At 66.3% G+C, this 111183-nt stretch carries 104 protein-coding genes, 1 tRNA gene, 1 other RNA gene and 3 pseudogenes (1 of these 109 only partly in view); 49 read left to right on the forward strand and 60 right to left on the reverse strand.

What is annotated here, in order from left to right; translation table 11 throughout:
* Positions 1-120: 120 nt before the first annotated feature.
* From FHT32_RS05355 to FHT32_RS05365, 3 genes and pseudogenes are all read left to right on the forward strand, one after another.
* A pseudogene (locus FHT32_RS05355) lies at positions 121-669 on the forward strand (IS66 family transposase); the annotation flags it as partial.
* Between the two features lie 82 nt (positions 670-751).
* Positions 752-1738: a restriction endonuclease gene (locus tag FHT32_RS05360; RefSeq protein ID WP_176663628.1), complete on the forward strand. Its 987-nt coding sequence runs from the start codon at positions 752-754 to the stop codon at positions 1736-1738.
* A 121-nt stretch (positions 1739-1859) separates the two neighbouring features.
* Positions 1860-2816, forward strand: coding sequence for a DUF4238 domain-containing protein (locus tag FHT32_RS05365; RefSeq protein WP_176663629.1), 957 nt, complete (start codon positions 1860-1862; stop codon positions 2814-2816).
* 3 nt (positions 2817-2819) lie between these two features.
* Here FHT32_RS05365 and FHT32_RS05370 read toward each other — a convergent pair whose 3' ends face one another.
* The 13 genes from FHT32_RS05370 to FHT32_RS05430 form a co-directional block, all read right to left on the reverse strand.
* Positions 2820-3866, reverse strand: coding sequence for a phage late control D family protein (locus FHT32_RS05370; RefSeq protein WP_176663630.1), 1047 nt, complete (start codon positions 3864-3866; stop codon positions 2820-2822).
* A 2-nt stretch (positions 3867-3868) separates the two neighbouring features.
* Entirely contained in the window at positions 3869-4306 is a 438-nt protein-coding gene (locus FHT32_RS05375) for a phage tail protein (RefSeq protein WP_256098894.1), read from the reverse strand.
* A gap of 11 nt (positions 4307-4317) precedes the next feature.
* A complete protein-coding gene (locus FHT32_RS05380; RefSeq protein ID WP_176663631.1) occupies positions 4318-6993 on the reverse strand; it encodes a phage tail tape measure protein in 2676 nt (891 codons plus the stop codon).
* A gap of 68 nt (positions 6994-7061) precedes the next feature.
* Positions 7062-7178: a GpE family phage tail protein gene (locus tag FHT32_RS05385; RefSeq protein ID WP_176663632.1), complete on the reverse strand. Its 117-nt coding sequence runs from the start codon at positions 7176-7178 to the stop codon at positions 7062-7064.
* Between the two features lie 8 nt (positions 7179-7186).
* Positions 7187-7549: a phage tail assembly protein gene (locus FHT32_RS05390; protein WP_176663633.1), complete on the reverse strand. Its 363-nt coding sequence runs from the start codon at positions 7547-7549 to the stop codon at positions 7187-7189.
* 65 nt (positions 7550-7614) lie between these two features.
* Entirely contained in the window at positions 7615-8127 is a 513-nt protein-coding gene (locus FHT32_RS05395; RefSeq protein WP_176663634.1) for a phage major tail tube protein, read from the reverse strand.
* Positions 8128-8164: 37 nt separating this feature from the next.
* Positions 8165-9349: a phage tail sheath protein gene (locus FHT32_RS05400; RefSeq protein WP_176663635.1), complete on the reverse strand. Its 1185-nt coding sequence runs from the start codon at positions 9347-9349 to the stop codon at positions 8165-8167.
* 31 nt (positions 9350-9380) lie between these two features.
* Entirely contained in the window at positions 9381-9809 is a 429-nt protein-coding gene (locus FHT32_RS05405; RefSeq protein ID WP_176663636.1) for a hypothetical protein, read from the reverse strand.
* 2 nt (positions 9810-9811) lie between these two features.
* The gene (locus tag FHT32_RS05410) at positions 9812-11152 is read right to left on the reverse strand and encodes a hypothetical protein (protein ID WP_176663637.1); all 1341 of its coding nucleotides are present in this window, start codon (positions 11150-11152) and stop codon (positions 9812-9814) included.
* Position 11153: 1 nt separating this feature from the next.
* Entirely contained in the window at positions 11154-11732 is a 579-nt protein-coding gene (locus FHT32_RS05415) for a phage tail protein I (protein ID WP_176663638.1), read from the reverse strand.
* A complete protein-coding gene (locus FHT32_RS05420) occupies positions 11725-12609 on the reverse strand; it encodes a baseplate J/gp47 family protein (protein ID WP_176663639.1) in 885 nt (294 codons plus the stop codon). Before FHT32_RS05420 ends, FHT32_RS05415 begins: the two co-directional genes overlap by 8 nt.
* Positions 12606-12968, reverse strand: coding sequence for a GPW/gp25 family protein (locus FHT32_RS05425; RefSeq protein WP_176663640.1), 363 nt, complete (start codon positions 12966-12968; stop codon positions 12606-12608). The genes FHT32_RS05420 and FHT32_RS05425 overlap by 4 nt, the downstream gene beginning before the upstream one ends.
* Positions 12965-13738 (reverse strand): phage baseplate assembly protein V, encoded by a 774-nt coding sequence (locus FHT32_RS05430; protein ID WP_176663641.1) that lies wholly within the window; start codon positions 13736-13738, stop codon positions 12965-12967. The genes FHT32_RS05425 and FHT32_RS05430 overlap by 4 nt, the downstream gene beginning before the upstream one ends.
* Before the next feature lie 140 nt (positions 13739-13878).
* Here FHT32_RS05430 and FHT32_RS05435 point away from each other — a divergent pair, with 140 nt between their 5' ends.
* On the forward strand, positions 13879-14598 hold the full coding sequence (locus FHT32_RS05435; RefSeq protein ID WP_176663642.1) for a hypothetical protein: 720 nt from the start codon (positions 13879-13881) through the stop codon (positions 14596-14598).
* Between the two features lie 22 nt (positions 14599-14620).
* Here FHT32_RS05435 and FHT32_RS05440 read toward each other — a convergent pair whose 3' ends face one another.
* From FHT32_RS05440 to FHT32_RS05490, 11 genes are all read right to left on the reverse strand, one after another.
* Positions 14621-15091 carry a phage virion morphogenesis protein gene (locus FHT32_RS05440; RefSeq protein ID WP_176663643.1) on the reverse strand — a complete coding sequence of 157 codons (471 nt, stop codon included), beginning with the start codon at positions 15089-15091 and terminating at the stop codon, positions 14621-14623.
* A 1-nt stretch (position 15092) separates the two neighbouring features.
* Entirely contained in the window at positions 15093-15605 is a 513-nt protein-coding gene (locus tag FHT32_RS05445) for a phage tail protein (RefSeq protein WP_176663644.1), read from the reverse strand.
* Positions 15589-16134 carry a lysis system i-spanin subunit Rz gene (locus FHT32_RS05450; protein ID WP_176663645.1) on the reverse strand — a complete coding sequence of 182 codons (546 nt, stop codon included), beginning with the start codon at positions 16132-16134 and terminating at the stop codon, positions 15589-15591. The genes FHT32_RS05445 and FHT32_RS05450 overlap by 17 nt, the downstream gene beginning before the upstream one ends.
* On the reverse strand, positions 16131-16706 hold the full coding sequence (locus FHT32_RS05455; RefSeq protein ID WP_176663646.1) for a lysozyme: 576 nt from the start codon (positions 16704-16706) through the stop codon (positions 16131-16133). Before FHT32_RS05455 ends, FHT32_RS05450 begins: the two co-directional genes overlap by 4 nt.
* A complete protein-coding gene (locus FHT32_RS05460) occupies positions 16699-17007 on the reverse strand; it encodes a hypothetical protein (protein ID WP_176663647.1) in 309 nt (102 codons plus the stop codon). Before FHT32_RS05460 ends, FHT32_RS05455 begins: the two co-directional genes overlap by 8 nt.
* Positions 17004-17420: a hypothetical protein gene (locus tag FHT32_RS05465; RefSeq protein WP_176663648.1), complete on the reverse strand. Its 417-nt coding sequence runs from the start codon at positions 17418-17420 to the stop codon at positions 17004-17006. The genes FHT32_RS05460 and FHT32_RS05465 overlap by 4 nt, the downstream gene beginning before the upstream one ends.
* 4 nt (positions 17421-17424) lie before the next feature.
* On the reverse strand, positions 17425-17628 hold the full coding sequence (locus FHT32_RS05470; protein WP_097199076.1) for a tail protein X: 204 nt from the start codon (positions 17626-17628) through the stop codon (positions 17425-17427).
* Complete coding sequence (locus FHT32_RS05475) at positions 17628-18098, reverse strand: head completion/stabilization protein (RefSeq protein WP_176663649.1); 471 nt, start codon at positions 18096-18098, stop codon at positions 17628-17630. Before FHT32_RS05475 ends, FHT32_RS05470 begins: the two co-directional genes overlap by 1 nt.
* A 106-nt stretch (positions 18099-18204) precedes the next feature.
* On the reverse strand, positions 18205-18915 hold the full coding sequence (gene gpM / locus FHT32_RS05480; RefSeq protein WP_176663650.1) for a phage terminase small subunit: 711 nt from the start codon (positions 18913-18915) through the stop codon (positions 18205-18207).
* Positions 18916-18920: 5 nt separating this feature from the next.
* Positions 18921-19928 (reverse strand): phage major capsid protein, P2 family, encoded by a 1008-nt coding sequence (locus FHT32_RS05485; protein ID WP_176663651.1) that lies wholly within the window; start codon positions 19926-19928, stop codon positions 18921-18923.
* A gap of 52 nt (positions 19929-19980) precedes the next feature.
* Positions 19981-20832 (reverse strand): GPO family capsid scaffolding protein, encoded by an 852-nt coding sequence (locus tag FHT32_RS05490; protein ID WP_176663652.1) that lies wholly within the window; start codon positions 20830-20832, stop codon positions 19981-19983.
* Between the two features lie 153 nt (positions 20833-20985).
* Here FHT32_RS05490 and FHT32_RS05495 point away from each other — a divergent pair, with 153 nt between their 5' ends.
* From FHT32_RS05495 to FHT32_RS05505, 3 genes are all read left to right on the forward strand, one after another.
* Positions 20986-22764 (forward strand): terminase ATPase subunit family protein, encoded by a 1779-nt coding sequence (locus FHT32_RS05495; protein WP_176663653.1) that lies wholly within the window; start codon positions 20986-20988, stop codon positions 22762-22764.
* Entirely contained in the window at positions 22764-23780 is a 1017-nt protein-coding gene (locus FHT32_RS05500) for a phage portal protein (RefSeq protein ID WP_176663654.1), read from the forward strand. The genes FHT32_RS05495 and FHT32_RS05500 overlap by 1 nt, the downstream gene beginning before the upstream one ends.
* Positions 23781-23929: 149 nt before the next feature.
* The gene (locus FHT32_RS05505) at positions 23930-24700 is read left to right on the forward strand and encodes a DNA adenine methylase (RefSeq protein WP_176663655.1); all 771 of its coding nucleotides are present in this window, start codon (positions 23930-23932) and stop codon (positions 24698-24700) included.
* Positions 24701-24781: 81 nt separating this feature from the next.
* Here the strand turns inward: FHT32_RS05505 and FHT32_RS05510 are convergent, their stop codons facing one another.
* From FHT32_RS05510 to FHT32_RS05520, 3 genes are all read right to left on the reverse strand, one after another.
* Complete coding sequence (locus FHT32_RS05510) at positions 24782-25690, reverse strand: hypothetical protein (RefSeq protein ID WP_176663656.1); 909 nt, start codon at positions 25688-25690, stop codon at positions 24782-24784.
* 924 nt (positions 25691-26614) lie between these two features.
* Entirely contained in the window at positions 26615-26827 is a 213-nt protein-coding gene (locus FHT32_RS05515; protein ID WP_176663657.1) for a hypothetical protein, read from the reverse strand.
* A gap of 17 nt (positions 26828-26844) precedes the next feature.
* Positions 26845-27261: a hypothetical protein gene (locus FHT32_RS05520; RefSeq protein WP_176663658.1), complete on the reverse strand. Its 417-nt coding sequence runs from the start codon at positions 27259-27261 to the stop codon at positions 26845-26847.
* A gap of 27 nt (positions 27262-27288) precedes the next feature.
* Between FHT32_RS05520 and FHT32_RS05525 the strand changes: the two genes are divergently transcribed.
* Together FHT32_RS05525 and FHT32_RS05530 are read left to right on the forward strand one after the other, a co-directional pair.
* Complete coding sequence (locus FHT32_RS05525; protein ID WP_176663659.1) at positions 27289-27489, forward strand: hypothetical protein; 201 nt, start codon at positions 27289-27291, stop codon at positions 27487-27489.
* A 19-nt stretch (positions 27490-27508) separates the two neighbouring features.
* Complete coding sequence (locus FHT32_RS05530; RefSeq protein WP_176663660.1) at positions 27509-28456, forward strand: DUF72 domain-containing protein; 948 nt, start codon at positions 27509-27511, stop codon at positions 28454-28456.
* A 266-nt stretch (positions 28457-28722) separates the two neighbouring features.
* Here the strand turns inward: FHT32_RS05530 and FHT32_RS34790 are convergent, their stop codons facing one another.
* The 6 genes from FHT32_RS34790 to FHT32_RS05555 form a co-directional block, all read right to left on the reverse strand.
* Positions 28723-29889: a hypothetical protein gene (locus tag FHT32_RS34790; protein WP_218088116.1), complete on the reverse strand. Its 1167-nt coding sequence runs from the start codon at positions 29887-29889 to the stop codon at positions 28723-28725.
* The gene (locus FHT32_RS05535) at positions 29886-33656 is read right to left on the reverse strand and encodes a hypothetical protein (RefSeq protein ID WP_218088117.1); all 3771 of its coding nucleotides are present in this window, start codon (positions 33654-33656) and stop codon (positions 29886-29888) included. The genes FHT32_RS34790 and FHT32_RS05535 overlap by 4 nt, the downstream gene beginning before the upstream one ends.
* A gap of 262 nt (positions 33657-33918) precedes the next feature.
* Positions 33919-33995: transfer RNA gene (locus tag FHT32_RS05540), tRNA-Pro, on the reverse strand.
* A 35-nt stretch (positions 33996-34030) separates the two neighbouring features.
* On the reverse strand, positions 34031-34735 hold the full coding sequence (locus FHT32_RS05545; RefSeq protein ID WP_176663661.1) for a glutathione binding-like protein: 705 nt from the start codon (positions 34733-34735) through the stop codon (positions 34031-34033).
* A gap of 123 nt (positions 34736-34858) precedes the next feature.
* The gene (locus FHT32_RS05550) at positions 34859-35128 is read right to left on the reverse strand and encodes a UBP-type zinc finger domain-containing protein (RefSeq protein WP_176663662.1); all 270 of its coding nucleotides are present in this window, start codon (positions 35126-35128) and stop codon (positions 34859-34861) included.
* Between the two features lie 38 nt (positions 35129-35166).
* On the reverse strand, positions 35167-36849 hold the full coding sequence (locus FHT32_RS05555) for an FAD-dependent oxidoreductase (RefSeq protein ID WP_176663663.1): 1683 nt from the start codon (positions 36847-36849) through the stop codon (positions 35167-35169).
* A 171-nt stretch (positions 36850-37020) separates the two neighbouring features.
* On the opposite strand from FHT32_RS05555, the gene FHT32_RS05560 reads away from it, so the two are divergent.
* From FHT32_RS05560 to FHT32_RS05570, 3 genes are read left to right on the forward strand one after another with little or no spacing between them, the layout of a single operon-like run.
* Entirely contained in the window at positions 37021-37902 is an 882-nt protein-coding gene (locus FHT32_RS05560; protein WP_176663664.1) for a GNAT family N-acetyltransferase, read from the forward strand.
* Entirely contained in the window at positions 37899-40220 is a 2322-nt protein-coding gene (ppk1, locus tag FHT32_RS05565; protein ID WP_176663665.1) for a polyphosphate kinase 1, read from the forward strand. The genes FHT32_RS05560 and ppk1 overlap by 4 nt, the downstream gene beginning before the upstream one ends.
* 19 nt (positions 40221-40239) lie before the next feature.
* Positions 40240-40701: a histidine phosphatase family protein gene (locus FHT32_RS05570; RefSeq protein WP_176664348.1), complete on the forward strand. Its 462-nt coding sequence runs from the start codon at positions 40240-40242 to the stop codon at positions 40699-40701.
* 27 nt (positions 40702-40728) lie between these two features.
* Here the strand turns inward: FHT32_RS05570 and FHT32_RS05575 are convergent, their stop codons facing one another.
* A complete protein-coding gene (locus FHT32_RS05575) occupies positions 40729-42249 on the reverse strand; it encodes a Ppx/GppA phosphatase family protein (protein ID WP_176663666.1) in 1521 nt (506 codons plus the stop codon).
* Positions 42250-42513: 264 nt separating this feature from the next.
* Here FHT32_RS05575 and pstS point away from each other — a divergent pair, with 264 nt between their 5' ends.
* The 7 genes from pstS to phoR are packed head-to-tail and all read left to right on the forward strand — an operon-like array spanning position 42514 to position 49170.
* Positions 42514-43548: a phosphate ABC transporter substrate-binding protein PstS gene (pstS, locus tag FHT32_RS05580; protein WP_176663667.1), complete on the forward strand. Its 1035-nt coding sequence runs from the start codon at positions 42514-42516 to the stop codon at positions 43546-43548.
* A gap of 37 nt (positions 43549-43585) precedes the next feature.
* The gene (pstC, locus tag FHT32_RS05585) at positions 43586-44668 is read left to right on the forward strand and encodes a phosphate ABC transporter permease subunit PstC (RefSeq protein ID WP_176663668.1); all 1083 of its coding nucleotides are present in this window, start codon (positions 43586-43588) and stop codon (positions 44666-44668) included.
* Complete coding sequence (pstA, locus tag FHT32_RS05590; protein WP_176663669.1) at positions 44665-45549, forward strand: phosphate ABC transporter permease PstA; 885 nt, start codon at positions 44665-44667, stop codon at positions 45547-45549. Before pstC ends, pstA begins: the two co-directional genes overlap by 4 nt.
* A 20-nt stretch (positions 45550-45569) precedes the next feature.
* Entirely contained in the window at positions 45570-46349 is a 780-nt protein-coding gene (pstB, locus tag FHT32_RS05595) for a phosphate ABC transporter ATP-binding protein PstB (protein WP_021007056.1), read from the forward strand.
* 16 nt (positions 46350-46365) lie between these two features.
* Positions 46366-47067, forward strand: a complete 702-nt coding sequence (gene phoU, locus FHT32_RS05600) for a phosphate signaling complex protein PhoU (RefSeq protein ID WP_125950607.1) — start codon at positions 46366-46368, stop codon at positions 47065-47067.
* A gap of 28 nt (positions 47068-47095) precedes the next feature.
* A complete protein-coding gene (phoB, locus tag FHT32_RS05605; protein WP_007836652.1) occupies positions 47096-47788 on the forward strand; it encodes a phosphate regulon transcriptional regulator PhoB in 693 nt (230 codons plus the stop codon).
* Positions 47789-47832: 44 nt separating this feature from the next.
* Positions 47833-49170, forward strand: coding sequence for a phosphate regulon sensor histidine kinase PhoR (phoR, locus tag FHT32_RS05610; protein WP_176663670.1), 1338 nt, complete (start codon positions 47833-47835; stop codon positions 49168-49170).
* Between the two features lie 30 nt (positions 49171-49200).
* Here the strand turns inward: phoR and FHT32_RS05615 are convergent, their stop codons facing one another.
* The 3 genes from FHT32_RS05615 to FHT32_RS05625 all read right to left on the reverse strand — a co-directional run bounded on the left by FHT32_RS05615 (position 49201) and on the right by FHT32_RS05625 (position 52626).
* On the reverse strand, positions 49201-50544 hold the full coding sequence (locus tag FHT32_RS05615) for an MATE family efflux transporter (protein ID WP_176663671.1): 1344 nt from the start codon (positions 50542-50544) through the stop codon (positions 49201-49203).
* Positions 50541-52277 (reverse strand): hypothetical protein, encoded by a 1737-nt coding sequence (locus tag FHT32_RS05620; protein WP_176663672.1) that lies wholly within the window; start codon positions 52275-52277, stop codon positions 50541-50543. The genes FHT32_RS05615 and FHT32_RS05620 overlap by 4 nt, the downstream gene beginning before the upstream one ends.
* Positions 52278-52356: 79 nt before the next feature.
* Positions 52357-52626 carry a type B 50S ribosomal protein L31 gene (locus tag FHT32_RS05625; protein WP_126019047.1) on the reverse strand — a complete coding sequence of 90 codons (270 nt, stop codon included), beginning with the start codon at positions 52624-52626 and terminating at the stop codon, positions 52357-52359.
* 183 nt (positions 52627-52809) lie between these two features.
* On the opposite strand from FHT32_RS05625, the gene FHT32_RS05630 reads away from it, so the two are divergent.
* Positions 52810-53844: an oxidoreductase gene (locus tag FHT32_RS05630; protein WP_176663673.1), complete on the forward strand. Its 1035-nt coding sequence runs from the start codon at positions 52810-52812 to the stop codon at positions 53842-53844.
* Between the two features lie 160 nt (positions 53845-54004).
* Here the strand turns inward: FHT32_RS05630 and rho are convergent, their stop codons facing one another.
* On the reverse strand, positions 54005-55270 hold the full coding sequence (gene rho / locus FHT32_RS05635) for a transcription termination factor Rho (protein ID WP_176663674.1): 1266 nt from the start codon (positions 55268-55270) through the stop codon (positions 54005-54007).
* A 182-nt stretch (positions 55271-55452) separates the two neighbouring features.
* Positions 55453-55785 (reverse strand): thioredoxin TrxA, encoded by a 333-nt coding sequence (trxA, locus tag FHT32_RS05640; protein WP_093195545.1) that lies wholly within the window; start codon positions 55783-55785, stop codon positions 55453-55455.
* A gap of 158 nt (positions 55786-55943) precedes the next feature.
* On the opposite strand from trxA, the gene FHT32_RS05645 reads away from it, so the two are divergent.
* The 3 genes from FHT32_RS05645 to FHT32_RS05655 are packed head-to-tail and all read left to right on the forward strand — an operon-like array spanning position 55944 to position 63057.
* Positions 55944-58550, forward strand: coding sequence for a PD-(D/E)XK nuclease family protein (locus FHT32_RS05645; protein WP_176663675.1), 2607 nt, complete (start codon positions 55944-55946; stop codon positions 58548-58550).
* A complete protein-coding gene (locus FHT32_RS05650) occupies positions 58547-61822 on the forward strand; it encodes an exodeoxyribonuclease V subunit beta (protein ID WP_176663676.1) in 3276 nt (1091 codons plus the stop codon). Before FHT32_RS05645 ends, FHT32_RS05650 begins: the two co-directional genes overlap by 4 nt.
* Positions 61819-63057: a TIGR03862 family flavoprotein gene (locus tag FHT32_RS05655; protein ID WP_176663677.1), complete on the forward strand. Its 1239-nt coding sequence runs from the start codon at positions 61819-61821 to the stop codon at positions 63055-63057. The genes FHT32_RS05650 and FHT32_RS05655 overlap by 4 nt, the downstream gene beginning before the upstream one ends.
* Before the next feature lie 89 nt (positions 63058-63146).
* Here FHT32_RS05655 and ffs read toward each other — a convergent pair.
* Positions 63147-63243, reverse strand: an RNA gene (gene ffs / locus FHT32_RS05660) — signal recognition particle sRNA small type.
* A gap of 162 nt (positions 63244-63405) precedes the next feature.
* Between ffs and dnaX the strand changes: the two genes are divergently transcribed.
* The 8 genes from dnaX to FHT32_RS05700 all read left to right on the forward strand — a co-directional run bounded on the left by dnaX (position 63406) and on the right by FHT32_RS05700 (position 70905).
* Positions 63406-65262 (forward strand): DNA polymerase III subunit gamma/tau, encoded by a 1857-nt coding sequence (dnaX, locus tag FHT32_RS05665; RefSeq protein WP_176663678.1) that lies wholly within the window; start codon positions 63406-63408, stop codon positions 65260-65262.
* A gap of 56 nt (positions 65263-65318) precedes the next feature.
* The gene (locus FHT32_RS05670; protein ID WP_012747441.1) at positions 65319-65651 is read left to right on the forward strand and encodes a YbaB/EbfC family nucleoid-associated protein; all 333 of its coding nucleotides are present in this window, start codon (positions 65319-65321) and stop codon (positions 65649-65651) included.
* Between the two features lie 115 nt (positions 65652-65766).
* Positions 65767-66357, forward strand: coding sequence for a recombination mediator RecR (gene recR, locus FHT32_RS05675; protein WP_176663679.1), 591 nt, complete (start codon positions 65767-65769; stop codon positions 66355-66357).
* A gap of 8 nt (positions 66358-66365) precedes the next feature.
* Complete coding sequence (locus tag FHT32_RS05680; protein ID WP_176663680.1) at positions 66366-66758, forward strand: MAPEG family protein; 393 nt, start codon at positions 66366-66368, stop codon at positions 66756-66758.
* A gap of 137 nt (positions 66759-66895) precedes the next feature.
* Positions 66896-67936: an ABC transporter substrate-binding protein gene (locus FHT32_RS05685; RefSeq protein ID WP_176663681.1), complete on the forward strand. Its 1041-nt coding sequence runs from the start codon at positions 66896-66898 to the stop codon at positions 67934-67936.
* A 45-nt stretch (positions 67937-67981) separates the two neighbouring features.
* Positions 67982-68797, forward strand: a complete 816-nt coding sequence (locus tag FHT32_RS05690) for an ABC transporter ATP-binding protein (protein WP_176663682.1) — start codon at positions 67982-67984, stop codon at positions 68795-68797.
* Positions 68797-69633, forward strand: coding sequence for an ABC transporter permease (locus FHT32_RS05695; RefSeq protein ID WP_176663683.1), 837 nt, complete (start codon positions 68797-68799; stop codon positions 69631-69633). The genes FHT32_RS05690 and FHT32_RS05695 overlap by 1 nt, the downstream gene beginning before the upstream one ends.
* An 81-nt stretch (positions 69634-69714) precedes the next feature.
* Positions 69715-70905, forward strand: coding sequence for a low temperature requirement protein A (locus FHT32_RS05700; RefSeq protein ID WP_176663684.1), 1191 nt, complete (start codon positions 69715-69717; stop codon positions 70903-70905).
* A 17-nt stretch (positions 70906-70922) separates the two neighbouring features.
* On the opposite strand, the gene FHT32_RS05705 is transcribed toward FHT32_RS05700, so the two are convergent.
* The gene (locus FHT32_RS05705; RefSeq protein ID WP_176663685.1) at positions 70923-72551 is read right to left on the reverse strand and encodes a transglycosylase SLT domain-containing protein; all 1629 of its coding nucleotides are present in this window, start codon (positions 72549-72551) and stop codon (positions 70923-70925) included.
* Positions 72548-73336, reverse strand: a complete 789-nt coding sequence (gene gloB / locus FHT32_RS05710) for a hydroxyacylglutathione hydrolase (RefSeq protein ID WP_176663686.1) — start codon at positions 73334-73336, stop codon at positions 72548-72550. The genes FHT32_RS05705 and gloB overlap by 4 nt, the downstream gene beginning before the upstream one ends.
* On the opposite strand from gloB, the gene FHT32_RS05715 reads away from it, so the two are divergent.
* A complete protein-coding gene (locus FHT32_RS05715; RefSeq protein ID WP_256098897.1) occupies positions 73335-74114 on the forward strand; it encodes a class I SAM-dependent methyltransferase in 780 nt (259 codons plus the stop codon). The genes gloB and FHT32_RS05715 overlap by 2 nt on opposite strands.
* A 40-nt stretch (positions 74115-74154) precedes the next feature.
* Complete coding sequence (rnhA, locus tag FHT32_RS05720) at positions 74155-74604, forward strand: ribonuclease HI (RefSeq protein WP_176663687.1); 450 nt, start codon at positions 74155-74157, stop codon at positions 74602-74604.
* Positions 74605-74626: 22 nt separating this feature from the next.
* Here rnhA and glp read toward each other — a convergent pair whose 3' ends face one another.
* The 5 genes from glp to FHT32_RS05745 all read right to left on the reverse strand — a co-directional run bounded on the left by glp (position 74627) and on the right by FHT32_RS05745 (position 79858).
* Positions 74627-75943: a gephyrin-like molybdotransferase Glp gene (gene glp / locus FHT32_RS05725; protein WP_176663688.1), complete on the reverse strand. Its 1317-nt coding sequence runs from the start codon at positions 75941-75943 to the stop codon at positions 74627-74629.
* On the reverse strand, positions 75940-76575 hold the full coding sequence (gene mobA, locus FHT32_RS05730) for a molybdenum cofactor guanylyltransferase MobA (protein ID WP_176663689.1): 636 nt from the start codon (positions 76573-76575) through the stop codon (positions 75940-75942). The genes glp and mobA overlap by 4 nt, the downstream gene beginning before the upstream one ends.
* A gap of 14 nt (positions 76576-76589) precedes the next feature.
* Positions 76590-77741, reverse strand: coding sequence for a GTP 3',8-cyclase MoaA (gene moaA / locus FHT32_RS05735; RefSeq protein WP_176663690.1), 1152 nt, complete (start codon positions 77739-77741; stop codon positions 76590-76592).
* Positions 77742-77799: 58 nt separating this feature from the next.
* Positions 77800-79083 (reverse strand): serine hydrolase, encoded by a 1284-nt coding sequence (locus tag FHT32_RS05740; RefSeq protein WP_176663691.1) that lies wholly within the window; start codon positions 79081-79083, stop codon positions 77800-77802.
* A gap of 85 nt (positions 79084-79168) precedes the next feature.
* A complete protein-coding gene (locus FHT32_RS05745) occupies positions 79169-79858 on the reverse strand; it encodes a hypothetical protein (RefSeq protein ID WP_176663692.1) in 690 nt (229 codons plus the stop codon).
* Positions 79859-80061: 203 nt separating this feature from the next.
* Between FHT32_RS05745 and FHT32_RS35380 the strand changes: the two are divergent.
* From FHT32_RS35380 to FHT32_RS05755, 3 genes and pseudogenes are all read left to right on the forward strand, one after another.
* Positions 80062-80166 (forward strand): annotated as a pseudogene (locus FHT32_RS35380) (superoxide dismutase [Mn]); the annotation flags it as partial.
* Positions 80167-80274 (forward strand): annotated as a pseudogene (locus tag FHT32_RS35385) (Fe-Mn family superoxide dismutase); the annotation flags it as partial.
* Positions 80275-80341: 67 nt separating this feature from the next.
* Positions 80342-81205 carry a ZIP family metal transporter gene (locus tag FHT32_RS05755; RefSeq protein ID WP_371132152.1) on the forward strand — a complete coding sequence of 288 codons (864 nt, stop codon included), beginning with the start codon at positions 80342-80344 and terminating at the stop codon, positions 81203-81205.
* A 30-nt stretch (positions 81206-81235) separates the two neighbouring features.
* Here the strand turns inward: FHT32_RS05755 and FHT32_RS05760 are convergent, their stop codons facing one another.
* A complete protein-coding gene (locus FHT32_RS05760) occupies positions 81236-82669 on the reverse strand; it encodes an aldehyde dehydrogenase family protein (RefSeq protein WP_176663695.1) in 1434 nt (477 codons plus the stop codon).
* 322 nt (positions 82670-82991) lie between these two features.
* On the opposite strand from FHT32_RS05760, the gene FHT32_RS05765 reads away from it, so the two are divergent.
* The 3 genes from FHT32_RS05765 to FHT32_RS05775 all read left to right on the forward strand — a co-directional run bounded on the left by FHT32_RS05765 (position 82992) and on the right by FHT32_RS05775 (position 88423).
* Positions 82992-84506, forward strand: coding sequence for a DUF4214 domain-containing protein (locus tag FHT32_RS05765; RefSeq protein WP_176663696.1), 1515 nt, complete (start codon positions 82992-82994; stop codon positions 84504-84506).
* A gap of 81 nt (positions 84507-84587) precedes the next feature.
* Positions 84588-86996, forward strand: a complete 2409-nt coding sequence (locus tag FHT32_RS05770; protein ID WP_176663697.1) for a peptidase domain-containing ABC transporter — start codon at positions 84588-84590, stop codon at positions 86994-86996.
* Positions 86993-88423 carry an HlyD family type I secretion periplasmic adaptor subunit gene (locus tag FHT32_RS05775; RefSeq protein WP_176663698.1) on the forward strand — a complete coding sequence of 477 codons (1431 nt, stop codon included), beginning with the start codon at positions 86993-86995 and terminating at the stop codon, positions 88421-88423. The genes FHT32_RS05770 and FHT32_RS05775 overlap by 4 nt, the downstream gene beginning before the upstream one ends.
* 42 nt (positions 88424-88465) lie before the next feature.
* On the opposite strand, the gene FHT32_RS05780 is transcribed toward FHT32_RS05775, so the two are convergent.
* Positions 88466-89011: a peroxiredoxin gene (locus tag FHT32_RS05780; protein ID WP_218088118.1), complete on the reverse strand. Its 546-nt coding sequence runs from the start codon at positions 89009-89011 to the stop codon at positions 88466-88468.
* Positions 89012-89176: 165 nt separating this feature from the next.
* Between FHT32_RS05780 and FHT32_RS05785 the strand changes: the two genes are divergently transcribed.
* The 8 genes from FHT32_RS05785 to FHT32_RS05820 all read left to right on the forward strand — a co-directional run bounded on the left by FHT32_RS05785 (position 89177) and on the right by FHT32_RS05820 (position 96729).
* Entirely contained in the window at positions 89177-90754 is a 1578-nt protein-coding gene (locus tag FHT32_RS05785; RefSeq protein WP_176663699.1) for a phospholipase D family protein, read from the forward strand.
* A 9-nt stretch (positions 90755-90763) separates the two neighbouring features.
* Positions 90764-91537, forward strand: coding sequence for a sterol desaturase family protein (locus FHT32_RS05790; protein ID WP_176663700.1), 774 nt, complete (start codon positions 90764-90766; stop codon positions 91535-91537).
* Positions 91518-92468 (forward strand): fatty acid desaturase, encoded by a 951-nt coding sequence (locus FHT32_RS05795; protein WP_176663701.1) that lies wholly within the window; start codon positions 91518-91520, stop codon positions 92466-92468. The genes FHT32_RS05790 and FHT32_RS05795 overlap by 20 nt, the downstream gene beginning before the upstream one ends.
* A 3-nt stretch (positions 92469-92471) precedes the next feature.
* The gene (locus tag FHT32_RS05800) at positions 92472-94388 is read left to right on the forward strand and encodes an iron-containing redox enzyme family protein (protein ID WP_176663702.1); all 1917 of its coding nucleotides are present in this window, start codon (positions 92472-92474) and stop codon (positions 94386-94388) included.
* Positions 94372-95286: a hypothetical protein gene (locus tag FHT32_RS05805; RefSeq protein WP_176663703.1), complete on the forward strand. Its 915-nt coding sequence runs from the start codon at positions 94372-94374 to the stop codon at positions 95284-95286. Before FHT32_RS05800 ends, FHT32_RS05805 begins: the two co-directional genes overlap by 17 nt.
* Before the next feature lie 17 nt (positions 95287-95303).
* On the forward strand, positions 95304-95675 hold the full coding sequence (locus FHT32_RS05810; protein ID WP_176663704.1) for a hypothetical protein: 372 nt from the start codon (positions 95304-95306) through the stop codon (positions 95673-95675).
* Positions 95662-95892, forward strand: coding sequence for a hypothetical protein (locus FHT32_RS05815; RefSeq protein WP_019653008.1), 231 nt, complete (start codon positions 95662-95664; stop codon positions 95890-95892). Before FHT32_RS05810 ends, FHT32_RS05815 begins: the two co-directional genes overlap by 14 nt.
* Positions 95893-96141: 249 nt before the next feature.
* Positions 96142-96729: a hypothetical protein gene (locus tag FHT32_RS05820; protein WP_176663705.1), complete on the forward strand. Its 588-nt coding sequence runs from the start codon at positions 96142-96144 to the stop codon at positions 96727-96729.
* A 25-nt stretch (positions 96730-96754) separates the two neighbouring features.
* On the opposite strand, the gene FHT32_RS05825 is transcribed toward FHT32_RS05820, so the two are convergent.
* Entirely contained in the window at positions 96755-97597 is an 843-nt protein-coding gene (locus FHT32_RS05825) for a metal-dependent hydrolase (protein WP_176663706.1), read from the reverse strand.
* Between the two features lie 131 nt (positions 97598-97728).
* Between FHT32_RS05825 and FHT32_RS05830 the strand changes: the two genes are divergently transcribed.
* Positions 97729-98364 (forward strand): TetR/AcrR family transcriptional regulator, encoded by a 636-nt coding sequence (locus FHT32_RS05830; protein ID WP_176663707.1) that lies wholly within the window; start codon positions 97729-97731, stop codon positions 98362-98364.
* Here the strand turns inward: FHT32_RS05830 and FHT32_RS05835 are convergent.
* From FHT32_RS05835 to FHT32_RS05865, 7 genes are read right to left on the reverse strand one after another with little or no spacing between them, the layout of a single operon-like run.
* A complete protein-coding gene (locus FHT32_RS05835; RefSeq protein ID WP_176663708.1) occupies positions 98361-99497 on the reverse strand; it encodes an ABC transporter permease in 1137 nt (378 codons plus the stop codon). The genes FHT32_RS05830 and FHT32_RS05835 overlap by 4 nt on opposite strands.
* Positions 99497-100681, reverse strand: coding sequence for an ABC transporter permease (locus FHT32_RS05840; RefSeq protein WP_176663709.1), 1185 nt, complete (start codon positions 100679-100681; stop codon positions 99497-99499). Before FHT32_RS05840 ends, FHT32_RS05835 begins: the two co-directional genes overlap by 1 nt.
* A gap of 23 nt (positions 100682-100704) precedes the next feature.
* Positions 100705-101691, reverse strand: coding sequence for an HlyD family secretion protein (locus FHT32_RS05845; protein WP_176663710.1), 987 nt, complete (start codon positions 101689-101691; stop codon positions 100705-100707).
* Complete coding sequence (locus FHT32_RS05850; RefSeq protein WP_176663711.1) at positions 101691-103130, reverse strand: TolC family protein; 1440 nt, start codon at positions 103128-103130, stop codon at positions 101691-101693. Before FHT32_RS05850 ends, FHT32_RS05845 begins: the two co-directional genes overlap by 1 nt.
* Before the next feature lie 51 nt (positions 103131-103181).
* Positions 103182-105083: a YhgE/Pip domain-containing protein gene (locus FHT32_RS05855; RefSeq protein WP_176663712.1), complete on the reverse strand. Its 1902-nt coding sequence runs from the start codon at positions 105081-105083 to the stop codon at positions 103182-103184.
* Between the two features lie 56 nt (positions 105084-105139).
* Positions 105140-105508 (reverse strand): nuclear transport factor 2 family protein, encoded by a 369-nt coding sequence (locus FHT32_RS05860; RefSeq protein ID WP_176663713.1) that lies wholly within the window; start codon positions 105506-105508, stop codon positions 105140-105142.
* Between the two features lie 2 nt (positions 105509-105510).
* Positions 105511-108045: a sodium-translocating pyrophosphatase gene (locus FHT32_RS05865; RefSeq protein WP_176663714.1), complete on the reverse strand. Its 2535-nt coding sequence runs from the start codon at positions 108043-108045 to the stop codon at positions 105511-105513.
* 255 nt (positions 108046-108300) lie between these two features.
* Between FHT32_RS05865 and ppa the strand changes: the two genes are divergently transcribed.
* Complete coding sequence (gene ppa / locus FHT32_RS05870; RefSeq protein WP_176663715.1) at positions 108301-108828, forward strand: inorganic diphosphatase; 528 nt, start codon at positions 108301-108303, stop codon at positions 108826-108828.
* 23 nt (positions 108829-108851) lie between these two features.
* On the opposite strand, the gene FHT32_RS05875 is transcribed toward ppa, so the two are convergent.
* The 3 genes from FHT32_RS05875 to FHT32_RS05885 all read right to left on the reverse strand — a co-directional run.
* A complete protein-coding gene (locus FHT32_RS05875; RefSeq protein WP_176663716.1) occupies positions 108852-109430 on the reverse strand; it encodes a lysozyme inhibitor LprI family protein in 579 nt (192 codons plus the stop codon).
* A gap of 158 nt (positions 109431-109588) precedes the next feature.
* Complete coding sequence (locus tag FHT32_RS05880; protein ID WP_176663717.1) at positions 109589-110341, reverse strand: hypothetical protein; 753 nt, start codon at positions 110339-110341, stop codon at positions 109589-109591.
* A gap of 59 nt (positions 110342-110400) precedes the next feature.
* Positions 110401-111183: the 3' portion of a GNAT family N-acetyltransferase gene (locus FHT32_RS05885; RefSeq protein ID WP_176663718.1), read on the reverse strand. Its footprint extends 372 nt past the window's final position; the window shows 783 of its 1155 coding nt (coding positions 373-1155); the start codon falls outside the window, past its right edge; it ends in the stop codon at positions 110401-110403.

The raw sequence follows: 111183 nt of genomic DNA on the forward strand, positions 1-111183 counted from the left end.
TGCGCAGTTCTTATGCGGTGCCAAGGACCACGCCACACCGCATCGCGCCTGTGATCGCAGGTCGTGCTCCACATAAAACGACGCTCGAGATAATGCGCCTTATGCGGAGCTCCGCATAAGGCGCACGCCAGGCGTAAGTTCCATGAGCTGTGGGTCAACCACGGCAGCCCGATCGGCGAGCAGGCCTTGAAGTTCTTCGGCGAGCTCTACGAGGTTGAACGGGTCGTGGCCGAGCTGGGACCAGAAGACCGCCGGCGCGTGCGCCAGGAACATTCACGGAAGGTGGCCGATGCGCTGCACCAATGGCTCACCGCGCAGCGGCAGAAGGTGCCTGAGGGCTCGGCGACCGCCAAGGCCATCGACTACAGTCTGAAGCGCTGGCTGGCGCTCACACGCTACATCGACGATGCGAATCTGCCGGCCGACAACAATCGGGTGGAGAACCAGATCCGGCCGATTGCGCTTGGAAGACAGAACTGGCTGTTCGCCGGCAGCTTGCGCGCCGGCCAGCGAGCTGCGGCCGTCATGAGTCTGGTGCACTCGGCGCGTCTGAACGGCCACGAGCCGCACGCGTACCTGAAGGATGTTCTCGAGCGGCTTCCTACGCACCCGGCCAGCCGCATTGCAGAGCTGCTGCCGCATCGTTGGTTGCCAACCACGGCTTCCTGATCCACGCCGTTGTCAAGACGGGTTCACCGTGCGCTTACGTTCCAAGTGGGCCTCTGATGCAATCGACATTACGCTAGGCGACATGGTCAACGACCCGGTTGCGGAGAAGGATCGTGACGTCGATGTGACGGTGACGATCGGGGAAAGCGGTAGCCCTACGCATGCGTTCATGGCCTACGAAGTGAAACACGAGAAGGCACCGCTCGATCTCGTCAAGATTGAGCAGCTCTGCTTGAAGCTCAATGACATGCCGTCGCTAACTCATCGAGCAATCGTTTCGACGTCGGGGTTCTCGGCGCCTGCGAAAAAGAAGGCGGCCCATCACGGGATTGAGCTCTACGAATTCCGCGCGTGGACGCGGCCGCTCGAGGAGCAGTTCCCTGCGCTGGCGATGAAGGGCACCATAGAGCAGTGTTTTCCGACGCGGAATGCATTGCTTTGCTGGAAGTGGTTTCAATTTCAGCTGGAACTTGAAGATCCAGGGGTGGGATTCTCAATCAACCCTTCCGATCAGCTATTTGATGCCGAAGGAAGGCAGCACGGAAAGTATTCCGATTTCAGTGCTTATGCGAGCGCTCTGCTGTTGAGATCTACAGACATCCTCTACCGTAGTGAGGCTGCTCAATCCGTTCTTCTGCGATTTCCCATTCCGTTTTCGATGCCGGACGGGGCCATACCGTCCGGGCCCGAGTGGCCACATACCCATACTTTGGAGGTCGCAAAGGATGACGTGTTTGCAATGATCGGACAAAGGCGACTTCAGATTGTTCGATTCACCATTGGAGGATTCTTGTACTGGGAGCGGGACATGCGGAGACCTCAGCACCATGTCATTCAGCACGTCGATACAGGGGAGGTGTTTGCAGGCGCGCTTGTGTGCCAAGGTGGCATCGAAGGTCAGATGACAGCGCTCGTTTTTTCCCCCGACTCTCGCGAAATCGGTATCCAACTGGTCAGACTTGCGGAAAAGCATTTGAACTCGATCCGCAGACTTCAGATGCAGCTTCAATCAAGCTCCGAGCGCTTTCCTCCTGCTGCGGCTCATAGTTTCACCGCATCCTCAAGTTGAGGCCGGTCGCTCCCGTTGTTATGGGCGAAGTTATCCCGGCCCTTCGACGTGTTCCGTGACTAGGCGGACGGTCTAGCGGCCACGTTGCTTCTACAGAAATCGCAAATGCAGAGGAGCTAGTTTGAGCGAGGCACGCGCGCACCACTTTATCTCGCAGTGTTACCTAAGAGGCTTTACTCTGAACGGCTCAAAGAAGTCAAAGCTTTGCGTTGTGTCATTGGCGGAGGTCAAGTCCTTTGAGAGCAAGCCTGATGGAGTGGCTCATCGCCGCGATTTCAATCGCGTTGAAGGGCTTTCTGCGGGTGCAGTTGAGTCCGCATTGTCCGGATTTGAAGGAGTAGTTGACTCGGCCTTGAAGCAGATCCGGCAAGACCGTTCCCTTGCCAATACTGAAGCTTGGAATCACGTACTCAATCTGGTGGCGCTATTTGCAGTTCGGCATCCCCTGCAGCGGGAGCAGACTAGCCTGTACTTGGAGAGGATGATGAAGATGATCCTCGATCTGATTACCGCTACGCCGGATCGCTGGAATGCTCACCTCCAGCGTGCGCGTGCCTCAGGTGCGGTCGAAGCTGGTGCTGAGATAACCTACGAACAGGCGCGCGACTTCGTGAAGCGTGACGAATTCACAATCGATGTACCGACGGCGCGCCACATCGGACTTGAATTCTCAGTCCACGACGCGGTGCTGCAAACGCTGGCAAACCGAAGATGGCGATTGCTACTAGCTGGCCCAGATGCGGGGAGCTTTGTTACTAGTGATCGCCCAGTTCTTCTGGGGCACTCAGATGGATCGGAACCCAGCCTCCGCCGACCCTTGGGGCATGGCTTATCTGGCACCTCCGTGTTTTTCCCAATCAACCGAGAAATGATGGCAGTTGGGACCTTTGAAGGTGAGGGCGGCACACAAGAACTGACTCCCCGAGGAGTGGCCCTATACAACGGGCTTACTCTCTGGAATGCGCACAGAGAAGTCTATGGCCCCGATTGGCGTAGCCTGTTTTCGCTCAATGGGGGAAAAATCGCAACACTCAAAGAGTTACCTGATCTCGTGAGGGCTTTGAAGAAAGCCCGCTAACTGCTATTCCGGATCTTCGACGCTGCTTGGTTCGTTATGTCCCGTTCCAACCGTTTCAAGCTCCACATGCGTCGTGAAGCCATCGTGCCCTGTCATCGTGTGCCGCACCTTGATCGTCAGCCATTCGGTGTCATCGATCTCTGGCTTCCAGCCTGAGACCTTCACGGGCGTTTGCGGGGTCAACATGGGCTGACCGAGTGCCAGCGTCAGGTCGAAGGTCGCGAGGCCTCGTTGAATGCGTCGCCACTCTGCTTGCGCGGCGGCGCGCGAGTCAGCCTCGTTTGCGAACGTGTCCTTCAACCGCTTCGCGTTGCCGCTCTTGCCTACAAGCACACCGCGCCGCTTCGCCCGCTTCGGGTCGTGCCAGTACGCACGCACGCCGCTGTAGGCGTCCCGGTCGCTCGTGTGATAACGGTGGATGTCGCCATCGGCTCTCGTGATTTCGATGACCGGGATGCTCTCGCCCGTTGACGTGGTTGTGCCAACGATGGGCAGGAAAAGCAGTCGCCCCCGTTTGATGGTCGCCACGGCGTCGTGCAGCTTTGCCAGGCGGGTGATGAAGTTCAGGTCGCTCTCGTTGGTCTGGTCGATGTGCTCGATCTGCCGCGCGCCCAGGGCAGGATCGATACGTGCTACCAGCTGGTGCCTCGCGGCCGTCTGCCGCACGATCTCGCCCACGGTAGCCCCGTGGTAGCTGCGCTCCACGCGCGTGCGCAATGACTGATGCATGTCGGCGCTGCGGGCCCGGATGCAGATCTGGTCGGGGGCGCCGCTGTGCTCGGCCTCGCCGACGATGAACGTGCCCTTGTCGATCAGGTCGGTACCAGCCCAGCCGATAGCGAGCTGCAGCTCGCGGCCTTTGGGCGGGATCTCCAGCGCCCCGTCATGATCGTCGAGCACGAGATCGAGCTGGTCGGCCTCGTTGCCCCGGCACTCGTTGAGCGTCACGCTGATCAGGCGCGCGTCCACCATTGGGGTGATGTCGCGGTCCCCGATCTTGAGGCGATAGGTGGGCGCTGGGTGGGCTGGGTGCTGGTCTTGCGGATCCATCCTCACGCCTCCACGTCGTCGCCGGTGCCGTCGTCATCGCCGATGGAATCGGTCTGCCCGTCGTCGACGCGCTCGAGCTGCAGCTGGAATTCGATGCGCCTGGCCGCGCCATTGGGCAGAAACACGGTCTTCGTCTCGGTGAGGCTCTCGATCACGTACAGGCCGTACACGATGCCGGTGCCGTCGACAAGCGGCCACGAGGCGCCCAGGTTGCCCATCTCGCGCAGCTCGTCGAGGGCGACGGTGCCGCCCGTCAGCTCGGGCATCAGCACGCCTGACAGCTGGAAGGTGTCGTCGCCCACGCCGAGGAACTGCCGCGCCGCGCGCGCGCCGATGCGGCTGTTGCTCGCGTGGCGCCACTTCATCTGCCGCTGCAGCTCCTGAAAGGCCAGCGTGTCGAGGCAGAAAACGAACTGGCCGAGGGCCATCATCATGTCCATGGGGGCTCCGGTCAGTCGATATCCGACAGCGAGGACTGGCCGGCGGCGCGTTTGGCGCGCTCGCGGCGATCCAGCTCGGCCGAGACGGCGCGGGCAACGGCTTGCGGGTCCATGCCCGGCGCCGCGTGGATGTGGATCTCGTATTTGGTGGGCGCCATCGGCGCGAGCCGGCCAGCGCTGGCGCTGATGGGCGCGCGGTTGTCGATCAGCGGCATGCTGTCGGCGCCGGCAGTCACCGGCAGCACCGAGGCTGCAGCAGTCGCGACGCCGAGCGCGGCCTGGCGCACGGACCCCGCGCGGCTAGCGATGCCGAGCGCCGCGCCATTGCTGATCTCGCCACCGGCCAGCATGAAGACCCGGCTCGGGCTGCGGATGCCGAGCTTTTCCTTGAACCACGCAAGGGCCGAATCCGCCGCGCCGGAAATCGCGGACTGAACTTGCCCCAGCGCGCCTGTGATGCCGTTGGCCAGGCCCGACATGATCTGCGCACCGAACTCGGTGAACTTCGCCGGCAGCTCGAAGCCGAACCAGCGCATCGACTCGGCGAAGGCCTGGTAGAAGAGGCCTGCCGACGACCAGTTCAGGATCGCCGCGCCCACGGTGGCGAGGGCTGCAGGCACCGAGCCTCCCAGGTACTGCCAGAACTGGTCGAAGGCGGCCTTCGCCCGGTTCCACAGGTCGACGAAGAAGGTGCTGATGGGGCCCCAGTACCGGTAGATCAGGTAGGCGGCTACAGCGATGGCGGTGATGATCAAGCCGATGGGGTTCAGCAGCAGCGCGCGGCCGAGCCACAGCAGCGCGGTGCCGGCCAGGCGGAAGCCCGTGGCGAGCAGCCCGAGCACCCGCGCGAGGACGCCTCCCTGTATGCCCATGGCCGCGAATGCAAAGCGCATCGCCACGAAGCCGAGGATCGCGGGCCCGACCACCAGCAGGATGCCGCCGAGCGCGACCAGTGCCACTGCGAGCACGCCGATGCCCGTAGCCAGGATCTGGGCGAGCCGTGGGTTGGCCGCCATCCAGTTCGTGAGGCCCTTCATCGCGGCCGTCGCGAGCCGCAGCGCGGCGAGGTAGGCCGGCATGATGCTGTCGCCGAACTGCTTGTAAAGGTCGTTGCGCCGCGCGGCCAGCTCCAGCTCGGCACCCGAACTGGTCTGCAGCGCGCGGTCGTAGAGCGTGCCGATGCCATCGGCGCCGGCGTTGAGCTTCGCGTTCTTGTGGATCTGGTCGCGCTGCAGGTACATCTGCGCGAACAGGTTGGAGGCTGTGCGGTTGCTGAAGATGCCGCCCATGGCGTCGAGCACGTCCTGCTTTTCCGTGATGCCCTTGGCCTTGAGCGCCGGCAGCAGGATTTCCTCCATCCAGCGGAACTGGTTCTCCCGAAAGATCTCGCTGCCCTTGAGCGCGCCGACGCCCAACTGCGAGATCTGGCCGACCTTGTCGTGCTTGACCTTCGAGGGGTCGGCGATCAGCCCGAGGTCGCCGAGCATCATGGCCGAGCGCTTCGTGGTCTTGCCCTGGTAGATGTTGGAATAGGCCGACATCATGGCCGTGCCCACGCGGTGGCCGCCCATTTCCTGCACCAGCGGCTCCATCTGGTAGTAGAGGGCCTCATCGGTCAGGCCCTTGGCCGCGACGCCGCCGGTCTTGATGACGTTGAGCCACTCTTCGCCCTGGACGCGCCCGCCCGTGGCGGCGATCACGCGCTGGATCTTGTCGGCCTGATCCTTGAACACCTTCTCGTTCGCCAGGCCGCCGCGCAGCTCGATGACCTTGAGCATGTCCATGAACTTCTTCTCGTTCTCGTGGCCTTGCTCCTCGCCGTAGATCGCCTCGTTGGCGAACTTCATCTTCGCCAGCGTGGGCGCGACCATCTCGGCGTGGTGCAGATCGGCGAAGACGCTGAGCCCGTCACGCACGAGGGACAGGTTGTCCCGGGTGCTGGTGCCGTAGGTCTCCATGGCCTTCGCGTACTTGATCGCGTCGCCCGTGATCTTGTCGCCCAGTCCGAGCGCGGCGATGCGCTGCTGCGCGGTGGCGAACTTCGAGCTTTCAGCGATGGGCGCACGCATGGCGTGCAGCACGGCAAACCCGGAGCCGGCAGCGACCGCGCCGGCCACCGCTGTGTTGTGCCCGAGGTGCCGGCCATTCTGGTATTCGGCCTTGGCCGCGTGCATGGCGCGCTGGCGCTCGCCGAGCTGCTTGAGCTTCGTGGTCTGCTCGTCGATCACGCGGTTGGCGGCCGAGATCTCGGTGCGCAGCCGGCGCTCGTGGGTGCTCATGGCGGCGGCGCTGATGCCGGCGGCCGTGAGCTTGTCGCGCAGGGCCTGTACGCGGGTAGCCTGCCGCTGGTGCTGCTCGCTCAGCGCCGCCGCCTCGCGCTTTGCGGCGGCGAAGTCGCGGATCATGGACTTCGAGGGCGGGCCCATGGCGCCCAACCCCTGCGCCAGCTGCTTGACGCGCGCCTGCGCGGCCGTCAGCTTCGCCGTGGTGTCCTGCAGGCCGGTGCGGATCTCGCGGAACTCGCCCACGCTCTTCTGCTGGGCGTTGAGCTCCTTGAGCCTGTCGCGTGCGTCGCGCAGCGCCTTGGCGGTCTTGCTGCTGCTCTCGGTGACCTTCCTGAATGGCGCGGAGGCCTTGTCCAGCGCCTGCAGGATCACCATCAGGCGCAGATCGCCGCTACCAGACATGCGCACCCCCTTGCGAGGCCGCCACGAGGCGCTGTTGAGGCTGGAAGGGGGAAGGGTGGCGCATGGGTCTACTTGGGCGGTTCGTGGCGTTCACGGGCGCGCTCGCGCCACTGCATCAGGTCGGGCACCGACATGTCATCCATCTGGGCAGGGCCCCAGTGGAAGACGAAGGCGAGGTCCGCCATCGCGTCTTCTACGTGCTCTGGGACGCGGGAATCCGGTCCGCACTCGGCAGCAAAAAATTCACCATCTCCGCGCCGAGCTGCGCCAGGTCGGATGGCTCCAGCGCCTCGATCTCGGGCTTCGTGAGCGTGGGGACCGTGACGCGGGGCAGCACCATGGTCAGGGCGATCACGTCCATCTGCATGAGCGCCGAGAGCGAGGTGCCGCGCAGCTCGCCGGAGCGCGGCTTGCGGACGACTACCTTGGTGATAGTTTGGCTGCCGCGCTGCACGGGCGTGTCGAGCGTGACTTCGCCGGCAGCATTATTAGGGGCGCTGCTGGGCTTCGGGGTGACGTCGATCACGCCGGGGTCGTTGTTATCGTTGAGGTTCATGGTGCAGGAAGAGGAAGTAAAAAGGGGAGGGAGGCGCCGGCAGCTGTGGGCGCGGCTGGGTCAGGTCAGAACAGGCCGAGCGCTCGGCGGATCTGCGCCATGCGATCAACGCCGCCGACCACCTCGATGAAGTTGACGAAGTCGATCTCCACGATCACCTCGCCGTCGATGGTGAGCTTGTAGTAGCTCAGCGAAGACTTCACCTTGATCTCGGTCTTCTCGCCGGCCTTGGCGTTGCCGAAGTCGATTTCCTTGTGACGCCCACGCATCACCACCTCGCAGGACTGCACGTCGGCGGTGTCGTCGGCCTGGATCGCGCCGGCAAGCCGCAGCAGCACGGCGTCGTGGGTAGGTGCGCCCCACTGGGTGAGCAGGCTCCTCATGTAGCCGGCGGCAGTCCATTCGAACTCCAGGGCCTCCATGCCGAGATCGATGCTGACCGGGCCGTTCATGCCGCCGGCGCGGTATTCCTCCATCTTGCGGCTGAGCTTGGGCGGAGTGGCCTCGGGCACTTCGCCGAGGTAGGCGTTGCCGTCGTTGAACAGGATGAAGTTCTTGAGTACGCGGGGGAGGGACATGATGTTTTCCTCTGTGGATCAATGCGCGGTGATGCGGTCAGGCAGCCTTGGCGACCTGCTCGGCGAAGTTCTCGTAGTAGCGGCCCGTGATGCGCTGGCGGAACATCAGGTTCTCCAGCGGCGCGCAGGGCGTGAAGTCGTAGTCGAGGATCAGGTTCCCGCTCTTGAGCTCGTCGGCGGTGTTGACGTCACCGTCGACGGCCCACGCGCTGCCGCCCACGAGGTAGCCCGAGCGCGTCAGGAAGCGGAACTTGCTGTTGACGCCTTCGAGGATGTCTTTCACCAGACCGGGCAGCAGCGGCTTGTCGTTGGCCCACATGTGGGCCTCGGCGATGGTGTCGGCAAGCACTTGCGCCGTGCGCGTGGCGGACTCGAAGGCGAAGAGCGGGTCATCGCTGCAGGTGCGCGAACCCCAGAAGCGGTAGCCGTCGCGGTTGATCAGCGTGGTCACGTCGCCGGCGTTCAGCACGCCCGCGTCGGTGGCCGGATCCTGCAGATCCCAGTAGATGTCCTGGCTGATGCCCGTGACGCCGTCGACCGCGACGTTCGAGAGCGTCTTGTGCCAGCCGATCTCGTTGTCGATCTTGGCGCGCAGGCCGAGCGCGAACGCGACAGCAGGAGCGCGCGCGTTGGCCTTGGCGACCGTGTCCCATGCGAGGAAGTCGGGATGGATCACCATCAGCTCGCGCGCGCCGAACTGCTTGCGGTATGCCGTGGCTTCCTCGACCGTTTCGCAGCCCCAGGCGTTGACGTAGGCGAAGGCGCGCAGGCTCTTGGCAATCGTGGAGAGCGCCGTGGCAACGGGCTGCGAATCGAGCCCAGGGCAGCCGAGGATGCGCGGCTTGATGCCGAGCTTAGCCTGGGCGGTCAGCAGGGCCTTCATACCGGTGCGCTGACCGCTGGGCAGCACCGTGCCGATGACGTTGCTTGTGGTGGCGGCTTCATCTGCACCGGGCTCGACACGGACCACGACCGTGATCGGCCGGGCCAGCGCCGCGATGTACTCGAGCGTCTTCTTGAGCGTGCCGGTCGAGCCGGCCTTGCCCATGGCGTTGTACACGTTTGTCACGAGGACGGGCGTGTTCAGGGGAAAGGTCACCGGGTCGGCGTCCGGCGCGGTTGCGACCAGGCCGATGATCGACGTGTTGATCACGCGGATGGGGCGCGTGCCTTCGTTGATCTCGAAGACGCGGACGCCGTGGTGGTACTCGGTGGTTGCCATGATGGGTTACTCCTGATGAATTGGGGGGCGTTCAGAGCTGCGCGGCAGCGAGAAACAGTTCGTCGAGCGCGGCATCGTCGAGCCCGATCAGTGGACCGAGGACGGAGACGAAAGGCGAAAAGCGCTCGACCGTGGCGCCGTAGTTCCAGTCGATCTCGGCAGCTTCTCGCTGCGGGCTCGGGAGCGTGGCGATGGCTTCGTCGACCGCCTGCAGCTTGTGCACGGCCAACAGCGCGCGACGTGCCTGACGCATGCTGACTTGATGCGGAACCATGTCCGGAAGAGCTTCGAGCACGGTCTTCGGTCGCCCGCCCGGGCCGGGCTTGATGGTCCAGCCCGCCGCCTGCTGCGCTAGCAAGCTCTCGTGTTCTTCGACGGCGAGAGGGACCGCATCCAGCGGCAACTCGGCGTGCACTTCGTCGTCGAAGAAGCCGTTTTTCGAGGGAGAGTAGAAGAGCATGCTTATCTCCCGATCGCCAGCCAGTAGATGGCGAGTGCGGTCTGGGCGTTGTTGAGGGTGGGGTAGGCGCTGAAGCCGGTGAGGCTGGTCGTGCCTACGTTGACGACATTGCTGTTGTTGCTGGCGCTGGTGGCCTGCGCGCTCAGGTAGAGCAGCGCGCCGGGGAACGCGATGGGGAAGGTCAGTCCTTGATTGCCGGCGAGGTTCGCCGTGCCCCATTGCAGGATGATCCCGTTGGGCAGCTTTTGGTAGTTGTTCGTCGATGTGAACTGGTCCTGCCGCACGGCGTGGCCCGCCCCGGTGGACGCTGCAACGTTGAAGGTCTGCCCGGCGTCGCCTGCCTTCGGTGCAAAGCGGGCGTCGGCAGTGTCGCGATTGAGCGCATGGCGCCCGTTGGTGGCGGCGGCGATCTGCAGCCCACCTCCGTTGCATGCGATCAGCACGTACACGTCGAGGCCGGCATTCCAGACCACTTCGCAAATGCAGTTGGCGATGATTTCGCCGCCCTGTAGCGCAGCGCCACCGAGGCCATAGACCGGCTTGGCGCCGAATCCATTCTGGTTGATCGTGGTGCCGCCCGTGTTGGCTGCCTTTGCCTTGATCCACAGAACCATGCCGTCGACGCGTGCGACCGATGCGGGCACGTAGTCGACCACGATGGCGTTGGCCACGCCGGTGTCCAGCGCGAACATCGGGGCGTTCTTCTGGATCAGCGCAACGGCCGTGCCCGGGTCTTCCGCTCCGATGTTGGCGCGCGCCTGTGTGGCTTGCGCGGGCGTGAGTCCTTGCGCGGCGTCATGCCGCACGTACTGGGCGTGAGGGTTGGCTGCAGCGCTGTGCGAGGCCAGATCGACATCTGTCGCGTATTGCGGGTGTGGGTTCGCCGCAGCAACGTGGTCGGCCAGGTCGGCATCGGTGGCGTACTGCGGGTGCGGATTTGTTGCGGCGAGGTGTGCGGCCAGGTCCGCATCCGTCGCGTACTGCGGGTGAGGGTTGTCCTTCGCCTCGTGGACAGAGACTGCGTCGCCGACCTTCAGCGCGAGTTCGGCGTCGGTGAAGGCCCAGCGCACCCATTTCGCGGTGTCGGCGCCCGGTGCGACGTTGAGGCTCTCGCCCACGCTCTTCCACGTGCTGCCGCCATAGTTGACATAGGCGACGTTTGCCGGGTAGGTGAAGGTTGCTTCCCACGGCGTGATGTTGCGCAGGCGCTGGTAGAGCGTGCGGCTCGCGAGCTGTCGCGGGGCGAGGTTGTCGATGCCGGTGGGTCCGCCCAGGACCGGGTCATCTTCCTCGAGTTGGTAGATCCCCGCTGCCCAAAGGTCCGTTTCGTTGAGGTTTGCCATGTCAGGCGCTTCCGTGGTTGTAGGCACCGTCGCGTCGGGTCGCACCGTTGTGGCTGTTGGCCACGGCGGCATAACGCAGCGCGACCAGATGGCAGCGAGCGGGGGCAACGGACGGCAGGAGCTTGCGCAGGCGCTCGGCCTGCGCATTGGTGATGGGCCGCTGCAGGGCGATCATGTAGGTGGCCCACGTCGTGATCAGCGGGGCATGCGGATAGATGCCGTTGCGGCGGATCGTGCCGTTGTGGGTACGGCCGCCCACGCGCTCGATGATGTCGATCTCGCCGAAGCCCAGCGAGCGGATCAACAGGCGGATGGCCCAAGGCGTGCCCTTGTGGCGGTGGATCTCGATGCTGTTGAGGATCAGCGCGCGCTTGGCGTCATCGGATCTCGCGTCCTGCCAGGCCTCGACCGACAGCGTCCACGAGAGCCACGGCAGCAGCGGCGACAGGCAGCGCATGGCCGTCCACAGGTGCCGAAGGCCATCGGTGTTCAGCTCCAGCGGCGAAGCGCCTGCCAGCGCGAGTTCCAGCGCGGTGCGGTTGGGCGGCAGCAGGCGCTGCGAGGGGGCGAGGCTAGCCACTGACCACCTCCTCAAGTACGTTGATCGCGGTGACGCGCACCCACTGGGTCTTCGAGGACAGCATGTCCGCCGGCGGCACCATGATCTCGACGCGGTCCACGCCTGGCTGATGTAGCGCGGCATCGATGCCGGAGTGCGGCAACCCTTTGCCGAGCTTGCGGATCTTCAGGAGCCACTTGTCCAGTGCGATCTTTCCGTTCGCCAGCGCCACCTCGCCCGCCGGGCCTTCGTAGCGGTACACCTTCGCGGCGATGACCGTTTCCAGAATCTCCGGCCCTTGCACGGGCACGCTGTCGCACAGCGGGCGGATCTTCTCGTCGTTGAGCGCGGCACCCACAGTGACGAGCAGAGCTTCGGACGGAACGCCGCTCGGGGCGGTGGACAGCACCGTCACGCGCACGGTGCCGGGATTTGGGCTGTCGATGCCCACGTCCGCGACTTGCGCGCTGGCGCTGAGTGCGTGGAAGCGGTAGCTGTCCACGGGCCCAGCGGTGGTGATGCCCTCGGGCGCGAGCTGGATGCGTTCGCGGAAGCGCTCGTCGTCTTCGTAGACGGCCTCCATCGGAGGCACGGCGGTCGGGTTGGCGGGCGTGACGACCAGGCGGAAGACCTTGTAGTTCGCACCGAGGTTGTCAAGGTCCGTGCCCGTCGCGTAGGCCAGCATGCAGGCCTTGGCCGCGTCGTTGATACGCTGGCGCATCAGCAGCTCCTGATACGCCATCTCCTCGAGCAGCTTGTAGGCGGGGTCGGATTCGAGGACAAGGCCGTAGTCCGGGTAGCGTTCCTGAAACGAGGCAAGGCGCGCGGCGAGGATCACCTCGAAGTCGAGCACCTCGATCACGGCCGGCGCCGGCAGCAGCGACATGTCCATGCTCATGCGGCGGCTCTGATCTGGACCGGAACGCGCATCGAGAGCACGCTGCGGCGCTGGCCCGGCGGGCTGTAGATGCCCTGCAGGTCGAGCACCACCTGGCCGGCGGTCTCGGTGCTGAAGATCTGCACGCGCGACAGACGCAGGCGCGGTTCCCACTTCATGAGCGCGCCGGCCGTGGCCGCGTACAGGCGCACGCGGGTGGCGCCGTTGTCCGGGCGGTCGATCAGCTCGGGCCAGAGGCTTCCGTAGGCGCGACGCATGACGCGGGCACCCAGCGGCGTGGTGAGGATATCGGCGATGCTCTGGCGCAGGTGCTCGATGCCGTCGAGCGCCTTGCCGGTGACGCGGTTCATGCCGCTCATGGCACTGCGCCGCCTGCTGTGCGGCCCTCATTGTCTTCCTCGATGTGGCCGTGATCTTGCAAACTGATGTCGCCCGCCTTGATGTCGCCGCCATCGGTCGCAATGCCGTGGCCGTTGATGAAATCAACATCGCAGTCGATCTGCGCGCCTTTGCCACTCGGCCCCACGCCATAGCCTTCCATGCCGGCCAGCCAAGTCAGCAAACCCTGCACGACCAGTTCGCCTGTGGTGATGGTCTTCGGTGCGTCGAGCGTGATCTCCTGCGAGTGCACCTTCGCGCTCTCACTTGCGGTCACGTCGGCCGTCTTGCACTGCACGGTGATCGAGTCTGGCACGGTGATGTCGGCGGTGCCGCCGCCGGGCAGAGTGACCTTCAGCGCGCTCGCACTGTGGTCGTATTCGAAGACCGCGCCATCCGGGTAGGTGGTGCGCTCGACGTCGGGGCTGTTGCCGTTGGCGGGCACGCTGTCGCTGAAGAGGCCCACGAGCACAAAGCCCGAGGCCATGTCGCCGCCTGGCGAAAGCACTAGGCACTGCTCGCCTACGAAAGGAGGGGACCAGTGCCGCACGTCGCCAGCACGGCGGGCAAACCAGCTCAGCCAGTTCGTCATGAGACCGCCCGACTTGACGCGGCATCGGTAGCTCGCGTGATCGACCTCCGCGATGGTGCCGGCCCGCACGAGGTTCTCGATCAGGCGCTGCAGCTCAAAGGGGGACGGGGCCTTTCCAGACATGCTGTCGATGGTGCCGACCGTGCGCGCGCGACGCACTCCATATCGGTTGTGCCCGGGCGATCTACAACCGAAAAGCTAGAAGGAGATGAAGCAGTCGTAGGCCCGGACCAGCCAAATCCTTCGAGCCTTTTCCGCCTTCCCTAGAATCGTTAGCACATGACCTGTAGGAGGGACATATGGGGCAAATAGCGAAAGCGGCAGGGTGGATTGTTAAGGCGGTCAGCGGGTTTGTCTTGAAGCAAATCCTTATGTACCTGATCTCGCTCGGTGTGCTCGGCTATGTCCTTGCACAGCTATCCGCTGTACCGCTTGCGATTCGTGTGGCCGTCGCTGTTCTGGTGCTTTGCGTTGCGTTTTGGGCATTCTGGAAGTTTTTTCTGCTAAGGCCGATCGAACCCAAGATCGTTCCTCTGTACTGGGATTTGCTTTTCAAACATCCTTTCAAGCGAACCTCCTGGAATTTTGACAATTACATCGGGTACAGCCTTTCTGCGAAAGGTCCTGCGACCGTGTTTGGCTTTCAGGCCCGTTTTCGTTTCAACTGGTGGGCTGGATTCCTTGAAGAGGCTTTCATCACCAGCGTTCAGACGGGCGAGCGTATCGATCTGAAGTTCAACAGTGCAGGCGCAAGCCCAGTCGCTCCACCTAGCCTGGTGCCGCTCTCGCAAATAAAAAGCTTCCTGCCATGGACGTGGGTCCTCGCCACTGGTGCGATGGAACCCGTTTCGGAGAGCGATTTCCTGGAACGCTTTGGGCATTTCCGCCTGACCTTCAAGATAAAGAACCGCCTCGCAAAGCACGTGGACTTCGGCCTGGCCGAGAACATCACCTATTTCGAGCGCGCACATGCCGCTGCACTGGCGCTCGAGAAGCCCGGCGGCGTCGTTTTGAACTAGCACGCAGGAATCGACGAGGTCTTCACATCGAAGTGTGGGAGTCGCCCCCAAGCGTGGAAAGGATTAGGTCTTTGACGAGTTCGCGGTCGACGTCGGTTAAGCCGAGCAGGCCGCGTGCCGGGTACTGGTATGTCGGTCCGCCGGGCTGCACCAGGTCGCGCAGGCCTTCGTGGTGCACGCGGGCGATGCGCGCCGTGCGGCCGAAGAAACCCACGGCCACGCCTTCATCCTCTGCCTCGACGCGCAGATGGTGCGCGGCGCGTAGCTTCTCGAACATGGTGCGTCGGATGCTGCCCTTCTGCAAGCGTGCGTTCGTCGTCTTGCGAGGCTCGTAGGCGCTGCCATCCGGGTTGCGCTGGCCTGCTATCCGGGCGGCCTGCTGGCGGCGTAGCGCCTGGCCGATCTTGCGGGCCAGCGCGCGGCGCTTCGGTGCGGTGAGCTGCGAAAGCAGCGGCGTCGCCCAGTCCTCGAGCGCGCGCAGATCATCGACCACGTCAGAACTCCGTGGCCGGGAAGTCCCAGGCGGCGAGCTGCTGGCCTTCGAAGAAGACCACGATGCGCTCGGCCTGCGTGATGGTGCCGAGGTGCGTCGGTTCGCCCGCGTGCGTCACGTCGTAGCGCTTGACCGTCTCCGGCGACGTGGGGTCAGACCCGGGCTTGACGATCACGCGCTCGGTCAGGTCGATCTCGATGGAAAGATCCATCGTTTCCTTGTTGAGGTATTCGGCCTCGAAGCGCAGGCTCTTCTCCCGGAGATCTGGGTTCTCGAAGATCTCGACCTGATTGGTGCGCAGCCAGGCCAGCAGCGGCACGAAGATCGCGTCCGCGTGGCTGCTGTAGTCGAGCACCACGAGCTTCAGCGTGTAGCGGTAGACGAACGACAGCGAGGTCGCCGCAGCGGCGACGATCCGCCCGTTGGTGATGAAGATGGTGAGCTTGTCCGGGTCGTTCTGCAGCTCGGGCGTCGCGGCCGACAGGTGCGCGCGCAGGCTATGGGGTTTGAGCACTGGTGCTCCCGGCCCGGGTCAGGGCGTTGATTCGCTCGCGGACTTCGTTGTAGCGGTCGATGCAGGCGTTGAGGTCGAAGATGGCCTCGTCTCCGTCGCCGGCGATTCCTGCCACAGCAGCCGCAAACGCTGGGTCAAGTTCGGCTCGCGCTTGTGCAGGCTCGCCGGCAGCGGCGGCACCTGCAGGCCCGCCTGCAGGACAGGCGGCGATGCGGGCGGGGACTGACACCCGCACACCACCAGTGCGAAGCTTGTGCTCCAGAAGAGCTTTTTCGCCTTGAACACGTTGGATCTCCTTTGCATGCGCCGTATCGCGCGCGGCGAGGTTCTCGGTCATCTGCCATTGCGCGGACAGGGTGCGCGTGAAGGCGTCAATGGCGGCACGGGCGTTCGCGGTGCGCTCGGCCTGCCACTCCAGCCGCACGGCGCTCTCGGTGGACTTGCCGGCCAGGTGCCAGATCAGCCCTGACCACGCCGCACAGACAGCGACCGCGAGCAGGTAAGGCAGGGCCTTTAGCAGCCAGCTCATGGGAACTTCGCCAGCGCCGCCGCGATGGCCGGCTTGGGGTCCGAGCCGAGGAACAGCAGGCGTTCGGCTTCGCGGCGGCGCTGCAGGCCCTTCAGTACCGTGCCGCCCGACATGTTCCAGCGTGGGAACTGCGCTGCGGCGCCGGCCGTGTCGCCCGCATTGAGCAGGCGCACGAGCGTGGACTTCGCGAGCGCGTCAGCCCCGGCGTTGTAGAAGATCGAAACGAGCGCATCGAACTGCCGCTGGGTGACGGCCACCGAGACCGTGCGCCGCACCGCAGGCTCGAATTCGCCGGACATGCGGCGCGCGTAGCGCTGGTCGGCCTCGGCCAGCGTGATGCTCAGGCCGGGCACGACGTCGGGCCCGGTGTCGCCCCAGCCGATGGTCCAGGGCTTGCCGCTGAGCCGCGCGAAGGCCGCCGACACCGTGGTGATGCGGTAGGGGTCAATGCGGGCCGCGCTCAGCGCTTTGAAGAGCGGCGAGCCCGGGTCGGGGTATGCGAGCAGCCTGCACTGCTCGAAGTAGTGGGCGACCTCGTGGCCGTCCGCGCCCATGCGCAGTTGCTCATTCATGGCGGATCTCCCGGCTCACGTCGCGGCCGTGCAGGCGGTTGTTCTGCCCGGGGAACAGGCGGTTGATGGCGAAGCCCAGCTCCGAGATCGCGGCGAGCGCGACGGCCAGCAGCAGCCAGGGGTGCTCGCGCTGGCCGAGGAAGGCCGCCCAGCCGAAGTAGCCGCACAGCAGCGACAGCGCGGCGATCTTGACCCTGCGGGCTTTGCCGCGCAGTGGTGCGTCGTGGATGTCGGGCGCCGTATGCACGGCGAACTGCAGCAGCGCGGCCAGGCCGAGCAACACGGCGAGTAGCCACATCATGGTTTGCTCCTTTCATCGGTGGGCGGCGCGAAGTCGGTGCCGCCGGGCGCGTGGGCCGAGTGATCGCGACCCCGTATGGCATCGAGCAGGCGCACGGCGAAGCCGAGCGGGTCGTTGCGCATGGCCCCGCCCACGGACCGCAGGCCCATCCAGATGTCCTCGCTGACCACCGCGCAGGCGCCGACGATGGCAAGGCGCAGCGTCTCGGACGCCACGAAGCCCTCGATGCCGAGGCCGACGAAGACCGCGACCGATACGCCAGTGAGCAGGGCGCGCAGGAAGCCGCCCCAGCCGCCGTGGCGCTTCTCGACGACGCCCTGCGCCAAGCCAGCGAAGAGGCCCACGAGGGCGCTGGAAACGATGATCCCCAGCGTCTGGGGTTCGGTGAAGAGCTTCTTGAGCCAGTCTTGCATGTCTTCAGTCCCAGAGCTGCACGGTGCGGCGTGTCGTCGTGCTGGCAGGTTCGGCCAGCTCGACCAGCAGGCCGGCCGGCAGGATGGGCCCGCGATCAGCGAGCCCGGGGTTGAGGAGGAGGGTGGCTTCCACCACGCCCTGCGTGCGCTGCAGGTAGCGCCAGCACAGCAGGTCGACGGTGTCGTTCTGTTGGGTGCGGACTTGCATCAGATGAGCTCGACCGTGGTGCGGCGGATGCCGAGGAAGTCGGAGATCGCCCAGCGCAGGTCGCGGCGCAGATCGTCGGCGCGCAGCTCCAGCTTGTCGGCGGCCCTGTCGCCGGCGCCCGTGGTGTCGTAGTCGCGGTAGCGCTCGACGAGATCGGCCTGCACTGCGCTGTAGACGGCGCGCAGGTACAGCGCTAGCTGCGCGCTCTTGCCGTCGACCTTCGGTGAGGGCACGTCCTCGAGCTTCTCGCGGCCGAGCACGAGCTGCGCGCTCTTGTACAGCGCCAGCTCGGCGTTGACGCTGAGCACGGCCTGCACGGCGCTGTGGCGCAGCCGGTCGGGCGTCACCGTGCCGTCGAGCCGCGCGGTCGCGCGCAGCTTCGCCAGGTCGATGTCGGGAAACCAGCCGTCGTTCGCCAGCGCAGTCTCTGCGCCGGCGGCCGGGGTGGGTGGGTTTCCGAGCAAGTTCATGGCGAAGGGTGAAGAGGTCGGCGGTGGTCGGGCTTCATCCGTGGGCAGGCCGGTCAAGGTGCTTCAGGAATCAGCCCGAGCCGCCGGGGTCCGGGGTCGGACTCGGTTACGGCGCGGGGGGCGTCTCCGGCTTGTTGAGCCGGCGCTCCAGGCGCTCGATGTCTTTTTTCACGCCCACCTGTTCGAACAGGGCGAGGGCGCGCTGCAGGTGCTCCAGCGCCAGGCGCGCTTCGTCGATGGAGACCTTGTCGAAGTCCACATCCGCCGAGCCGGCCTTGCCGATGACGGCGAAGCCGAAGGCCTTGTGCAGCTTGGCGCGGGCCTGATCGGGGGCGTCGAGATCCTTGGTGCCGAAAAGGATCAGCGGCAGCAGCTGACGCGCATCGTCGCGGCCCATCTTCCCGGTGAGTGCGGCGGTGGCGAACTCGTCGATCAGGATCGTGCCGAGGTTCCGGTCGTACTGGTCGGGCGGCGCGAGGTCGTGCGTCACGGCGTACTGCGCGATTTCGATGGCGCGGTGGTAGTTGCCGGCGTCGATGTGCCACACGAGCACGGTGGTCAGCACCTGATCCTGCGCGCCGGTGCCGCCGGCCAGGGCGCCATCGATCCACGCGTCGTAGACAGGCAGGAAGGCGCGCTTCGCCTCGATCTTGCGCTCGACGGACTGGATGTCCTTGAGCGCACGGCGGTGCTCGGCGAGCTGCGCGAGCATGAGCTGGTAGGCGCTGCCCTGCAGCTCGCCGCCTGCCGGCGCCGTGGCCGACGCAATCATGGCGAGCTTGGTCTGCAGATGGCGCTGAGCGGGCGTCTGGCGCATGGTGATCAGTCCTGAACCTCGATGTTCTCCACCAGTGCCGTCAGGCCGTAGTCCTCGATCACGAAGGCATCGTTGCTCGACTCGTAGTTCTCGATGCGGTTGCGCTTCGGGTTGTCCATCACGTTGCGGCGGCGTGCCGACTCCTGCCAGTAGATCGACAGGTTGTCCAGGCGCGTGATGAGAACCTTGTTCGCGGGGAAGTAGGGCACCGTGATGCCCGGCAGGCTGCCCAGGCGCCGCTGGCTGCGCACGATGTCGGCGGCGAGGATCTCGGTGGGGGCGGTCGGGTCGTTGACCAGCGGGAACAGCTTGTCGTGCATCAGGTCACGGCCGACGATGGCGACCAGGCCGCCGTCGTCGCGATACCAGGGATCGAGCAGCGTCTTCGTGGCGTCGAACACGAGCGCGTCGAGGTTCTTGTAGTCGCCACCGGCGCCGACCGTGACCTTGCCGGCGACGGCGCCGTGATCCATCACGCGCGACGGGGCGTCCGTCTTGATGTGCTTGAGCCAGCCGATGTTCACGTCCTGCAGCTTGGGGTTTGCCACAAGGTCGGTCGTGACCGCGATGCTCTCGCCGTTGAAGCCGATCAGCACGCGGTCCAGCGCCTGGCGCTTGATGATCACGTCGCGCACGCGGGTCTGGAAGTCGGGGAACTTCGCCCACGCATCGAGCGTGGCGTACTTGATGTACGTGTCGTAGTTCGTCTGGGCGCACTCGTAGCCTTGGTTGTCGAGCGTCTCGACCGAGCGGGGCGAGCGGTCCGTCACATCCGTGTTGGTGCGGCTCGCGATGGGACCGCTGACGCCAAGGCCGAGCTTCTCGCCCTTGAGTTCCTTCACCCCGATGATGTTGATCGAACTCAGGAACTCGCTCGACTCCTGCATCTTCGTCTCCAGCGTCTGCTGCACGCTCGGGGCGACGGCGAACACCTCGTTGGCGCTGGGCACGCCGCTGAGCGCGCTGAGTCGGCTCAGCCACTGGTTGAAGACGAGGCGGGTATCTTTTTGCATGAATGGCTCCGGGTGATGCGAAAGGGCTGGGGCGTGTTGAGAGGAGGGCGGATCAGCAGTCGGTTTCCTGCTGGTTCGGCTTGCCGCCGGTGGCCGGCGGGCGCTTCGAGTGCTTGTCGGCGTCGGTCGTGTCGATGGTTTCGAACTTCGACTTCAGGTCGTTGTGCTCGGCCTCGAGCGCGTTGAACTTCTTCTGCAGGGCGGCAAGATCCTTGGAGGTCGTGCTGCCTTGCTCGACCGACGCTTGCAGCGTCTCGCCGAGATCGTCGAGCGCGCCCATCAGTTCGGCGGCCGTGGCGTCGTTGCGCTTCGACTGGGAGGCGAACTTCTTCGAGAACGAATCGCGCCAGCCCTTGACCTTTGCGAGCACTCCCTTGTCGTCGTCTTCGTCATCCTCGAATTCGAGGGTGACCTCGACGGCCTCGGAGAACAGGTTCTCGGGCGCCTGCTTCTTCCCCTTGAAGGGATTGCTGTCGGGGTTCTTGGCCGCGAAGCTCAGGATGTCGGTGCCCAGGCTGGCGGGGCTGTCGGTGATGCCCAGGCCGACCAGATACGCCTGGCCGGTGTCGCCGAACTTGGGGTTCACCTCCATGCTGGTGTAGATCTTCTGGCGCTCCTTCGCCAGCTTGACCAGATCGGGCGTCGGGTCCAACTGCGCGAACAGCCCCAGCTTCTTCCGGCCGTCGAGGGTGACCTCCTCGGCCTTCAGCGCGGTCACGTCGCCGTAGGCCTTGAAGGGGCTGTCGGGCAGCGTGCCGCGAATGTGCTCGAGCCAGATGCGCGCGCCGTACTTCGCGGGGTCGAAGTTGGCGGCCATCTGCTGCAGCCAGGTGCGCTCGATGGTGCGACCGTCGGTGGTGGCGCCTTCGACGGCGACGCGAAAGAACTTGGACTTCTGGGCCATGGTGGTGTGCGGGTAGGTTGACGAGTGATGGCGCTGATGGTCTGCGGACCACGCGTGAGGCTCAACGCAATTCAGTTGTGTATGCGCGGTCTACAACCGAAACCCGGCTTGGAGGCGTCGCGAAGAGGCGCGAGCGCCCATAGCCTCACCGCCATGGACTCATCCAGCGATGTCGTCGAAGCGCCAGAAACGCCCGTGGTGGAGCAGCGGCGCGCAGCCCGGCATCTCTACTGGCAGGGCTGGCGCATTTCTTCTATCGCGGAACACCTTGGAATTCCGCGCACGACAGTGCACGGGTGGAAGGATGCCGAGCAATGGGACAAGGCGCAACCGATCCAACGTGTGGAGGGTGCGCTCGAAGCCCGCATGGTGCAGCTGATCGGCAAGGAGTCGAAAACCGGTGGCGACTTCAAGGAGATCGACCTCCTCGGCCGGCAGCTCGAGCGCACCGCGCGCATCACCAAGTACGAGAAGACCGGCAAGGAAGCCGATCTCAACCCGGAGATCGAGAAACGCAACGCCGGGCCAAAGAAGAAGCCGCAGCGCAACCACTTCACCAACGAGCAGGCCGACGAGCTGTACGAGGCGTTTCAGGACTCTCTCTTCGGCCATCAGAAGGTGTGGTTCCGCAACGGGCACGAGCGCACGCGCATGGTGCTCAAGAGCCGGCAGATCGGCGCGACCTGGTACTTCGCGCGTGAAGCGCTCGTCGACGCGCTGAAGACCGGGCGCAACCAGATCTTCCTGTCGGCCAGCAAGGCGCAGGCGTACATCTTCCGCCAGTACATCGTGCAGTTCGCGCAGGAGGCCTGCGGCGTCACGCTGACCGGCGATCCAATGATCCTGCCGAACGGCGCGCACATCTACTTCCTCGGCACCAACGCGCGCACCGCCCAGGGCTACCACGGCAACTTCTATTTCGACGAGTTCTTCTGGACGCACCGGTTCGAAGAGCTCAACAAGGTTGCATCCGCCATGGCGATGCACAAGCGCTGGCGCAAGACCTACTTCAGCTCGCCCAGCTCGATCCAGCACGAGGCCTACGCGCGCTGGAGCGGCGCGCACTTCAACAAGAACCGGCCGAAGGATCAGCGCGTTGCCATCGACCTCTCGCACGACCGCCTCGCCGGCGGATTCACGGGCGAGGACAAGGTGTGGCGCAACATCGTCAACATCATCGACGCCGAGGCGGCCGGCTGCAATCTCTTCGACATCGACGAGTTGCGCCTCGAGTACAACCCGCAGGAGTTCGCCAACCTGCTGATGTGCGAGTTCATCGACGACACGCAGTCGGTGTTCCCGATGTCGGAGCTGCAGGCCTGCATGGTCGACTCGTGGGTGGACTGGGCCGACGTCTACAAGCCGCTGGCGCCCAGGCCCTACGGCTACCGGCCGGTGTGGGTGGGCTACGACCCCTCGCACACCGGCGACACCGCCGGTTGTGTGGTGCTGGCGCCGCCGGACCGCCCCGGCGGAAAGTTCCGCGTGCTGGAGAAGCATCAGTTCCGAGGCCTCGACTTCGAGGCGCAGGCCGAGGCCATCCGCAAGATCACCGAACGCTACAACGTGGCGTTCATCGGCATCGACACCACGGGCCTCGGCCAGGGCGTCTACCAGCTGGTGAGCAAGTTCTTCCCCGCCGCCAAGGCCATCAACTACTCGCTCGAGGTGAAGACGCGCCTCGTGCTGAAGGCCAAGAGCGTGATCAGCAAAGGCCGCCTCGAGTTCGATGCCTGCTGGGTCGATCTCGCGCATGCCTTCCTAGCCATCCGCAAGACGCTCACGGCCAGCGGCCGGAACGTCACCTTCGAGGCGGGGCGCACCGAAGACACCGGGCACGCCGACCTCGCGTGGGCCTGCATGCACGCCCTCGACAACGAGCCTCTCGAAGGCATCACCGCCGCGAACAGCGGCTTCATGGAGATTTCGTAATGGAACAGACAGCGCTTGCCGACAACCCGGCCCGCATGGAAGCGTTCACCTTCGGCGACCCGACACCGGTGATGGACCGGCGCGAGATCCTCGACTACATCGAGTGCTGGATGAATGGGCGGTGGTACGAGCCGCCTGTGAGCTGGGAGGGCCTGGCCAGGTCGTTCCACGCGAGCACGCACCACAGCAGCTCCATCTTCTTCAAGCGCAACATCTTGCTGAGCACCTTCGTGCCGCACAAGCTGATGGACCGCACGACCTTCAGCGCCTACGCGCTGGACTACCTGACCTTCGGCAATGCCTACGTCGAGCGGCGCGATTCGCTCACGCGGCGGCCGGTGGGCCTGAAGCACGCGCTCGCGAAATACGTGCGGCGCGGCGCGGATCTCGAAAGCTACTTCTTCGTGCGCGGCTGGAAGGAGGAGCACGAGTTCAAGGGAGGCAGCGTCTTCCACATGCGCGAGGCAGACATCAATCAGGAGGTGTATGGGCTGCCCGAGTACCTGAGCGCGCTTCAGTCGGCCTGGCTGAACGAGAGCGCGACGCTGTTCCGCCGGCGCTACTACAACAACGGCAGCCACGCGGGCTTCATCCTCTACATCAGCGACGCGCAGCAGCAGCAGGGCGACGTCGACGCGATCCGCGAGGCCCTGAAGAGCAGCAAAGGCCCGGGCAACTTCCGAAACCTGTTCCTCTACTCGCCCAACGGCAAGAAGGACGGCGTGCAGCTGATCCCGGTCAGCGAGGTGGCCGCGAAGGACGACTTCTTCAACATCAAGAACGTGAGCCGCGATGACGTGCTGGCCGCACATCGTATCCCACCGCAGCTGCTGGGCATCGTGCCCAGCAACACCGGTGGCTTCGGCGCAGTGGTGCCGGCCGCCCAGGTCTTCGCGCGCAACGAGATCAAGCCGCTGCAGGACCGGTTCAAGGAGATCAACGAGTGGATCGGCGACGAGGTCGTGCGATTCACCGTCTACGAGGTGCCAACGGGCGAGGCGACGGCCGCGCCCTGAATCACAAAAAAGACGGGCGACCTGTTCAGGTGTTGGAGCACCTGTTCAAGCCCCGAAGTGCAGGACAGACCTGCAAGCCGGCGAGGCCCGCCACCCTGTACAGAGTGGGTCGAGCCTATCAGCAATTTTTAGTGTCAAAGGCTTGCACAATGGAAATTTCAGCGAAACCTCTCGTGCCGTGGATCGGTGGCAAGCGCCGCCTCGCGAAGCACATCCTTCCCTTGTTCCCCGAGCACACCTGCTATGTGGAGCCCTTCGCGGGCGCTGCGGCGCTCTTCTTCCTGAAGGAGCCGGCGAAGGTCGAGGTGTTGAACGACGTCAACAGCGACCTCGTGAACCTGTACCGCGTGGTGCAGCACCACCTCGACGAGTTCGTGCGGCAGTTCCGGTGGGCGCTTACGAGCCGCGAGATCTTCGGCTGGCTCAACGAGACGCCGCCGGCCACGCTGACCGACATTCAGCGGGCGGCGCGGTTCTTCTACCTGCAGAAGCATTCGTTCGGCGGCAAGATCGAAGGCCGCACTTTCGGCACTGCGACTTCGTCGCCTGGCCGCATGAACCTGCTGCGCATGGAGGAGGATCTGAGCGCGGTCCATCTGCGGCTGCACCAAGTCACCATCGAGCGGCTCGACTGGACCGCGTGCGTGCAGCGCTACGACCGCAGCCACACCCTGTTTTATCTCGATCCGCCCTACTGGGGCACCGAAGGCTATGACGTGCCCTTCGCGCTCGAGCAGTACGGCCGCATGGCCGAGCTGCTGAAGGCGATGAAGGGGAAAGCCATCGCGAGCGTGAACGACATTCCAGAGATGCGGCGGGCCTTCGCCGGCCTGAAGCAGCGCCCGCTGTCTATCACCTACTCGGTCGGCGCGGCCGAGAACCGCTCGCCCTCGCGCGAATTGCTCATCAGCAATTTCTAACTGAATCGGCGGCCGCTCGTAAGAATCTCAAAATATGGGTAAGCCGCCTCTAAAAATAGTTTTGTGCAGGCTGGAAGGGAATTAGGAAGTGTACGTGTAATCACGAGTAAATACTGCGTCGCTGCTTGATGTTCTGTATCTGATTTTCGCCAATCGAATTTGGGCCTTTAGGTCGGTGATGTCTTTGTACATTTGAAAAATGATTTCATCGAGATACAGGGATTCCTTAGGCTTTAGTTTTTTGTATGTCGGGTATCCTTCGATATATCTAATTTTAATGGTCACGCATCGCAAGTGGGCCACTTTCTTGTGTTCGTCGACGATGAGCACTCTTGAGCTATTTGGATTCGATGTGCTGAATTGCTTGAGATCTTTGGCGAAATATATTTCCTTCCCGCCTTTGAGGAATTTTGGCTTATGGGTTTCTCCATTGAGCCAAGACATGAGTTCGCGCGCTCCGTCTGCTGGCGTGTCACCACCGGAAAATTTCCAAAGTTCTTCCTTGGCTAGCTTCTGAATGTCTTCCAGGCTGGTCTGGTCTCGCGCTTTGCCGTACGCCCCCCCTGGGAGTGGCCACGGGTTTGTGCCCTCGATTCTCAGGTCAATAATTCGGACATCATTAGCTCTAGGCATATATCCTGTTTCCCCGGCAATTTGTTTGATTGCTTTTTTATAAAGCAAATTGGCGTCTCCCTTTGTTGGAGCAGTCAAACTTTTTGCTTCGATTGATTTGGCAAAAAAATCATCTGCTGCGCCTATCGTGACGTCTGCGAATTTTTGGGTAATGACAGGTCGGTGTTTATCTTTGCCCGCCATGGCGGTTTGATATTCGTGCTGAAAGCTTGCCGCTTGGCCATATGCCTTGTTTATGCCCGTCGTCAATTGCTCCTGACTAGCTTCCGCAAGAGTATTCCAATCGCTAATTAGTTGGGAAAAGACTACGTTTATCGTTTTCACTCGTTCCCTAAGATCATCCAAAGATTGGGGCATCCGACACCTCCGTACCCGTTCTCCGCCGACATTGGCAACTGAACGTTACGAATCGTGCGAGGCAACGGCAATCACATATTCGGCTGATGTCGACGCAGATCGCGAGTAATTAAGGATTAATTTCTCTTGTCCACCTAGGCCGTTGGAGCCCCCACAGCACCTCGCGCGCGCGGGGCAGCCCGAGCCCTTCCTTTCACCGTTTGACACAGCCTGTGGCGCTGTGCTGCCTCGGCATGGCCCATCTTCAAGCGTCCAGTCGCCTGGCCGGGGCTGGGGGCGACTCTGCGCCTTGGCGCGCGGTCTTGACCCCGCCACGCCTGCTCGCTAAATGGGTCTGTTTCGTCGGGGCAGTCGGACCGGCGCGCGCACCGGCGGCGCGCAGCGCGGTGGCCCGTCGAGCACCCGGTGGCAGTGGCGAGTTCTGACGAACTTTGAGGCCTGCGGTTGGCTTGTGGAGGAGGGCGCCTGGAGGGCTTCGCAGGGGACCAAATCCGGTTTGGGTTCGGGGAAAACCTGATTTCCTAATCGAGGGTGCCGAATCGGCCGGAAACCCGCATGGCGCCTAGCGATGCCCTGATTAGGCCTCACCCTAATCTGGCCTAACCTAAAACCTAATTTTTTCGTAAGTTGTTGATTTATATGGGATTCCATTTTCCCAAGAATCAGGAATCTAAACCCTAATCTGGTTAGGTTGAGGTTAGGAAAAAATTAGGTTCTCTGGAACGGCCGAAACCCGCATGGATAAAGGCTTTGCGGCCTTTTCGTGATGGTCGATTAGGGATGTTAGGTTTCTCCCGAACCCTCCCCGGAATTTTGAGAGGGCAAACAGCGGCAGTGCGGCCGTCAGGATCTGGCAGGCAACGCTTGGGCGAAAAAAAGCCCGCTGGAGCGGGCTGTCGTCGTCTCTGATGCTGACAGGCAGGGTCAAGTGCGGCGGATCTCAACTGGCCCGATACCGCTGTAAACCACAGTGCCGTCCTTGAGTGAGGTGACGGTCCAGCGGTCGTCTACATCGCCGGGTGAGACCTTGTAATCGGCCGGGCTCAGCGGTAGCTCGCGTTCTTCACGAGTCTTGTCGCTGTACCAGGCTGGCGTGTAGAGGGTGGTGCGTTCGGAGAAGAAATCGGTCTGGCTCATCGAGGGATTGTCGCGATTCATGTTGGCCCCTTGAGCCATGGCTTGTCGAGGGCGCAGGCGGGGCCCGTGGCATCAACCTTTGCGACTGCAGTTCGGATGGCCTCGTAGCGCTCGTCGTTCCGTTCAGGCTTGTGCGGCAGATGTTCCTGAGCAGGAAGGCACCACCAGACCTGTTTCCAATGGTCGTTGTAGCCATGTTGCTGCAAGCCTTCTATGCGTAGTCCGCCGCGCTTGATCTTCTTCACGCGCGCGTAGTCCACAAAGGGGGCCACCTCGGCAGCGTCGCTGCGGCTGCGATAGAGGTGTGCCTCCTCATGAGGGTAGTTTCGGCCGGCGTCTCCGTAGCAAAGCCAGCCGCGCACCGGTCGCGCGCGCACGACTTCTTCGGGCAGCGGCTGGCCTGACTCGTAGAGGATGTAAACGTCGCACAACACTGTTTAAATATACAGTAGTATTGCGCCATGGACGACGAGATCCCGACTGATATTTGGATCTACTACTGCGCGCAGCAGCTCAAACGGCACTGGCGCACGGTCGACCCTGACCAGCTGGAAGAACTGGCCGCCGACCTAGCGCGCGAGCCGCATCTGAGAGCTCTGTCGCCGCAGGCGGCCGCAACGCTCTGGCTGGAGCCGGTAATGCCGCCAAGCAGGACCGCATGAGCGGTGGAAAGGGCAATCCATGGCAACCTTGGTCGGGACAGCCTCGTGGGCGGAGAAGACCCTCATCGATTGCAAGCGCTTCTATCCACCTGGGGTGAGCAGCGCAGAAGGGCGGCTGCGCTACTACGCGTCGATTTTTCCGGTGGTGGAGGTGGACAGCAGCTACTACGCGATCCCCTCACAGACCATGGTTCAGAACTGGGCGGCGCGTACCCCCGAGCACTTCGTCTTCAACGTGAAGGCCTTTCGATTCTTCACGGGACACCAGACGGACGTGCAGGTGCTGCCGCGAGCGGTGAAGGAGCTGCTGTCTGGCCGGAAGCGCCTGCTGTATCGCGATTCGGCAGAGGAGGTGAAAGAGGCGTTGTGGCGGGCGTTCGTTCTGGCGCTCGAGCCGCTGCGCGCCGCCGGCAAACTGGGGATGATCCACTTCCAGTTCCCGCCAACGGTTACACCATCGCCTCGAGTCACGGCGCACATAGAACAATGTGCCGAGCGGCTGAGGCGCGACACCCTAAGCATCGAGTTTCGGCACAAGAGCTGGTGGGATGGGGCCGAGCGAACAGCCAGCACGCTCGCCTGGCTGCGCGACATCGGCGCGGTACACACCATCGTTGACGGGCCGCGGGGGGCCGATAACAGCGTGCCTGCGGTTTGGGAGGCCACGCATCCCGACTTCGTGCTCCTGCGGCTGAGCGGCCGGAATGCCGAGACCTACAACGCCGATGTGCCTACGGCCGCTGAGCGATTCAACTACGAGTACTCCGATGATGAGTTGCAGAGTCTCTCTGCAGAAATGGTGCGTCTCGCGTTCAAGGTCAAGAACGCGCACGCAATCTTCAACAATTGCGACGAGGACAAGGGCGTCCGCAACGCTCAAGCCTTTGCTCACATGCTTTCCGGTCAAAAGGCAGAACGCGGCTTATCGTCACGCCTCGCAGACCCAGAGGCTTCGAGCTGCAAATAGACTTCGGCTACCGGTCAAGACCGGATGTTCGGAGCCGCAGATTAAGTCCGGTTCAACATGCCGGGCAAGGGTTGTAGAGGGTATGCCTGTCTCCGCTCCGCGCTCAGGGGGCGCGTCCAGGGAGACAGGCCTCTACTCAATTTGGGGAAAATCGTTGAAGAGGCGGTAGCCGGTTAGAAGCGGGAATTTGATCGATGGAACCATCTCTGCTCTTCGTCGTTGAACAGGTATTCCAAATCTCGAGCATCGCCTTAAATCTTGCCATTTCACCTCAGCAGGTCGGGTAGATCGTAAAGAAGCCTGATCGCGTCGGTCCAGCCGACATCCGAGAATAGCTGGAGGATCTCCACGAGGCTCGCGCGCCTCTTGGGGTCATCGAAGATGCTGCGATGGTCGGCGATGTAGCGTCTCACCATCTTCACGACCGCAGCACTACCCAGGCTTTCGAACTGGTAGCCCTCATCGGCGCCAGGACCGGTCAGGATCGCGTGGATCGCTGTGAAGACGACGACGGGGTTGCCAGGGATCAGGTACGAATAGAGTTCGATCAGGTGGTGCTGCGTCGCCGGTTCTCGCGAGCGCTGCAGAAGCGCGAGGATACCGGCGTAGTCGGTGAGGAAGAGCGCCTTAGCTCCAGCTGTGGTGAGGCCTGGTCCATCTTCATTGTTCTTCGCATGCGCACCCGCGCCGAAGTAAAGCTGGTTCATGGCGTGATGGATGACGCGTTCGGCCGCGCTGTACTCCATACCGGCGGCGCGTTTCTCTCCGTCCGGCGCTCCGGAGGCCAGTACCGCGTGCGCCTTGGCCGAGATGTCTAGTGCCGACCTGAGAATTTTCGCAAGCCCCTCCTGCGCACGGTCGTTCATTTCCCTGTCGCCTTGCTCGGCTTCGCCGGCGTAGCGGCCGAAGAACGCTCCCCGCAGTGATGAGGTGTAAGAGTTGAGCGCGTTCTGGAAGCGCACTGGATCTGCCGCCCACTCGTCGAGCCAAGTGCCGGCGAGCGAACGTCCCTGGCCTGCCTGGAGTTGCGCCACCCACCCGCCCATGCATTCCTGGATGTGATCGCGTCCAACCGCGTCGTCGGCAAAGTCGTCGAGCCGGCCTTTGACGATCAAGAGGATGTGTTCGCAGCGTTCGGGTTCGGTATGGCTGAATCTGCGAAGGGAGCGGCCGAGGTAGGCAGTCAGCACCCGGGCATCGGTCTCTTCCATGGCGATCCGCTCTCCCATCTCCCACATTCGCGCTGAGGCGGCCATATTGATGACCTGCAGGTTTTGGGCCGCCTGGAGACGCACCGCTGGCTGATGATCCGTGAGTATCTCGCTGATACGGTCGACGATCTCAGGTCGTTCTGCGGCGAACCTCGGCGCGAGCGATACCCAGGCCTCGGCCGCGTAGACCCTCACCGCCCAGTTTCCCCAGCTGATGCTCATGCCACGTCACCCGAGGGCTCAGGATACTTGCTCGCCGACAGGCGCGCGAGCAGGGCCAATACCGTGTCCAGGTCCGGGAGCCCATCCGCGTGAGGCACAAAGTTGGGGCTCGAGACGACGCGCTCGACCGCGTTCGAGACGTGGCCCCAGGCGGAGTGGTCAACTCGGCCATGGAGCCCGGGATTGGCGTCGATCAGCATGAGTAGCGAATTCGCCTCCGACCACAGGGTCGCGAGTTTGGCCGCGTCGCTGTCGGTCGGCGTCGCATTCACACTGGCGTGAAGCGCATCCGAGGCATCGAGGACTGCACGGTTGGGACCGCCATCCATGTCGACGCCTTCCCGCCGCAGACTTTCCCGGACATAGTCCTTGTGTCCGCCCCTGCTTGAGGCGAACGTGTGGATTGATTTACTGTCCTGCAGTTCGCAGTCGGCCTCCATCAGCCGTCGGAAGTCGCGGGTCTGTTCCAAGACGAAGGCCTCTTCTGGAATCAGCGAGAGCAACCTTCGTAGGATGTACCGCCATCTTTCCCTTGCCTCGTCGTCCGCATGCCGTGTGTCGTCCAGAACCATCTCCTCAAAGCCGCGTCTTTCCTCATGTGACCGGGATGGCCACGCCGCCGCGACGAACCGCATGGCGTCACGCAGCGTTGCGCCGTTCTCCAGGAGGTCGGGCTTCGTCATCATCGGCCAGATCTGGCCGTCGACCTCTGCAACGCGCTCGCTCGCCACGCCGAGAATCCGCGTCCACACGGATGCTGTTGCATATTCGCGCGAGGCAGCCGCGATGCTCGAACTAAATGAGGCCACATCGCAAGACCGCAGAAAGGCCACGTAACGTGCGAGCACGTCGTCTTCGCGAGGAGAGGCGTCCTCATCGCTCTCGTCCCACGCGTTGAACTCGATGTCGCTCCTCCGGAACTCGATCTTCGTAGCCCCGAGGTCGATAAGGTTGAGCTCTTCTGGCTCGCTGTAGCCCTGAGTCGTCGCCTTCCCGATGACCGCGTCGATGACCGCACGCGTGCCGTGTTCGGGCGAGATTGCCAAGAACTCGCCGATCGACTTCCCGAGTTGCCAACGCGAATGCTCGTAGTCCTGCCGACGGTTGGACGAGAGCGGCATGATTCGGCTCCGATGGCCCCCGAAGGCCGACGTCGCGGTGTCGGTGATCATCTGTCCGTAGAGGCACGCATAGACCTCGGCGGCGAATGACGGGTCCGCCCGCGCGATCGGCAGGATTTGCTCCGCCAGCCAGTGGGCCTCGCGGTCAGCGTTCTGGGAGAAGTGGGGCTCTCGCAGGATCCGGTCGAGCAGCGGCCGGGAGGCAGCGGGATCGGACGCGAACGACCTTCCGACGAACCTGATCGCGCTGCCGGTCATTGCGTGCAGGGGCGGCGACTTAGACCATGCGAATTCGAGCATCGCCCGCGCCGCACGGCCGAAGATCGGCGCCAGCGCTAAGTCGGTTAGGTCTGCATGGTCGAATAGCGCCTGAAGCAGCACACGTGCCGGATCCACGAGCGGCAAGCGATCGCTTCTCGCTAGTAGCTCGGCGAGGTTCGCCCAGGCAATCGCGCGCTCAGGCGTGAAGACCCGGCCTGCCTCGATGTCCATCGCCACGAATCGGCTCAGGCGCGCGAGTAGGCTAGCGATCGACGGGTTGTCCGGCTCCGCCTCGAATCTGGCTACCAGGCCGGCGAGATCCTCGAGGTCGCCCACGTTCTCGCTGACGATGCGAAGCGCGACGTTGCCGAGGACCGCGTCAACCTTGGTTGCGGAGAAGATGCCGCAGACAAGCTGCCAGCTCTGAGGCTTGCCAGTGGTGTCAACGCGCCAGATGCGCTCGACCGCGAACCGGAGCGCGGGAGCGAGTAGGAGCGCGGCGGAGGTATCGCCCTCCAACTGAGCTACTAGTCGATCTGGGTCATGCCAGGCAAGGAGGTATCTTCCCGCAACGTGGTCGAACAGGACGTGGTGGGCGAAACTGACGAGGTCGCCTGCGGCGCTAAGGACCCCGGACTGGATCACTTCGTCGAGGTCGGGATGCCTGACGTCCACCTTCCGGATTGCGAGTCGGCGGCTGCCGGCCATCGCGGCAGCTGCGTCCGCTGCCGCCTGTGTCATGCCGGTCGTCGGCATGCGGACGTCCTCGTAGGCGTCGATGAGTCCGGACTGAGTCCTGATGCCGGCGAACTCCCCAGGGCTGGCGCCGCCCGCCATCAGCTCCGAGGCCAGCGACATGTTGAACACGTTGCGTAGCAGCTCGGCAAGCGGCGGCGTGGCCGAGGCTAGAAGCCCCGCAATCTCGGGAGACGAGGTCCCGGCAGCGGCCAGATCGGCGTCGGTTAGCCGGGGGATGAGGAAGTGGCGGACCGCTCCCAGCGTTGCATCGGCGTGTGCGGCGTCGGCCGGCGCGCCGGCGAACGACAGCCGGTATCGCCGGCCGTTACGCAAATCAAAGGTCCGGATCGAAGCGATGACGATCCACTCGTCGGCGAGTTCGCTCCTGACCTGCTCGATCAGAGAGGCGAACACGCCCTCCGCGGGTCCGCCGCGGGCTGCGTCGAGTGCGTCGATGAAAAGGTATTTTGGTCCGGGGCTCGGTACGGCCGCCAGGGTCTCGATGAGCGGGTGGCCGAGTCGCAGTTCAGACGCTAGGTCTGCCGCTATCGCGACTCCGGGAAACCGGTCGACGGACAGGAACACGACGAAGGCACCGTCCGCTGCGAGTGCGGTCGCCGCATGGACGAGCGCGCCAGTCTTGCCGGCGCCCGGCTCACCAACGACCAACAGGGCCCCGGAGGCAATCGCCGCCGTCATAGGCGCGTCGCTTTCCCGGGTGATCGTGACGCCGCCGCCCACCGGCAGCCTGCCATGCGCGGCCAGCCGTCCCAGTTCAGCGTCCGTCGTGGCCCGGAGCCGGGCCACGTCGCCGTCGAAGCGAGGCGCGCCGGTGTCGACGTGACCCCGGCGTCGGAGCGCGTCAAGCAGGCCATTCCGATCGGCTGGGGCTCCGCTACCGATCAAATCGCGCATGACGCCACGAAGCTCGCGAAGTGGGGCGTCTCCTGCCGCGTCTCCGCCGTATAGATGCCTGCCGAGCAGCCTTGACGCCTCGCGCCAGTCGGCGTCGCCCTCGTCCATCGAGAATCGCGCCACGTGGAAGCTGCGGGCCATGTCGACGAGATCGCCCTCGGCGGGCGGCGCCCCGCGATGCGTGGTCCAAGCCGCGTTCACAATGGCCTCCAGCGCGCCGAGCGCGGAGCGTTGCGCAGCGTTGCGCTGATTTTTCGTGACTGCCCAGCTGCCGCCCAGATCGAACGCGCGGCATCCCGCCTCGAGGTCGTCGAGTGTGCGAGCGGCATCCAATCTGACGGCGAGGACCGCCGCGCTTCGAGTCGGGTCAGGAGCACCGCCTGCAATCTTTGCGTCAGCCATCCAGGTGGCGAGCTGATCGCCCGTTTTGGCGAGTGGCGCCTTATCTCCCGTCGCGAGGTTGGCGGACGTTTTGCTCTGGATGTGCAGCGCCCCACCGTCCGACTGCGTCACCTCGATGTCGTCGAGCGCGGTACCGGTCTCGAGGCGGATTGCCGTTGGCAGCGCTGCGTTGTTGAGGCCGAAGCGTGCTCCGACCGGGAGTCGCACAAGGATGTGGACCGCGAACCACGTCGCGACGGCTGACTGGAACGCCATCCCCGCCTCGGTGGCCCGTCCTCCCGCACGCATCGGCTTCGTCTTCGTCTTCGGGGCTGGGGTCGCGGTTGTCATGCCGACATCCTGCCGGATTTGCGGCTCTACTCCAAAGCCGCCGACTAGTTGCCTCCTTGCGGCCGGCAGCGGGCTTCGCGTCAGTCGCGCGGGCGCAACGGACTGTCGTGATCGCTCGAAGTGATCGGCATCCGCCTTCTCCGGTGAGATAGCACTGGCACGATGCTGGCTGGCTCGTTAGACAGGATCAGCCATGTTAGACAGCCGCCGCGCAATGCAAAACGGCGACAGTGGCCTAAGTCACTGTCGCCGTTCAATTTTTTGGTCGGGGCGAAAGGATTCGAACCTTCGACCCTCTGGTCCCAAACCAGATGCGCTACCAGGCTGCGCTACACCCCGACAAGCCTTCTATTCTAGCCCGGATAAAGGGGCTCTCAGCGTTTCTCGTACTGAGTCTTGCCGAAAAGAATCTCGCGCTCCTTGTCGCCGGTGATCGGCTGGCGCAGGTCTGCCAGCACTTTCACGCCGCGCTGCACGGCCGGGCGAGCGGCGATGCCGTCGAACCATTCCTTCAGATGCGGGAAGTCGGTGAGGGTGATGCCCTGGTTTTCCCAGCTGCGCAGCCACGGGAAGATGGCGATGTCGGCAATCGAATAGCTCTTGCCGGCGATGAACCTGTTCTTTGACAACTGCTTGTCGATCACGCCGTACAGGCGCTTGGCTTCGTTGCTGTAGCGGTCGATGGCGTAGGCGATCTTCTCGGGGGCGTAGAGGCGGAAGTGATGCGCCTGTCCGAGCATGGGGCCGACGCCGCCCATCTGGAACATCAGCCACTGCAGCACGTCGTAGCGCTCGCGGTCGCCGGTGGGCAGGAACTTGCCGGTCTTGCCCGCCAGGTAGACGAGGATCGCGCCCGATTCGAAGAGCGAGATCGGCTTGCCGTCCGGGCCGTGGGGGTCGGTGATGGCGGGGATCTTGTTGTTGGGGCTGATCTGCAGGAAGTCGGGCGCGAACTGGTCGCCCTTGCCGATGTTGATGGGGTGTGCGCGATAGGGCAGCTCGCACTCCTCCAGCATGATGTGAATCTTGTGTCCGTTGGGCGTTGGCCAGGAATAGACCTCGATGGGCGATGCGGGCATGTTGTCTGACACTCCGGTGATGGGCAGGGCGGGCGGTGTTTGATGCGAGCCGGCAGCATATACGCGCGATCTCAAACGCGTGCCGGCGCGGGAATTCACCGCATGCCTGCGGCCGGAATGAACTCAGCCGACCTGTCTTTCGTGCGCGTTGCACCACATCCAGCTCTCGCCGGGCTCCAGCGAGCGGATGACGGGGTGGCCTTCGGCGTGCGAGTGCCTCGTGGCATGACGGTTCTTCGATGAATCGCAGCAGCCGATGTGGCCGCAATGCACGCACAGGCGAAGGTGCACCCAGGTGTCGCCGGTCTTCAGGCAGTCTTCGCAGCCGCGCCGATGCTGTGCATGGGGCTGCGCGATTTCGGTGGGCACGTGGTCGCAGGGCTCGATGGGCAAATCTCTACTCCTTGTCATTCGAAATGGCTGGCGGCGCCTCAGGCCACCGCCGAGGCTTGGGACAGATGCTGGTGAATCAGCGCGACCGCCGCGGCGCCTTCGCCGATGGCGCCACCCACGCGCTTGACCGAGCCCGAGCGCACGTCGCCGACGGCGAACACGCCCGGCACGCTCGATTCGAGCGGCGCGGCGGGCCGCGCCGGAAAGCCCAGGCTGGCGGCGGTGCCGGTCAGCACGAAGCCGTGTTTGTCGACCGCCACGGCGCAGCCTTCGAGCCATGAAGTCTCGGGCTCGGCGCCGACGAACAGGAAGATGTTGCGCGCCGGGCAGTCGTGTTCGTTGCCGGAGGTGTAACAGCGCCATGTCGCGCCAGTGAGCCCTTCGTCGGAGCCGCCGTGCAGGCGAACGAGCTCGGTGTGCGGCTGCAGCGAGATGTTCGGCGTGGCTTCGATGCGGTCGATCAGGTAGCGCGACATGCTGGCCGCGAGCGACGGTCCGCGCACCAGCACGTTGACCTTGGCCGCGTGCCGCGACAGGAACACCGCCGCCTGGCCGGCAGAGTTGCCGCCGCCGACCAGCGCCACCTCCTGCCGGGCGCAGATCTTCGCTTCGATCGCCGAGGCCCAGTACCAGATGCCGCGGCCTTCGAATTCGGCAAGGCGCGGAACGTCGGGGCGGCGGTAGCGTGCGCCGCTGGCGATGACCACCGTGCGGGCGTGGATCGTGCGCCCGTCGGCCAGGGCGATGGCCAGGCTCTCCGCCGGATTGTTGCGGGAGCAGTCGAGCGAGACGACCTTGGCCGGGATCAGCATCTCGACGCCGAATTTCTGGGCCTGCACGAATGCGCGGCCCGCCAGCGCCTGCCCGGAGATGCCGGTGGGAAAGCCCAGGTAGTTCTCGATGCGCGCGCTGGCGCCGGCCTGGCCGCCGAATGCGCGGCAGTCGAGCACGATCACGCGCAGCCCTTCGGACGCCGCGTACACCGCCGTCGCCAGGCCGGCAGGGCCGGCGCCGACGACGGCCACGTCGAACAGCTCGTTGCGCTCGGCGGTATCGACCATGCCCAGGCAGCGGGCCAGCGCCTCGTCGCTCGGGTTGACCAGCACGGAGCCGTCGGGGCACACGGCCAGCAGCTTGCAGGCGCCGTATTGCGTGAGCAGCGCCGCGGCATCGGGGTCTTCGGCGGCGTCGACCAGGTGATAGGGATAGCCGTTGCGGCGCAGGAAGTTCTCCAGCCGCGCCATGTCGGGCGACTGCGGCTGGCCGATCAGCACCGGCCCGCTGGCGCCGGACTCGATCAGCGCCACGCGCCGCAATATGAGTGCGCGGGTGATACGCTCGCCCAGGTCGGCCTCGGCGACGAGCAGCGCCCGCAGTTGCGCGGGGGATACGAGCAGCGCCTCGACGTCTTCGTCGGCGTGGCCGTCGACCAGGGCAGGGCGGCCGCTCAGCTGGCCGACTTCGGCCAGGAACTCGCCCGGGCCCTGACGGACGATGGGAACCACGTGACCGAGGCCGTCGCGTTGCGTCACGGCCACGACGCCCTTGAGCAGCACGAACATGCCGGGGCCGGTTTCTCCCGCGGTGAACAGCCGCGAGCCGCGCGCGAACTGCTGCACGGTGCCGAAACGTGCAATGCGCGCAATCTCCGTGTCACTGAGGACGGGGAAGGTCTGGTGCAGGCGGCTGTTGTCGGTGCCGTTGGAGTTGGTCGTGGCCATCGGAAAGCTCCGTTTTGAAAATCCACCGCATTAGACGACGAAGCCAGCCTGAACGGTTGCAGGCGTTTGCGTGGCGGCTGCGGGCTGTAACAACGTCACGTGCCTGCAATGTTCCTGACATGCCCGCTTCATCGCAGGTGCGGAGACTCCCTCGGCAGAAAGGGTTTCCCCATGAAAGAACTGCCCAACCCGACGTTTCCGCTTTCGCAGATCGGGCTGCGCGCGGCCTTGTGGCCCGCTCCTGCAGCCGGCGCCTCCGCCGCTGCAGCCCGGACGTCGGTGCCTCAGGCCCCCGCAGTCATCCTGCCGCAGGCCATCGAATCGAAGCAAGGCATCACCGTCGGCTGGGCACGCCACGTCGACGACGTGCGGGCCGCCCAGCGCCTTCGCTACGACGTGTTCGTCGGCGAAATGGGCGCCCGGGTTTCCTCGCCGGTCGCCGGCCACGACATCGACCTGTTCGACGACTTCTGCGAGCACCTGCTGGTGCGCGACGAGCTGACCCAGCAGGTCATCGGCACCTACCGCGTGCTCACGCCGGCGCAGGCCCGCCGGGTCGGCAGCACCTACAGCGATACTGAATTTGACCTCACCCGCCTGCGCGACCTGCGCGAGCGCATGGTGGAGCTCGGCCGCAGCTGCGTGCACCCCGACCACCGCCAGGGCGGCGTGATCCTCGCGCTCTGGGGCGCGCTGGCCGGCTTCATGCACCGCAACAAGCTGGACACGATGATCGGCTGCGCGAGCATTCCGATGTCACACAACGGTGTCACGAACGGCGATGCGGCAGCCAGCATCTGGCGCCAGGTGTCGGCCAAGCACATGGCGCCCATCCAGTACCAGGTGCAGCCCCGCCTGCCGCTGCCAGTGGAGCGGCTCGACAGCACGCTCGACGTGGAGCCCCCGGCGCTCATCAAGGGCTACCTGCGCCTGGGTGCGAAGGTGCTCGGCGCCCCGGCCTGGGATCCGGATTTCAACGCCGCCGACCTGCCGATGCTGATGCGCATCGACGACCTGCCGGCGCGTTACCGCAAGCACTTCCTGGGCGCATGAAGCCGGCGGCCGACCGGCCCGGAACCGGGCCGCTCGCTTCTTCGCCGGGCGGGAGCCGCCAGCAGACGGCTGGCGCAACTGCGTCACAAGGCGGTCACGGAACTGTCACAGGAGGGGCTGACACTGTCATATTTCAGCCTACGTTTCCTCCTGTGTCGCCTGCTGCAGAATCAGTGCCCATGCCATCCGCCCCCGCAGAATCGTCCCTCGACGTTGCGGCTCCCGCGTTCACCTTGCTGGATCGCGACCACAGCATTCTTTCGTTCAACGAGCGCGTGCTCGACTGGGCGCATCGCAAGGAGGTGCCGCTGATCGAGCGCCTTCGCTACCTGTGCATCGTCTCGTCGAACCTCGACGAGTTCTTCGAGGTTCGTGCCGCGCCGCACCTGATCGCAGGCAGCGCCGGCGACCACAAGGGCACCTACACGGTCGAGTCCTTCGAGCGGCTGGCCGAGGCGGCCCACAAGCTGGTGGCACGCCAGTACGCGCTGTACAACGACGAGCTGATGCCGACGTTCGCGACGCACGGCATCCGCATCATTTCGCACGGCGAGCGCAATCCGGCCCAGCGCAAGTGGGTCAGCGAGTATTTCGAGCGCGAAGTGCGCCCGCTGCTGATTCCGGTCGGCCTCGATCCTGCGCATCCGTTCCCGCAAGTGGCGAACAAGTCGCTCAACTTCATCGTGCGGCTGGGCGGCAAGGACGCCTTCGGGCGCGAGAACCCGATCCAGATCGTCAAGCTGCCGCGCGTGCTGCCGCGGCTGATCAAGATGCCGGCCAAGGTGTCGGAGGGCAAGACGCTCTTCGTGGCACTTTCGAGCGTGGTGCGCGCGCACCTGAGCAGCATGTTCCCGGGGCGCGAGGTGGGCGACTTCTCGCAGTTCCGTGTCACGCGGCATTCCGACCTGGCGGTCGACGAGGAAGACGTCAAGAACCTTCGCACCGCGCTGCGACAGGGCCTGCAGCACCGCCACTACGGGCAGGCCGTGCGCCTCGAAGTCTCGGCGAGCTGTGCCGAATCGCTCGCGAGCTTCCTGCTGGCGCAGTTCAACCTGCCGCCCCAGGCGCTGTACCGGGTGCACGGCCCTGTGAACCTGGCCCGGCTCACGCAGCTGGCGGACCTGCTCGACGAGCCGCAGCTGCGCTTTCCGCCGTATCGCGCGTCGTACCCCGTCACCTTGTCGCCCGCGCAGTCGTTCTTCGAGCAGCTGCAGCGCGGCGACGTGCTGATCCACCAGCCCTTCGAGAGCTTCGAGGGTGTGCTGGCCTTCCTGCGCGAGGCGGTGCAAGACCCGCAGGTGCTGGCGATCAAGCAGACCATCTACCGCACGGGCGCCGACTCGGAAATGATGGATCTGCTGCGCGAGGCCGTTCGCCGCGGCAAGGAAGTCACCGTGGTGGTGGAACTGAAGGCCCGCTTCGACGAAGAAGCGAACATCAACTGGGCCGAGATGCTCGAGTCGATCGGCGCACAGGTGGTGTACGGCGTGGTCGGCCTGAAGACCCACGCCAAGATGCTGCTGGTGACGCGGCGCGAGGGCAAGCAGATGCGCCGCTACGGCCATCTTTCCACGGGCAACTACAACCCGCGCACCGCAAGGCTCTACACCGACATCAGCCACCTCACGGCCGATCCGCTGCTGACGGCCGACATGGAGGCCGTGTTCGTGCATCTGGCGAGCCAGAGCCGGCTGCCGAAGCTAAACCGCATGTGGCTGGCGCCGTTCGACCTGCACAAGAATGTCATCGCGCAGATCGATGCCTTGGGCGCGGCCGCCGCGGCTGGCCAGCCGACGCGAATCGTCGCCAAGATGAATGCGCTGACCGACGACGAGATCATCGCCTCGCTGGTCCGCGCCGGCCAGAAGGGCGTGAAGATCGACCTGATCGTGCGCGGCGCCTGCACGCTGCCGGCACAGGTGCCGGGTGTGACGGACAACATCCGCGTGCGCTCGGTCATCGGCCGCTTCCTCGAGCATTCGCGCGTCTTCTATTTCCGTGTTGGCGAGGACGAATCGCTGTACCTGTCCAGCGCCGACTGGATGAACCGCAACATGATGCGTCGCGTCGAGCTCGCGTGGCCCGTGACGGACCCCGGGCTGCGCCAGCGCCTGATCGACGAATGCCTGGTGGCCTATCTGCACGATGGCCGCGACGCCTGGGACCTGGGTCCGGACGGCACCTACACGCGCGTCGACCACGACACGCACTCGGGCGAGGCGGGCGCGTCGCCCGTGGTCGAAGCCCATGGCGCGCAGGCGGCGCTCATGAACCGCTACGCATCGCGAGGGCATCTCAGAGATGCATCCAGCAACTGAAGATCGAAAGACGATGACCATGGACTTGATCTTCTGGCGCCACGCCGAAGCCGAGGACTGGACCGAGGGGTGCGACGACATGCAGCGCTCGCTCACCCCGCGCGGCGAGAAGCAGGCCAAGCGGATGGCGGTCTGGTTGGACCGCCAGCTGCCGGACGGCACGCGCATCATCTGCAGCCCGGCGCGGCGCTGCGAGCAGACGGCGCTGGCGCTGGGCCGCAAATACAAGCTGCGTTCGGAGCTCGCTCCGGACACCACCCCTGAGGCGCTGCTCGGCGCAGCCGGCTGGCCCAATGGCAAATCGGTGGTGCTGATGATCGGCCACCAGCCTTCGGTGGGGCAGGCGATTTCGCTTCTGCTGGGCCTGAAGCAGGACAGCTGCCCGGTGCGCAAGGGCGCGCTGTGGTGGATCCGCACGCGCGAGCGCGACGGCGACGTGCAGACCGTCGTGGTGACGGTGCAGTCGCCGGAATTGCTTTAACTGATTAGTTGGATAGCGGGCAGGGGCTCAGCAGCCGCTGAGTTCCACCCGCCAGTTGCTGGTCTTCTGCCAGGCCAGCACTTCCTCGCGCAGCAGGTGTGCCGACTGCGGGTACGCATCCGCCCAGTCCGGTGCGCAGGCGATGGCGAAGGCCCGGGCGCCCAGTGCCGCGAGATGCAGGGCCTGCGGATCGGGATCGCGCCGCGCGTGGCACAGGATCACCGCAAGCCGCAGGGACAGCAGCTGCATCACGAAGGTTTCGTCGTCCAGCGAGGCCTCGAGCTTGCGCAGCTTGCCGCGCTGGCCCAGCACCAGCTGGCCGAGCGCGTGCAGCTCGTTGACGGCAAAGCCGGGTGCGTCGGCGTTGTCGAGGATGTAGGCACCGTGCTTGTGATAGTCGCTGTGCGACACCAGCGTGCCGATCTCGTGCAGTTGCGCCGCCCATCCGAGCTTGCGCAGTGCGCGGCCTGCGCGGTTGGTGGTGCTGCCGCCGCGCGCGGCCGGTGCCAGTTGCACGAAAAGGGCCGCGGCCGTTTCGCCAACGCGCCGGGCCTGCTCCGGATCCACCGCGAACCGGGTGGCCAGCCGCGCCACCGTGGTGGTGCGCATGTCGGCAACGCTTTCGTCGCGCTCCAGCAGCTCGTAGAGCACGCCATGGCGCAGCGCACCCTGTGCGACTTTCATCTCCTCGATGCCGAGCAGGTCGAACACCGCGCGCAGCATGCTGAGCCCGCCGCCGATCACGGCCTTGCGGTCTTCGCGCATGCCGTCGATGCGCAGCTTTTCGGCGCTGCCGGCCTTCAGCAGCCGGTCGAGCAGCCAGTCCAGGCCCTCGCGCGTGACCAGGCCGGGCTCGCCGCCCGCCGCAGCCAGCACGTCGCCGACCGCACCGATGGTGCCCGAGGCGCCATAGGCCACGTCCCACTGGTCGCGCGCGTAGCTGCCGAGCGCGTCGTCCAGCACGGCCTTGGCGGCGACCTCGGCGGCACGGAAGGCCGACTGGGTGAAGTGCCCCTCTCCGAAGTGCTTCATCGACCACGCGACGCTGCCCACGCGGTACGACTCCATTCGGTCGGCTACCAGGGCGCGGCCGATGATCATTTCGGTGGAACGGCCCCCGATGTCGATCACCAGCCGGCGTTCGCGGTCGGAGGCATCGTCGTGCGGCAGCATGTGCGCCACGCCCTGATAGATAAGGCGGGCTTCCTCCCGCCCCGGGATCACGTCGATGCCGAAACCCAGGATGGTGCGTGCGCGCAACAGGAATTCTTCCCGGTTGCGGGCTTCGCGAAGGGTCTGCGTGGCCACGGCCCGGACCTGCGAGCGCTTGAAGCCCGCCAGGCGTTCGCCGAAGCGGGCGAGGGCGTCCCAGCCGCGCTGCATGGCTTCCGTGGTCAGGTTGCGCGCGCTGTCCAGGCCGTTGCCCTGGCGCACCGTCTCCTTGAGGTATTCGGTGCGGTGGATCTGGCCGTGGTCGACCTGTCCGATTTCGAGCCGGAAGCTGTTGGAGCCCAGGTCGACTGCTGCGAGGCGGGTGCCGTTTTGCATGTGGTTCTGAAGGGGGAAGCCGGGGAGTCTTTGTGTTTGATCGTAGCGCCGTGACAGGGCGCCCCGCCTTCTGGATCGCCCGATGGCGAGTCCCGAGAGGCTAGGCGCATCGCATGACGGTTATGTGACAGCGTCACACGATCCACCTGCGGGAAAAAGCCATTTTCCCTCGACAGAGGGGTGTCACACCGATGTCACACAAGCTTTCTAGAGTCCGTCCCAAGCCCGGAAAGGGACTACTTCTTACTTCTAAAAGGAAGCTTCATGAAAACGACGTTCAAATTTGCAACAGCCGGCCTCGTGGCCGCGGTGTTCTCCATTCCCGCCTTCGCTCAAGACGTGACCGGCGCCGGCGCCAGCTTCCCGGCACCGCTGTATGCCAAGTGGGCTTCCGATTTCAACAAGGCCACCGGCGTCAAGATCAACTACCAGTCCGTCGGCTCGGGCGCCGGCATCAAGCAGATCGAAGCCAAGACCGTCGACTTCGGCGCTTCCGACGCTCCCCTGAAGGACGACGAACTCCAGGCCAAGGGCTTGCTGCAGTTCCCCACCGTCATCGGCGGCGTGATTCCCGTGGTCAACATCCAGGGCGTGAAGCCCGGCGAACTGAAGCTCAACGGCCAGGTCCTGGGCGACATCTACCTGGGCAAGATCACCAAGTGGAACGACCCCGCCATCAAGGCCCTGAACGGTTCGCTGAACCTGCCCGACGCCGCCATCGCCCCGGTTCGCCGCGCCGACGGTTCGGGCACCAGCTTCCTGTTCACCAACTACCTGAGCAAGGTCAACGCCGAATGGAAGACCAAGGTCGGCGAAGGCACGGCCGTGAACTGGCCCACCGGCGCGGGCGGCAAGGGCAATGAAGGCGTCGCCGCCTTCGTGAACCGCCTGCCCAACTCGATCGGCTACGTCGAATACGCCTACGTCAAGCAGAACAAGATGACGTACGCCCAGCTGCAGAACGCCGCCGGCACCTTCGTGTCGCCCGACGACTCGGCATTCAAGGCCGCCGCCGCCGGCGCCGACTGGAGCAAGAGCTTCTACCAGGTGCTGACCAACCAGGCCGGCAAGGACGCATGGCCCATCACCGGCGCCACCTTCATCCTGATGCACAAGGTGCAGGACAAGCCCGCCAACGCGACCACCGTGCTCAAGTTCTTCGACTGGGCCTACAAGAGCGGCGACAAGACGGCCGACGATCTCGACTACGTGCCGATGCCCGACGCCGTGAAGGCCACCATCGCCAAGGCATGGGGCGAGGTGAAGGACTCGTCGGGCAAGGCCGTCGCGTTCAAGTAAACCTACCCACCAGTCCAGAACGCAGAACGGCGCGCCCATGAGCAATTCTTCGCTCCAGGACGCGCCGCTTTCGTCTTTGCCGGAGCGACCCGTGTCATCCACCTTTCCCGCCGCCACCACCTCTCTCGACCTCGCGGCCGAGCGCGGTCGTGCCACCGCACCTCCGCCGCCCGTGAAGGCGCCGCGCTCCGGCCCGATGGCCGACCGGCTGTTCGGCTGGGCCGCCAAGGGCGCCGCCTTGCTGACGCTGGCGATGCTCATCGGCATCCTGCTGTCGCTGGTTGCCGGCGCCTGGCCCGCCATTTCGAAGTACGGCCTCGGCTTCCTCACGAGCAGCGTGTGGGACCCGGTCAAGGACGAGTACGGCGGCCTGGTCATGATCTACGGCACGCTGGCCACCTCGATCATCGCGCTGGTGATCGCGGTGCCGGTGAGCTTCGGCATCGCGCTCTTTCTCACAGAACTCTCGCCCAGCTGGCTCAAGCGTCCGCTGGGCACGGCCATCGAGCTGCTGGCCGCGGTGCCCTCCATCGTCTACGGCATGTGGGGCCTGCTGGTGTTCGGGCCGATCCTGTCGACCTGGGTGCAGCAGCCGCTGCAGAAGCTGCTTTCCGACGTGCCTTACCTCGGCGCGCTGGTGTCCGGCCCACCGGTGGGCATCGGCATTCTGTCGGCCGGCATCATCCTCGCGATCATGATCATTCCGTTCATCGCCTCGGTGATGCGCGACGTGTTCGAGGTGACGCCGCCGCTGCTGAAGGAGTCGGCCTACGGCCTCGGCTCCACCACCTGGGAAGTGGTTTCCAAGGTGGTGCTGCCCTACACCAAGGCCGGCGTGATCGGCGGCATCATGCTCGGCCTGGGCCGGGCGCTGGGTGAAACGATGGCGGTCACGTTCGTGATCGGCAACATGAACCAGCTCAACTCCCTTTCCGTGTTCGAGGCTGCGAACAGCATCACCTCGGCACTCGCCAACGAATTCGCCGAAGCCGGCGCCGGCCTGCACCAGGCCGCGCTGATGTACCTCGGCCTCGTGCTGTTCTTCATCACCTTCGTCGTGCTGTCGCTCTCCAAGATGCTGCTGGCCCGTATGAAGAAGAGCGAAGGAGCCAAGTCGTGAGCACCGCCCAGAACCTTCTCGTGGCCAAGGCACTGGCCGAAACGCGCCAGGCCAAGTTCGCCGCACGCAACCGCGTCAACAAGATCGCGCTCACGCTGTCGCTCGCCGCAATGGCCTTCGGCGTGTTCTGGCTGATCTGGATCCTCTGGGAAACGCTGCGCCAGGGCGTGGGCGGCCTGGCCATCGCGACGTTCACCCAGATGACGCCGCCGCCGAACGAGGTGGGCGGCATCGCGAATGCGATCTTCGGCTCGTTCGTGATGGTGATGCTGGCCACCTTCGTGGGCACGCCCATCGGCATCATGGCCGGCATCTACCTGGCCGAGTACAACCCCAAGGGCTGGCTCTCTTCCGTCACGCGCTTCGTCAACGACATCCTGCTGTCGGCGCCGTCGATCGTGATCGGCCTGTTCGTCTATGCCGTGGTGGTGGCCTACTTCAAGACCTTCTCGGGTCTGGCCGGTGCCATCGCCCTCGCGCTGATCGTGATTCCCGTGGTGATCCGCACCACCGAGAACATGCTGCAGCTGGTGCCGCCGGGCCTGCGCGAAGCCGCCTACGCGCTCGGCACGCCGAAGTGGAAGGTCATCACCAGCATCACGCTGCGCGCTGCCCGCGCCGGTGTGGTCACCGGTGTGCTGCTGGCCGTGGCGCGTATTGCCGGCGAAACCGCACCGCTGCTCTTCACCGCGCTGAACAACCAGTTCTGGACCGCCGACGTGAGCCAGCCGATGGCCAGCCTGCCGGTCACGATCTTCAAGTTCGCGATGAGCCCGTACGAGAACTGGCAGCAGCTGGCATGGGCCGGCGTGTTCCTGATCACGATCGCCGTGCTCGCCCTCAACATCCTGGCGCGGGTACTGACGCGCAACAAACATTGAATCCGGAAGAAGACAACAACATGCCAAATACTGTTGCACAACCGTCGCGCTCGAAGATCTCGGTCAAGGACCTGAACTTCTACTACGGCAAGTTCCACGCCCTCAAGGGCATCAACCTCGAGATTCCCGAGAACAAGGTCACGGCCTTCATCGGCCCCTCGGGCTGCGGCAAGTCGACCCTGCTGCGCACCTTCAACCGCATGTTCGAGCTCTATCCGGAACAGCGTGCCGAGGGCACCATCGCGCTGGACGGCGAGAACCTGCTCACCTCGAAGCAGGACGTGGCGCTGATTCGCGCCAAGGTCGGCATGGTGTTCCAGAAGCCGACGCCCTTCCCGATGTCGATCTACGACAACATCGCCTTCGGTGTGAAGCTGTTCGAGAACCTCTCGGCCAGCGAAATGGACGACCGCGTCGAGTGGGCGCTGAAGAAGGCCGCGCTGTGGACCGAAGTGCGCGACAAGCTGCAGCAAAGCGGCTCGGGCCTCTCCGGCGGCCAGCAGCAGCGCCTGTGCATCGCGCGCGGCATCGCGATCAAGCCCGAAGTGCTGCTGCTCGACGAGCCCTGCTCGGCACTCGACCCGATCTCGACCGCGAAGATCGAGGAGCTGATCGCCGAGCTCAAGAACGAATACACGGTGGTCATCGTCACGCATAACATGCAGCAGGCCGCCCGCTGCAGCGACTACACCGCCTACATGTACCTCGGCGACCTGATCGAGTTCGGCGCGACCGAACAGATGTTCTTCAAGCCGCAGCGCAAGGAGACCGAGGACTACATCACCGGCCGTTTCGGTTGAAGTCAAAGGAGACAACATGACCGAGAAACATCTCTCCAGCCAGTTCGACAGCGAGCTCAACGGCGTTTCGTCGCGCGTGATGGAGCTCGGCGGCATGGTCGAGTCGCAGATCAACCAGGCCGTCTACGCGCTGCTGCAGTTCGACCCCGAAGCAGCCAACCGCGTGATGGAAACCGAGCACCGCGTCAATGCGATGGAAATCGACATCGACCGCGAGCTGTCGTCCATCATCGCGCGCCGCCAGCCGACCGCGCGCGACCTGCGCCTGCTGATCGCCATCAGCAAGACCACCGCCAACCTCGAGCGCGTGGGCGACGAGGCCAACAAGATCGCCCGCATGGTCAAGTCGATCATCGAGAGCGGCGCCTCGCGGCAGCTGCCCACCACCGAACTGCGCATTGCCGCCGACCTTGCCGCTGGCCTGCTGCGCAAGGCGCTCGATGCCTTCGCGCGGCTCGACACCGCCGCGGCGCTGTCGATCCTGAAGGACGACGACCTGATCGACAAGGAGTTCGACGGCTTCGTGCGCAAGCTGGTCACCTACATGATGGAAGACCCGCGCACCATCTCGGCCAGCCTGGACCTGCTGTTCCTGGCCAAGGCCATCGAACGCATCGGCGACCATGCCAAGAACATCGCCGAATTCATCATCTACATCGTCAAGGGTGCCGATGTGCGGCACACTTCGATGCAGGAAATCGAGTCCGCGCTGCAGTAACGGCTGCGGCAAGACTCCCAAGAAAAGCATGAAGAAACCCCGAGTCCTCATCGTCGAAGACGAGTCCTCGATCGCCGAGCTGATCGCCGTCAACCTGCGCCACAACGGCTTCGAGCCGATCTGGTCGGAAGATGGCGCAGCGGCCCAGCGCGAGATCGACGCCTTCCTGCCGGACCTGATCCTGCTCGACTGGATGCTGCCCGGCCAGAGCGGCCTGCAGCTCGCGCGCCAGTGGCGCAAGGACCCGCGCACCAAGGCCATCCCGATCCTGATGCTGACCGCGCGCGGCGACGAACCCGACAAGGTTGCCGGCCTCGACGCCGGTGCCGACGACTACATCACCAAGCCGTTCTCTACCCAGGAAATGCTGGCCCGCATCCGTGCCGTGCTGCGTCGCCGGGCGCCGGAAGTGGTTACGGAGCGGGTCGAGATCGGTGAACTGGCGCTCGATACCTCCACCCACCGCGTGACCTGGCAGGGCGGCGCGCTGAAGGTCGGACCGACCGAATTCAAGCTGCTGGCCTACCTGATGCAGCATGCCGAGCGCGTGCACAGCCGGGCGCAGCTGCTCGACAAGGTGTGGGGCGACCACGTCTACATCGAGGAGCGCACGGTCGACGTGCACGTCAAGCGCCTGCGCGAATCGCTGGGCGCTGCGGCACCCATGGTCGAGACCGTCCGCGGAGCGGGCTATCGGCTGACCGCCCAAGTCACGGTTTGAGCGCCGTGGCTTCCTTTGGCCGCGGGCGCGGATAATCGCCCGCCATGCCTTATCGCATCGCTACTTTTTTAATAGCATCCATCGTCGTGGGAGTGGGTGCTGCCGGCATTTTTGGCTGGAAGTTCGGGTGGCTGGGCGCCTGGCTGGGCGCCGTGCTCTGGCTGGCGCTCGATGCCTGGCGTGCCGAGCGGCTGATGCGCGTGTTGCGCAATGACGCCGCCGGCCTGCCGTCGCGCGGCCCGGGCGTGTGGGGCGAACTCGCGGAGCGCATCCGCAAGCTGCTGCGCGACCGCGAGCAGCAGACCCGCCAGGCAGAAGACCGGCTCCAGGAGTTTCTCGCGGCCATCCAGGCTTCGCCCAATGGGGTGGTGCTGCTGGACGAACAGGGCCGCATCGAATGGTGCAACCAGACGGCGGCCAGCCAGTTCGGCATCGATGCCGAGCGCGACCTCGCGCAGCATCTGGCGAACCTCGTGCGCGACCCGGCCTTCGTGGCCTATCTCGCGTCCTGGAACTACAGCCGCGACGTCGTCATCGACGGCCCGGGGCTGGGGCATGGGCACCAGCGCAGCCATCCGGTTCGGCTCTCCGTGCAGGTGCACCCCTATGCCGGCAACCGCCGCATGCTGCTCACGCGCGACATCACCGCGCTCGAGCAGGCCGAGGCGATGCGGCGCGATTTCGTGGCGAACGTGTCGCACGAGATACGCACGCCGCTGACGGTGCTGGCGGGCTTCGTCGAGACCCTGCAGAACCTGCCGCTCGATGCCGACGAGCGCGCGCGCTACCTCTCTCTGATGGGGCAGCAGTCGCATCGCATGGAGACGCTGGTGAACGACCTGCTGACGCTGTCGCGGCTCGAAGGCAGCGCGCCGCCCTCGGGCAGCCAGTGGATCCGCATCCGCGCGCTGTTTGCGCAGTGCGAGGACGAAGGGCGCGGCCTTTCGGGCCGGCTGACGCCGCAGGGCCATCGGCTGTCGTTCAGCGTCGACGCGGAGTCCGAAGTGTCGGGCGCGCCGACCGAACTGCAGAGCGCGATGTCGAACCTGCTGAGCAATGCCATCCGCTACACGCCAGGCGGTGGCGAGGTGGCTGTGAGCTGGAAGGTGCTGCCCGACGGGCGCGGCGAATACGCCGTGAAGGACACCGGCCCGGGCATCGCCGCCGAGCACATCCCGCGGCTGACCGAGCGCTTCTATCGCATCGACCGCAGCCGCTCGCGCGAAACCGGCGGCACGGGGCTGGGGCTGGCGATCGTCAAACACATCGCCCAGCGGCACGGCGCGGAGCTGCGCATCGAAAGCACGGTGGGCAAGGGCTCCCGCTTCGCGCTGGTGTTCCCGGCGGCGCGCGTGCGGGAAGCGCGCGTGATGGCCAAGTAGGCCTTCGGGCCTTTGCCTCTTCTTCTGCTTCTATCTCGCACGCTGGCGCATCGTCCAGCGCAGCAGCACGCCGAAGAGCAGGGCGGTGAGGGCCAGCGCGGCAGCGCTCATGATCCAGAACGCCAGCGGCGACTGCATGGCAGCCCAGGGACCAAGGCCGCGGTAGGCAAGCAGATAGCTCCCGCCCAGGCCGAGTCCCCACAGCATCGCGCAGTAGATCACCAGCGGCGCGAGCGTGACCCGGTAGCAGCGCAGCACGAACACGCAGAAGGTCTGCACGGCGTCGGCGAAGTGGTAGAGCGCCACGGCCAGCAGCAGGGTGCCAGCCATTGCGATGACGGCCGGGTTGTCGGAGTACACGTTGGCGAGTTCGTTGCGCAGCACGGCCATGACGGCGGCATAGAACAGCGCGCACAGGGCCGTCAGCTCGAAGCCAAGTCGGCAGGCGTGCCGTGCCTTGGCGGAATCGCCGGCGCCTAGCCAGAAGCTCACGCGCGCGCTGGTGGCGATGCCCAGCGACAGCGGCGTCATGTAGGCCACCGCCAGCAGGTTCGACGCGATCTGGTGCGCTGCCGCGGCGGCAGTGCCGAGCCGGGCGATGAACAGCGCCATCAGCGTGAACGAGGTGACCTCGACCAGCACCGCCAGGCCGCCAGGCACGCCGAGCCGCGCGAACTTGCGGATCTGCTGCCAGTCAGGGGACTCGATGCGCTTCCAGAGCCCGTAGTCGGCATAGAACGGCCGGCTGCGCAGCAGCCAGACGGCGCAGCCGAGCATGGTCCAGTTCACGCACAGCGTGGCCCAGGCGCAGCCCACCAGCCCCATGGCCGGCAGGCCCGCGCCGCCGAAGGTGAACCAGATGGACAAGGGCAGCTTCACGCCCAGCGAGCCCAGCTGCAGCCACGTCACGAGCTGGGGCCTGCCCAGGCTCTGGTTGAGCGTGCTGAACAGGCGGAAGAGCAGGGCGGGCGCCAGCGCGAAAGCCAGCACGGCGAGATACGCCTCGACTTCGCCGCGCATCTCCGCCGGCACTTGGGTCCACTGCAGGACCGAGCCCGGCAGCAACAGGATCGCCATCCCGATGACGATGGCGATGCCCGCCAGGTACAGCGATTGCCGCACCGACCGGCCCACCTCGCCGCCGCGTCCGCCGCCGTGCAGCTCCGCCCATACCGGCAAAAGCGCCTGCAGCACGCCCATCAGCGACACGTAGACGCTCACGAAGACCGCCGCGCCGACCGAGAGCGCAGCTAATGCATGTTCCGAGTAGCGGCCCGCGATGATGGTGTCGGTCACGCCGAAGGCCATCACCGCCAGTTGGCCGACGAGCACCGTGCCCGCGTGCCGTGCGATCAGAGCCCGTTCGCCCCTCACTGCGGCTTGATCTTCTCGTAGAGCAGGAGGTCGTCGGCCGCGCTGCTGGGGCGGCGCAGCGTACCGGCAAAGCGCCACTGGTCGAAGGGAATGATGGTGTGCAGGCGCTCGATCGTTTCGGGGCTGGCCAGCAGCCACGGGCAGTCGGTGCCCAGCAGCAGCGGCTGCACGTTGAAGTTGCCGTGATGGCGCAGCGCGGCGATGTGCGGGCGGCTGAGCGCGAGTTCCGCGATGCAGCTCGGCTGGCCCACGCGCTCTGCCACGGCGCGGATCTGCGGCTCGTAGCTGCGCGCGTAGTCGATGGGCGGCAGCCACAGCGTCATCAGCAGCATCCAGCAAAGCGCGGTGCCGCCGGCCGGCAGCACCAGCGTCTTCCAGAGCGCGGCGCGGTGCCGTCCCGTGCGCCAGCGCACCAGCCAGCACCAGGCGATGGTGGCGGCCACGGCGAGCACCACCGCGATCGGCGAGAACTCGGGCACGAAGCCGGGCACCAGCCGCGCGACGCTGGCCGCGGGCTTGGGCGGCACGCCGGTCTGCATCGCGATCCAGTAGATCCAGCCCAGCACGGCGAGGCCGCTGAAGAACAGCACGTTGAACCAGTCGATCAGCGCCGAAGCGCTGCGACGGAAGGTGGGCAGCGCGAATGCCGCGAGCGTGGCGAAGGCGGGCAGCGCCAGCAGCAGCGAGCGATCGGAGTAGTCGGTGGTCCAGGTGGCGGCCAGCGGCACCAGCGCGAACCAGAAGGGCAGCGCGACGTGGCGCGCCGTGAGTTGCCGCCGCCAGCGCCAGAGCGTCCAGATGGCGAGCGGCCAGACCGGCCAGGTGAACCACACCAGCAGCTTGGCCTGGCTGCGTACGTCGCCGACGAGGGAGCCGCCGAGCACGGTGATCTTCCACGTGGGCAGCTTCAGGCCGAACACGAGCACCGCCGCCAGCACGGTGGTGCCGATCATCGTGAGCAGGGCGCCGCGCGTGTAGCTGGGGCCGCTGTCCTCGTCGTGGCCGTTTTCGCTCTCGAACTGCGCGGCGAGCCGGCGCTCATAGGCGATGTACAGCACGCTGCCCACAGCCAGCGCGAGCCCGACGGTCGGTGCGCCGCTCAGCGTGATGCCGATGGTGCCCACGGCCAGCGCGATCACCGGGCCGGTGCGGCGATAGGGCAGAGCGGCCACGCCGTAGAAAAGGCTGGAGGCGAAGAAGAGCTGGGCCAGCGCGGGTGTGGTCTCGTGGCCGAGTTGAGCGAGACCGAGGCAGGCGATCAGCGCCAGCAGGCCGCCGTCCGCGATGGCGCGTGCGTAGTCGGTGGGCCGGGCCTCGCCGCCGAAGGCGAAGGCCACCGGCTGGGCGCGGGAAGTGCGGGCCAGGTAGTACACGGCGTACCAGGTGGCAGTGAAGGTGCCCCACAGCAGGAACGCGAACGCGATGCGCACGGCCAGGTCGGGGTTCAGCCACGAGGGGGCGATCTTGATCGCCAGGGCGCCGATCCAGTAGGGGATCAGCGCGGGCGTTTCCGGGCGCAGGCCCAGCAGCATCGGGTCGAACCAGCGTGCGATGCCTTCCGTGCTGCGAGCCAGTTCGGCCATGTAGCCGAAGGCCGTGATGTCGGCGCTCTTCCAGGGCCCCCGGCCGACCAGCCCCGGCAGCAGATACGCCGCGCAGAGCAGCAGCAATGCGATGCGCGGAAGCCGGCGCACGGCGCTCTGGGCAACGATCGCAGGGGTGGGCTGGTTCAAGTGGCGGGAGAAATCTGGATTCGGAAAGAAAAAGGGCAGCGCGGTAAACCGGGCTGCCCTCGACGCAAAAGCGCGTACCTTACTTCGAGGCGGCGCCGGTGGTCTTGCCGAAGCGGTTACGGAACTTCTCGACGCGGCCGCCCATGTTGTCGACCGACTTCTGGGTGCCGGTGTAGAACGGGTGCGATTCGCTCGTGGTGTCGAGCTTGAACAGCGGCAGTTCGCGACCGTCGTCGGTCGTGCCCATTTCCTTGGTGTTCGCGCACGAACGGGTCACGAACTTGAAGCCGTTCGACATGTCGACGAACAGGACTTCGCGGTAATTCGGGTGAATGCCTTCTTTTGCCATGGTGTTTCCTTTTGCGCTTTTGGAATCAATGCGCGGTCGATGCGAGAGCCACCAGCGTGCCAGGAATGGCGCGCTGCCTCGGAGGAAACCCGAGGAGCCAGGCGAAGCTGCCTGACCGCACTTTTCGCGGAGCCAGCGATTATCGCATACTGCCCCATTTTCGAGCAAACCGAAGGCTCCCCAATGACTTCCACACCCTTGCGCGCGGGCCTCGTCGGCTACGGATTTGCCGGCCAGACCTTCCACGCCCCCGTTCTTTCGGCCGTTCCGGGGCTGGAACTGGCGGCCGTGGCCAGCTCGCAGCCCCACAAGGTGCATGCCGACTGGCCCGGCGTGGCGGTCGTGCCGGACGTGGCCGCCCTCGTGGCCCGTTCGGACATCGACCTGATCGTGGTCGCCACGCCCAACGCCCAGCACCATCCCGTCGCCAAGGCGGCGCTGGAGGCCGGCAAGCACGTGGTGGTCGACAAGCCCTTCACGCTCGACGTGGCCGAGGCGAGGGAACTCGAATCGTTGTCGAAACGCAACAATCGGCTTCTCGCGGTCTACCAGAACCGTCGCTTCGACTCCGATTACCTGACTCTCAAGGATGTGCTTGCGTCCGGCGAACTGGGCCGCCCCGTGTACCTGGAGTCCCATTTCGACCGTTTCCGCCCCGAGGTGAAGGAGCGCTGGCGCGAGCAGGCCGTGCCCGGTTCGGGCCTCTGGGTGGACTTGGGGGCCCATCTGGTCGATCAGGTGGTACAGCTTTTCGGCCGTCCTGACACGATCCAGCTCGACACCGCGGTCATGCGTGACGGTGCCGTGGTCGAGGACTACTTCCATGCCGTGCTGCGCTATGAGACGGGTCCGCACGCACCGCTGCGCGTGGTGCTGCACTCGACGACGCTGGCGGCTCATGCGGCGCCGCGCTACATCGTCCACGGCACGCTCGGAAGCTACGTCAAGCACGGCGTCGATACGCAGGAAGACGCGCTGCGCGCCGGGCAGCGGCCGCCCGCCGAAGGATGGGGTGCCGATCCGCTGGATGGAGAACTCTCGCTGGCGGGGCCCGGCGGGACCTTCATCAAGCGAAGCATCCCCACGCGGGCCGGCAACTACGTTGACTACTACGCCGCGGTTCGCGATGCCATCCTCGGGCATGGGCCCAATCCGGTGCCGCCCGAGCAGGCTGTCGCGCTGATGGAGCTACTCGACCTCGGCCGCCAAAGCGCTTGAGAGGGCCGAGCGATTCGCACATGAATGAAAAATGCCCGCACAAGGCGGGCATTCATTCGTGGGGTGCCACTGATCCGGCTCTGCCGGTCAGTAGGCACCGCCCCCGGTAGGGGGTAGGCGTAGCGACACGAAGTGCGCGCAGCCTGGGGGCGAGCAAAAGCTACCCGCCGCGACGCATCATGTCGAAGAACTCGACATTGGTCTTCGTCGCCTTCATGTTCTTGAGCATCAGCTCCATCGACTCGATCTCGTCCATGTTGTACATGAGCTGGCGCAGGATGCGGGTCTTCTGCAGGATCTCGGGGGCCAGCAGCAGTTCTTCGCGGCGCGTGCCGCTGCGGTTGAGCTGGATCGAGGGGAAGACGCGCTTTTCGTACAGGCGGCGGTCGAGATGGATTTCGGAGTTGCCGGTGCCCTTGAACTCTTCGAAGATCACTTCGTCCATGCGGCTGCCGGTGTCGATCAGCGCGGTGCCGATGATGGTCAGCGAGCCGCCTTCTTCCACGTTGCGCGCCGCGCCCAGGAAGCGCTTGGGGCGCTGCAGCGCGTTGGAGTCGACACCGCCGGTCAGCACCTTGCCCGACGAGGGCACGACGTTGTTGTAGGCGCGGGCGAGGCGGGTGATCGAGTCGAGCAGGATCACCACGTCCTTCTTGAGCTCGACCAGGCGCTTGGCGCGCTCGATGACCATTTCGGCCACGTGCACGTGGCGCGCGGCGGGCTCGTCGAAGGTGGAGGCAATGACCTCGCCCTTCACCGTGCGCTGCATTTCGGTCACTTCTTCAGGGCGCTCGTCGACGAGCAGCACCATCATGTGCACGTCGGGATAGTTGGCGCTGATGGCGTGGGCGATGTGCTGCATCATCACCGTCTTGCCGCTCTTGGGCGGTGCCACGAGCAGGGCGCGCTGGCCTTTGCCGATGGGGGCGATGATGTCGATGATGCGGCCGGTGATGTTCTCGTCGCCCTTGATGCCGTCGCGCTCGAGTCGCATCTGTTCCTTGGGGAACAGCGGCGTCAGGTTCTCGAACATCACCTTGTGCTTGTTCTGCTCCGGCGGGCCGTTGTTGACCTTGTCGAGCTTGGTCAGCGCGAAGTAGCGCTCGCCGTCCTTGGGCGTGCGCACCTCGCCTTCGATCATGTCGCCGGTGTGCAGGTTGAAGCGGCGCACCTGGCTGGGCGAGATGTAGATGTCGTCCGTGCTGGCCGTGAAGCTGGTGTCGGGGCTGCGCAGGAAGCCGAAGCCGTCGGGGAGTATTTCGAGCACGCCGTCGGCGAAGACCTGTTCGCCGGCCTTGGCGCGCTTCTTGATGATCGCGAACATCAGCTCCTGCTTGCGCATGCGGCCGACGTTTTCGATCTCAAGCGCTTCAGCCTGCTTGAGGACTTCAGACACGTGGAGTGCCTTGAGTTCGTTTAAGTGCATGGAATGACCCCTCGCGGGGTAATCGAACGAAAAACGGGGGGAGGTTGGGTGTGAAGCGAGAACTGCCTCACCAACCGGGGAACTCGAACCGGTTGCCTGAATGAAGGACCGGTGATCTGTGGGAGATTATGACAGGAAAAACGCGCCGGCCAACGCATTGCGCGCTGGCCGGTTGAAATCGATCAGGCGAGTTGCTGGTCGATGAAGGCGGTGAGCTGAGCCTTGCTCATGGCGCCGACCTTGGTGGCTGCCAGCTGGCCGTCCTTGAACAGCATCAGCGTGGGGATGCCGCGGATGCCGAACTTGGCGGGGATGTCGCGGTTCTCGTCGACGTTCAGCTTGGCGATCTGCAGCTTGCCTTCGTAGGCGGTGGAGACTTCGTCCAGGATCGGGGCGATCATCTTGCAGGGGCCGCACCATTCGGCCCAGTAGTCGACCAGCACCGGCTGGCTGGACTTGAGCACGTCGGCCTCGAAGGAGGAGTCGGAGATGTGTTTGATGAGTTCGCTGGCCATGTGATGGATCCTTGTGCGCAGAGAGTTTCGGTGCAGCTAAAGTACTGGTCATTGTGACAGAAACCAAGGGGCGGCGTGCCTTGCAGGGCGGCTATGGCGGCGATAGCCAAAGCCCTTGCGCCCCGCGTCCGCGCGTGCCCCCGACCCCTCGATAGAACATGAACGAAGGCCACCCCGTCCAGGCCCTGTGGTGCGATCCCGCCGACGGCGTCGTCGCGCGGATCGTCCGCGCGCTCGCCGAGCGCCAGCTGCACGCCGCCCGCACCGTGGTGCTGGTGCCCTATGCGCAGCTGATGGGCGTCGCGCGAGCCATGTGGGCCCGGTGCGGCAGCCCCGGCTTCGTGCCGCGCTTCGAAACCACCCACAACTGGGCCCGCAGCGCGGGCGGCTTTATGCCGACGGGCTACGACATCGCCCATGACATGGCGCGCGACCTGGTCACGGCGCAGGCGCTGCTGTCGCAGGCCGGCTTCCATGCCGAGCGCTTCGCACTGGCCGGCCGCGTCGTCGAGCTCGCCTATCAACTGGCGCCCCTGGCCGCCGCCGTGACGCCCGAGGAGCGCGGCGGCGAATGGGCGCAGCGCGCGGCGGGTGTGGCGGATGCGGGCAGCGAGTCCGAGTGGTTCCGCATCGAGAGCGCGCTGATCCGCATCGCCGTCGCCTGGACTTCGACCTCGAGCTACGCCACCGACGTGCTGCAGCGCGAATCCACCCGCGCCCAGGTCGACGCGCTGATCGTGCTCGAGGGCTTCCAGGCCGATCCGCTCACCCAGTCGCTGTGCAGGCTGTGGGGCGACCATGCCCTTCATATTTCGCTCGTGCCTTCCGGTGTGCCCACGCAGGCCTGCGCCTCGCATATCGCGCTCGACCCGGAAGATGAAGCCGGGCTCGCCGCGGCCTGCGTGCTGCGCCATCTCGCCGAAGGCCGCGCGCCGGTCGCGCTGGTCGCGACCGATCGCGCGCTCACGCGTCGCATCAGCGCCCAGCTGAGCGCGCAGGGCGTCGTCACCCACGACGAAACGGGCTGGAAGCTCTCGACCACGCGCGCTGCCGCCTCGCTGATGAGCGCGCTGCGCGCCTGTGCCCACGACGCCACCAGCGACCAGGTGCTCGAATGGCTCAAGAGCGGCGCCGACGGCGATTCGCCCATCGTCCAGTCGCTCGAGGCGCGCCTACGCCATGAAGGCATGCGCGACTGGTCGGCGTGGTGCGCCCTGATGGCCCGCAGCGAGAAGTCGAAGGACACTGCGCTGCTGGTCTTCACGGAGGCGGTCGAGGCGCGTCGCGCGCCCATGGCCCGTTCGCGCCCGCTGGCCGAATGGCTGCGCGCGCTGCGCGAACTGCTGGAAGCCGGCGACCAGTGGACCTTGCTCGAGGAAGACCTGGCCGGCGGCAAGGTGATCGGTGCGCTGTGGCTCGACGCCGGCGCCCATGGCGACGACGAAGACGAATTTCCTGGCGGCCGCCACACCCTGGCCGAATTCACCGCCTGGGTGCGCGACGTGCTGGAAGACGCGAGCTTCGTGCCCCCTGCCGGCGACCAGGCGCCGAGGGTCGTGGTGCTGCCGCTCTATCAGCTCCTGGGCCGATCCTTCGGCGCCGTGGTCATTCCCGGTTGCGACGATCGGCGCCTGCCCGCGTCGCCCGAGCCGCCGGGCAACTGGAGCGCGGCCCAGCGCCTCGAACTGGGTCTGCCGTCGCGCGAGGCACTCGAGGCCGCGCAGCGCGCCGCCTGGGCCGCGGCCCTGCACAACCCGTCGTGCGAGCTGATCTGGCGCCATTCCGACGCCAGCGGCGAGCCCGTGCGGCCGAGCCCGCTCGTGCAGGCGCTGCAGCTCGACCACGCCCTGCAGCCCTCGGCCGATCCGCGCCTGCCGCGCGACGTACCCGTGCAGCCGACCGGCTACCCGACGCCCTCCGGCGCGCTGCTGCCGCTGGAGAACATCTCCACCAGCGTGTATGAAGACCTGCGCCGCTGCCCCTATCGTTTCTTCGCGCTGCGGCAGCTGGGCCTGCGCAGCGCCGACGAGCTCGATGCTGAAGTCGACAAGCGCGACTTCGGCAACTGGCTGCACGCGGTGCTCGGCCATTTCCACGAAGCCCTGGCCGAAGCCCCGACGCAGGACGCGCAGCAGCGCATCGCCCTCATCGAAGAGGCGGCGCGCCGCTCGACGCAGGAGCTTGGGCTGTCCGATGCCGAGTTCCTGCCTTTCGCCGCCGCCTGGCCCGCCGTGCGCGACGGCTATCTGGCCTGGCTGACGGGGCACGAGGCGGCCGGCGCCGTCTTCGTCGAGTCCGAGCCCTGGAAGGAACAGCCGCTGGGCGATCTGCGCCTGATCGGCCGGCTCGACCGCATCGACCGCATGCCCGACGGCCAGGCCTTCGTGATCGACTACAAGACCGAGTCCGCCACGGTCAGCAAGGAGCGCGTGAAAGACCCGACCGAGGACACCCAGCTGGCCTTCTACGCCGCACTCGTGGCCGACGACACCCTGCGCGCGGCCTACGTGAACGTGGGCGAGAAATCCGCCGGCACGCAGACCGTCGAGCAGCCCGCCGTGGTCGAGGCGCGCGATGCCCTGGTGGCCGGCATCATCGACGACTTCAGTCGCATCGCGCAGGGCGCGGCGCTGCCGCCGCTGGGGGAGGGCGCCGTGTGCGACTACTGCGCCGCGCGCGGCCTCTGCCGAAAGGACTTCTGGGGCGACGAGTCCCCGCTGCCCGCCATCGTGGGCGGCCCGACGACCGGAGGCGACACGCCATGAACGGCGCAGCCTACGAACACAACGGCCGGCACGTCACGCGCGAGGCCTTCTACACCGTCGCCTGCGATCCGCGCCGCTCGGTGGCGGTGGAGGCCTGCGCCGGCGCGGGCAAGACCTGGATGCTGGTCTCGCGCATCCTGCGTGCGCTGCTCGAGGAGGGCGAATCCGCCTGCGAGCCGCACGAGATCCTGGCCATCACCTTCACGAAGAAGGCGGCCGGCGAAATGCGCGAGCGCCTCGACCAGTGGCTGGAGGACTTCGCGCAGCGTGCACCGGAAGAACTGGTCGCCCAGCTCGTGATGCGCGGCATGGAGCCCGCCGCGGCATCGGCCGCCGTGCCGCGCCTGAAAGGCCTCTACCGCCGTCTGCTCGAAGGCGGCAGGCCGGTGCAGTTCCGCACCTTCCACGCCTGGTTCGCCGGCCTGCTGCGCAACGCGCCGCTCGCGGTGCTGCGCGAGTTGGGCCTGCCTTCGAACTACGAGCTGCTCGAAGACGACGCCGAGGCGCGCGGCCACACATGGCGCCCCTTCTTCGAGGCGGTCACGGCCAGCAAAGAGGCGCTGGCCGACTACTACGCCGTCGTCGCCACGCACGGACGCTCGCAGACGGCCAAGGCCCTGAGCGAAGCGCTGTCGAAGCGCGTCGAGTTTTCGCTGGCCGATGCGGAAAACGCCGTGCAGCACTTCAGCGCGATGTACCCGGCGCTCGAAGGCCTGGACGAACCGACCGAGGCCCTGCGCGGCGAGGCGGTGCGCCGCCGTTGGCTCGACCGCGCCTCCGCATTGGGCCGCGAGAGCAACAAGACGCCGCAAAAGGCCGCCGAAGCCATCATCGACGTGTTCGGCGCGGGCGAGCCCGCCGCCGATTCGCTGCCAGCCGCGCTTGCCCTGCTGCGCAAGAACTTCTTCGTGGCGACCGAAGACCGCCTCACCAAGAACCTGCAGAAGTTTCCCGCCGCGCAGGAGGCCGAAGCCGAGCTGCAGCTGCTTTGCGCCGCGCAGGCCCAGCACGCCGCATGGCTCTACCAGCAGCGCATGACGAGGCTCACGCGCCTGCTGATCGCGGCATTCGCCGAGGTCAAGCGCACCCATGGCTGGGTCGACATGAACGACGTCGAGCAGGCCGCGCAGCTGCTGCTGGGCCAGTCGGCGCTGTCGGGCTGGGTGCAGGAGCGGCTCGACGCGCGCATCGCGCACCTGCTGATCGACGAGTTCCAGGACACCAATCCGCTGCAGTGGCAGGCGCTCTACGGCTGGCTCAGCGCCTACACCGGTGCGCAGGGCCGTGCGCCGCGCGTGTTCATCGTGGGCGACCCGAAGCAGAGCATCTACCGCTTCCGCCGCGCCGAGCCGCAGGTGTTCATCGCCGCGAAGAAGTTCGTGCGCGAAGGGCTCGACGGCGAGCTGCTGAACTGCGACCACACGCATCGCAACGCACGCTCCGTGGTCGGGCTGGTCAATGCGGCCATGCTGGCCGCGCAGGAGGCCGGCGAGTTCGACGGATATCGGGCCCACACCACCGAGCGCGGCGACGAGGGCGAGCTGCTCAGGCTGCCGGCCATCGACCGCGATGCGCTCGGCGACACGGCCGAAGCGGTGCCGGCCGACGACGGCATGCTGCACTGGCGCGACAGCCTCGTCACGCCGCGCGTGATGCCCGAGGAGCAGCTGCTGCAAAAGGAGTGCGAACAGGCCGCGCGATGGGTCGCGCAGCGCATCGCCGACGGCACGCAGCCCAGCCGCATCATGGTGCTGGCGCGCAGGCGCAGCCGGCTCTCTGCCATGCAGGACGCGCTGCGTCTGCGCCACATTCCCGTGCAGCAGCCGGAGAAGAACGACCTCTACGATGCGCCCGAGGTGCAGGACGTGGTCGCGCTGATCGACGCGCTGGTGTCCCCGGCGCACGACCTCTCGCTTGCGCGGGCGCTGAAGTCGCCGGTGTTCGGCGTCGACGACGAGGCGCTGGTGCAGCTCGCGCTGCGGCAGCGCGAGCGCGGCCCGGTGAGCTGGTTCTCGCTGATCCAGAAGGACGAGAGCCTGCCGCAGGTGCTGGTGGAGGCAGGTCCGCGGCTGAAGAAGTGGCAGCGCTGGCTCATGACGCTGCCGCCGCATGACGCGCTCGACGCGATCTTCCACGACGGCGACCTGCTCGCGAAATTCGGCGCTGCTGTGCCCGCCGCGATGCGCCAGGGCGCGCTGGCCAATCTGCGCGGCGTGCTTTCCGCGTCGCTGGACATCGACGGCGCGCGCTTCGCCACGCCGTACGCGCTGGTGCGTGCCCTGCGCGCGGGAGGCGTGCGTGCTCCGACCGTGGTCGCTCCCGACGCGGTGCAGCTGCTGACCGTGCACGGCGCCAAGGGCCTGGAGGCCGACACCGTGCTCATGCTCGACTGCGACGCCGCGCCGCCGCGCGCCCAGACCATGGGCGTGCTGGTCGAATGGAAGGGCAGCGACAGCGCGCCGACGCGCTTCATCTTTCTTGCGAGCGAGAAGACGCCCCCGGCCTGCGCGGCGGCCCTGCTCGAGGAAGAGCAGCGCGCGCGCCATCGCGAGGAGCTCAACGGGCTTTACGTTGCCGTCACACGGGCGCGCGAGCGGCTGGTGCTGTCCTCGGTGCGGCCCGCGCGTGCCAACGAGGGCAGTTGGTGGGCGCGTCTGGAAGCGCTGTGCGAGCCCACCGAGGCGGACGAGCCGTTGGTGGCGCTGTCGAGCCCGGGCGGCGCGGCCAGCTTCCCGATGCAGCGCATGCCGGAGGCACCCGAGCCCGCCGCGCCCGCCGAGCAGCAGCCGGCCGTGGCAAAGAAGGCCGCCGGCACCACGCTCGACGCCCGCGCAGCCGCCTTCGGCCAGGCCATGCACCGGCTGCTCGAATGGGCGGTGCCCGGCGAGCCGCTGCCGGCGGCCCATGTGCGCGCCGCGGCCCGCGAATTCCTGCTCGACGCGCAACAGGCGCGCGGCGCCGCCGCGCTGGCCCAGCGCATCCGTTCGGGCGAGGGCGCCTGGGTGTGGGACGATCGCAGGGTCGACTGGCATGGCAACGAAGTCACGCTGGTGCACGAGGGCGAAACCCTGCGAATCGACCGGCTGGTGCGGGAACGCGACAGCGGCGCCTGGTGGATCCTCGACTACAAATCCGCGGCGCGCCCCGAACGGGACGCCGCGCTGATCGCACAGATGCAGCGCTATCGCGCCGCGGTGCAACATGCCTATCCCGGTGCCATGGTGCGCGTCGCGTTCCTCACCGGGCAGGGCGAACTGGTAAATCTCGAATGAATGTTTCTCCCACCGTCGCCGTCATCGGCGGCGGCCCTACCGGCCTGATGGCGGCTGAAGTCCTGAGCGCCTCGGGCGCGCAAGTGCACGTCTACGACGCGATGCCCTCGGTGGGCCGCAAGTTCCTGCTGGCCGGACGCGGCGGGCTGAATCTCACGCACTCCGAGCCATTCGACGCGTTCATGGGCCGCTTCGGCGAGCGCCGTGCGCAACTGGAGCCGATGCTCGCGCAGTTCGGGCCGCAGCAGGTGCGCGAATGGGCGAGCGGGCTCGGCATCGAGACCTTCGTCGGCACCTCGGGGCGCGTGTTTCCGACCGACATGAAGGCCGCGCCGCTGCTGCGCGCCTGGCTGCATCGGCTGCGCGCGGCGGGCGTGCAGTTCCACATGCGGCATCGCTGGACGGGCGAGGGGCCGTTCGACATGGCGTCGCTGCGCTTTTCCACACCCACCGGCGAAGTCACCGCGAAGGCCGATGCCGTCGTGCTGGCGCTGGGCGGTGCAAGCTGGGCCCGCCTTGGCTCCGACGGCGCGTGGGCGCCGTGGCTGCAGGCACAAGGCGTGGACGTTGCACCGCTGCTGCCGGCCAACTGCGGTTTCGACGGTGTGGGCTGGAGCGAGCATTTCTCCAGCCGATTCGCGGGGCAGCCCTTCAAGTCGGTGGCGATCTCCTTCACGGACGGCAACGGGCGGCATTTCGCGCGCAAGGGCGAATTCGTCGCGACCGCGACCGGCATCGAGGGCAGCCTGATCTACGCGGCATCGGCCCTGCTGCGCGACGAGATCGCCGAGAAAGGAAGCGCGACGCTGCTGCTCGACCTGCTGCCCGATCGCAGCGCCGAGCAGGTGCTGGCCGCGGTGAAGCATCCGCGCGGGGCGCGTTCGCTCAGCAGCCATCTCAAGAGCCGGCTGGGCCTCGAAGGCATCAAGGCCGGCGTGCTGCACGAGGCCTTGAGTCGGGAGGCGATGCACGACCCGCAGCAACTTGCCGCAACCATCAAGGCAGTGCCGCTGAAGCTCGTCGCTACGCGGCCGGTCGACGAGGCCATCAGCACCGCGGGCGGCGTGCGTTTCGACGCGCTGGACGCGCAGCTCATGTCGACGGCTCTGCCGGGCGTGTTCGCGGCTGGGGAGATGCTGGACTGGGAGGCGCCGACGGGTGGCTACCTGCTGACGGCATCGATGGCGAGTGGTGCCGCGGCGGCGCGCGGCGCGATCCGGCGGCTGGGTCTTTGAAGGACCCGGGCCGGAGATTTTTTCGCTGGAATCTGTTTTTTGCGGGCCCCGTTTCATTTCGCGTGGAATGAAACGAAACCGCTGAAGAGGTTGACGAGCCTTACCCCTGGCACTGACTACGCAGTTAGGGCTGCTTGGTTCCCCACCTGACCCGGTTGGCCACTTCACCATGCAGGGAGGCCCGTCAGGGCGTATTGTAACCCCCCAGGCTGCGCGCACTTCGTGTCGCTTCGCCAACCCCCTGCTGGGGGCGACACCGGAGGACCGGCAAAGCCGGATCCTCGATGTCCCACGAAAGCCCCGCCCCAGTATCGGGATGGGTGCTCTGCGCCTTTTAGAATGCCCGCAATGTCTTATCTCGTGCTCGCTCGCAAGTTCCGCCCGAAAACCTTCGGTGAGATGGTCGGCCAGGGGCATGTGGTGCAGGCGCTGGAGAACGCGCTCACCACGCAGCGCCTGCATCACGCCTATCTCTTCACCGGCACCCGGGGTGTCGGCAAGACCACGGTCTCGCGCATTCTTGCGAAGTCGCTCAACTGCCAGGGGCCGGACGGGCAGGGCGGCATCACCGCCACGCCCTGCGGCGTGTGCCAGGCCTGCCGCGACATCGATGCCGGCCGCTTCGTCGACTACACCGAGCTCGACGCAGCCTCCAACCGCGGCGTGGACGAGGTCCAGTCGCTGCTCGAGCAGGCGGTCTACAAGCCGGTGCAGGGGCGCTTCAAGGTCTTCATGATCGACGAAGTGCACATGCTCACGAACACCGCGTTCAACGCGATGCTCAAGACGCTCGAGGAGCCGCCCGAGTACCTGAAGTTCGTGCTGGCCACGACCGATCCGCAGAAGGTGCCGGTGACCGTGCTGTCGCGCTGCCTGCAGTTCAACCTGCGCCCGATGGCGCCCGAGACGGTGCTTGAGCACCTCACCGCCGTGCTGCAGACCGAGAACGTGCCGGCCGAGCCTCAGGCGCTGCGCCTGCTGGCGCGCGCGGCGCGCGGCTCGATGCGCGACGCGCTTTCGCTCACCGACCAGGCGATCGCATTCGGCAACGGCGAGCTCGTCGAAGCCGGCGTGCGCCAGATGCTCGGCAGCGTCGATCGCGGCCACGTGTTCCGCCTGATCGAGGCGCTGGCGCAAGGCGACGGCAAGACGGTGGTCGAAACCTCCGAGGCGCTGCGCGTCGACGGCATGTCCGCCGCCTCCACGCTGGAGGAAATGACGGCCGTGCTGCAGGCCATGGCGGTGCTGCAGGCCGTGCCTTCTCGGGCGGAAGCGGTGGATGCCGCCACCGACCCCGACGCGGCCGATACCGCGCGCCTCGCGGCTCTGATGCCGGCCGACGAAACGCAGCTGCTCTACAGCCTGTGCCTGCACGGGCGCGGCGAACTGGGGCTGGCTCCCGACGAATACGCCGCGCTGACCATGGTGCTGCTGCGGCTGCTGGCCTTCAAGCCTTCGAGCGCGGCCGCTTCGACGGCCTCCCCGGAAAAAAAAACTCTGAATGAAGCCGCGGCCGCCGCGCCGCAGGCCCCGGTGCGTGCGGTTCCGCCTGCTCCGGCTCCCGCGCCGGTGGCTCGCCCGCCGGTCGAAGCGCCCGTGCGGGCTGCTGCTCCGGCGGCTGTTGCGCAAGCCGCCGCGCCGGTTCCAGCCGGCCATCGCCTCGCCGTGGTCGACGAACCCCGGCAGGCCGAGCCTCGTCCCGATGCTGCCGAGGCGCCTGCCAAGGTCGTCGGCGTGCCCATCCGCGTCCAGCCCCCGCCGAGTGCCCGCGACACTCCGCGCCCGGACGAGCCGCGCAGCACCTTCACGCCCATCCCGACCAGCGAGGACGGCGACTTCTGGTACGCCACGGTCACGCAGCTGGTCGCGGCCGAGGCCATCAGCGCACTGACGCGCGAGCTCGCGCTGCAATCGCAGCTGGTGGGCCGCGACACCGACCAGTGGCTGCTGCGCATCGAGCGCGAGACGCTGAGTCAGCCGTCCAGCCGCGAAAAGCTCACCGCCGCGCTGCACGGCCTGGGCCACGACATCAAGCTCGCCATCGAGGTCGGCGCCGTGGTCGACAGCCCCGCGCGCCGCAACAAGCAGGCGGCCGACGAGCGCCAGCGCGTGGCCGAGGAGACCATCATGAGCGACCCCGAAGTACAGGCGCTGATGCGCGACTTCGACGCGAAGATCGTCCCCGGCACGCTCAAGCCGGCCTGAGCTCGCGTCTCCCGTATCCTTCACCCACTTTTCAACCCGACAGATCAGGACCAACGATGTTCAACAAAGGACAACTGGCCGGCCTCATGAAGCAGGCTCAGGCAATGCAGGACAACCTCAAGAAGGCCCAGGAAGAGCTGGCCACCATCGAGGTCGAAGGCGAATCCGGCGCCGGCCTCGTCAAGGTCGTCATGACCTGCAAGCACGACGTCAAGCGCATCACCATCGACCCCAGCCTGCTGGCGGACGACAAGGACATGCTCGAAGACCTGGTGGCCGCCGCCTTCAACGCCGCCGTGCGCAAGGCCGAGGAAACCAGCGAGCAGAAGATGGGCAAGCTCACGGCCGGCATGCCCGGCCTGCCGCCCGGCATGAAGCTGCCGTTCTGAATGACTCTCCCCCAGGCTTGCCCACTTCGCGTGGCCGCCGGCCCCCTCGTCGGGGGGCACACCAGCGGCCCGGCAAAGCCGGTTCCGCGGTTTTCCCGCGAAGGAGCTGCTTGACATGGCAGACGCCGGTTCGTTGGACGCCCTGGTCGATGCGCTGCGCCGCCTGCCCGGTGTCGGCGTCAAGTCGGCCTCGCGCATGGCATTCCACCTGCTGCAGCACGACCGCGAGGGCGCGCAGCTGCTTGCGCGCGCTCTGCAGCAGGCGGCCGGCCAGGTGCGGCATTGCGAGCGCTGCAACACCTTCACCGAAGCGCCGATCTGCCACGTCTGCCTCGATACGCGGCGCGACCCGACCAAGCTCTGCGTGGTCGAGACGCCGGCCGACCAAGCCGCGCTCGAGCGCACCGGCGCATTCCGCGGCTACTACTTCGTGCTGATGGGCAAGCTCAGTCCGCTCGACGGCATCGGTCCGAAGGACATCGGCCTGCAGAAGCTCTTCGACCGCGCGCGCGACGGCACGGTGAGCGAGGTGATCCTTGCGACCAACTTCACCGCCGAGGGCGAGGCCACGGCGCACGTGATCGGCGAAGCGCTGAAGCAGCACGGCCTCACGGTGACGCGGCTCGCGCGCGGCGTGCCGGCGGGCAGCGAACTCGAGTACGTCGATCTCGGCACCATCGCGCACGCCCTCGTGGACCGCAGATAGAACAGCGCATGACTCTCTCGCTGCTCACGGTCGCCTACTGGTGCGTGCTCGTCGCCTGCGTGCTGCCGTATTTGGCCGCATGGATCGCCAAGGCGGGCAGCTTCGGTCCGCGCGACAACCAGCATCCGCGCGAATGGGCGGCCAGGCAAAGCGGCTGGCGCGCACGCGCCAACAGTGCGCAGGCCAACAGCTTCGAGGGGCTGCCGTTCTTCATCGGCGCGGTGATCATCGCGCACCAGCTCGGCGCGGCGCAGGCGCGCCTCGACATGCTCGCAGTGGCCTACGTGGTGCTGCGCGCGATCTATCTCGGGCTCTACATCAGGGGCGTCGGCAGTGCTCGCAGCGCGGTCTGGGCACTCGCGTTCCTGGTCAATATCGCGATACTTTTCCTGGCTCGCTGAAGCCTTGGCGAAGGCTTCTCGGCGAGGCCTTCATGCTTACGTGAAAACCCGCACGGGAACACCCCGATGCAGTCGCGTGTTGCGGCCCCTAAGCTCGATTCAGTCTTACGAATCACAGAGCCAACGGGCAAGGTTTCATGCTTCATCGCCGCACATTCGTTTCAGCTTCAGCCGCCATTGCCGCAGCAACCATTGCGTTGCCGCGCGTCTTTGCGCAGCAGGCGAAGCTGGAGAAGACCAAGGTCTCCATCGCGGTCGGCGGCAAGGCGGCGTTCTACTATCTCCCGCTCACCATCTCGGAGCAGCTCGGCTATTTCAAGGCTGAAGGGCTCGACGTGGAGATTTCCGATTTCGCCGGCGGCGCGCGCGCGCTGCAGGCGGTGGTCGGCGGCTCGGCTGACGTGTGCTCGGGCGCCTACGAACACACCATCAACCTGCAGGCCAAGAACCAGTTCTTCCAGGCCTTCGTGCTGCAGGGCCGCGCGCCGCAGATCGCGGTGGGCGTGTCGACCAAGAACATGGCCGGCTACACCGGCATCCAGGATCTCAAGGGGAAGAAGATCGGCGTCTCGGCACCGGGCTCGTCGACCAACATGGTGGCCAACCTCGTGCTGTCGCGCGGCGGGCTCAAGGCCAGCGACGTGAGCTTCATCGGCGTGGGCGTGGCCGCGGGTGCGCTCACCGCGCTGCGCTCGGGCCAGATCGACGCCATCAGCAACACCGACCCGGTGATGACCATGCTGGAGCAGAAGGGCGACGTGAAGATCATCAGCGACACGCGCACGCTCAAGGGCACGCAGCAGGTGTTCGGCGGCACGATGCCGGCGGCCTGCCTCTATGCGTCGTCCGACTTCGTCCAGAAGAATCCGAACACCTGCCAGGCGCTGGCGAATGCCATCGTGCACGGCCTCAAGTGGCTGCAGACGGCGGGGCCGGGCGACATCATCAAGACGGTGCCCGAGACCTACCTGCTCGGCGACCGCGCGCTGTACCTCGCGTCGTTCGACAAGGTGCGCGAGTCGATCGCCACCGACGGTCTCGTGCCCACCGACGGCCCCAAGACGGCGCTCACCGCCATCTCGAGCTTCGACACCTCCGTGAAGGCCGACAAGATCGACCTCGCGAAAACCTACACCAACGATTTTGCAAGGCGCGCGAAAGACAGGTTCAAAGCCTGACTCCGAACGTCCCCGCGACCCGGCCTCGGCCGGGTTTTTTCTGCCATGTCCGAACACGCACTCGAACTCCTTTCCATCAGTTGCACCTTTCTCTCGAAGGACGACCCTGGCCAGCGCTACACGGCGGTGGCCGACACCACGCTGCGGGTGAGGGCGGGCGAATTCGTCTCGGTGGTCGGACCCACGGGCTGCGGCAAGTCGACGCTGCTGAACGTGGGCGCGGGGCTGCTGCAGCCTTCCTCGGGCACGGTGAAGGTCTTCGGCCAGACGCTCTCGGGCATCAACTCGCGCGCGGGCTACATGTTCCAGACCGAGGCGCTCATGCCATGGCGCAGCGCCATCGACAACGTGATGGTCGGCCTTCAATACCGCGGTGTGCCCGAGGCGCAGGCGCGCGAGCAGGCCGAGGCGTGGCTCTCGCGCGTGGGCCTCTCTGGCTTCGGCGACCGCTATCCGCACCAGCTCTCCGGCGGCATGCGCAAGCGCGTGGCGCTGGCGCAGACGCTGGTGCTCGACCCCGACATCATCCTCATGGACGAGCCCTTCAGCGCGCTCGACATCCAGACCCGCCAGCTGATGGAGAACGAGGTGCTCGAGCTCTGGAGCGCGAAGAAAAAGGCGGTGCTGTTCATCACGCACGACCTCGACGAGGCCATCGCGATGAGCGACCGCGTGGTGGTGCTGTCGGCCGGGCCGGCCACGCATCCGATCGGCGAGTTCGCCATCGACCTTCCGCGCCCGCGCGACGTGGCCGAGGTGCGCACGCAGCCGCGCTTCGTCGAGCTGCACACCCAGATCTGGGAGGTGCTGCGCGACGAGGTGCTCAAGGGCTATGCGCAGCAACTGAGAAAGGCCGCGTGATGGCACGGCTCGGCTTGAACGAACGCAACGCGCGCTTCTGGCAACTGGCGCTGCTGGCGGTGATCCTGGTGGCGTGGCATGTCGCCTCGCGCAACCAGCAGATCGCCTTCTTCCTGGGCGAGCCTATCCAGGTGGCGGGGCGCATCTGGAGCTGGTTCCTTCCCTTCGAGGTTCCGGCCAACGCGCTCTTTCCCGAGGGACTGAAGGGCAATGCCGACATCTACCAACACCTGGGCACCACGCTGCTCGAGACGGTGCTGGCCTTCGGCATCGGCACCGTGCTCGGGCTGGCCTGCGGGCTGTGGCTGGCGCTCGCACCCACGGCGAGCCTGATCCTCGATCCGTACATCAAGGCCGCCAACTCGATGCCGCGCGTGATCCTCGCGCCCATCTTCGCGCTGTGGTTCGGCCTGGGCATCTGGAGCAAGGTGGCGCTGGCGGTGACGCTGGTTTTCTTCATCGTGTTCTTCAACGTCTACCAGGGCGTGCGCGAGGTGAGCCCGGTGGTGCTGGCCAATGCGAAGATGCTGGGCGCCAACCAGCGGCAGCTGCTGCGCACGGTGTACCTTCCGAGCGCGACCAGCTGGGTGTTCTCCAGCCTGCACACCTCGGTGGGGCTGGCCTTCGTGGGCGCGGTGGTGGGCGAGTATTTGGGTTCGGCGCGCGGCGTGGGCTACCTGATCCTGCAGGCCGAGGGCACCTTCGACGTCAACACCGTGTTCGCCGGCATCGTGGTGCTCACGGCCTTCGCGCTGGCGCTGGATGGCATCGTCGGGGTGATCGAAAGACGCCTGATGAAATGGCAGCCCAAGAGCGGCGAGACCGAGAAGCTCTAGGAAAGAGCAAGTTCGTCCCCGTGCGATGATCGCGCGCGGCGCCGCAGGGCGCCGCAACGATCTCATGGGGGTCAACGAACAATGAGCCACGACAACAACCACAAGCGGGCCACGACCCTGCGCTCGCGCAGCGAGGCGGCACGGGTCTCCAACGAAGAACTCTTCTTCGACCTGGTCTACGCGTTCTCCGTCACGCAGCTTTCCCACTACCTGCTGGACCACCTTACGCTACTGGGTGCGCTGCAGACGCTGGTCATGTGGTTCGCCGTGTGGCTGGGCTGGCAGTACACCGCCTGGACCACCAACTGGTTCAACCCCGGCACGCTGCGCATCCGCGGCGTGCTGTTCGCGATCATGCTGCTGGCGATGGTGATGGCCTCGGCGCTGCCCGGCGCCTTCGCCGAGCGCGGGCTGGTGTTCGCGCTGTGCTTCGTGGGCATCCAGGCGGGGCGCACCTTCTGCATGCTGATCGCCATCGGCCCGAACGACCCGCTCACGCCGAACTTCCGCCGCCTGCTGGCGTGGAACTGCGTCGCCGGCGTGTTCTGGATCGCCGGTGGCCTCGCCGAAGGGCAGGCGCGCCTCGCGCTGTGGTTCGGCGGCGTGCTGTGCGAATACATCGCGCCCATGATCGGCCTGCGCTTTCCGGGCCTGGGCCGCTCGCTGACCAGCGACTGGACCATCGACGGCGGGCACCTGGCCGAGCGCTGCCAGCTCTTCGTGATCGTCGCGCTGGGCGAGTCGGTGCTGGCCACCGGCATCGCCTTCGGGCATCACGTCGAATGGCATGGCATCGACCTGTTCGCGCTGCTGGTGGGCTTCGCGGGCAGCCTGGCGATGTGGTGGATGTATTTCGACACCAGCGCCAGGGAAGCCACGCACGTCATCGAGCATGCGAAGGACCCGGGCGCGATCGGCGCGAAGTTCCACTACACGCACGTGATCCTGGTGGCGGGCATCATCGTCTGCGCCGTGGCGGACGAACTCACGATCGGCGAGGGCTCGCACCATGCCGAACTCAAGTACCTGGGCGCGCTCATCGGCGGTCCGGCGATCTACCTGTTCGGCAATGCGCTCTTCAAGCGCGTGGTGCGCGGCTTCCTGCCGCAGTCGCATCTCTTCGGGCTGGGACTGCTGGCTTTGCTCGCGGTCTTCGCCTCGCACATGACGGTGCTGGTGGTGGGGACGCTCACCACCGTCATCATGATCGGCGTCGCCGCGATGGAGGCCGTGGTGCGCAGAAGGGCACAGCAGGCCTCGAAGGCTCACTGAGCCCTCGGTTCGCGGCTTCAGCGCTTCTTCTTGGACGGCGTGCCGCCGCGCTTCTCGCGCACCACCTGCTGCTTGCTGCTGGCAGGCACCTTGACGACGCTGCCGGCGCCGCGCGGAGCGGCAGCCTTCGAAGGCGCGCCGCCACGGCGATTGGAAACGGGTGCCGCGGCATGTGAAGTGGCGCGGATGCCGGTGCCTGCGCGGGCAGCCACCGTCGCGCGCACGGGCAGGTACACCACCACGCTGTAGCCGCGCTTGAACGAATGGTTCGGCGCCACGTCGTTCCATTCGGCCACGTTGGCAGGCTTGAGGTTGTAGCGGCGCGCGATGCTCGCGACGCTGTCGGCGCGGCCGGCCTTCACGGTCGTGCGGCGCGTGACGATCTCGGGCTGGAAGCTCAGGTGGCCGCCATCGGCCACCACGGCGGCCACGTCTTCCTTCACGCGGGCGCCGCGCGGCACGATCAGCGTCGAGCCGGCCTTGATGAGCATGCGCGGCGGGATGTTGTTGATGGAGCGCAGGTCGTTCTCGCTCATGCCCGAGCGCTGTGCGGCGTCGGCCACCGTCATGGTGTTGGGCACGACCCAGGCGGTCCAGCTGGCGTACTGGCCCTGGGAGTAGGCGTCGAAGTTGCGCTGGAACACGGCCGCGTTGTCCCACGGCAGCAGGATCTGCGGCGTGCCGGCGGCGATCAGCACCGGCTTGTGCGCGGCCGGGTTGAGCGCGCGGAAGTCCTCGAGGCGCACGTCGGCCAGCTTGGCTGCGAGTTCCACGTCGAGGTCGCGCGTGAGCGTGACGGTCTGGAAGTAGGGGTGGTTGGCGATCAGCGGCAGCTCGGTGTTGAAGGCCTGCGGATTCGCCACGATGTTCTTCACCGCCTGCAGCTTGGGCACGTACATGCGCGTCTCCGCGGGCATGGTGAGGTCGCTGTAGGTCGTGGGCAGGCCCAGGCGCTGGTTCTTGGCGATGGCGCGGCTCACGCTGCCTTCACCCCAGTTGTAGGCGGCGAGGGCGAGCTGCCAGTCGCCGAACATGCCGTAGAGCTTCTGCAGGTAGTCGAGCGCGGCGCGGGTGGAGGCCACCACGTCGCGGCGGTCGTCGCGGAAGATGTTCTGCTTCAGGTCGAAGTCGTTGCCGGTGGCCGGCATGAACTGCCACATGCCCGCGGCGCGCGCGCTGGAGATGGCCTGCGGGTTGAACGCGCTCTCGATGTAGGGAAGCAGCGCCAGTTCGGTCGGCATGTTGCGCCGCTCGAGTTCCTCGACGATGTGGAAGATGTACTTGTTCGAGCGCTCCGTCATGCGCTGGATGTAGTCGGGCCTGCTGGCATACCACTGCTCGCGGTCGCGCACCAGGTCGTTGTCGAGGTCCGGCATCTTGAAGCCGCGGCGGATGCGATCCCACATGTCGACCGGCGGCGCGAGCGTGACGACGCTCTGCGAACGGGCCTGGCCGCTGGTGAGCGGGGAGAGTGCGTCGCGCGGATAGACCGGGGCCGCGCTGCCGGCGACCTTGGAGCCGGTGCCGCCGGCCTGCGATGACGAGGAGGTGGAAGAAGAGGAGGAGGGCGAGGAGCTGTTGTTCGTGCCCGCGCAGCCCGCGAGCACCAGTGAACCTGCAATGCAGGTGGCAGCGATCAGTTTCATCGGAAGTCGTTTTTCCATTGGCGCAATGCGGCGAACACGTCGGCCTCGGCTGCATCGGCAGCAAGCTCGGCGTGGGCACGCACCGCTCGAAGGACAGTGGCTTCGCGGCTGCGAAGAAAGGGGTTGACCTGGCGTTCGATCGCCAGTTGGGACGGCAGCGTGGGCTGCCCCTGCGCGCGCAGGCTTTCGCAGCGCGCGTTGTAGTGAGTCAGCTCGGCGTTGGCCGGTTCCACCGCCTGCGCGAAACGCAGGTTAGAAAGTGTGTACTCGTGCGCACAGCACACGCGCGTGTCGCCGGGCAATGCGGCCAGCGTGTCGAGCGAGGCCAGCATCTGCGCGGGCGTGCCTTCGAACAGGCGCCCGCAGCCGCCGGAGAAGAGCGTGTCGCCGCAGAAGAGCAGCGGTGCGTCGCGGGGCGCGGTTTGCGCGGCGGGCAGGTAGTACGCGATGTGCCCCGCCGTATGGCCCGGCACGTCGATGACCTCGAAGCGCAGGCCGAGCGCTTCGGCAACGTCGCCTTGGGCCAGCGGCGTGAAGGGCTCGGGAATGCGCTCGCGGGCAGGGCCCCACACCTGCGCGCCGGTGGCCGCATGCAGCGCGGCCACGCCGCCCGTGTGATCGGGGTGATGGTGCGTGACTAGAATCGCGGCCAGTTGCAGCTTGTGGCGCGCCAGCGCGTCGAACACCGGTTGGGCATCGCCCGGATCCACCACGATGGCGTGGAACCCGTCATGCAGCATCCAGATGTAGTTGTCAGCGAAGGCAGGCAGCGGAACAAGGGTCATGAGCGGTCAAATTATAGGTTTGCAGGATTGGTTCGCGACCCCCCCGGGGCGGTACCTGCTGGCTTGGGAGCAGGCCCAGTTCGATCAGGCGGTGGCCGATGTATTCGGCTATCACGCGCTGCAGCTGGGGGCCGCGGAGGTCGACGCCCTGCGCGCCAATCGCATGCCGCACCGCTGGCTGGCGCTGGACGACCCGGCCCGCGGCGGCAAGGCGACGCTGCTGACCGACTTCGCGGCGCTGCCGTTCGCGGCCAACAGCCTCGACTTGGTGGTGCTGCCGCACGCGCTCGAACTGAGTCCCGACCCCCACGCCACCCTGCGCGAAGTCGAGCGGGTGCTGGTGCCCGAGGGCCGCGTGGTGATCTGCGGGCTCAACCCGGCGAGCCTCTGGGGCATGCGGCAGCGCCGCGCGCACATCTATCGGCGGCTCGGCATCGGCGATCTCTACCTGCCCGAGGGCGGGGAGTTCATCGGCTACTGGCGCATGCGCGACTGGCTGCGCCTGCTGAGCTTCGAGGTGGAGTCGGGGCGCTTCGGCATCTACCGGCCGGCGGTGCGAAGCGAGGCGTGGCTGGAGCGATCGCGCTGGATGGACGCTGCCGGCGAGCGCTGGTGGCCCATCTTCGGCGCGGCCTACTTCCTGGTCGCGGTGAAGCGGGTGCGCGGCATGCGCCTGCTGAGCGCCGACTGGCGCCGTGCGGGAGCACGAGCCACGGCGCCCGTACCGATTGCCGGCAAGGTGCACCGCAGCGGCGAGCCCAACAAGAATTCACGTTGAAATCGATATCTACAGAGATGAAGAAGAAGGAAAAGCTGGTTTGAACGAAGTCGTGATCTACACCGATGGCGCCTGCAAGGGCAATCCCGGCCCCGGCGGCTGGGGCGCGTGGCTCAAGTCGGGTGCCAGCGAGAAGGAACTGTTCGGCGGTGAACTCAACACCACCAACAACCGCATGGAACTCACCGCGGTCATCGAGGGCCTCGCCGCCCTCAAGCGGCCCTGCAAAGTGCTGCTTTACCTCGACAGCCAGTACGTGCGCAAGGGCATCACCGAGTGGATCCGCGGCTGGAAGGCCAAGGGCTGGATCACCGCGAGCAAGGAGCCGGTGAAGAACGCCGAGCTCTGGAAGCGGCTCGACAAGCTGGTGAACGAAGGCGGCCACCAGATCGAATGGCGCTGGGTCAAGGGCCACTCGGGCGACCCGGGCAACGAGCGCGCGGACATGCTGGCCAACAAGGGCGTGGACAAGGCCCTCGGCCGAATCTGATTCCGGGCTCGTTCTTCGACGGCTAGATCACGCCGTCGAACATCATTACGTCCACTTCCTCGCCGGGGCCCACGCTCCCCTGGTCATGGCGCAGCACCACGAGCCCGTTGGCCTCGAGCATCGAGCTCAGCACGCCCGAGCCCTGATTGGCCGCCACGCACACCTCCGGCAGCGCGCCGGGCACGGTCTTCACGAAACCGCGTTGATATTCGGTGCGGCCCGGCTTCTTTCGGATCGGGCCCTTGGTGCGCGCACGCAGCAGCGGCGGCGGCGCGGCTGCCGCTTCATGGCAGCCCATCATGCGCAGCAGCGCCGGCCGCACGAAGGCCAGGAAGGCGACCATCACGGCCACCGGGTTGCCCGGCAGGCCGAAGAGCACGGCAGGCTGCGGCGAGTTCTCGCGCGGAATCAGCCCGACCGCCAGCGGGCGTCCCGGCCGCATCGCCACGCGCCAGAAAGCCATGTCGCCCAGCTTCTGCATCACCTCGCGCGTGTGGTCGGCCGCGCCGGCGCTCACGCCGCCGCTGGTGATGATGGCGTCTGCCTCGCGCGCGGCGCGTTGTAGCTTGGCAGCCAGCTCGGCCGGGTCGTCGCGCACCAGGCCTAGATCGACGACCTCGCAGCCCAGCCGGGCGAGCAGGCCGAACACGGTGTAGCGGTTGCTGTCGTAGACCGCGCCTTCGCGCGGCGCCTCGCCCAGGCTCAGGATCTCGTCGCCGGTGGAGAAGCAGGCCACCCGCAGCCGCCGCAGCGCTGGCACGCCCGGCAGGCCCAGGCTCGCGACCATGCCGAGCGCGGCGGGCGAGAGGCGCTCGCCCTTGCGCAGCGCGGGTTGGCCCTTCATGAGGTCTTCGCCGGCGAAACGGCGGTTGTCGCCGCGGCGCAGCACCCTGGCCGGGAAGCACACGCGGTCGCCGTCGACCTTGCAGAACTCCTGTGGAATGACGGTGTCGAGGCCCGCCGGCATCATCGCGCCGGTCATGATGCGCACCGCGTCGCCCGGCCCGAGCGCGCCGCGCCATGCCGAGCCCGCCAGCGCCGTGCCTGCCACACGCAGCGTGACGGAGGCGTCGATGGGGGCGTTGTCGGGCAGCACGGCGCCGTCGAAGGCGTAGCCGTCCATGGCGGAGTTGTCGTGCGGCGGCACGCTGACGGGCGAGACGATGTCCTCGGCCAGCACGCGGCCCAGGGCATCGAACAGCGAGATGCTCTCGCTCTGGCTGACGACCGCGGTGGCAGTCAGCTGGGCGAGAAAGGCGTGGATCGCCTCGACGCTCAGGTCGGCGGCGGCGTCGTGGCCCGCGAGGGCTGAAGAGGCGATGTCGGCAATGCGGCTCATCGGTTTTCGAGGGCGTGCAGTTCGGCCAGGGTATTGGCGTTGGAGAAGGCGTCGGGCGCGTCGCCGGGACGGTCGAAGGGCACGTGCACCGCACGGTGCTGCGAGATCCATGCATGGACCTTGCGGCCGCCGGCGGCGGTGTAGCGAAGCAGGCTGTCGCGCAGTTTGGCGCGCAGCAGGCAGAAGACGGGTTGGGGGCGCAGTGCGAAGCCATCTTCGGTGGCCTCGGGCGCGGCGGCCACGGCGATGTCGGCCTGGCCGGCTATGGCGGCTTCGGCGAGCCGGGCGGCGAGGTCGGGCGGGAACAGCGGGGTGTCGCAGGGTACGGTCAGCAGCCAGGGCGTGGTGCAGTGCTCCAGCCCGGCCAGGAAGCCCGCCAGCGGGCCCTGGTAATCCGCGAGGCTGTCGGGCCATACCGGCACGCCGAGGGCCTCGTATTCGGCGAGGTTGCGATTGGCATTGAGCATGAGCGCGCCGACCTGCGGCGCCAGCCGCCGCATCGCATGCAGCGCCAGCGGCTCCCCGTTGAAGGGCTGCAGCCCCTTGTCGATGCCGCCCATGCGCGAGCCGCGTCCGCCGGCCAGCAGCAGCCCCGTGATGTCGGCAGGCGCGATGACGGCGTGCGCGGGCATGGCGACCGCCCGCCTCATCCGCCGATGTAGCTCATCTCGACGCGGCGCGGCGCCTTGTCGTGGGCGCCGCCGTCGCTTTCCGGACCGTGCAGGGCACGCAATTCGGAATAGCGGTCGGCGCGGCCCTGCCAGATGTGGCCGATGGCCGAGGCGATGTCCTCGTCGCTCGCGCTGCCGCGCAGCAGCGGCCGAAGGTCGTGACCGGCGCTGGCGAAGAGGCACAGGTACAGCTTGCCCTCGGTCGAGAGCCGCGCGCGGCTGCAGTCGTGGCAGAAGGCCTGGGTGACGCTGCTGATGACGCCGATCTCGCCCTTGCCGTCGGCATAGGCCCAGCGCTTGGCGGTCTCGCCGGGCGTATTGGCGCCGAGCGGCACGAGCGGGAATTCGGAATGGATGCGTGTGATGACGTCGGCCGATGGCAGCACCTCGTCCATGCGCCAGCCGTTGGTGGCGCCCACGTCCATGTATTCGATGAAGCGCAGCACCACCTTGCCTGCGTGGTGGGTGCGGAAGTAGCGCGCCATCGGCAGGATTTCCTGCTCGTTGGTGCCGCGCTTGACCACCATGTTGACCTTGACCGGCCCCAGGCCCGCGGCCAGCGCCGCGTCGATGCCGGCGAGCACGTCGGCCACCGGGAAATCGACGTCGTTCATCTGCCGGAACACGGCGTCGTCGAGGCTGTCCAGGCTCACCGTCACGCGCTGCAGGCCGGCGGCGCGCAGCTGGGCGGCCTTGCGTGCGAGCAGGGAGCCGTTAGTGGTGAGCGTCAGCGCCAGCGGCTCGCCGGATGGCGTGCGGATTTCGGCGAGCTGCTCGACAAGGCCTTCGATGTTCTTGCGCAGCAGCGGCTCGCCGCCGGTCAGCCGGATCTTGCGCGTGCCGTGCGCGGCAAAGAGGCGGGCCAGCCGGGTGATTTCCTCGAAGCTCAGCAGGGCGCTGTGCGGCAGGTACTTGTAGTCCTTGTCGAACACGTCCTTGGGCATGCAGTAGCTGCAGCGGAAGTTGCAGCGGTCGGTCACGCTGATGCGCAGGTCGGTCAGGGGCCGGCCCAGCCGGTCGAGCAGCATGCCGGTGGCAGGCACGGCGACTTCCGGCGCGGCCACCGCGGGGTGTGCGCGGCCGATGCTGGAGATCGGAATGACGGTGCTGTTGCTGCTGTTCTTCATGGGTTCACGAGGCGGGGCCTGATTTTGCGCCAGGCTCCAAGGGCCTGCGCAGCACAGGCTACTTGATCACCGCCGCATAAATCATGTCCCGGGTCAATGTTCTGTAATGTGTCCTGAATTTCGGCGACTGCAGCATCAGCACCACGAACATCTCGTTCTTCGGGTCGACCCACATGTAGGTGCCGCCCGCGCCGCCCCAGTTGTATTCGCCGCCCGCCGAGGGGTAGGGCGCCTCGCCGTCGTTGCGCCGCACCGCGAAGCCCAGGCCGAAGCCGTAGCCGGGGCCCGGCAGATAGAGCGGCCCGGGCACGATGCCGGCGCCCGCGTTGGAGTGGTCGGCGGTCATCAGCGCGATGGTGCGCGGGCCGAGGTAGCGCTTGCCGTCGAGCGAGCCGCCGTTGATCAGCATCTGCAGGAAGCGGGCGTAGTCGCTGGCGGTCGACACCAGCCCGCCGCCGCCAGATTCGTACTTGCGCACGATGCGCGGGTCGTTGAAGTCGGCGCCGACGCCGAAGCTGCGGTCGCTGGGCAGCGGCTCGGCAATGCGCGCCTGGCGCGCCGGCTCGGGCACGTAGTAGGTGGTGTCCTTCATGCCCAGCGGGTCGAAGAGCCGGGCCTTCTCGAACTGGTAGAGCGACTGGCCCGAGACCACCTCAATCACGCGCCCGAGCACGTCGGTCGACTGGCTGTAGTCCCAGGTCGTGCCGGGCTGATAGGCCAGCGGCAGCTTCGCCAGGCGCTGCGAGAACTCGGCCAGCGTGGGGTCGCCCGCGCCCAGATTGGCGGTGTTGTAGGCCTGCTTGACGAGGCCCGGGCCGAAGAAGCCGTAGGTCAGGCCCGAGGTGTGGCGCATCAGGTCCTGCACGGTGATCGGGCGGCGCGCGGGCACGGTTTCGAGCACCGGCTTGCCGTCGGCGCCCGGCTTTTCGACGCCCACGGTCATGGTGGCGAACTCGGGCAGGTAGGCCGAGACGGGGTCGTCGAGCTTCAGGCGGCCGTCTTCCACCAGCATCATCGCGGCCACCGTGGTGATGGGCTTGCTCATCGAGTAGATGCGGAAGATGCCGTCGCGCGGCATCGGCGTGCCGGCGGCGCTGTCGAGCTTGCCGACGGGCTCGAACCACGCCACCTTGCCCTGGCGCGCCACCAGTAGCACCGCGCCCGGGATCTTGCCGGCGGCCACGTCGGCCTTGAGGACGTTGCCGAGCATCTGCAGGCGCTCGCTCGAGAGGCCGACCTGCTCCGGCGTGGCGGTGGGCAATTGCTGCGCCGCCGCGAGCAGCGGAAGGGCCAGGCTCAGGCCGAACACGGCCGCGCGCAGGTTGCGCTTCAAGAATCTCATGGTGTCGTCTCCGTCTTTTCGTGGTGGATGAAAACCGAAACCGTCCGGCGGTCTTGCTTGCCGCCTTTGTCGAACTCCCGGGGATCTATCCGCGGCAGAGCTTGAGGTTGGTGCGCGTGGCGCGGACCACCGGCAGGAAGATCTCGGCGTCGGCCGGCGGATAGTTTTCCTTGATGCCGTCGTCGGTGCGGGCGGCGTCTTCGGCCAGCGGCTGCAGCGTCCTGAGGCAGGCGGCGCGGTCGTTCAGCTTGTACTGCGTGAGCGCGAGGTCGTTGCGCAGCCAGGCCTTGGTGATCCAGTCGAGCGTCCTGTCGCAGTCCGACAGCACGGGGGCGAGGGTGGTCTGGGCGGCGGCGTAGTCCTTGGCGTCGTACTGGCGCTTGAAAGCCTTGCGCGAGCCGGCCACGGCCTTGTCGGTGCACGAGGGAATCGGGCGGATGTAGGTGCCCTCGAAGGCGGCGCGCATGCCGCAGTAGCCGCGGCACTGGTCCGATCCGTTGGTCGTGACCTGCACCTTGTCGGCATTCACCGCGAAGCTCACCACGCATCCGGAGTCGTCGAGCTTGGACCTGCCGCGTGCAATGGTGCCGTCGAGCGCGCAGGTGTGGGCGTTGGCGCCGATGGTGGTGATGTCGAAGTGCCCGTTGGGCTGGACGCGCAGCGAGCCGCTGCCGCCTTCGTAGATGTAGTCGCCGGCCTGCGGCGTGGCGGTCTCCGCGGCGGCGAGGCCGGTGCAAAGAAGCAGTGCGAGGGAAAGGATGCGAGCGAGCTTCATCGTTTGAGATCTCCCGGAAACGTGCTGCAGGGCAGTGTATCGATCGTTGCAGGAAGCTTCCGAGGCCGCCTGTTATGGCCGGTTTTCACGATCTGTTCTTCATATGTCTTGACATGGACAATGAGAATTCCTATCATTTGGGCGCCTGAGTACGCAGCACGTCCACAACGCAAAGGGCTCTTCGATCAAGGAGCTTCCCGACCGTGCCGTGCACCCTTCCAGCCTTGCCCTACGCCTTCGATGCGCTCGAGCCCCACATCGACGCGCAGACCATGGAAATCCACCACGGCAAGCATCACCAGACCTACTACTACCTCAAGTACCAGAATCGCCGCCCCGAATACATCGCGGCCTTCTATAACGTCGTGAACTGGGCCGAAGTGGCCCGGCGCCGCGCTGCCGCGACTGGCGGCTGAGGAGCAATCCATGAACGAGCCCCAGCAGGTGACAGTGGCCGGCCGGCAGCCGAAACCGGTCCGCCCGATGCGGGAACGGATCGGCTTCGCCATCGTCGCGGCCGGCGTGCTGGTGGGTGGCCTGCAGTTCTGGCAGTTCGTGCGATCCGATCCGTTGGTATGGAACGCCTTGCTCGGCGGCTCGGTCGCCGCGCTGGCGACGGCGCTCGGCACGCTGCCGGTGCTGTTCTCGCAGAAGCTGCCGCAGCGGCTGCAGGACACGCTGTTCGGCTTCGGCGCCGGCGTGATGCTTGCGGCCAGCGCTTTCTCGCTGATCATCCCGGGCCTCGAGGCCGCGAAGAATGCGGGCACCTTCGGCGGCGGAAGCTGGGCCGCGGGCGGGGTGATCGGCTCCGCCATCCTGCTCGGCGGCCTCGCCCTGATGCTGCTGGACCGCGTGCTGCCGCACGAGCACTTCATCAAGGGCCGCGAGGGCAATGCCGCGAAGCAGCTGCGCCGCACCTGGCTCTTCGTGTTCGCGATCGCGCTGCACAACGTGCCGGAGGGGCTGGCCATTGGCGTGGGCTACGCGGCCAACAACGGGCTGCGCGCCGACGCGCTGGCCACCGGCATCGCGATCCAGGACGTGCCCGAGGGGCTGGTGGTCGCGGTGGCGCTATTGGCCGCCGGCTACAGCCGCGGTTTCGCCGTGCTGATCGGCATGCTCTCGGGACTGGTCGAGCCGCTGGGCGCCGTGCTGGGCGCGGCCGTGGTCGGCCATTCGGCGATGCTGCTGCCCTGGGGGCTGGGCTTCGCGGCGGGTGCCATGCTGTTCGTGATCAGCCACGAGATCATTCCCGAGTCGCACCGCAAGGGCCACGAAGCCTTTGCCACCAGCGGGCTGATGATCGGCTTCGTGCTGATGATGCTGCTCGATACCGCCCTGGGCTGACGCGCCTGCCCACGCGGCGCGCCAAGGCGCTCAACCGTGCTTGACGGCGACGGTTTTGAGCGTCGTAAAGCCGTACAGAGCCTCGAAGCCCTTCTCACGGCCATAGCCGGACGACTTCACGCCGCCGAAGGGCAACTCGACGCCGCCGCCGGCACCGTAGTTGTTGATGAACACCTGGCCGCTCTTCACGCGCTTGGCCATGCGGAACTGGCGCGAGCCGTCGGCCGTCCACACGCCGGCGACCAGGCCGAAGTGGGTGGCGTTGGCGAGCGCGACGGCCTCGTCTTCATCGGCGAACTGCATCGCGGCGAGCACGGGGCCGAAGACTTCTTCCTGGGCCAGGCGGTGGTCGACGGGCACGTCGCGCAGCAGGGTGGGGGCCTGGTAGAAGCCCGTCTCTGGCGCCTCCTCGACCACGATGCCCTGCGCCACCATCGGGATGCCGGCGTGCTGCGCGTCGCTCAGGAAGTCCCACACGCGCTGCTGCTGCGTCTGGCGGATCAGCGGGCCCACGTCGAGGTCCATGGCCGCGGGACCCACGCGCAGCGCCTCGAAGGCGTGGCCCAGGCGTTCCAGCAGCGGCTCGTAGATGTCGCGCTGGATCAGCACGCGCGAGCCCGCAGAGCAGGTCTGGCCGGCGTTCTGCACGATGGCGTTGATCACCACCGGAATGGCCGCGTCCAGGTCGGCGTCCGCGAAGATGATCTGCGGGCTCTTGCCACCCAGCTCCAGCGTGACCGGGCAGTGCCGCTCGGCCGCTACCTGCTGGATCAGCGTGCCGATCTTCGGGCTGCCGGTGAAGCTGATGTGGTCGATGCCGGCATGCCGTGCGAGCGCGTCGCCCACTTCATGGCCGTAGCCCGTCACGATGTTCAGCGCCCCGGCCGGAAAACCGACCTCGGCCGCCAGCTGCGCCACGCGGATCAGCGAGAGGCAGGCATCTTCCGCCGGCTTGACCACGCACACGTTGCCCGCCGCCAGGGCGCCGCCCACGCTGCGCCCGAAGATCTGCATCGGGTAGTTCCAGGGAATGATGTGGCCGGTCACGCCGTGCGGCTCGCGCCAGGTGAAGACGCTGTAGCCGTCCTGGTAGGGGATGGTCTCGCCGTGCAGCTTGTCGCAGGCGCCGGCATAGAACTCGAAGTAGCGCACCAGCGCCACCGCATCGGCGCGGGCCTGCTTGACGGGCTTGCCGCAGTCGCGCTGCTCGATCAGCGCGAGCTCGTCGACGTGCTCGGCGATCTTCTGCGAGAGCTTGAAGAGCAGGCGACCGCGGTCGGCGGCGCTGACCTTGTGCCACACGCCCTCGAAGCAGTCGCGCGCGGCGCGCACGGCGGAATCGATGTCGGCGGCGTTGCTGCGCTGGATTTCGTCGAAGGGCTGGCCGTCGGAGGGATCGATGACCGGCAGGGTGCGGCCGGAGGAGGACGGGACGTCCGCGTTGGCGATGTAGTTGAGCTGCATGGGGCTGGATTTTGCGCGATGCGTGCGGAGGCTGCGGTTGCAGGAGCACGCTTGCTCGACACGTACCCTCTTCGCCCGCCAAGTATTTTTATTAATTCTTAGGTTCTAAGAAAAAAGGCGCGAAGGAAAAAAAGCAAGAACTCGTGGAAAAAGTACTTGTTCCGCGACCCCGGCCACTGCAAACGAAGTGATACAACCGGATACGATATCTGCCGGCCAACGCTTTGGCCGATCAAATCTTCGATGACAACCAAATTGCCGGCCAGCCGCATCAAAAGCAGAGGGCGATGTCGCTAGGACCGGCGCACCGAAAGGAAACACAGTGGCGATAATCAATGGCACGACCGGAAACGACATCTTGGTCGGTACGGGAGAGGGGGACGTCATTCATGGCGGTGCCGGAAACGATCAGATTGATGGCGGTGCGGGTGACGACGTTCTTTTCAGCGACGAAGGCGACGACATCATCTGGGGAGGGCCTGGCCGGGACATGATCACCGGCAACAATACCGGCATCGTTATCGCGAATTACGGCCTCGATCCGACAGGCGTCACCGTGAATCTGCGTACGGGCCTTGCGACCGACGGCTGGGGCGACCAGGACATCCTGTCTCGAATCTATGCGGTTGCAGGTTCGAATTTCAATGACACCCTCACCGCGGCCGGAGCCACGAGTTCGGTGCTGCTGTCCGGATTGGGCGGCGACGACAAGATTACCGGTGGCTGGGGCAACGATCTGTTAATGGGCGGCGACGGAAATGACACGATCGACGGCGGCGATGGCATTTCGGGGTTCGGCAACTACATCCACGGCAGCGTCTACCGTCTCTATCAAGCAGCCTTCGCTCGCGAGCCCGATGTAGGCGGCCTCCAGGGGTGGGTGGGTTCGATCAGAAGCGGCGCCACTCTCAAGACGGTCGCAGCGGCTTTTGCGCAATCTTCCGAGTTTCAGACGACTTATGCGGGGCTGGACAATACGCAGTTCGTAACGCGCATGTACCAGAACGTTCTGGGGCGCGCACCGGATGCCGGCGGCCTTGCTTCTTGGCTCAGGTCGCTCAATGCAGGGGCATCGCGTTCGGAAGTCCTGCTCGGATTTTCGGAGTCCGGCGAGTTCAAGAACAATACGTCTCTTGATGTCGATGCGTTCATGACATCCCGTTTCAGCGGCAGTCATCAAGGTGAGGTCTATCGTCTCTATAAGGCGATCTTGAACCGTGAGCCGGACAGCGGTGGTTTTGTTGGCTGGGTGAATCTGCTGGATACGGAAACCACCAATATCCAGACGGTGGCGGACGGATTCATGAAGTCGTCGGAATTCCAGAAGATCTATGGGTCGCTGGACAACACCCAGTTCGCAACACTCCTCTATCGGAACGTGTTGGGGCGCGAGCCCGATCAGGGCGGTCTTGCCGGCTGGGTCGACGCCCTGAATCGCGGCGCGAATCGCGCGGACGTTGTAGTCGGATTCTCAAGGTCAGGCGAGTTCATCGCGAATACAGCCTCATCGCAAGCAAGCTACATGGCAAGCAGATTTGGCAGCTGGAGCGATGAACTGCAGGGCGGTACCGGAAACAATACCTTGATCGGAGGCCGTGGCGCCGATACCTTCACATTCGAATTCGGCAAGCCTGGGAATGATCAGGTTTATGGACTCGAGAATGTCGACATTCTCCGATTCACCGGCTACACCAGCTACGGCAGTGCGGCAGACGTATTGAGTCACATGACGCAGAACGGCCAGAACGTGGTTTTCTCGGATGGCAGCCAGAGCATCACGTTCCACCACACCACGCTGGCGCAGCTCTCGCAGACCACCATCCAGTTGACGGTTTGATGTCGTAGTGCCTGGTTCTTGCAGCACCTTTGCCGCAAGAACCGCACTTTCACTTTGATTGAGAAAAGAGCTCGTACGGTCTTGCAACAAGAGCCAAATGAAAAGGAGCGAACGAGCCAGCAGCAGGCTTCGGGAGAGCCTGTTGATCCGAATTTGAGGTCCTCCGCCGGGCGTGCGTCCTTTCCAGCTCGCCAGGGGCTGTCCGGTCTGCAACCTGTGATTGCATTCTTCTCCCTGGAGATGAGTGTCCAGGCATTGGGGCAAGCCATGGGATGGCGGCCCGAGAGCCTCATCGGGTTCGAAGATCTTCAGCGTGCGGCTCATCACCTGGGACTTCGCTCGCGCGAGGAAGAGGTCGACCTGAATCTGGCGCCCAGGCGAAAGCTCTGGCCATCTCGAAACAAGGCAAGGGGGTTGGCCATTCCTTGTCTCGTGGTCGCTCCTCATGGGAGCGTGGTCACAGTTGTGGCACGCCGCGATGTGCGCCCCGTATCTTCAGCTAAAGAAACGCTGCACGGAGCAGTCGCGTCGCCACAGCCTACGCAGGACTTCCTCCTGTGGGTTCCTGAAAGCTCGACGTTCAATTGGGTTTCCACAACTGCGCTCACGTCGGAGTACGGGTGTGATGGCGTGCTTTCAACCCTTCGGTTCCGTCAGCCCCTGCATCTGGGGCTATCTGAGAGGAGTTCGAACAGGCGTTTCGGGCTAGGCTGGTTCATACCTATTCTCTGGCGGTATCGCAAGCCGCTCGGGCAGGTGCTGCTCGGTGCATTCCTGCTTCAATTGGTTGCGCTGACGACGCCGCTGTTCAGCCAGGTCATCATCGACAAGGTCTTGATGCACAAGAGTCTGTCGACTTTGCATGTGCTTGGCATTGGCATGGCGGGGCTGATCGTGTTCGAGGCGATTACCAATACGCTGCGCGGCTACATGCTCGCCCACACGTCTGCCCGTCTGGACGCCGGCTTGTCCAGCGATCTTTTTCGGCATCTGCTGAGTCTGCCCATCCGGTACTTCGAGCAACGGCAGGCCGGCGACACTCTGGCGCGCACAAGGGAATTGGAGAACATTCGCGGATTCTTCACCGGCGGTGCGCTGACGACACTCGTTGACGGCCTGTTCATCGGGATCTTCATCGCAGTGATGCTCCTCTACAGCGTCAAGCTCACGGTCGTGACGCTCGTGGGCTTGCCGATCCTGGCTCTGGTCACGCTGGTTGCCCAGCCCATCTTCGCGCGGGCATTGCAGACCAAGTTCGATCGCGGTGCGGAAGCTGGGAGCTTCATGGTCGAAACCATCCATGGCATTCATACAGTGAAGAGTCTGGCCTTGGCGCCGATGTGGCAACGCAGATGGGATCTGCTTGCCGCGAGGCAGGTTGCCGCAGGATTCGATGTCAGCAAATTGGGAAACGCGGCCCAGAGCATTTCGCAGGCAGTGCAGCGCATGTTGACGCTGGCCGTGCTTTGGGTCGGGACCACGCTCGTGATGGACAACGAACTTACTGTCGGCGGCCTGATTGCATTCCAGATGCTCGCAGGGCAGGTGCTTCAGCCTGTCTCGCGCCTTGTAGGTCTCTGGCAGAACTTTCAACAGGTCAAGCTTTCGGTTGATCGCATGGGCGACCTCATGAACGCGCAGGCGGAGCCCAGCAGTTCCAGTGCGCAGGCGATGCCCTTGGTCAAAGGACGCGTGGAATTGCAGTCGATTTCCTTTCGCTATCAAGTCGATGCCCCCCTCGTCCTGCGCGATGTCAGTTTGCTGCTGCAGCCGGGGGACGTCGTGGGCATCGTCGGCCGCTCGGGATGCGGCAAGTCGACACTGACCAAGCTCATTCAGCGGCTGTATGGTGCGGAATCAGGTCGGGTACTGATCGATGGACATGACATCGCGCATGCCGATCCGCAGCAACTGCGTCGCCAGATCGGCGTGGTTCTTCAAGATAGCTTCCTGTTCAGTGGAACGATCGCCGAGAACATCGCCGTGGCTCACCCGGGGCTGGCTTTCGATCGCATCGTTTTCGCGGCTCAGCAAGCAGGTGCGCATGAATTCATCACGGCGTTACCGCAGGGCTATCAAACACCGGTCGGCGAAAGAGGCACTCTTCTTTCGGGCGGTCAGCGCCAGCGCATTGCCATCGCACGTGCATTGACAGGGGACCCGCGAATTCTGATTCTTGACGAGGCCACCAGCGCACTTGATGTCGAAAGCGAGCAGGCCATCCAGGCCAACATGGCGCAGATCTGCAGGGGGCGCACGGTAATCATGATCGCCCATCGTCTTTCGACATTGCGGCATTGCAGCCGGATCGTCGTGCTGGACAGTGGGCAGGTGGTCGAGCAGGGACCGCTGCATGACTTGCTGACGCAGCAGGGTGAGTTTTCCAGGCTTTGGGCCATGCAGCAGCAGGAGCCAATGCCTGTGGCGCGCAAGAGCCCCGCTTCCGTGCGGCCGGAGCGGCATGGAAGTTCGGCGGAGGCTCCGCTGTGAACACCGTGCTGTCGCCCAGGGAGAAGGCCTTCCACAGCCCGACGCTGAGTATCGAGGAGGCGCCCCCGGCCCCCTTTGCCAGTGGATTGATGTGGGCGCTGGCCGCATTGCTGCTTGGCGCAATCGCCTGGGCCTGCATAGGTCAGATCGAGATCGTGGCCACGGCGCCGGGCCGCCTCATTCCGGACGGGCGGGTGAAAGTGCTGCAAACCATCGAGCCGGCACTTGTGCGTGCGATCCATGTGCGGGAAGGTCAGCGCGTGAAGGAGGGAGATCTTTTGATCGAGTTGGATCCCACCTTGTCTCAGGCGGATCTCTCAAGCAGCCAGCAACGGCTGCAGCAGAACCAGCAGCAGATGGCTCGGCTCATGGTGGAGATGAAGGGGCAGCATCTGCCGATGTCGTCGCTCCTCGCGGGCTCCGACATGAACCGCAAGACGCCTGTATTGACGCCTGACCAGCTTGCCACCATCCAGGCCCGCGAGGCCGCTTTCGAGGCAAAGCTCGCCGAGGCAAAGGCGTCAGTCGACGAGAAGACGAAGGCGCTCAAGGCCGCCGAGTCCACGCATACGAAGCTTCGGCTCAACCTGGGACTGGCGATGAAGCGCTACCAACAGAGTCTGGCGCTGGTGAAGGAGGGCTTTTTCAGCGAAGGCGAGCGGCTCAAGCAGGAGCAGGAAGTCGTTGGCCTTGAGCACGATCTGGCGGCGCAAAGCCAGACTTTGTCGCAGCTTGCCGCAGGTCTTCAGGAAGCGCGATTTCGCCAGGCTTCTGTCGAACAGGAGCGAAAGGTGCAGATTCTTGCCGAAGTGGAGCAGGCCAGCAGGGAGCGTGCGAGCCTTCAGGCGGAGTTCGAGAAGGCGCAGCAACTCAATGGACTCAAGACCTTGCGCGCTCCGGTTTCCGGGGTGGTCCAGAGCATTGGAATTGCCACTCTGGGAAGTGCAGTCGCAGCCAACCAGCCGCTTCTGACGATCGTTCCGGAAAACACGCCGCTGATCGCGGAGGTTTTCCTCAGCAATAACGACATTGGCTACGTGAAGTTGGGGCAGCCGGTCGAAGTCAAGCTCGACAGCTTCCCGTTTACGCAGTACGGCGCGGTCGTCGGTACTGTGAAGTGGATCAGTGCTGATGCCGAATTCCAGGATCCACGAGCGCTGGACAAGCAGGTGGGCTCCAGCCAGTCCGGATCGAGCAATCGCAACTTCGAGGGCGGCAATGCCGAGCAACGGACGAACGGTCTTGCCTATCGTGTTCAGATTGCGCTTGCAGGCCCTGACGCGAGCATCTGGGTCAAGGGACGGCCTCAGGCCCTGCAAGCGGGCATGAGCCTGCAGGCCGACATCCAGACTGACAAGCGGCGGTTGATCCAGTTGATCTTGAATCCGCTCGAAAAAGGATGGAACGAAGGCGTTCGAGTCCGGTAGAGCGAGATTCCTGGCGCGATCGTCCCGAAGGGGCGGCAGCCGTCATTTCGCCTTCGGCAGCGCCTTCACTGCATTCAGCATGCGCTCCACATGCTTGTCCGGATTGAGGTTCTGGTAGTAATAGGCCACCTTGCCATCCGGCGCGATCACGTATGACAGGCGGTTGGCGAAGTCCGGCCGGGTCTGCATCAGCGCGTCGAAGCCTTGAATTACCGTCTTGCCTTCGTCGGAGGCGACCGGGAAGCGGCTCTGGCACGACTTGACCGAGAACTTCGACAGGGTACCTATGTCGTCGGCCGAGACGCCGATCACGCTGGCGCCCAGTGCGGCGAACTGGTCGATGGCTTCGGCGAAGGCGTGGGCCTCGATGGAGCAGTCGCTGGAGTCGGCCGCCGGGAAGAAATACACCACCACCGGGCCCTTGGCGAGCGCGTCGGCCAGCGAATAGCGGAAGGTCTTGCCGCCGAGCGCGGCGTTGGCGGTGAACTTGGGCGCCGGGTCGCCGATGTCTAGGGCGGCCCAGGCGGGAGTCGTAAGAGCCGCAAAAAAGGCAAGGCAGGCGATGCGGTGGGGGAGCGAACGAGCCATGATGTAACTCCGCAGCGGTGTGGATCGAATTCTAGGCCGGAGCCTTCCCGAAAAGGGACCTGAAAAGGGGCGGAAAGCGCCTTGAAACCGGCGCGGACCGGCAGGCGTACTGCATGAAGACAAGGGTAGAGAACCACAAGAAAACGACCTCATGGAAGCATCATCATGAACGCCTGGCTCCGATCATTTCTGCGCGCCGCGCTCGCAGGCGTGCTGATTGCCGTGCTCGGTGCCTGCGGCTCGCTGCCCCCGGCGCGGGAGCGCCCCGCGGAGTTCGCCGCCTCCGCCGACCCCTCGACCATGCTGGCGAAGATCGCCGCCGCATCGACGCCGCCCGAGGAGCATTCGGGCTTCCGGCTGATGCCGCTGGGCGTGTATTCGCTCGACGCGCGCATCCAGCTCGCCCAGCGGGCCCAGCGTTCGCTGGTGGTGCAGTACTACCAGCTCGAGAACGACCCCGTCGGCCGGCTGCTGCTGCGCACGTTGCGCGAGGCGGCGATGCGCGGCGTGAAGGTGCGGGTGCTGGTGGACGACCTGTACACGGTGAAGAGCCAGCAGCTGCTGCTGGCGCTGTCGGAGACGCCCAATGTCGACGTGCGCCTGTTCAACCCGTTCTGCTGCGGGCGCAACGGCTTCCTGTCGCGCTTCGCGGCCTCGCCCTGGGAGATTTCGCGGCTCAACCACCGCATGCACAACAAGCTCTTCATCGCCGACGGCGTGATGGCGGTGGTGGGCGGGCGCAACATCTCCGAGGAGTATTTCGTGCTGAACGAGGCGCAGAACTTCATCGACATGGACGCGCTGGTGGTCGGCAAGGTGGTGCCGCAGCTCGAGTCGATCTTCGACGCCTACTGGAACAGCGAGCAGGTCTGGCCCATTGCCGACATCGTGACGGGCGAGGGCGGCCGCAAGCCCACCGGCGCCGACTTCGACAGCTGGGTGGGCATGGCCGCGCCGCCGCCGAAGGTGGTGCTACCGCCCTCCGACATACTCGGCTACGGCCCCATTTCCGAGGAACTCGACGCCGGGCGCATGGGGCTGCTGTGGGGCGAGGCGCGCGCCATCGCCGACCCGCCCACCAAGCCCACGACTATGACGGCGGACGAGGCCATCGCCACCAGCGTCACGATGAAGGTCTGGGAGCTGATGATGGATGCCCGGACGGAGGTCGACCTGACCTCGCCCTACCTCGTGCCGGGCGAGAGGGGCATGGAGGCGTTCCAGGACCTGGCCCGGCGCAAGGTCAAGCTCACGCTGCTGACCAACTCGCTGGCCGCCAACGACGAGCCGCTGGTGCACACCGGCTACGCGCGCTACCGCGAGAAGCTGTTGAAAAGCGGCGCCGACCTGTACGAGCTGAGCCCGCAGCGCACCACCGCGGGCGAGCGCTTCGGCATGTTCGGCAAGTCGCTCGGGCGACTGCATGCCAAGACCGCCGCCATCGACAAGAGGCGCATCTTCATCGGCTCGATGAACCTCGATCCGCGCTCGGCCAGCCAGAACACCGAGATGGGGGTGGTGGTCGACAGCCCGCAGTTGGCGCGCGAGATGCTGCGTGTCATCAACATCAGCAAGCTGCAGAACTCCTACCGGCTTCGGCTGGCCAAGGACACCGGCACCCTGGAATGGCTCACCAACGACGGCGAGAAGGAAATGATCCTGACCACGGAGCCTGAGTCCGGCTTCTTCAAGCGCTTCTACAACATGCTCATTGCGCCGATCGTTCCCGAGATGCTGTTGTAGCCTCGGGGGATGGCGCAGACCTTCACCTCGTTGTCCGCCCCGCAGGTCATGCTGTGGGGCCTGCTTTTCTTCGGCGGGATCTATCTCTGTTTCGGCGCGGCCACCTGGCTGCTGACGAAGCGCGTGCTGCCGGCGCTGGGCGTCGGGCGGGTGCTCGATCCGCGGCCACTGCAGCCGGGGCAGCTTCGGCGGGAGCTGACGCAGTCGGGCGTGTCGGTGCTGATCTTCGGGCTGGGCATGGTGTTTCCGTGGGGGCTGCTGCAGCTGGGCTGGGCGAGGCTCGATCCAGACGCGGGCTGGCGGCAGATCGTGGCGGAAATCTTCGTGCTCGCGATCTGGAACGACGTGCATTTCTGGATCAACCACCGGCTGCTGCACACGCGCTGGCTGCGGCGCTTCCATGGGCCGCACCACCGCTCGTTCGTGACCACGCCGTGGTCGACCTACAGCTTCCACCCGGTCGAGGCGCTGATGCTGGGCAACGTGATCCTGCTGCCGATGGTGGTGCACGATTTCAGCTTCTGGTCGCTGGCGGCGGTGCCGGTGTTCAGCCTGTTCTTCAACTGCGTCGGTCATTCCAACTACGACTTCTTCACGGGCGTCTCGTACAGCCACTGGTTCGCGGCGAGCCGCCGGCATCACCTGCACCACGCGGTGCACAACGGCAACTACGGATTCCAGTTCACCTTCATGGACCGGCTGTTCGGCACGCGCGTGGCGGCCGACGCGGCCGAACCGGTTCTGCAGGCTTTCCGCAAGAAGCATGGCGCGACCACGGCCTGAGGTGAGCCGCCGCCTGCCGAGGTTGCGTCACTGGCGCGACTGGCAGAGCCTTGCCTATCTCGCCGCCTTGCCCGCGCTGGCGGCGTGGCAGTGGTTCCACGGCTTAGACGTGGTGCTTTACGGGCTGATGCTCTTCCTGACGCTGGGCGTCGGTGTGATCCACCACAACCACGTGCATCTGCGCATGTGGCGCAGCCGGCGCCTGAACAGATTGACCGACTTCTGGATCACGCTGCTGCAGGGCCACCCGACCTTCGTGTTCTGGCCCGCGCACGTCGCCAACCATCACCGCCATCGCCATGGCCCGAAGGACGTGGCACGCACCTACCGCTTCGGCGGCGACACCAATCACCTGTGGGGCTACCTGCTGCATCCGTTCCAGGCCGTGTGGGTGCTGATGCCGCTTTTCTTCGCATGGCTCGCCCGGCTGCGGCGGCACCGGCGCGGCGCCTGGCGCTACTGCATGGCGCAGTACGCGCTGTGGCTGGCGAGCTGGGCGGTACTGCTGGCGATCGACTGGCGCAAGGCGCTGCTGTTCGTCATCGTGCCGCAGCTGCACGGCCTGCACTGGCTGCTGGCGACCAACTACCTGCAGCACGCGCACGCCGATGGCCGGAAGCCCGAGCGCGCTCAGGCGCCGGGGGCACCGCGCGATACCGCGGGTAGCCGCCTGAACTACGCACGCAATTTCGAAGGGCTGGTGAACCCCTTGCTGTTCAACATCGGCCTGCACACCGCACACCACGAGAACCCGCATGCCCACTGGTCCGAGCTCACCCGCCTGCATCGCACGCGCTACCGCGCGCAGGTGGACCCCGTGCTCAACGAGGGCGGGCTGGTGCCGTACATGGTGCGCGTCTTCGTGCTGGGGACCGTGTGGCCGCGTTTCCGCAGCCGCCCGCTGATGCCCCGCGATCCATCAACTCTCTGAACCATGCCTGTTTCATTCCAACGCGTGTACCTCGAAAGCGCCGGCTACTTCATGCCGGGCGAGCCCATCCCCAACGACCGCATGGACGCGTACATCGCGCCGCTCAACCGCATGTCGGAGCGCATCAAGCGGCGCATCCTGGCGGAGAACGGCATCCTCACGCGGCACTACGCGATCGATGCCGAAGGCGTGACGCGGCACACCAATGCGCAGCTGGCTGCCGGTGCGATCCGCGACTGCCTGCAGCGCGGCGGCGCCGAGCTCTCGCGTGTGTCGCTGCTGGCCAGCGGCTCCTCGGGCGGCGACACGCTGATGCCCGGCTTTGCCAACATGATCCAGGGCGAACTGGCGGCGCAGCCCATGGAAACGCATTCGGTGCACGGCATCTGCGCGGCGGGCGTGTCGGCGATACAGACGGCGGCGCAGGGCATCGAGTTGGGCGCGCACCGCTCGGCGATGGCGGTGGCCAGCGAGATGCCGTCGCGCCTCTTCAAGCGTTCGCGCTTCGCGGCGCGCGGCTACGAGACCGACTTCGACTCGCACTTCCTGCGCTGGATGCTGTCCGATGGGGCAGGGGCCCTGCTGCTGTCCGATGGCGCATCGGCCCTGGCCGGCTCGCCGGGCCTGCGGCTGAAGCTCAAGTGGGTGCACCAGCGCGCCTTCTCGGGCGACTACCCGGTGTGCATGCAGCTGGGGCTCACCGAGGATCGAGCGCGCGGGCATCTCGATTTCGGCTCCTGGGCCGAGGCCGAGGCGGCGGGGGCCTTGTCGCTGCGGCAGGACATCCGCCTGCTGCCGCACCTGTTCGACATCGGCATCCATGAGTACGCGGGGCTGGTGCGCGACGGCTGGGTCGATCCGAAGCGGGTCGACCATTTCCTGTGCCACTACTCGTCGGAGAAATTCATCCCGGTGGTCGAGGACCTGATGGCCAAGGCCGACCTGTCGATCCCGCGCGAGCGCTGGTGGAGCAACCTCGCATGGCGCGGCAACACGGGCGCGGCGTCGATCCTCGTGATGCTGGCGGAGTTTCTGCACACCAAGGCGCTGAAGCCGGGCGAGCAGATCTTCTGCTACGTGCCGGAGTCGGGGCGCTTCATGGCGGCGTACATGCTGTGGGAGGTGGAGGCCGTCGATGCGGCGCCCGTCGCGGTGGCGCCACGCGCCGCGGCCGTGCCCGACGACGACCTCGTGATCGCGCCCCCGCACGACCCCTCCGCCGCACCCGAGGGCCTGGGCGCGCTGCTGACCGAACTGGCCGCCATCTGGCACGACTACCGCTCGCGTGTCTGGCGCACGCCGCTCGTCCGCCAGATCCGCGAGCGCCGCTTCGCCGTGCCCGACTACCTGAACTGGATGGAGCAATGGGTGCCCCAGGTGCGCGAGGGCAGCAAGTGGATGCGCGAGGGCGCCGCCTCGCTGAGCGAGCCCTACCAGATGCTGGCATCGCTGATCGGCGTGCACGCTGGCGAGGAGCAGAACGACTTCAACATCCTCTTCAGCGACTACCGCAAGGCCGGCGGCACGGTGGAGAACATCGAGGAGCTGCGCCGCAACCCGGGCGGCGAGGCGCTCAACGCCTACCTGCACGGCCTGGCCGCCACGCGCGACCCGATCGGCCTGTTGGGCGCGATCTACATCATCGAAGGCACGGGCCAGCGCATCGTGCCGGCGCTGCTGCCGCTGCTCAAAGCCAGCCTGAAGCTGCCGCCGGACGCCTTCCGCTTCCTGGAATACCACGGCCACAACGACGAGAACCACCTCAGCCGCTGGCTCACGGCGGTGGAGATGGTGATGGCGGTGGAAGGGCAGTCGCGCGCCGCCAGCCAGATCGTCGAGACGGCGCGCCACACGGCCGCGCTGTACCTGATGCAGTTCCAACACATCACGCAGCGGATGCCCCATGGATCGAACGCCTGAATTCCTGAAGCAAGCCCACGACGAGCGCGACCCCAGCCCTTGGCTGGCGCTGTACCTCGACCAGAGCACGCCGCTGCCCGACGACGTCAAGTCCGCCTGGCTGGCTGATTCGAGCTCGGGCTCGCGGCAGTACCTGCTGCCGTTCCTGAGGCCGATCGCGCGGCTGACGATCATCCTGATCCAGATCGCGAAGGTGTTCGTGCCGCGCAACTGGTCGCATTCGATCCTGCTGCACCGGCTGCTGGCCTGGGGGCTGAAGCGGTTCGTGTCGCCGGAGGCCAACTGGCTGATCCTGCGGCACTTCCACCTGGGCTCGCAGATCCTGGCCTTCATCGGGCGCAATTCGCCGGCGCCGGTGGCCACCAATCCGCTGGAGCCGGCCGACATCGACGCGCTGAAGGACGAGATGTTCCTGAAGCACGACCTGAACCTCTTCAACTTCGTGATCAGGCTGAACACCGCGCTGCGCGACAAGGGGCTGGCGCTGTGCAAGGCGGAAAAGGTCGATTTCTCGATGATCAAGGAGCCGGGGCTGCGCCTGGAGGACATGCCCCAGGGCAGGCTGAACTTCCTGGACCTGCAAAGCGCCATCGAACTGTTCACGCCGCTCTACCAGCTGATGCTCACGGACAACGATTTCTGGCGGGCCGCCAATTCCCTGCAACTGGACGAGACCGTCGGCATCTACGCGGCGACCATCCTGAACGCCCCGGAGCACCTGATCCTGGTCAACAACAAGCACCCGCTGGTGCCGCTGTCGACCCTGCGGGCCGGGCACCGGCTGGTGATCCACGGGCTGTCGACCGAAATGCTCCATAGCCTGCTGCAGCGGATGCGCTCGGCGCAGCAAAAGACCGGCCAGCCGGAGACAACCCTGTACGACCAGCCACTTGCATAGGCGTATGCTGCCCCCAGATGGTGACCATGAACACGACCGATAATCCGTCTTCCAGGACCGATCTGGCAGTGACCCATGTGTTGGCGCAACTGCTGGAAAAGCTTGAGCACAGCGCCGTACCCGTTGGGGCGGAGCAGTACCGTTCCGTGGTCGAACACCTCGTGCATGAGTTCGAGGACATCGAGCAGGGCGCCGAACTAGGTCGCCTGCTCGATGCGTATCCGGCCGCGGCCGAGGTGTACGAAAACCTCAATTACAAGCACGCCGGGCTTTGCCGCTCGGCGTTGGACGCTTCCCTGGCGGCCGAAATCGGCGCCCGGGAAGCCATTGCACGCGCAATGCGCCGTGCCGAACCGAACAGCAAGGACAAGATGCATGGCGAAGGGTGAAGTGAAGACGGCAGTGGTAGCGGACGGCCTGCGTTACAAGTCGAAGGCGCCGGGCTCCCCGTTCCGTGCCTCGGCGTCGTTCAGCGGGGCGACCATGTCGTGCTTCATGTGCGGCAAGCACCGCGTGCGCTCCCAGCTGCGCACCCGCCAGGTGCTGGGCAAGTCGCAGACCGTCTGCGCGCCCTCGTGCAAGGCGCTGGACGAAGCCCTCGAATAAGGGCTGCTCGCCGCTCGATGGGGTGCTCAGCTAGCACATCGAGGAGGCATTTTGGCGACATTTCCTCGTGGATAAGTCACGGAATGGCCTTCCCCATTCCTGGGATTCGCTATACAGTTGGACACAAATGATGCATGTAATTGCATGTAATCAAGAATCCTTCTAGTAGCCGATTTCCAATGAATTGCTGCCACGTCGTCCATACCCCCTGCGGGCTACGGAATTCAACCTTTGCCAAGGGGTTTTGCCATGGGTAAGTCGCGCCATGTGGTCATGCAGGTGGTCAGGCGCTCCTCCGGCAGCGCGACGCACCACGTCGAATTCCTGATGGACGACAACTTCGCCGAGCGCCTGCGCCAGCTGCGTTCGCTGGTGCCGCCGCTGAGCAGCCTCAACAAGCAGCGCGACCTGGTCATCGACAAGGTGCGCGTGCGCCTGCCGAACGCGATCTGGCGCTCCGGCAACGAGATCGACATGGACGGTGGCGTGGATGGCTCCTGCATCGTCATCGCCGCCGAAGGCTCGTTCAACTGCGGCGGCAAGGACCGCAAGACGCGCGAGAAGCTCGTGACCTACAACTTCTCCATCGCGCGCCTGATCGAGCTGCATGCCGAGCGCCCCGAGGGCGAAACCCTCTACATCCGCGACGGCGTGTTCGCCAACGACGAGCCGGCCGAATCGCCGGCCGGCCGCTGGGTTGCGTCGATGCACGAGCTGGAAGTGGTGATGCGGGTGCCGGATGCCCCTTCGGACTTCGACACCCTGCACGACCTGCAAATGCGCCCCGAGCACCAGCAGGCCGGTGGCAACACGACGACCCGCGCCACCTTCTTCTGAGCGACTGAGTGCGGCTCCGGCGCCGTCAGCGCGCGGCCGCCGCCTCGGGTGCTCCGCCCACCGGCGTGTACTGCGCCCGGTTGTCTTCAAGCCAGCGTTCCGACAGGCTGCTGTCCTGCTGCATCGGATGGAAGTCCGCGCGCAGGTAGCTGCGCCAGCCAGCGAGGTTGCCGCGCAGCAGGCCGTTGCGGCTCAGCAGGATGCGCGCGGCGCTCTTCCAGGTGGACCATTTCCACAGCTGCTTTTCGTGGCGCAGGTTGTCGATGGTCTGGCGCATCAGGTCGCCCAGGAACATCATCGTGACGCGCCGGAACCAGCGCGTACGCCATTCGTCGGAGCCGCCCGCGGCCTTGTAGATGTCGAAGGCCACGCTCTTGTGTTCGAGCTCTTCGGCGCTGTGCCACAGCCACATGGTGCGCAGCCGGGGCTCGGCCCCGTCGAGGACCTCGGGGCGGGCCAGCAGCCATTCCGCGAACATGGCCGTGAAGTGCTCGGTGGCTGCCGTCACCGCCAGCGCATGGCGTGGATCGGCGCCTTCCATCAGTTCCATGCGCTTGCTGGCGCGGGCCGTCCAGCGGTCGACCAGGCCCTGGTTCTCGAGATGGTTGTTGAAGAGTGAATGGATGCGCCGGTGCGTGGCTTCCTGCCCGATGAAGCCGCGTACGTCGGCCTTGTGCTGCTCCTGGACCTCAGGCGGCAGCGTGGCGACGGCGTCGCGCACCGCGTCGATGAAGAACTGCTCGCCGAAGGGGAAGCTCATCGACAGCGCGTTGAAGAAAGCGGTCGAGAATGCGTCGCCGCCGCACCAGTCGCGGGCGAAGGGCGGTTGCAGGTCGATCAACAGGCGGCGGACAACGAGATCGGTCATGAGAACAAGCCTCGGAAAAAGCACTGAATGCGTGGAGCGGGATTGCTGGTACAACTTCGTACCGCTTGCTGCCATGTTGCAATTGTGAATTGGTACTGTCAAGTACCCGTGCGTAGGAAAATGTGTCGTCCATGAGCGAAACCATCGAAAAAGCAGCTCCGTCCAGGCCCGCCGAGGGCGCCGGGAGCGAGCACTACGCACGCCTGCTGCAGGGCATGGCGCATGCCGTGGCGGCCAAGGGCTATGCCGAGACCACCATTGCGGACATCGTGCGCGAGGCCGCCGTGTCGCGCCGTACCTTCTACGAGCACTTCAGCACCAAGACCGAGTGCCTGATCGCGCTCTATGAAACCGCCAGCCGCCTCGCGCTGCAGACGGTGAGCGAGGCCTTCGACCCGGCGCAGCCGTGGCACGCGCAGGTCGAGCACGCGATGACGGCGTATTTCGATTACCTCGCGCAAGACCCGGTGCTGCTGCGCACGCTGTTCGTGGAGATCCTGGGCCTCGGAATGCCGGGGCTCGTGGTGCGGCGACGGGTGAACGACGAGATCGCCAACTTCATCCAGGTTGCCATCAACACCAGCAGCAACGGCAGTGCGGAAGAGCCCGCAGCGCATCTCACGAGCGAGATGGCGATGACGGTGGTGGGCGGCATCAACGAACTGGTGCTGCAGGCCATCGAGCAGAACCGCGCGGGCGACCTGCGCGAACTGGTGGCGCCCGCCACGCGGCTGGTGCGCGCCGTGGCCGCCGAGAGCCGGCGCTAAGACTGCTTCGGCGTTGTTGCGGCGAGCCGCAGCGTCAAAAGGCCCGCCAGGGTCAGCGACAGCAGCACGCCCAGATGGGGCAGCACGTCATGCAGCGGCGCGCCCATCTGGTTGAGCCGCAGCGAGGCCTGGATGCCCGCCGTGCTCGGAAAGAGCCAGCGCAGCGCCTGAAGCGGCTCCGGCAGGGCCTCCACGGGCCATGAGAAACCCGACAGAAAAGCCATTGGCAGCGCGGTGAACAGCAGCACCTGCAAGGCCCGTTCGCGGTCGCGGAACCAGCAGCCCAGCAGCAGGCCCAGCGTGCAGATCGCCGGCACGTAGAACGCGAGCAGCACCAGCGCTCCCCACGGATTGCCTCCGCGCGGATAGTCCTGCAGGAAGAACACCCAGCCGAAGTAGAAGACGCCGCTCAGGAAGCCGAAGCCCGAGAGCGCTCCCAGCCGCCCCAGCCAGGCGCCCATGGAGGCGCGCAGCCGCCCGGCCTCGGCCCATGTGCCCGCCAGCATCGCCACGCCCATCAACAGCGTCTGCTGCAGGATCAGCAGGGCTACCGCCGGCACCACGTAGCTGCCGTAGCCCTCGGTCGGGTTGAACAGCGCGACGAGCTGCGTATTGAGCGGACTGCGGCCGCGCGCCGCCTGGATCGCGCTCTGGCCGCCGGCCTGCAGCTTGCGGATCTCCACGCCCGCCGACACCGTGCCGACGGCCTCCGAGAAGCCGTACAGCACCGCCTTGTTGAGCAGCGCATAGGCGCCGTTGCCCTCGATGGTGACGACGGCAGAGGTGCCGCGCAGCACGCTGCGCTTCAGGTCGGCTGGCAGCAGCGCGTAGCCCTCGATCTCGCCGCGCCACAGCGCCTGCTGCGCCTCGCCCACGTCACCGGTGACCATGCGCACGTCCAGCCGCGGGTTGGCCATCGCGAAGCGCGCGATCTGCCTCGACAGGCCGGTGTGGTCCTGGTCGACCACCGCCACCGGCACGCGCGTCACGGCCTGCGTGCCGTAGGGCCAGGGATAGAAGAAGCCGTAGATGATGGGCGCGAGCAGCATGATCAGCAGCACGCCCTTGTCGCGCAGCACTGCCAGCGCGGTCTCGCGCCATGCAGAGCTGAAGCGAAGCCGTTCGTCAGCCATCAGCGTCCACCCCAGCTTTCAGGCGCCTTGGCGGCCTTCACCAGCGCCGCAGCGCACGCGGCAAGCAGCGCGCCCGTGGCCAGCACCATCCACAGCGGCGTCGCCACCGAGTACGACACCGGCGCGCCCATCTGCAGCTGCTCCATCTGCACGCGGATGTAGTGCGTGTAGGGCAGCAGGTTCGCCCAGACCTGCGCCAGCACGGGCATCGCGACCAGCGGAAAGCCCACGCCGCCAAACGCGAAGGCCGGCGCCGTGATAAAGCCCGTGGCCGACAGGGCCGTGCGCAGCGAGCGCGTGAGCGCCGCCACGAAGGCCCCCAGCGCGATCGACAGCGCCAGGAAGACGACCAGCGCGAAGAGCGTCCATCCGAGCGAGCCGACCGGATGCCAGCCCCGTCCCGCGGTGATCCACAGCATCGCCGCCAGCGCCACCACCGAAAGGCTCGTGAACGGCAGCGCCAGCTTGCCCGCCAGCGCGGCCAGCACCTCGTGCCAGCGCGGCGAAGCGCCAAGCCATTCGCCGATGCTGCGGTCGCGCAGCTCGCGGCCCACGGCCCAGGCACCAGCGGTCATCGCGAGGATGTGCAGCAGCGCCGGAATGAGCGCGGCACCCAGAAACTGCTCGTAGTCGGTCGACGTGTTGAACAGCGCCACCATGCTCGCCTTGATCGGTTCCATGCTCACGCGCGCGGCCTTCATCGACTCGCCGCGCTTGTTGCGCACCGTGAGCTCGACCCCGCCCGAGACGGTGCCCACAGCGGTGCGCACGTCTCGCTGGATCAGGCTCGAATGCGTGCCGAGCTGCGCGTTGTGCAGCAGCACGATCTGGCCGACGCGGCCCTGCTTCACGTCGCGGCTCAGTTCACGCGGCAGCTGCACCGCTGCGTCGACGGCGCCGCTGGTGAGCGCGCGCGCCATCTCGCCTTCGTCGCTGTAGCGCTGCGCCACGCGCAGGCCGGGCGTGGCGTCGAGGAAGCGCACCACCTGCCGCGAGAGCGAGGAGTGGTCCTGGTCGAGCACGCCGATCGGCAGGCGCTCGGGCAGGCCGGCCGAGAAGATCCACCAGATCAGGAACACCGCGAGCAGCGGCACCCAGGAGATCATGGCCAGGTCCCACGGACGCGTGCGCAGCAGCGCGAATTCGCGCCGTGCGCTGGCGGTGGAGAAGCCGCGGAGGCTCATGGAAGGAATCCGTGCCGCCGCGATCAGTCCACGAGCACGCTCATGCCCGGCCGTGCGCCTTCGATGGGCTTGAGCGGACGCGCGCGGACCTCGAAGGTGCGCACGTCGAAGCCGGTGCCGCCGCGGGTGGCGCGCCATGTCGCGAAGTCGGGCAGCACGGCGCTGTAGTAGACCTTGAAGCGTGCGGTGCGCCTGCCTTCGGGCAGCGCGGGCAGGTGGGCGTCGAACTCGTTGCCCAGCGCGAAGCGGGAAAGGCGGTCTTCGCGCACGTTGAGCACCACCCACTGGTCGTTCAGGTCGACCACCGTGACCACCGCCACGCCCTGCGGCGACAGTTCGCCGACCTTGGCCAGCACCTTGGCCACTTCGCCGGCCACGGGGCTGCGCAGCTCTGTCTCGGCCTTGGCGGCTTCGGCTTCTGCCACCACACCGGCGACCTGGCGGGCCTGCGCGCTCGCTGCGGCCTTGTCCTCGGGCCGGGCACCGGTGCGCGCCATGTCGTACTGCGCCTTCGCCGCGATGGCGGCGTCGCGCGAAGCCTTCCAGTTGGCCTCGGCTTCGTCGCGCTTCTGGTCGGCCACCAGGCCCTCGCGCGCGAGTCCGTCGACGCGGCGGAAGGAGGTCTGCGCAAGCTGCGCAGCGGTTTCTGCGCGCTGCCACTGCATGCGCGCCATTTCCACTTCCTGCGGGCGGGCGCCGTTCTGCGCCTTCTCGGCGACGGCCTGCGCGGCCTGCTCGGCGGCGGTGGCCTGCGCGAGCTTGGCGCGCACCTCGGGGCTGTCCATGCGAACCAGCACCGTGCCGGCCTGGATGCGGTCGCCTTCCTTCACCGGCACTTCGGCGACGCGCGCGGTCACCTTGCCCGCGACGTCGGTCTCGCGCGCTTCCATCTGGCCCTGGAACACCTCGGGCGCCGGGCGCGAGGCGCGCCAGAAACCCCAGACGAGCAGCGCCAGCATGAGCAGGGCGGCGAATATCGCGATCAGTTTTCGGGTCTTGGCACTCATCATCAATTCACCTTCACGTCGGCACGTGCGATGTAGTCGGAAAACTTCTCGGAAAGCCCCGCGCTCTCGAGCAGCTGCGCGAGCGCCTGCACGTAGTCGTTGGCGGCCTGCGCGCGTTCGGTCAGCACCTTGGCCTGGTTGGTCTCTGCGTCGATCAGGTCGAGCGTGGTGCTCGTGCCTTCGCGCAGGCCGGCGGTGCGCAGCTTCACGACTTCCTGCGCGAGCTCGACCGAGGCCTTCATCTCCAGGTACTGGCGCCGCGCGTTCTCCAGCGCGCGCCAGTTGCGCTCGACCAGCAGCGAGATGTCGCTGCGCGCCTGCGCATCGGTGCGCTCGGCCTGCTCGACCTGCTTGAGCGAGGCGGCGGAGAGTTTGTCGCGGTCCACCGAGTCGTACAGCGTCCAGCGCACGCCGACGCCCGCCACCCAGTCGGCGTTGCCGCTCTTGAGCTCGCGCGTGCCGAAGGCGATCACCTGCGGGCGGCGCAGCGCCTCTTCGCCCTCATGCAGCTGCTCGGCCTGCGACTTCTTGGCCGCGACCTTGTCCAGGCCCGGGTGCCGCGTGAGCGCCGAATCGATGAAGTAGTTCAGCGGCTCGATCGGCGTGCTGATGAGAAAGAGCGGCGTCTGCGGCGCCACGCTGCCGTCGGCGCGCACGGTGCGGGCCAGCGCGACGGAAGCCAGCGCCGCGTCGTTCTCGGCCTTGCGCGCGTTGCGGCGGGCTTCTTCATACGCGGCGCTGGCCTGCAGCCGCTCGACGCGCGAGATCACGCCGGCGGCCAGCATCTTCTGCGCGGCCGAGTCGTGCTGCGCGATGGTGCGCTCGGCCTGCAGGCGCAGGGCGGCAGCGCGGCGGGCGAGCTGCGCGCCGAAGTAGCGCTGCACGAGCAGGGTGTCGACCTCGTGGCCGGCCTGCTCGGCATCGGCCTGCGCCTCGCGCGTCTGGGCCGAGACGAAGCCGCGCACCGCGTCGGTCGCGCCGCCCACGTAGATCGGCCACACGGCCGATATCGACGCGTTGGTGCCGGTGTCATGGCGGTTGAGCGTGTAGCTGTTGGGTAGCTGCGGAATCGGCACGCGCGCGATCACGCTCTGGATGGACGACGGCAGCGCCGAGCCCAGCTGCCCGAGCCGCTGGTTGAGCGGATCGAGGTCGAGGTTCAGGTTCGCGTTGTAGGCATAGGCCAGCGCGGAGACGCTGACCGACGGGCCGCCCAGCCGCTTGAGGCCCTGGCTCTGCAGCTCTTTCGCGTCGACGGCGGCGCGCGCGGCGGCCAGCTTGTCCGAGCGGTCGATCATGCGGGCGCGCGCCGCGTCGAAGCTCAGGGAGAGGATGTCGTCGTTCGCGGCCTGGGCTTGCGCGGCGGCCGCGCCGCTCAGGACGAGCAGGGCCGGCAGCAGGCGCAGCGAACAGGAGCGCAAGACGTGGTGGAGTGGTGTCATCGTTTCGGGTGGCGTGCAGTGTTGCATTCGGCGAGGGCTGCTGGGCAGCAATCAGACCTGGATCGTCGGCTTGTAGTCCGCCGGCAGCACTTCGTTCCATTTGCCGAAGAGCGCCATCAGCCCGACGGCCACCGCGCCCGACAGCAGCACCGCGCCGCAGGCATGGGCCCAGCCGTTGTCGAAGGCGCCGAACATCACGGCGCGGAAGGCCTGCACCACCCAGCTGAAGGGCAGCCAGCCGTGCACGTCGCGGAAGAAGCCCGCCGAAAGCTCCACCGGCAGCACGCCGCCGCCGGCCGACAGCTGCAGCGTCAGCAGCAGCACGGTGAGGATGCGGCCGAAGTCGCCGAACACGTGCAGGATCGCGAACAGCACCACCAGGAACACCAGCGAGGCCAGCGCCATCGTGAGCGCCAGGGCCGGCACATCCGGGGCCTGCACCTGCAGCACGCCCACCAGCGTGGCCAGCACCAGCGCCACCTGAAGCAGCACGATCAGCGCCGGCATGGTGATCTTGCCCAGCGTCTTCGCGAGCTTCGGGTAGTGGCTGTGGTCCGAGAGCACGATGCGGATGTTGAACAGGTAGCCGGCCATCACCGCGCCGATCCACAGCGCCACCGACACCATGTTGGGCACGAAGGCGCTGCCGTTGTTGGCGACCGGTGCCACCACTTCCACCTTGGGCTCGACCGAGTCGGCCAGCCCCGAGGCGCTGCCCTGGATGCGGGTGATGGAGGCGGGCAGGGCGGCCTCGATGGTGCGCACCCCGGTCGAAAGCCGCTCCGCGCCCTGGGCGAGCTGCGCGCCGCCCTGCACGAACTCGTCGAGCTTGCGATCAGGCGGCAGCTTGCCGGACATGGCGTGGATACCGGCGGCGAGCGCCGTCATGCCGTCGGTGAGCTTTCCCACGCCGCCGTCTAGGACCGTCGCGCCGGTCGTGAGCTTGTGGTTGCCGTCCTGTGCCTTCGCCATGGCGGCCTGCGCCTGGTCGATGCCGCCGCGCAGCTTGTCGGCACCGGCGGCGAGCTCTCCCGCGCCCTTGGAGATGCGGTCGCCCACGAAGGGGATGTCGGCCGTGTCCTTCTGCATCCTGCGGGCGCCGTCGCCGAGCTGGACGGCACCGCCTTCGAGCTGCCCGAGCCCGTCGCCGATCTGCGCGAGCCCGCTGCCGAGTTCGCGCTGGCCCGCCGCGAGCTGCTGCGAGCCCGCCTTGAGCGCGCGAAGGTCCGCGTCGGCAGGCAGTTTCGATTCGATGGTGCGGATGCCGCCGTTGACCTGCTTGAATCCGCTGCCCACCTGCTGGGCAGCCGCGCTGTACTGGGCGGCGCCAGCGGCCAGCGTCTGGCTGCCGTCGCGCAGTTCCAGCAGGGCCTGCTTGAGCTTGTCGAGCCGCGCCTGCGAGCCGGAGGCCGCGTTCAGCACCAGGCCCCAGCGCTGCTCGTTGAGCATCTCGTTGACCTGGTGGCCCAGTTCGCCCGCGAAGCGCCGCGCCAGGCCGGCCGAGCTGTAGTTGTTGCCTTCGGAGGTGTAGACCACGATCTGCCCCGCACCGCGCTGCGTGCCGGGCACCGCGTTGGCGCTGAAGTCGGGCGGGATCAGCAGGGCGAAGGCCAGCGCGCCGCGCCGGACCTCGGCGCGCGCGGCTTCGGCGTCGTCCATCGCACGGAAGCCGAAGGCGCGCTTGTCGAGCAGCGTGCGCGTGAGTTCGTCGCCCACGTTGACCGTGCGCGACATGTAGGTCACGCCCCGGTCCTGGTTGACGATGGCGGCGGGCAGGTCGGCCGTGTGGCCCGCCGGGTCCCACACGCTGGAGAGGTAGATCAGCGCATAGATCGCAGGCACCACGCCCACCGCCACCACGGCCAGCAGGATGCGAGGAAAGCGCCGGACGATCGCCAGCTCGGCCCGGGCGATGGCCCAGGTGCCGGCGAACAGTGCATGGAGGTATCGCATGGGGCCAGGGGTCTTCAGAAGCGCCATGACGGTGGAAACGCGCGCAGAGCCGTCGATCAGCCCGGTTTTCGCTGCGCGGGGTCGTAGAAGAACTGTTCTTCCGCGATGCGGTCGCCCTCCCAGCGCTGCCAGGCGATCTCCTCCATGCGCATCCTGCTGCCGCCCTTGAACGTGAACTCGAAGATCCAGTGGATCGCCACGTGGTCGCCGTTCACCAGCACCGGCCGCACGCAGGTGGAAACCACCGATTCGGTGCGCTCCAGCACGGCGGTTTCCTGCGCCACCAGCGTGCCGCGGCCGCGCCGCGGCTCGGCCTGGTTCTCGCGCATGGTGGCATCTTCGGTGTAGTAGTCCTCGATGGCCTTGGCATGCGCGCCGCCTTCGACGGCGGCGATGAATGATTCGAGTCGTTCGGGCGTGGGCATTCTCAGGACTTTACTTTGACTTCGACGCGGCGGGCCTCCGCGGGAGGCCCGTCGGCCTGCGATTGCTCCGGTTTGGCCAGTTCGATCTTCTCTGCGGGCGCCCCGGCTGCCTTGAGCGCATCGCTCACCGCCATCGCGCGCTGCTTGGCGAGCTCGGCGTTCTTCGCCGGGTCGCCGCTGGCGTCGTGGTAACCGCTCACGAGCACGGTGCTGCCGCTCTGCACGGCCTTGATGACGTCGGCCAGCGCTTCCTTGGCGTTGGGCGCCACTTCGGAGCTTGCGCTGGCGAAGTAGAACTTCACCACGCCGTTCTCCACCTTCACGGCGGCGGCTTCGGCGGCCGATACGGCGCCCGATGCGACCACCGTCGCGGGTGTCGACGGCGTTGACGGCGTTGACGGTGCCATGGCCGCCGGAGCCGTGACCGCAGGCGGCGCAGGTACCTTCACCGGTGCGGCAGCCCCCGCATCGCCCGCATGGAACTTCACCACCAACGGCACGATGAGCAGCGCCACGATGTTGATGATCTTGATCAGCGGGTTGACCGCCGGGCCGGCCGTGTCCTTGTAGGGGTCGCCCACGGTGTCGCCGGTGACGGCAGCCTTGTGCGTCTCGCTGCCCTTGCCGCCGAAGTGGCCGTCCTCGATGTACTTCTTGGCGTTGTCCCAGGCGCCGCCGCCCGTGCACATGCTGATGGCGACGAACAGGCCCGTGACGATGGTGCCCATCAGCAAGCCGCCCAGCGCCTTCGGCCCGAGCACCAGGCCGACGATGATCGGCACCAGCACCGGCAGCAGCGAGGGGATCATCATTTCCTTGATGGCAGCGCCGGTCAGCATGCCCACGGCCTTGCCGTACTCGGGCTTGCCGGTGCCTTCCATGATGCCGGGGATGTCGCGGAACTGGCGGCGCACTTCTTCCACCACCGCACCCGCCGCGCGGCCCACGGCCTCCATGGCCATCGCGCCGAAGAGGTAGGGGATCAGCCCGCCGATGAAGAGGCCGACGATCACCATCGGGTCGCTCAGGTTGAAGCTGATCGCCTGGCCGAAGCTTTCCAGCTTGTGCGTGTAGTCGGCGAAGAGCACCAGCGAGGCCAGGCCCGCCGAGCCGATGGCGTAGCCCTTGGTCACGGCCTTGGTGGTGTTGCCGACCGCGTCGAGCGGGTCGGTCACGGCGCGCACGCTGTCGGGCAGTTCGCTCATCTCGGCGATGCCGCCGGCGTTGTCGGTGATGGGGCCGTAGGCGTCGAGCGCCACCACGATGCCGGCCATGCTCAGCATCGACGTGGCGGCCACCGCAATGCCGTAGAGGCCCGCGAGCGAATAGGAGGCCAGGATGGCGATGCAAACGAAGATCACCGGCCAGGCCGTCGAGCGCATCGACACGCCCAGCCCCGCGATGATGTTTGTGCCGTGGCCGGTGGTCGATGCTTGCGCGATGTGCTGCACGGGCTTGTACTGCGTGCCCGTGTAGAACTCTGTGATCCACACCAGCGCGGCCGTCAGCGCCAGGCCGACGAAGCAGGCGCCGAACAGCTTGAGCTGGCTGCCGCTCGCGGCAATGGCGTTGTCGGGGATCAGCCAGCTGGTGACGAACCAGAACGCGATCAGCGACAGGATGCCCGACACCGCCAGCCCCTTGTAGAGCGCCGGCATCACGTTGACCATGCCCGGCGAGGCCTTCACGAAGAAGCAGCCGATGATCGACGCGACGATCGACACCCCGCCCAGCGCCAGCGGGTAGAGCACCGCGTTGGTGGGCGCGGCCGCGACCATCAGTGCGCCCAGCACCATGGTGGCGATCAGCGTCACGGCATAGGTCTCGAACAGGTCGGCCGCCATGCCGGCGCAGTCGCCGACGTTGTCGCCCACGTTGTCGGCGATCACGGCCGGGTTGCGCGGGTCGTCCTCGGGGATGCCGGCTTCCACCTTGCCCACCAGGTCGGCGCCGACGTCGGCGCCCTTGGTGAAGATGCCGCCGCCCAGCCGCGCGAAGATGGAAATCAGCGAGGAGCCGAAGGCAAAGCCGATCAACGGATTGAGCACCGCCGAGAGGCTGTGCCCCGCGGCCGGCGTGCCGTTGCCGATCAGCACCCAGTAGAAGGCCGACACGCCCAGCAGGCCCAGGCCCACCACCAGCATGCCGGTGATGGCGCCGCCGCGGAAGGCAACGTCGAGCGCCGGGCCGATGCCGTGCGTGGCCGCCTGCGCGGTGCGCACGTTGGCCCGCACCGAGACGTTCATGCCGATGAAGCCGCAGGCGCCGGAGAGCACCGCGCCCACGATGAAGCCGACGGCGGTGGTGAGGTCGAGGAACACGGCGATCAGGATCGCGAGCACCACGCCGACGACGGCGATGGTGCTGTACTGCTTGGCGAGGTAGGCGGAGGCACCGGCCTGGATGGCGGCTGCGATCTCCTGCATGCGGGCGTTGCCGGCGTCCTTCGCGAGAATCCAACTTCGGGCCCAGAAACCGTAGGCCACGGCCACGAGACCGCAGACGATGGCCAGTATCAGGGGGGTGTTGCCGATCATGCTTTGCTTCTCCATTCGTTCGTTGTGACTAGTGGAGACGGACAGCACGGGCCCCTGCGTGCAACGCGTACGGGACCGTGATTTCCGCCGCGTTGCTTCCTCGAAGCTCACTGCACCGGGGGTGCGGAGCCGATTGGCCAACGGTTGCAATTTACAGGCAAAAACAGATGCGCGTGCGACCGGCCGGTGACACGGAAAGTAAACTCAGGGTTTGTCCCCGTCCCTCTCATACTTTTCAACTACTCGAAAAACGTCATGTCCTTCGACAAAGTTTCCCCCGGCAAGAACCTGCCCGATGCCTTCAACGTCGTGATCGAAATCCCGATGAACGCCGACCCGATCAAGTACGAGGTGGACAAGGAATCGGGCGCGATCTTCGTCGACCGCTTCATGACGACGGCCATGTACTACCCCGCCAACTACGGCTACGTGCCGCAGACCCTGTCGGGCGACGGCGACCCGGTCGACGTGCTGGTGATCGCGCCGTACCCGCTGCTGCCGGGCGTGGTGGTGCCGTGCCGCCCCCTGGGCATCCTGATGATGGAAGACGAAGCCGGCGTCGACGGCAAGGTGCTGGCCGTGCCCACCGACAAGGTGCTGCCCATCTATAGCCACTGGAAGTCGGTGGACGACGTGAACCCGATGCGCCTGAAGGCCATCAGCCACTTCTTCGAGCACTACAAGGACCTGGAAGCAGGCAAGTGGGTCAAGGTGCTGGGCTGGGAAGGCCTCGAGTCGGCCAAGAAGGAAATCCTGGACGGCGTCGCCAATTACAAGAAGTAAGAAGTTGAAAGTAAAAAGCTCGCCTATTCGTTCAGGAAGGGCGAGCGCCGCGGGTCGCGCATGAAGCTGCCGGCCAGCGAAGGTGCGCAGCCCGTTCCGTCCGAGACGGCGACGCGGTCGGTGTCGAACTGCAGCGTGCGGGTGCAGCCCCCGGCCTCGCGCACCACGAGGCGCCGCTGCCCGTCGAGCACGTTCTTGCCCTGCAGCAGCATGTTTCCGCGCGAATCGGGGCAGACGTAGAGATCGATGCTCAGCGTGCCGCCCACCTCGGGCGTCACGTCGAGGAAGCGGCCGTCCTTCGGGCAGCGCCCCTCCACGTAACGGCCCATCCACTGCAGAAGAGGGTGGCCGAGGTAGCTGATGCGCCGCTCGTAGTCCTGCTTCAGGCACTCGGTGTTCCCCTTGCATTCGCGGTTGCGCACCGCGATCCAGTCGCGCTGGTCCCGTTTCAGGAAGGTGGGCCACCGGCCCGTGCCGGGCATCTCGGCCTGCCGCTTGTAGAGCGCGGCCATCGCTTCGTCCTGCCGAGAAAGTCCGGGATCGGCGCAGATCGCCTTCTCGGTGGCGTTGCCGGCTTTGGCGCAGTCGAAGCTGGCGGCCATGGCCTACGGGCCGGCAGCGACTAAGCAAAGTGCCGTAACGGCCCGGCGTATGAATGTCTGCATGTTGGTTCTCTCCTCGAAGCCGATGCTAGGAGAGGCCCGGCACGCCGTCGATGTGCCAAACGGACAAGGGCGCTATGCCCTTGGGCAGAGGCGACTCAGCCGCGGACGGCGTCGCCGGCCAGCCGCATCCATTCGCGATTGACCGAGCGTGCGTGCGAGTTCCAGTGGCGAGCGGCCTGCTGGAGCTCGTCCCACTGGCGCTGCGCGCTGGCGGTGTCGCCTTGCTGGGCGAGCCACGCGACGTAGCGGGCGCGGGCCTCGACGGTGTTGTAGCGGCCCAGCGCGTCCTCGAAGGCCTGGCGCGCTTCCGCCTGCTGGCCGTCGGCGGCGAGGGCGCGCGCGGTGAGCACTGCCACTTCGTCCTTGCGGTAGTCGTCGCGGGTGGAGCGCAGCGTCTGCAGAGCCTGCAGGGCGTCGCGCCCGGCCGTGGCGCCGCCTGCGGCGAGCAGGGCGCTGGCCAGGCCGAACTGCAGCTCCGGGTCGGATGCCAGCGGGCCCTTGAGTGCATCGCGGTAGTGGCCGACGGCGTCGGCGGCCTGGCCCCTGTCGAGCGCGGCCTTGGCGAGGCGCAGCTTGTTCTGCGCAGTGGGAGCAAGGTCGTAGGCCTCGGCGGCGGCGCGGTATTCGCGCTCGGGGTCGATGAAGCCGATGGCCGCGTTCGCCACCTTGCCCGCGGTGCGCTGCATGCGCGAGGCGGGCAGGTACTCGACCACGAAGTACACGATGCTGCCCAGCAGCGGAAAGCTGAAGAGGATCAGCAGCCAGTACATCTGCTTGCCGTGGCGCATGGCATGCACGGCAAAGAACAGCGCGATGAGGACGTGCAGGCCCAGTCCCAGGAATGGCATCGATTTCTCTCTGAGTTGTTGTGGATGGCGGGCGCTTTTATAGCAGCGCGCCATGGCACTCAGGCTGACTTGAAGGGACTGCGCTCGCCCAGGTGATCCATGTAGTTCTCGATGCCCGCACCCTCGCGCTCGAGAAAGCGCTCGACCGCGTCGGCGAACGACGGATGCGCCAGCCAGTGGGCGCTGGTGGTCTTCACCGGCATCAGCGCGCGCGCCATCTTGTGCTCGCCCTGCGCGCCGCCCTCGAAACGCTGCGCGCCGTGCTCGATGCACCATGCCAGCGGCTGGTAGTAGCAGGCCTCGAAGTGCAGGCAATCGACGCGCTCCAGCGCGCCCCAGTAGCGGCCGTAGGCCACCAGGGGACGGTCGGGCTGTGTCGAGAGCGCGATCAGGCTGCTGGCCATGGGCTTGCCGTCGCGCTCGGCGATGAAGAGCAGCCAGGCCTCGGGCATCGTGTCGGCCATGCGCCGGAAGAAATCGCGCGTGAGGTAGGGCGGGTTGCCGTGCTCGCGGTAGGTGCGTTCGTAGCAGCGGTAGAAGAAGTCCCAGTCGGCCTTGCCGATGTCCGCGCCGCGCGACCAGCGGAAGCTCACGCCGGCCTCGGCCACCTTGCGGCGCTCCTGGCGGATCTTCTTTCGCTTGTCGTGGGAGAGGCTGGCGAGGAAGGCGTCGAAGTCGGCGTATTGGGCGTTCGTCCAGTGAAACTGCACCGTGTTGCGCAGCATGAGGCCCGCTTCGGTGCAGGCGGCGACGTCCGCATCGGCGCCGAACAGCAGGTGCAGCGACGACAGTTCGAGCTGCTTGCACAGCGCGATCAGCCCCTGCACCAGCAAAGTGCGGCT

This window comes from Variovorax sp. SG517, from assembly GCF_013376045.1.
Classification (GTDB): domain Bacteria; phylum Pseudomonadota; class Gammaproteobacteria; order Burkholderiales; family Burkholderiaceae_C; genus Variovorax.

Bases quoted from the DNA above. Each gene is read 5' to 3' on its own strand.
- FHT32_RS05360 (WP_176663628.1), top strand. From the start codon at position 752: ATGGTCAACGACCCGGTTGCGGAGAAGGATCGTGACGTCGATGTGACG.
- FHT32_RS05370 (WP_176663630.1), bottom strand. From the start codon at position 3,866: ATGGATCCGCAAGACCAGCACCCAGCCCACCCAGCGCCCACCTATCGC.
- FHT32_RS05375 (WP_256098894.1), bottom strand. From the start codon at position 4,306: ATGGACATGATGATGGCCCTCGGCCAGTTCGTTTTCTGCCTCGACACG.
- FHT32_RS05380 (WP_176663631.1), bottom strand. From the start codon at position 6,993: ATGTCTGGTAGCGGCGATCTGCGCCTGATGGTGATCCTGCAGGCGCTG.
- FHT32_RS05385 (WP_176663632.1), bottom strand. From the start codon at position 7,178: ATGGCGGACCTCGCCTTCGTCTTCCACTGGGGCCCTGCCCAGATGGAT.
- FHT32_RS05390 (WP_176663633.1), bottom strand. From the start codon at position 7,549: ATGAACCTCAACGATAACAACGACCCCGGCGTGATCGACGTCACCCCG.
- FHT32_RS05395 (WP_176663634.1), bottom strand. From the start codon at position 8,127: ATGTCCCTCCCCCGCGTACTCAAGAACTTCATCCTGTTCAACGACGGC.
- FHT32_RS05400 (WP_176663635.1), bottom strand. From the start codon at position 9,349: ATGGCAACCACCGAGTACCACCACGGCGTCCGCGTCTTCGAGATCAAC.
- FHT32_RS05405 (WP_176663636.1), bottom strand. From the start codon at position 9,809: ATGCTCTTCTACTCTCCCTCGAAAAACGGCTTCTTCGACGACGAAGTG.
- FHT32_RS05410 (WP_176663637.1), bottom strand. From the start codon at position 11,152: ATGGCAAACCTCAACGAAACGGACCTTTGGGCAGCGGGGATCTACCAA.
- FHT32_RS05420 (WP_176663639.1), bottom strand. From the start codon at position 12,609: ATGAGCATGGACATGTCGCTGCTGCCGGCGCCGGCCGTGATCGAGGTG.
- FHT32_RS05425 (WP_176663640.1), bottom strand. From the start codon at position 12,968: ATGAGCGGCATGAACCGCGTCACCGGCAAGGCGCTCGACGGCATCGAG.
- FHT32_RS05435 (WP_176663642.1), top strand. From the start codon at position 13,879: ATGGGGCAAATAGCGAAAGCGGCAGGGTGGATTGTTAAGGCGGTCAGC.
- FHT32_RS05450 (WP_176663645.1), bottom strand. From the start codon at position 16,134: ATGAGCTGGCTGCTAAAGGCCCTGCCTTACCTGCTCGCGGTCGCTGTC.
- FHT32_RS05455 (WP_176663646.1), bottom strand. From the start codon at position 16,706: ATGAATGAGCAACTGCGCATGGGCGCGGACGGCCACGAGGTCGCCCAC.
- FHT32_RS05460 (WP_176663647.1), bottom strand. From the start codon at position 17,007: ATGATGTGGCTACTCGCCGTGTTGCTCGGCCTGGCCGCGCTGCTGCAG.
- FHT32_RS05465 (WP_176663648.1), bottom strand. From the start codon at position 17,420: ATGCAAGACTGGCTCAAGAAGCTCTTCACCGAACCCCAGACGCTGGGG.
- FHT32_RS05470 (WP_097199076.1), bottom strand. From the start codon at position 17,628: ATGCAAGTCCGCACCCAACAGAACGACACCGTCGACCTGCTGTGCTGG.
- FHT32_RS05475 (WP_176663649.1), bottom strand. From the start codon at position 18,098: ATGAACTTGCTCGGAAACCCACCCACCCCGGCCGCCGGCGCAGAGACT.
- gpM (WP_176663650.1), bottom strand. From the start codon at position 18,915: ATGCGCCAGACGCCCGCTCAGCGCCATCTGCAGACCAAGCTCGCCATG.
- FHT32_RS05485 (WP_176663651.1), bottom strand. From the start codon at position 19,928: ATGCAAAAAGATACCCGCCTCGTCTTCAACCAGTGGCTGAGCCGACTC.
- FHT32_RS05490 (WP_176663652.1), bottom strand. From the start codon at position 20,832: ATGGCCCAGAAGTCCAAGTTCTTTCGCGTCGCCGTCGAAGGCGCCACC.
- FHT32_RS05495 (WP_176663653.1), top strand. From the start codon at position 20,986: ATGGACTCATCCAGCGATGTCGTCGAAGCGCCAGAAACGCCCGTGGTG.
- FHT32_RS05500 (WP_176663654.1), top strand. From the start codon at position 22,764: ATGGAACAGACAGCGCTTGCCGACAACCCGGCCCGCATGGAAGCGTTC.
- FHT32_RS05505 (WP_176663655.1), top strand. From the start codon at position 23,930: ATGGAAATTTCAGCGAAACCTCTCGTGCCGTGGATCGGTGGCAAGCGC.
- FHT32_RS05510 (WP_176663656.1), bottom strand. From the start codon at position 25,690: ATGCCCCAATCTTTGGATGATCTTAGGGAACGAGTGAAAACGATAAAC.
- FHT32_RS05515 (WP_176663657.1), bottom strand. From the start codon at position 26,827: ATGAGCCAGACCGATTTCTTCTCCGAACGCACCACCCTCTACACGCCA.
- FHT32_RS05525 (WP_176663659.1), top strand. From the start codon at position 27,289: ATGGACGACGAGATCCCGACTGATATTTGGATCTACTACTGCGCGCAG.
- FHT32_RS05530 (WP_176663660.1), top strand. From the start codon at position 27,509: ATGGCAACCTTGGTCGGGACAGCCTCGTGGGCGGAGAAGACCCTCATC.
- FHT32_RS34790 (WP_218088116.1), bottom strand. From the start codon at position 29,889: ATGAGCATCAGCTGGGGAAACTGGGCGGTGAGGGTCTACGCGGCCGAG.
- FHT32_RS05535 (WP_218088117.1), bottom strand. From the start codon at position 33,656: ATGACAACCGCGACCCCAGCCCCGAAGACGAAGACGAAGCCGATGCGT.
- FHT32_RS05545 (WP_176663661.1), bottom strand. From the start codon at position 34,735: ATGCCCGCATCGCCCATCGAGGTCTATTCCTGGCCAACGCCCAACGGA.
- FHT32_RS05555 (WP_176663663.1), bottom strand. From the start codon at position 36,849: ATGGCCACGACCAACTCCAACGGCACCGACAACAGCCGCCTGCACCAG.
- FHT32_RS05560 (WP_176663664.1), top strand. From the start codon at position 37,021: ATGAAAGAACTGCCCAACCCGACGTTTCCGCTTTCGCAGATCGGGCTG.
- ppk1 (WP_176663665.1), top strand. From the start codon at position 37,899: ATGAAGCCGGCGGCCGACCGGCCCGGAACCGGGCCGCTCGCTTCTTCG.
- FHT32_RS05570 (WP_176664348.1), top strand. From the start codon at position 40,240: ATGGACTTGATCTTCTGGCGCCACGCCGAAGCCGAGGACTGGACCGAG.
- FHT32_RS05575 (WP_176663666.1), bottom strand. From the start codon at position 42,249: ATGCAAAACGGCACCCGCCTCGCAGCAGTCGACCTGGGCTCCAACAGC.
- pstS (WP_176663667.1), top strand. From the start codon at position 42,514: ATGAAAACGACGTTCAAATTTGCAACAGCCGGCCTCGTGGCCGCGGTG.
- pstC (WP_176663668.1), top strand. From the start codon at position 43,586: ATGAGCAATTCTTCGCTCCAGGACGCGCCGCTTTCGTCTTTGCCGGAG.
- pstB (WP_021007056.1), top strand. From the start codon at position 45,570: ATGCCAAATACTGTTGCACAACCGTCGCGCTCGAAGATCTCGGTCAAG.
- phoU (WP_125950607.1), top strand. From the start codon at position 46,366: ATGACCGAGAAACATCTCTCCAGCCAGTTCGACAGCGAGCTCAACGGC.
- phoB (WP_007836652.1), top strand. From the start codon at position 47,096: ATGAAGAAACCCCGAGTCCTCATCGTCGAAGACGAGTCCTCGATCGCC.
- phoR (WP_176663670.1), top strand. From the start codon at position 47,833: ATGCCTTATCGCATCGCTACTTTTTTAATAGCATCCATCGTCGTGGGA.
- FHT32_RS05625 (WP_126019047.1), bottom strand. From the start codon at position 52,626: ATGGCAAAAGAAGGCATTCACCCGAATTACCGCGAAGTCCTGTTCGTC.
- FHT32_RS05630 (WP_176663673.1), top strand. From the start codon at position 52,810: ATGACTTCCACACCCTTGCGCGCGGGCCTCGTCGGCTACGGATTTGCC.
- rho (WP_176663674.1), bottom strand. From the start codon at position 55,270: ATGCACTTAAACGAACTCAAGGCACTCCACGTGTCTGAAGTCCTCAAG.
- trxA (WP_093195545.1), bottom strand. From the start codon at position 55,785: ATGGCCAGCGAACTCATCAAACACATCTCCGACTCCTCCTTCGAGGCC.
- FHT32_RS05645 (WP_176663675.1), top strand. From the start codon at position 55,944: ATGAACGAAGGCCACCCCGTCCAGGCCCTGTGGTGCGATCCCGCCGAC.
- FHT32_RS05650 (WP_176663676.1), top strand. From the start codon at position 58,547: ATGAACGGCGCAGCCTACGAACACAACGGCCGGCACGTCACGCGCGAG.
- FHT32_RS05655 (WP_176663677.1), top strand. From the start codon at position 61,819: ATGAATGTTTCTCCCACCGTCGCCGTCATCGGCGGCGGCCCTACCGGC.
- dnaX (WP_176663678.1), top strand. From the start codon at position 63,406: ATGTCTTATCTCGTGCTCGCTCGCAAGTTCCGCCCGAAAACCTTCGGT.
- FHT32_RS05670 (WP_012747441.1), top strand. From the start codon at position 65,319: ATGTTCAACAAAGGACAACTGGCCGGCCTCATGAAGCAGGCTCAGGCA.
- recR (WP_176663679.1), top strand. From the start codon at position 65,767: ATGGCAGACGCCGGTTCGTTGGACGCCCTGGTCGATGCGCTGCGCCGC.
- FHT32_RS05680 (WP_176663680.1), top strand. From the start codon at position 66,366: ATGACTCTCTCGCTGCTCACGGTCGCCTACTGGTGCGTGCTCGTCGCC.
- FHT32_RS05685 (WP_176663681.1), top strand. From the start codon at position 66,896: ATGCTTCATCGCCGCACATTCGTTTCAGCTTCAGCCGCCATTGCCGCA.
- FHT32_RS05690 (WP_176663682.1), top strand. From the start codon at position 67,982: ATGTCCGAACACGCACTCGAACTCCTTTCCATCAGTTGCACCTTTCTC.
- FHT32_RS05695 (WP_176663683.1), top strand. From the start codon at position 68,797: ATGGCACGGCTCGGCTTGAACGAACGCAACGCGCGCTTCTGGCAACTG.
- FHT32_RS05700 (WP_176663684.1), top strand. From the start codon at position 69,715: ATGAGCCACGACAACAACCACAAGCGGGCCACGACCCTGCGCTCGCGC.
- FHT32_RS05705 (WP_176663685.1), bottom strand. From the start codon at position 72,551: ATGAAACTGATCGCTGCCACCTGCATTGCAGGTTCACTGGTGCTCGCG.
- FHT32_RS05715 (WP_256098897.1), top strand. From the start codon at position 73,335: ATGAGCGGTCAAATTATAGGTTTGCAGGATTGGTTCGCGACCCCCCCG.
- gloB (WP_176663686.1), bottom strand. From the start codon at position 73,336: ATGACCCTTGTTCCGCTGCCTGCCTTCGCTGACAACTACATCTGGATG.
- glp (WP_176663688.1), bottom strand. From the start codon at position 75,943: ATGAGCCGCATTGCCGACATCGCCTCTTCAGCCCTCGCGGGCCACGAC.
- mobA (WP_176663689.1), bottom strand. From the start codon at position 76,575: ATGCCCGCGCACGCCGTCATCGCGCCTGCCGACATCACGGGGCTGCTG.
- moaA (WP_176663690.1), bottom strand. From the start codon at position 77,741: ATGAAGAACAGCAGCAACAGCACCGTCATTCCGATCTCCAGCATCGGC.
- FHT32_RS05740 (WP_176663691.1), bottom strand. From the start codon at position 79,083: ATGAGATTCTTGAAGCGCAACCTGCGCGCGGCCGTGTTCGGCCTGAGC.
- FHT32_RS05745 (WP_176663692.1), bottom strand. From the start codon at position 79,858: ATGAAGCTCGCTCGCATCCTTTCCCTCGCACTGCTTCTTTGCACCGGC.
- FHT32_RS05755 (WP_371132152.1), top strand. From the start codon at position 80,342: ATGCGGGAACGGATCGGCTTCGCCATCGTCGCGGCCGGCGTGCTGGTG.
- FHT32_RS05760 (WP_176663695.1), bottom strand. From the start codon at position 82,669: ATGCAGCTCAACTACATCGCCAACGCGGACGTCCCGTCCTCCTCCGGC.
- FHT32_RS05780 (WP_218088118.1), bottom strand. From the start codon at position 89,011: ATGGCTCGTTCGCTCCCCCACCGCATCGCCTGCCTTGCCTTTTTTGCG.
- FHT32_RS05785 (WP_176663699.1), top strand. From the start codon at position 89,177: ATGAACGCCTGGCTCCGATCATTTCTGCGCGCCGCGCTCGCAGGCGTG.
- FHT32_RS05790 (WP_176663700.1), top strand. From the start codon at position 90,764: ATGGCGCAGACCTTCACCTCGTTGTCCGCCCCGCAGGTCATGCTGTGG.
- FHT32_RS05795 (WP_176663701.1), top strand. From the start codon at position 91,518: ATGGCGCGACCACGGCCTGAGGTGAGCCGCCGCCTGCCGAGGTTGCGT.
- FHT32_RS05800 (WP_176663702.1), top strand. From the start codon at position 92,472: ATGCCTGTTTCATTCCAACGCGTGTACCTCGAAAGCGCCGGCTACTTC.
- FHT32_RS05805 (WP_176663703.1), top strand. From the start codon at position 94,372: ATGGATCGAACGCCTGAATTCCTGAAGCAAGCCCACGACGAGCGCGAC.
- FHT32_RS05810 (WP_176663704.1), top strand. From the start codon at position 95,304: ATGGTGACCATGAACACGACCGATAATCCGTCTTCCAGGACCGATCTG.
- FHT32_RS05815 (WP_019653008.1), top strand. From the start codon at position 95,662: ATGGCGAAGGGTGAAGTGAAGACGGCAGTGGTAGCGGACGGCCTGCGT.
- FHT32_RS05820 (WP_176663705.1), top strand. From the start codon at position 96,142: ATGGGTAAGTCGCGCCATGTGGTCATGCAGGTGGTCAGGCGCTCCTCC.
- FHT32_RS05825 (WP_176663706.1), bottom strand. From the start codon at position 97,597: ATGACCGATCTCGTTGTCCGCCGCCTGTTGATCGACCTGCAACCGCCC.
- FHT32_RS05830 (WP_176663707.1), top strand. From the start codon at position 97,729: ATGAGCGAAACCATCGAAAAAGCAGCTCCGTCCAGGCCCGCCGAGGGC.
- FHT32_RS05835 (WP_176663708.1), bottom strand. From the start codon at position 99,497: ATGGCTGACGAACGGCTTCGCTTCAGCTCTGCATGGCGCGAGACCGCG.
- FHT32_RS05840 (WP_176663709.1), bottom strand. From the start codon at position 100,681: ATGAGCCTCCGCGGCTTCTCCACCGCCAGCGCACGGCGCGAATTCGCG.
- FHT32_RS05845 (WP_176663710.1), bottom strand. From the start codon at position 101,691: ATGATGAGTGCCAAGACCCGAAAACTGATCGCGATATTCGCCGCCCTG.
- FHT32_RS05850 (WP_176663711.1), bottom strand. From the start codon at position 103,130: ATGACACCACTCCACCACGTCTTGCGCTCCTGTTCGCTGCGCCTGCTG.
- FHT32_RS05855 (WP_176663712.1), bottom strand. From the start codon at position 105,083: ATGCGATACCTCCATGCACTGTTCGCCGGCACCTGGGCCATCGCCCGG.
- FHT32_RS05860 (WP_176663713.1), bottom strand. From the start codon at position 105,508: ATGCCCACGCCCGAACGACTCGAATCATTCATCGCCGCCGTCGAAGGC.
- FHT32_RS05865 (WP_176663714.1), bottom strand. From the start codon at position 108,045: ATGATCGGCAACACCCCCCTGATACTGGCCATCGTCTGCGGTCTCGTG.
- ppa (WP_176663715.1), top strand. From the start codon at position 108,301: ATGTCCTTCGACAAAGTTTCCCCCGGCAAGAACCTGCCCGATGCCTTC.
- FHT32_RS05875 (WP_176663716.1), bottom strand. From the start codon at position 109,430: ATGGCCGCCAGCTTCGACTGCGCCAAAGCCGGCAACGCCACCGAGAAG.
- FHT32_RS05880 (WP_176663717.1), bottom strand. From the start codon at position 110,341: ATGCCATTCCTGGGACTGGGCCTGCACGTCCTCATCGCGCTGTTCTTT.